Origin of the sequence: Paraburkholderia sp. SEWSISQ10-3 4 (genome assembly GCF_030464785.1) — a bacterium.
In the GTDB taxonomy this organism is placed as follows: Bacteria; Pseudomonadota; Gammaproteobacteria; order Burkholderiales; family Burkholderiaceae; genus Paraburkholderia; species Paraburkholderia aspalathi.
The window spans coordinates 1-115,343 of record NZ_JALPRI010000014.1 but is presented as its reverse complement, the minus strand read 5'-3'; the positions used below and the strand labels follow the sequence as shown (position 1 = coordinate 115,343).

Genomic DNA, 115,343 nt, shown 5'->3' with positions numbered 1-115,343 from the left:
ATGCGGCGGGTTATCCGCGCAAGGACGGCGGCGTGCGCTTTGGTTTGACGCACGATTTTCTGCCCTATGGCGACATGTATCGCCGCCAGGCGGATTACGTGAAGTCGGCGCTGGCGAAGGTCGGCATCGACGTCACGGTGCGCTCGCAGGATTTGCCGGCGTTCCTGAAGCGTGTGTATGCAGATCGTCAGTTCGACTTCACCAGTATCGGCGTCAACACGCTGTTCGATCCGAGCGTGGGGGTGCAGCGCCTCTACTGGTCGAAGAATATCCGTCCGGGTGTGCCGTTTTCGAACGCGCCGCACTACAGCAATCCGGAAGTCGACCGCCTGCTGGAAAGCGCGTCGATCGAAACCGATGAGAGCAAACGCGTCGTGCTGTACCAGCAGTTCCAGCAGATCGTCTATCGCGAGCTGCCGATTCTCAACCTGGTCGCGCCACGCATGGTCACGCTCGCGAACCGTCGCGTCCACAACCATACGGTTTCCGCGCAGGGCCTCGAAGGCAATCTCGCGGATGTCTATCTGAGCGCGTGACAGGAGAGACACGATGAGTCGACGTTTGCGTTTCGCAGCAATTGCACGGCGTACCGCGTGGCAGGCGCTGCCGACGGTGATCGGCATCGTGATCCTGAATTTCTTCCTGCTGAAGCTGATGCCGGGCGACGCCGCGGATGTGCTGGCCGGCGAATCCGGCTCCGCGACGCTGGAGACGATGCAGGTGCTGCGCGCGAAGTTCGGGCTCGATCAGCCGGTTCTGCATCAGTTGTGGTCGTACCTCGCGCATCTCTCGCATTTCAGCCTGGGTTATTCGCCGCGTTACGACATGCCGGTGATGCAACTGATTCTGTCGCGCCTGCCGAATACGCTGCTGCTGATGAGTGTCGCGTTGTCGTTCGCGATCGTGGCTGGCGTGGTGCTCGGCGTGGTGATGGCGCATTGGGCCGGCAAGTGGCCCGACCGGGTGTTGTCCGTGCTGGCCTTGCTGTTCTATTCGACGCCGGGTTTCTGGATCGGCCTGCTGGCGATCGTGTTGTTCTCGGTGCACCTGGGCTGGCTGCCGAGCGGGGGCAACATCACGCTCGGCGTGCAACTGCACGGCGTCGCCTATTTCGCCGATGCAGCCAGACATGTACTCCTGCCAGCCGCGACGCTGGCGACCTTCTTTGTCGCGATCTATGCGCGGCTTACGCGGGCCGCGATGCTCGAGGTGCAACGCCAGGACTTCGTGCGCACCGCGCAGGCCAAAGGTTTGCATCCATGGCGTGTGACGGTGCGGCATGTGTTGCGCAACGCCCTGATGCCGCTTACGACGATCATCGGGATTCATTTCGGCACGCTGCTAGGCGGCGCTGCCGTGACCGAGACGGTGTTCAGCTGGCCGGGTCTCGGGCGTCTCGCGCTCGACGCCGTGATGGCGCGCGATTTCAGCGTGCTGCTCGGCGTTCTGCTGCTGTCGTCGTTGCTTGTGATTGTCGCCAATGTGCTGGTCGATCTGCTGCAGGCGTGGCTCGATCCGCGCGTGGCGTGACGTCACGGTTTCGACACTCATGCTGACTTCTAGAGGGATGAAATGGCTTCCGACTCTTCCAATCTGATTGCCACGCCGCCCGAACCCACGACGTCGCCGTGGCGGCGTCAATTGGCCGGCACGCTGTTCGGTCAGCGACGTGCCGGCTCTTCGGATACATCGGGATCGCGCGGCGCGGGTCGAGGTGTATGGCGAGCGCTGGTGCGTAACCCGTCGGCACTTGCCGGCCTTCTATTGCTCGCGGCTTTTATCGCACTGGCACTCAGCGCAGGGCACCTGTTTCCAGGCGATCCGCTTGATATGGTGGGGGCGCCCTTCGAATGGCCGGGTGTGGACCCGCAATACCGGCTCGGCACCGATTCGCTAGGACGCGATGTGGCTGCGGGCATCGCGCATGGCACGCGCGTGTCGCTGCTGATCGGTGCGGCGTCGGCGGGTATCGGCCTGGTGATCGGCACGCTGGTCGGCGCGATAGGGGGCTTCTTCGGGGGCGTGATCGACGATCTGCTGGTACGCGTGACCGAACTCTTCCAAACGGTGCCGTCGTTTCTGCTGGTCATCGTGATTGTGGCGATCGGCCGGCCGAGCGTGACAATCATCGCGCTGGCGATCGGCATCGCCTCGTGGCCCACCGTCGCGCGAATCGTGCGGGCCGAATTTCGCACGCTGCGCCAGTCGGACTTCGTGCTCGCCGCGCGCAGCCAGGGCTTCAGCAACGCGCGCATTATCTTCGGCGAGATTTTGCCGAACGCGTTGCCGCCGGTGATCGTGACCGCTTCGGTGATGGTGGCGAGCGCCATTCTGATCGAGTCGTCGCTGTCGTTTCTCGGCATGGGCGATCCGAACGTGGTGAGCTGGGGCGGCATGATCGGCGCCGGCCGCGATTCGTTGCGCACCGCCTGGTATCTGACCGCCGTTCCCGGCGCGGCGATCGTGCTTGCAGTGCTCGCGCTGAACCTGCTCGGCGACGGCCTGAACGACGCGCTCAACCCGCGCCTGCGCGAACGGGTTTGACGACCCCGCTGACAACGTACAGAGGATGCACCGTGGCAAACCTGCTTGAAGTACGCGACTTGCGCGTCAGTTTCGGCGCACATGAAGCCGTGCGCGGCCTGAGTTTCGATATCGCGCAAGGCGAGACCCTCGCGCTGGTCGGCGAATCGGGTTGCGGCAAATCGGCGACCGCGCTTTCGTTGATGCGCCTCGTGTCCACGCCTGGACGAGTGACTGGGAGTCTGCGTTTCGACGGTCGCGAACTGCTCGATCTGCCGGCGCGCGAGATTCGGGAAATCCGCGGCCGGCAGATTTCGATGATCTTCCAGGAGCCGATGACGTCGCTCAATCCCGTACTCCCGATCGGCGCGCAGATCGTCGAGACGTTGCGGCAGCATGAGCGTCTGTCCAAAGCCGCGGCGTGGAAGCGTGCAATCGAACTGCTGGACCTGGTTCAGATTCCCGATCCGCAGCGGCGCGTGTCTGACTATCCCCACGAGCTGTCCGGCGGGCAGCGGCAGCGGGTGATGATCGCGATGGCGGTGGCCTGCCGGCCACGTCTGTTGATTGCCGATGAGCCGACCACGGCACTCGACGTCACGATTCAGGCGCATATTCTCGACTTGCTCGACGGCTTGCGGCGCGAGTTGTCGATGTCCTTGCTGCTGATCACGCACGACCTTGGCATCGTCGCCAAGCACGCGGATCGCGTGGCGGTGATGCTGGCGGGCGAAAAGGTGGAAGAAGCGCCGGTTGCGCGACTCTTCACGCAGCCACAGCATCCGTACACGCGTGGTCTGCTCGGCGCGTCGTTGAATCTTGCGGACGATCTGCATTATCGCGGCTGGAAGCTGCCAGAAATTCGCCACGGCATTGGCGACGACGGCAAGCCGACGTTCGCCGTGGTGCCGCGTTCTGCACGTACCGGGCAATATATAGCGGATGCGGATCCGGCGCGGCGTGTGGCGGCGCTCAGCAGCGCCCCGTTGCTCGAGTTGCGGGATGTACGGATCGACTATCAGCAGCGTCATGGCAAAAACGTACTGCGTGCTGTCGACGGCGTCTCGCTGCAGATCGCGCGGGGCGAGACGGTCGGTCTTGTCGGCGAATCCGGTTGCGGGAAATCGACGCTGTCCAAAGCGATCCTGCGGCTCGTGCCGACGGCGGGCGGCGAAATCCGTTTGCGCGGCACCGATCTCGTGCGGCTGGGCGAGCGTGAGCTGCGGCCACTACGGCGTCATGTGCAGATGGTGTTCCAGGACCCGTACGCGTCGCTCAATCCGCGCCGCACGGTGGCGGAGATTCTCGATACGGTGCTGGTGGTGAACGGCATCGGCAACGCGCAACAGCGCCGCTCACGCATCGCTACTATGCTTGATCGGGTGGGACTGCCGAGCTCGGCGCTAGGCCGTTTTCCCCACGAGTTTTCGGGCGGGCAACGGCAACGCATCGGGATTGCGCGGGCGCTGGTGCTGGAGCCGGATCTGCTGATCTGCGATGAGCCGGTGTCCGCGCTCGACGTATCGATTCAGGCGCAGATCCTCAATCTGCTGGTCGATCTGAAGCGCGATCTGGGGCTCGCGTATCTGTTCATTTCGCACGACCTCTCGGTGGTGCGCTATATCGCCGATCGCGTGCATGTGATGCAGGCCGGACGGATTGTCGAGAGCGGGCATCATCGCGACATCTGGCGCGCGCCGCAGCATCCGTACACGCGCACGCTGCTCGAAGCGATTCCGGGCAAGACCTTCGACGCGCAAGCCGCGTAGTCCGCAAACTACGCATAACACCGATCAAGCGGTATCAAGCAGGGCGGCTGATGCCGCCCTCGCCATCACTCAAGTCCCTTTCACTCTTTGCCGAAGTACGCGGGCAGGCGAAAGCCGTCATAGAAACGATTGCTGCGAATCGCACGCTGGAAATCAGGCGACTGATACGCCTCCACGATGTCCTGCGTCGGACGTGCATTGCGGTTCGATGCCTTGACGACGACCTGGTTGATGTACGGCGGCGTCATGTCTTCGAGCGCCAAGGCATCGGTCAGTTTGTGGCCGCTGAAGATCGCGAAATTGCCCTGAATCGCGGCGTAATCGACATCGTCGAGCGCGCGCGGCGCCTGGGCCGATTCGAGCGGAACGATCTTGATGCCGGCCGGGTTGGCGATCACGTCTCGCTCGGTCACGTCGACAGGATTGGGATTCGGTTTGATCCTGATCCAGCCGATGCGCTGAAGAATCTTCAACGCGCGCTCCAGATTGACCGGATCGTTCGGCACCGCGACGCGCGCGCCGGGTTTCACGTCCGCAAGTGAATGATGTTTGTTCGAATAGAGTCCCATCGGCGGAGTGGGAACCTGCACGACGCCGACCAGATCGGTGCCGTTGCGGTCGTTATAGGACTTCAGATAGACCTCGTGCTGCATCACATCGGCGACGATCTCGCCGCGATACACCGCCTGATTCGCTTCCAGGCCGGTGCTGAATTCGACGTATTTGATCGCGTAGCCTTTCTTGCGCAGTTGCGGTTCGACGCCGGCCTTGAACTCGTCAGCGTAAGGGCCGGGTACGAAACCGACGCGCAGTTCCTGTGCGGCGGCGTAGGCGGGGAAAGTAGTTAACGTGCCGGCGGACAGAAACGCCAGCGAGGTCTGCAGGAAATTGCGGCGGTCGAATGTCATGGCTATCCCTGTTGAACGGCCGCTTGCGCGTCCTGGGACGCCCCATGCCGCGCGATGCGCCCAAAGAACGGATGCCCCGGATCGTTGAAACCCGGCGTCGATGGATGGCCGCTCGTGACGAGCGAGTCGACGAATGCTTCGTCTTCAGACGTCAGGTGGTAGCGCAGCGCCGGCAGATAGTCCTGCCATTGCGCTTCGGTACGCGGGCCGCCGATCGTCGAGCTGATGTAGCGGCTATTGAGCACCCAGGCGAGCGCGAATTGCCCCGCGGAAAGTCCTCGCGCTTCCGCATGCTCACGGACACGCCGCGCGAGTTCGAGCGATTCGGGACGCCATTCGGTCTGCTGCAGGCGCCGGTCGCTGCGGCCCGCGCGCGTGTCGGAAGCGGGCGTCGCGCCCGGCTCGTACTTGCCGGTCAGCACGCCGCGCGCCAGCGGACTATACGAAATTACGCCAAGCCCGTAGCGGTGCGCAGCCGTTAGCTGCTCAGCTTCGGCCTGACGATTGGCAATGTTGTAGAGCGGCTGGCTTGCCACGGGCGCATCGAGTCCGAGCGCCTCTGCGGTATGACTGAACTCGGCAATCTTCCACGCGCGATGATTCGACAAGCCGTAGTAGCGTAATTTGCCTGCCTGGATCAGATCGTTGAGCGCACGCACGGTCTCTTCGACCGGTGTCTCGTGGTCTTCGCGATGAATGTAGAGGAGGTCGATGTAGTCGGTGTTCAGGCGCTTGAGGCTCGCGTCGACGGCCCGCGCGATGTGTTTGCGCGATGCGCCGCGTGCGTTGACGTCATGACTGTCGAGCGGATTGGCGAACTTGGTGGCGAGCACCCAGCGCTCGCGCTGCGCGGCGATGCTGCGACCAACCACGCGCTCGGATTCGCCTTTGCCGTAGGCGTCCGCGGTATCGATCGAATTAACCCCTTGTTCTAGAGCCTGATCGATAATGCGGGCCGAGGTCGCTTCGTCGGTGGGGCCGCCGAACATCATCGTGCCGAGCGTGAGCGTCGAGACCTTGATGCCGCTGCGGCCGAGTTGTCTGTATTCCATGTGAGTTGGGTTCCGTGAGAATGTGAATCGAAAGAGGCTTAGCGTTGCAGCCACACGTCGGCGAAGCTGGCCGAGAGACCGTCAGGCGAGGTCGTATGGTTGTGCACTGCGCGCGAATAGAGCGTCAGGTACTGCGGCGCCACGAGGTTGATGTCCGGCAGATCGCGTTCGAGAATGCGCTGGATCTGCGAGAACAACTGCTTGCGTTTAGCCTCGTCGGTTTCTTCGGCCACCTGCGCGAACAGTTGATCGATCTCCGGATTGCTGTAATGCGAGCCGTTGGTAAAGGGCACGCCGCGCCGAAAGTTGTTGGTCGTGTATAGACGTGCCACGCCGACCACCGGATCGAACAGATTGCTCATGCCGTTGATGCTGAAATCGAAATCGCGGTTGGTGTAGATGCGCTTCAGATACGCAGGCAGATCCTGGCTGCGCACGGTGATGGCAATGCCGACGCGTGCAAGGGCGGATTTGACGTAGGCGGCAGTGCGCGCGGGCAGATCACCGATCGGCAGCGGATCGACCGTCAGAGCGAAGCGTGTCCCGTCGGCCTTGCGCGGGTAGCCAGCTTCGTCGAGCAACGCGTTGGCGCGTTCCACGTTGAACGGATAGGGCGTAGGCGCCGGATCGTAATAGGGATTCGACGGAATGATCGGGCTCGCGAGCGGCGTCGCATAACCGTAGTAGATGACCTTGCGGATCACTTCGCGATCCAGCGCCGACGCAATCGCCTGGCGTACTTTTGGATTCTTCAGCACCGGGTTGTCGAGATTGAACTCGATGCGCGACACCCCGGCCTGGAACTCGTAGCCGCGTGTCTCGAGTCCGAGCTTCGGGTTGCCTTTCAGGCGTTCGAGATCGGACAGGGGCACGGGCGAATCGCCGCTCAGATCCGCGGAGCCGTCTTCGAACGCGACAGTGCGAGCGGCCGGATCGTTGATCACCTTGACGACAATGCGATCGAGCCAGGGTTTGCCTTTGTCCCAGTAGTCGTCGTTACGCACGTATTCGATGTAGCTGCCACGCACCCATTTGACGAAGCGGAATGGACCGGTGCCGATCGGCGCGTTGTTGGCGGGATTGGTCAACACGTCGGCGCCGTCGTAGATGTGCTTCGGCACGATCGGCGTTTCCGACGAGGAAAACGCCTTGATCAGATAAGGCGCCGGCTTCGACAGCGTAATGACGACGGTATAAGGATCGGGCGTCGCGATGTCGGTGACATTGGCGAAGGTGGTCTTCGCACGCGGGTGGACCTGCCTGAGCGTCTGGATCGAATATGCAACGTCGTCGGAAGTGAAGGGCTTGCCGTCGTGCCATTTCACGCTGTGACGCAGATGGAAAACATATTTACGGCTGTCGTCGCTGACTTCCCACGAGGTGGCGAGGGAGGGCTTGGGTTGAAACTTGAAGTCGTAGTCGAGCAGCCCCTCGACAACTTTCGGGCTGACCTTCAGCACGTTGGTCGCGGTGGTGGCCAGATCGACGAGCGCAGTCGGCTCCGGCGTGACGATGAAGTTGAGCGTGCCGCCGCGGGTCTGCGCCTGCGACGGCAGGCCTGATAGCGCGATGACGAGTGTGAGCGCCCAGCCGAGTGCGCGGCTGAACAGGTGTTTGCCGCGGCGGCGTAGCGTCGGCCGCGATGTGACATATGCCATCGTTGGGTTGTGTGAGAAAAGGAGGGTGGCGCGAAACCGGCTTAGACCGGAGTTGTCAGTGCATGTTGTCGTGCAAGCGCTGCGCGAAGAGGCGCGGGGTCCACCCATGCGTCGAAATCGAATTCCTCTTCCAGCCAGCCTTTTTGCACGGTGATGCCGAAAGGCGTGGGGGCGGGGCAGCGCGTGTACCAGAGTCGGCTCATACGATCACCTTGTTGTTTTGAGTTCCATCAGTACCGCAGGCCGGCTTCGCGCAGCAGCGGCAGCACGCGCTCACCAAAGAAATCGAGGTCGGGCTGAAAATCGAAGAAGCTCAGTTGCACGCCGTCCACGCCGGCCTGATGCAAACGCACGATGTAGTCGGCGATCTGCTGCGGCGAGCCGATGATCGAGATGTTGCCGCCCACCGCGCGCGCGGCGGCCTGACTGCGCTGTTCCGCGTTGCCGCGCCATGCGTGGGCGTCGCTGTCGAAGCGATGAAAACTCCCTTCGTCACCGTGTGCGACGATCGCGTCGTGATAGGCGCGTGCTTCGGCCGCTGTCTCGCGGCAGATCACCATTGGGTTGATCAGCGTGCGGATCTTGCGGCCATGCTTCGCAGCCGCGGCCTTGACGCGTGCCGTGTGAGCCGGCAATGCGGCTAGCGCGCCTTCGATCTCGGAGCCGGCCGGGCTCGTGATGAACACGATGTCCGAGTAGCGCGCGGCGAAATCGATGCCCGCATCGGAGCCGGTTGCGTTCACGAGTAGCGGACGCCCATAACGCGGCTTTGGTGTGACAAAGGCCTTGTCCAGTTTCCACGAGGAAAGCTCGGGCGCGAAGCTGAAGTTCTCCGGTTGCGCCCATAGTTGCTGCACGGCGTCTAGAAACTCGGCGGCCAGTTCATAACGCCGGTCATGTTCGATACGGTGCCAGCCGAACATCTCATGTTCGATGGCCCGGTGACCGGTGACGACGTTGATCCCCCAGCGGCCCTTCGAAATGTGATCGAGCGTCGCGGTGAATTTGGCGAAATGCAGCGGATGCCATGGGCCGTAAAGCACGTGGCTGGTCGCCACCAGAATGATGCGTTCAGTCCGCGCGGTCATCGCCGCGAGCGACATGAACGAATCGAGCGCCTCGCCGTTGAATACGCCGCCGTAGCCGCCTTTCGGCAGCCATTGCGACAACGCGAAGACGAGGTCGAAACCGAATGCCTCGGCTTTTTGCACGAGCGCCAGGTTGTAGTCGAACGACCAGTCGGTGGTGCGGGAAAGTGTCGAAGCGCTCCAGCCGCCCGCCTGAATCGGCAGGAACAGTCCGAGCAGTAGCGGTTGTTCCAATGCGCGCGATACCGGGCTATCCGCGAATGCAGTGGGCGAGCGGACCGGAACGAAGGGTGAGGCGTCGCGCGTTGCTGCTGCGGAAGTCGTCGGCGCGGGCGAGGACGCAGCCAGAGTTGAGTGAGTCACAGTGAGTCTTCAGTTCAACGCGACCGCAGCAGCGGCGCTCACCGGCGAGCCTTCGATCGCGACAGACTGAGCACCGTCCGGGCCAACCGGCACATCACCCACCAACGTCGTGCGATACAACTGCCGGTCGAAGTCGAGATCGAAAATATCGATAGGGGCGAGGTGAGCCGTCGCGCGGTTGTCCCAGAACGCGACGCTGCCGGCCTCCCATTTGAAGCGCACGGTGAACTCGGGCCGCGTCACATGTTCCCAGAGCAGTTCGAGCAGCACCTGGCTTTCGCGCGGCGTCACGCCGACAATTGACTTCAGGAAGCTCGGGCTGACATAGAGCGCCCGCTCGCCCGTTTCCGGATGCACTCTGACGAGCGGATGCTCGGTAACGAGAATGCGTTGTTCGACGGCTTTGACAAATGCTTCCGTTCCACTCGCGCCGGCTGGTGGCGCAAAGCGATGCAGCCCGCGCAGGCCATCGACAAACGTGCGCAATGGCGCGGACAGCTTCTGATACGCGGCCACCAGATTGGTCCACTGGGTATCGCCGCCGTACGGTGGAATGGTCACGCCGCGCAGGATCGACGCCCAGGGTGGATTGACCGCGGCCGTCACATCCGTGTGCCAACCAGTCCAAGGCCGCTGCAGCGTTTGACCCTCGAAACGGGTCGCCTTGCGGTACTTCGAGATCGAATAGATTTCCGGATGACCGTCGACATGGCCGAACACCGGATGCCCCAAAGTCAACTGACCAAACTGCGTGGAGAAAGCAATATGCTGCTCATGCGTCAGAAACTGCTCGCGAAAGAACACGACGCGCCATTTAAGAAGCGCCGCGCGAATGTCCGCGATCTGATGCGCATCCAGTTTCTGCGTGAGATCGACACCGTGAATTTCAGCGCCGATATGCGCGGAAAGCGGATTGACCTGAATTGACTGTACTTCCTGCAATGCGGCTGCGCTCATGGGAGGCTCCTCGCGAAAGAGAACGTGTTGCGTCAATATCCCGCTACGGCGGGCACCTGTTTTGTCTCGGTGGTATAGCGGTTTGCAGGTCGCGGCAGCCCGAGATTCTCGCGTAGCGTGCGGCCCTCGTATTCGGTGCGGAAAAGTCCGCGCCGCTGCAATTCCGGCACCACCAGTTCGGCGAATTCCGTCAACCCGCCCGGCAACCACGGCGACATGATGTTGAAGCCATCGGCGCCTTCTTCTTCGAACCACTGTTGCAACTGGTCTGCGATGCTCTGCGGCGTCCCGACCACCTGCTGGTGGCCGCGCGCGCCGGCAATGCGTAGATACAGATCGCGGATCGTCAGGTTTTCGCGCCGTGCGAGATCGAACAGCAAGCGTTGACGGCTCTTGCCACCATTGGTTTCCGGCAGCTCGGGCAGGGGCCCGTCGACGGGATACTGGGAAAGGTCCACGCCGCCCGACATGTTCGACAACAGCGACAGACCGACCGTCGGATGAATCAGGTCCTGCAGCGCGGCGAACTTCGCGTCCGCTTCCTCCTGCGTACGGCCGACAATCGGAAAAATGCCCGGCATGATTTTCAGGTGATCCGGCGAGCGGCCGTATTTCGCGAGGCGGCCTTTGACGTCGCGGTAGAACGACTGCGCTTCATCGAGTGTCTGATGCGCGACGAAGATTACCTCCGCGGTTTGCGCGGCGAGATCACGTCCCGCTTCCGATGCGCCGGCCTGCACGACGACTGGCCAACCCTGCGGCGAACGCGCGACGTTCAATGGTCCACGCACCTTGAAATGCTTACCTTGGTGACCGAGCACGTGCAGCTTGTCCGGATCGAAATAGACGCCGCTTTCCTTGTCGCGGATAAACGCATCGTCCTCCCAGCTATCCCAGAGGCCGGCCACCACGTCATAGAACTCGCGCGCGCGTTCATAGCGGACCGCATGCTCCGGATGGCGTTCGAAATTGAAATTGAGCGCCTCGGATTCGGTGCTCGACGTGACGAGATTCCAACCCGAGCGTCCGCCGCTCAGATGATCGAGCGACGCGAATTTGCGCGCGAGGTTGTACGGTTCGTTGAACGTGGTGGAGACCGTGGCGATCAGGCCCACGTGTTTCGTCACGACCGAAAGCGCGGACAGTAGCGTCAATGGTTCGAAATGATCGGCGCGTGCGGTACGAGATAGCGAGGGCAGATTCGTGTCGCGCACGCTGACGCTGTCGGCGAAAAATATCGTGTCGAATTTGGCGCGTTCGGCGATCTGCGCCAGTTCCGCGTAGTGCGCGAAGTCGAGTCCGCCGCTCGCGAGTGCATCCGGATGCCGCCACGCGGCGATATGGTGACCCGTCTCCATGAGGAAGGCGCCCAGTTTGATCTGTCGCTTCTGGCGATTTGCACCGCTCATCGTTGTCTCCGCGAAGGGTTTGTGTGTATGGGGGGCCGCGGGTGTTACCAGGCGAGTCGCCATTCGGTGATCGATGGATTCGCTACTGGAATGCGCGTGCCGCCGTGTGGCGTATCGCCGTCGTGAGGTTCGCGGCGCGCGGCGTCGTGCTCAGCGTCGTGCTCGGCGAAGTCGGCCAGCACTTCGTCGCGCAAACGAATGAAGCGGGGATCGTTACGCTCGCGCGGACGCGGCAGAGCGACATCGACGATCCGTTTGATGCGGCCCGGCCGTGGCGCCATCGTAACGACGCGGTCACCGAGGTAGAGCGCTTCGTCGACGTCGTGTGTAACGAGAATCATCGTGATGCGTTCGTGTTCCCAGATGCGTTGCAATTCGTTCTGCAGGCGGCCGCGCGTGAGCGCATCGAGCGCGCCGAATGGCTCGTCGAGCAGCAGCACGCGTGGACGGTTCACGAGGCCGCGTGCGATCGCCACACGCTGCGCCATGCCGCCCGACAACTGATGGGGATACGCATTCTCGAAGCCGTTCAGGCCGACGAGCGCGATGTGCTGCGCGACCGCATCCCGCTTTTCCCGTGCCGACAGCGGCGCGTTACGCAACGCGGCGAGAATGTTTTGCGATGCCGTGAGCCAAGGAAACAGGCGGTGATCCTGAAACACGATGCCGCGTTCGAGCGACGTATCCCGCACCTTGTCTCCGGCAACGACAATATCGCCGCTGTAATCGCTGTCTAGTCCCGCGGTCAGCCGCAACAAGGTCGACTTGCCGCAACCGCTCGAACCAAGCACGCTGACGAATTCGCCGGGGCGCACCCGCAGGCTGATGTCGTCGAGCACCGCGAGCGATGTGCCGCCTTGTTGCGTATAGCGCTTGCTGACGTGAAGAATGTCGATGCTGTCGGACAGTGTGGAAGAAGTCATGTGCGGACCTTGATCTGTAATTTGTATTCAGTGCAAACCCAGTGCAAATTCAGCGCATAGCCGGTGAACATCGGCTGCGTGCTTATCGAGCGGCCACCTGCGAACGGCGTGCAAAGATCGCCCGTTCCACCGCGCGCGCCAGCGCGTTCAACGCCCAGCCGGTCACGCCGACCACGATCACGCCGAACAGCACCTGGTCCATACGGAATTGCTCGCTGCCGTCGATCAGCGTATTGCCGATCCCGCTGCCTGCCACCAGCAGATATTCCGCGCCAAGCGTGGCAAGCCACGAATAGATCAGCGCGAGATAGAGGCCGGTGAAGATTGACGGCAACGCGGCCGGCAGAATGACCGCGCGGATCAATTGCCAGCGCGAATAGCGAAATGCACGCGCGACCTCGATGTAGGCGCGCGGCACAGCGTGAATGCCGTCGCACGTGTGTGCGGCGACCGGCAGCAACGCCGCGAGTGAGAGGAACACGACTTTCGCTGCATCGCCGAGACCGAACCACACGGAAATCAGCGGAATCCACGCAAACAGGGAGATCTGTTTGAACGTGTCGAAGCTCGGGCCAATCATGCGCGTGGCAAGCCGCGAGAAGCCGAGCGCGCTGCCGAGCAACAGGCCACCTAGCGTGCCGATCACGAAACCGCTCGCTTCACGCACGAGCGAGGCGGAAAGGGCCTTGAAAAGCGCACCGCTGACGATTTGCTGCCAGGCGGTGGCCAGCACCTGCGCGGGGCTGACCAGCAAGCCGCTCTTGACGACGTGTGCTTCCGAGATCGCCCACCAGATCGCAATGGCGACGATGGGCAAGACGGCGCCGCGCCAGTCGACGCGTGAGAGCAGGGACCGGCGCGGTCGCGCCGCGCGCTGGAAGGAGGCGGGCACGTTACTGCCGCAGTCGCAGGAGGGATCGGCTGACTGCTTCGATCCGGCAGGCCGCTTAAAGAGAGCAAGACTCATCGTGGATACCTCATATACGGTGCGTGGCGGCAATCGGCGCCATGACCATCACTCGCGAAACGCCGACGGTTGACCGCGCCGCAAACGCGCTTCGAGCGCGTCGAGCGAACGATTCATCGCGTAACCGATGGCGCCGACCACGACGACCGAGGCCATCACCAGGTCGAGCTGAAACAGTTGCCGGCCGTAGACGATCAGATAGCCAAGCCCTTCCGAAGACGCCACCAGTTCGACGACCACCAGTGCGAGCCACGCTTTGGTGAACGCGAGCCGCACGCCGGTGGCGAGCGTCGGCACGGCAGCGGGCAGCACGAGATAGACGATCCGTTGCCAGTGCTTGTATTCGAAGACGCGCGCGACTTCATCGAGCGAAGCGGGTGTCTGGCGGAATCCTTGCAGCGTGCTCAACGTCACGGGAACAAGCGCGGCATGCGCGATCAGGATGTATTTGAGCGGCTCGCCGACACCGACGAGCAGCAGCAGAAACGGCAGCCAGCCGAGCACTGGAATCTGCACCAACGCATTGAAGCTGGGTAGCACATAGGCTTCGAAGGTACGCGACAGACCGAGCGCCGCGCCGAGCACAAAGCCGACCAGGGTGCCCGCAGCGAAGCCGAGCAGCACGCGCTGGAGACTGATGAGCGTGTTGCTTGCGAGATCGCCGCTTCTCGCCAGTTCGACAAAGGTGTCGAACACCCGCTCGGGTGGCGGCAAAATCTGCGGCGCGATCCAGCCGCGCTCGCAACCGGTCGCCCATAAGGCGAGCAGGACGACTGGCAATACCCACGGCGCGAGATGCCAGGCGAGGGCGCGCAAGCGCGCATTGCGATAGAGCGGCGCGCGCTGCGCTTCATCAGCGTGGCCGAGCCGTTCGCTATCGACCGGAAATGCGGTTTCGCTCATCGTGATCGCTCCCGTTTTAGCTGAGCGGCTTGCCGGCAGCGTCGTAGCGCGTCCAGTAGTGGTCGAGTTTTTGCGTGCGCAGCGCATTGTCGAGATACTTCGTCTCGAACCAGCCGTCGACCTGGACGGGTTGCCGGATCAGTTTGAGTTTCAGCGCATCCGCCGCGACCGCTTTATAACGCGCGACGATGAACGGATCGATCAACGGCGAATTGCGGTCTTTCAGGCTTTGATTCGCGAACTCGGCCTGCCATGAGGAGTAGGGCACCCCGCTTTTTGCCCACAGCTTGAAGAGCGCATCGCGGTTCGCTTCATCCGACGACCATTGCGCGCCTTGAACGAACACGTTGACGACGCGTTGCACGACATCCGGATGCGCGTTATCGAAATCGTCGAGTACCAGCAGATGCGATTGACGCGTGAATTGCGGCCCGTCGTTCTGCGATTCGTAGATGATTTTCGCGAGACCCTGGTCGCGCAGTTTGTACAGGTGATAGTCGTTGACCGACGCGTCGATCCCCTTGGACGCCAGCGCGGCGAGCGAGCTAGCGGTGTCGAGATTGATCACACGCAGGTCGCGCTCTTCGAGCTGATTGGCGGCGAGCGCGTTGTCGGCGACCAGTTGCAGATTGGTGCCGCGAAAGATCGATACGCGGCGGCCTTTGAGGTCTTTGATCGAACGCACGTCCGAATCCGGGGGCACGGCGATCTTGATGCCGGTACGCACGCCCGAGGCGATCAGGAGGTGAGTCTTCAGGCCGTTGGCGCGGGCGAGTACTGCAGGCAGATCTCCCTGAAAGGCGAAGTCGAGTGACTTGTCGGCGATCGCTTCATTCACGGCGGGGCCGGCGCCTTTGAAGAAGAGCCATTCGACCTTGATGCCGTCGGCGGCGAATTCCTTTTCGAGCGACTGCTGCAATTGCACCGTCGCCGCTGGTGATCCGCCAAAGGTAGGTGGATCGCCCGTGCCCTGCTGCGCGACGCCGATCCGGATCACAGCGGGTTTGTCAGCGTAGGCATGACCCGTGGCAAGCGACAGGGCCGCCACGGCAACAAAAGATTTCAGCAGACGAAAATAGCGCATTCGGCGATACCGATCGATGGAAGGGAATGGAGTGCAAATGCTCAGATGGACAGAGAGCTGGCAATACACGTTAGATTCGCGTGCGCTCGAATCCAACCAATCATTGCTGATAAGAAAATCTGCAGTAGTTCGAACCACGTTGCCTGAAAGGGTCCGTGCGGCACTAGCGTGGTGCAAGTGCGTGATTCCCGATTTGCATAGTTAAATTCGTCGTTTTGCGGGTGTGGATTGCATGGCTACCATGCGACGCTTCAGCCATTCATGCGAACGCAAGATCATGTCCACTGTTGCTTTTCCATCTACCGTCGCCGAGCCGCAAGCGCCGGCCGCTAACACAACATCTCCCACTGTCATCCGTAGTGCGCAGGATGTTTCGCGCATCGTCAACGCAGGCGCTGCAAAGGGCAGTAACGCACGCATCGTGATTGCGATCGCCCTAGGTGGAGTCTTTCTCGATGCTTACGACCTGACGTCGCTTGCTTACGGGATCAAGGACATCGCGCGTCAGTTTTCGCTGTCGCCGGTTCAGGTGGGATTTGTCTCGTCTGCGATCACGTTCGGCGCGATTCTCGGCGCATTGTTCGGCGGGTATCTGACCGATCGCATCGGCCGTTATCGCGTGTTTATGGCCGATATGCTGTTCTTCGTGATCGCGGCGATCGCAGCCGGTCTCGCGCCGAATGCGTGGGTGCTCGGCGGGGCGCGCTTTCTGATGGGCTTCGGCGTGGGGCTCGATCTGCCGGTGGCGATGGCGTTTCTCGCCGAGTTCTCGCGGGTGGCGGGCAAGGGCAACAAGGCGGCTAGTGTGGCTGCGTGGTGCCCCGCATGGTACGCGGCCACGAGCACCTGCTATCTGCTGATTCTCGGGCTGTACGCGATTCTGCCGGAGCATCAGCTTGGCTGGTTATGGCGTCTGACGCTCGCGTTCGGTGCGGTACCGGCCATCGTGATTATTCTTGTGCGCAGCCGCTATATCAGCGAATCGCCTGTTTGGGCAGCGAACCAGGGCGATCTCGAAGAGGCGGCGCGCATTCTGAAGCGCTCCTACGGCGTCGACGCAGTGGTTGAACGAAGCGCGACACCGATCAAAGCACCGCGTGCGGCGTCCTGGCGTAACTACGGGGTACTGTTCAATGCGACTTACCGGCGCCGCACGATTCTTGCCGCGGTGATCGGCAGTGCATCTTCGTTCGGCTACAACGCGATTATTTTCGGCTTGCCGGTGATCATCACCAGCTTCTTTCATCAGGGGCCGCTTACGACGATCATCGCAGCGCTCGCGCTGAATCTGGCATTTGCGTTCGTGGGTGGACTGATCGGCGTGCGCACCGCGCCGACCGTCGGCGCGTGGAAGATGACCGTGCTCGGACACTCGCTGCAGTTCGCCTCGCTGATCGGCCTCGCGTTGATCGGCAAACCGGGCAGTGGCGCGCTCGTGGTGCTTGCGATCCTGTTGCTCGGCGGCTATTTGTTCGGGCAAGGTTTCGGACCGGGCTCCCACTCGATGACCTATGCGTCGCTGAGCTATCCGACCTCGCTGCGCGGAATCGGCGTCGGTTTCAATCAGACCTTGGTGCGTTCCGCGTCGACGGTTTCGTTGTTCCTATTCCCGGTTCTGGCCGCCGCGTTCGGTACGAAGGTTTTCTGGCTGATCGCGATTGCGCCGCTGACTTCGTTGCTCGTGCTGCTGGCGATCCGTTGGGAGCCGTCGGGTTATGACATCGACGCCGAGGACTACGCGGAGCCGCCGGCCAAAGCAAACGCGGCGCTGGCGTAGCGTTTCAACAATCACGCGGCGCGCTCGACCAGGCCCGGTCGCAGCTGAGTGAGCGCGCTACATCCCAGCAGGCGCATGGCGATATGCATCTCCTGCATCATCAAGGCCAGTACCTCCTTGACACCGGCGCCGCCGCGCGACGCGAGACCGTAAAGCGGCGCACGCCCGAGCAAGACGCCGCGCGCGCCCAGCGAGACCGCTTTCAACGCATCGCTGCCGCGCCGCACGCCGCCGTCGACGAACACGTCGAGACGGTGACCTACGGCGTCGGCGATTTCCGGCAATAGTTCGAGCGGCGCGAACGTGCTGTCCAATTGCCGTCCGCCGTGGTTCGATAGCACGATCCCATCCGTTCCGCGTGCGAGCGCCAGCAATGCGTCGTCGCGGCCCTGAATGCCTTTCACGATCAGCTTGCCGCTCCAGTGCCGCCGGACCCATTCGAGATCTGCCCAGCCGAGCGTCAAGTCCATCTGCCGGCTGAGCATGGCGGCGTGACGCGCCAGATCGGCCCGTTCGCCGACGCTCTCTGCGATGTTTTTCAATTGCGGCGAACCATGGCGCGCCATCTGCCAGCACCAGTGCGGATGGCGGATGCAATCGGCAATGAGCCGCGGCGACAGTCGCAAGGGCAGCGCGAAGCCGTTGCGTGTGTCGTGATCGCGTTTGCCATGGACCGGCACGTCGACAGTCAGGACAAGCGTGGAAAAGCCTGCCGCGCTCGCGCGCCGCATCAGGTCCTCGGCTATACCGCGGTCCTGCTGCACATAGAGCTGCATCCACAGGTCGCCGCGCGGCGCGGCGGCGCGCACGTCTTCGAGCAGGGAGGTGGACGCTGTCGACAGAACGAAGGGCAAGCCCGCTTCGCTCGCGGCGTGGGCGAGCAGTTCGTCGGCACGCGGCCAGAACAGACCGTTCAAACCAGTCGGCCCGACGATCAACGGCGCGGCCGCCTCCCGTCCGAAAAACTGCGTGGCGCTCGAGCAGCGCGACACGTCGGTTAGCACGCGCGGTTTGAAGAGCCACTGGCGGTAAGCCTCGGCATTGCGGCGCAAGGCGTCGCCGTCCTCCGCGCCGCCGTCGAGATAGTCGAAGGCGAGGCGCGGCAGACGTTTCTGGGCGGCGATCCGGTAATCAGCTACGCATGAAAGCATGAATGCTCCACAGACTTCAAATTTGCTGCGGTTGTCCGATTCAATCGCATTACAATCGAGATAACTGCTATTCGATCTGTCTTGACGATCCGTTTTAAGGCCGCGCTACCACCATGTCAGAACACGCCAGAGGCACAGCCCGCAAGATCAAGGCGGCTGAACCGGAGCCGACGCGCTCGTCGTTGTTCGTCGGCTCGACCGCGAAAGCGTTTCAGGTCTTGCATGCGTTCGACGGTCCGAACCGTCACATGACGCTCGTCGATATCGCGAGGACGTCCGGCCTCGACCGCAGCGCGACGCAGCGTCTCGTGCATACGCTGGAAGCGCTCGGTTATCTGTACCGTGTTCCCGACACACGCAACTACGGTCTCACGACGAAAGTGCTGCAGTTCTCCTACAACTACGTGCGCGCCAACGAGCTCATCGACAAGGCTTCGCCATATCTGCTCGACATCAGCCGGCGCCTTGGCGAGACCACCAACCTGCTGGAACTCGACGGTCACGAGATCGTGTTCGTCGCGCGGTTTCCGGGCCAGCATCTGGTGAATATCGACATCGTGGTCGGCGCGCGTTTGCCGGCCATGTTCACCGCCGCCGGCATCGCGATCCTCTCGCGTCTGTCCGACGATCGCGTGCGCGAGATCCTCGCGCAAACGCGCCTCGAACCGCTCACGCACTACACCGAAACCAATCCCGACAAACTGCTCGAGCGGGTGCGCAAAGTCGCCCGGCGCGGTTATGCGGTGATCGAGAACGAAACCGTGCTCGGCGATATTTCCGTTGCCGCGCCGGTGACGGATCACGGCGGCATGGGTGTCGCCGCGATCAATATCTCGGTGCCGACCTCGCGTTGGTCGCGTGAGAAAGTGGAAGCCGAACTCGCGCAACACGTGCAGGTGGCCGCAACCTCGATTTCGAAGTCGCGGCTCACGGGCTATCAGCGTTGAGCCGTCACCAGGCGCTCAACTAGGCGCTCACTAAGCGGTCACAGCGGCCGCTCGAAAGTATCGAGCTGCTTTTCCAGTTCGACCCGCAAATTCGCCGACAACTCCGGCGCCGCCTGGACCAGCGGCGCGAGCATCGTCGGCGCATGCACGCCGATCAGATCCAACACCGACTTCATCGGTCCGGGATTGGTTTCGGCAAACGCCAGGTTCATCAACGGAATCAGCGAGCGGTGCAGCGCAAGCGCTTCCTGCGTTTTCCCGTCGGCCGCGAGCTGATAGATCTTGCGCCACGCTTTCGGCAACAGGCTCGCCGTCACCACGATGCCGCCACGCGCGCCCGCTGCGACATGCAGCGGAAACAACGTGTCTTCGCCGCTCAACACGGAGAACGACTCGTCGACGCCGGCGACAGTGCGCAGGAAGTGCCACATGTCGGTATTGCACGCCTTCATACCGATGATCCGCTCGTGCTTCGAGAGTTCGTGCAGCACTTCGGGCGCGATCGAAATGCGCGTGCGATACGGAATCTCATAGATCAGGATCGGCAGTGGCGATTCGTCGGCGTAACGCAGGAAGTAGTCGCGAATGCCTGCCTGGGTCGGATTCGTGTAGTAGGGCGTGAGCACCAGCAAGCCGTCCGCACCCGCTGCAGCGAATTCCTTGCCTGCCTGCATGGCGTCGTGATATCCCGGATCGAGCACGCCAGCGATGACAGGGATGCTGCCCGCCGCTTCCTCGGCGGCGATACCGGCCATGCGGATGCGTTCGGCCCGTGCCAGCGCGCCGTATTCGCCCGTACCGCCGAGCGGCACGACGCCGTCCACGCCCTGCTTGAGCAGATAGCGCATCAACGTGCGAGCCGCGCCGCTGTCGATCGTGTCGTCGGCGTTGACCGGTGTCGGAATGGCCGGCAGAACGCCGCGTAATTGTTGTGCTGAAAGCATAAAGAGTCTCGGTGAATGAATGGGGTTCAGGCGGTGAGGCTGCGCCGGCGCAAACGGTCCGCGACCCAGATGAGCGCGGCGATAAAGATGAAGAGGCAGGTCGAAACGGCCGCGATGACCGGCGAGATCTGCATCGTGATTTCGTCCCAGAACTGCTTGGGCAAGGTCGTACTCAGACCGCCCGAGGTGAAGAGGGCGATGGTCAGTTCATCGAACGAGGTCGCGAAGGCGAATAGGAACGACGACATTAAACCCGCGCCGAGAATCGGGAACGTGACGCGGCGCAGGGTGGCCCACGGACGCGCGCCCATGCTCTGGGCGGCGAGATCGAGACGGGTGTCGTAGTTGCGCAGCACGGCCATCATCGTGATCACGACGTAGGGCACGGCGACTGTCGTATGGGCCAGCACCAGGCCGAGTGACGATCCGACCAGACCAATCTTCGCGAAGAAGTAGAAGATGCCGACCGCGATGATCATGCGCGGCACGACGATCGGCGAGAGCACGAACGCCAGCATGGCCGCCTTGCCGCGCATGCCGCCGCGCACCAGCAGGAACGCGGCGGGCGTGCCGATCAGCATCGACAGCAAACCGGTGCCGATACCCACCAGCATCGAGCGCGTGATCGCCTGCATCCACAGCGGCGAATCGACGATCTGCCGATACCATTGCAGCGAAAATCCGTGCGGCGGCCACGCCAGCCCGGAAGACGAATCGAACGACAGCGGAATCATCAGGAAGGCCGGTGCGCTGAGAAACACCAGCAGCAGGAACACGATCACGCGCAACGTCAGGCTTTCGCCGTTGCCGGACGCGCTGCGTTTGCGGCCTTTGCGCGAGCGGGGCAGGACGGCGAGCACGGCGTCCGTCGCGTTACCGAGCGCGGTCAGAATCAGGTCGCCGAGCTTGCGGCTCCAGCCGCCCGCACGTGAGCCTTTCGCGCCCGCGCTTTCGCCCGCCATGGTCGAGAGGCCGACCATGCGGTCGTACACCAGGAAGACGATTAGCACGACCGCAAGCAGCAGCACCGAAATCGCGCCGGCAAAGCCCCAGTTCAGCGCCTGCATGACCTGATCGATGATCAATTGCGTGATCATCGTTTGATGACGGCCGCCCAGCAGCGTCGGCGTGATGAAGAAGCCGATCGCGGTGACGAACACCATCAGGGCGCCAGCCGCGACACCCGGCAACGACAGCGGGAAATACACCTTCCAGAACACGGTGCCGGGACGCGCGCCGAGCGTCGCCGCGGCGCTCGGCAGACGGCGGTCGATGTTCTCCATGACCGACAGCATGGTCAGCACCGCGAGCGGCATCAGCGCATGCACCATGCCGACGATCACGCTGGAAAAGTGATAGAGCAGGCTCAGCGGTTCGTCGATGATGCCGAGCTTGAGCAGCAGTTGATTGATGACGCCGTTGCGCCCGAGCAGCACGACCCATGCAAACGTGCGCACGAGAAAGCTGGTCCAGAACGACAGCAGCACCCAGAACAGCAGGCGGTTCTTGCGTGCACGTGTTGCCGAGGAAATCAGATACGCGATCGGATAGCCGGTCAGCACCGAGAAGAACGTGGTCCATAGCGACACTTTCAGCGTGATCAGCAGTACGTCCACATACACGGACGATGCGAAGAGCCGCTTGTATTCGATCAGCGTGAAGCCGGCGTCGTTGTGAATGCTGAGCAGCAGTAACTGGCCGACCGGATAGACCAGCATCACGAGCAGCAGCACGACGAGCGGCGCGCCTTTCGCGCCGGGCCGTAGCCACGTGCGCCAGGTGGGCCGGCGCGGCGCGGGCTGAATGGGCTGTGCCGGTCCCGCGGGCTGGGACGGGCGCGCGCTCAAAGCGGAATGATTCATCGCTTACCCCGCGATCGCAACGGCATCGGCGGCGAGCCACGACAGGCCGAGCGTTTGCCCGACTTCGTACTGGCTGCCGAAACGGTTGGTGGGGAAGGCGGCCACGAGCGGCGCGGCATTGGCGGTATGCGGCTCGAGATAGAGCTTGGTCATGCTGCCGGTCACCATGATGTCGGTGAGTTTCGCGGACAGGCTGCCGCCGTTGCGGGAGTCTGAGTCCGCGCTCGCACTGTCGTGCACGCGCAGATTTTGCGGACGCAGCATCAGCTTGACCGGCTTGCCGTTGGCGATCACCGGGTCGTAGGCCATCGCTTCGCCTTTCGCGACGCCTTGCACGCTGATCTGCACCTGATCGCCGGCACGTCCCGTGACGACCGCGTCGAGCAGATTCGACTCGCCGAGAAAGTCCGCGACGAACACGCTGTTGGGCCGGAAATACAGATCGGCCGGCGTGCCGAGTTGAGCGATCGAACCCGCGTTCATCAGGCAGATGCGGTCCGACATCGTCATCGCTTCTTCCTGATCGTGCGTCACGTAGACGATCGTCGTGCCGAGTTCGCGATGGATGCGCTTGATCTCGAGCTGCATGTGATCGCGCAGTTTCTTGTCGAGCGCGCCGAGCGGTTCGTCCATCAGAATGATCGAGGGCCGGTAGACCATGCAGCGCGCGAGCGCGATCCGCTGCTGCTGGCCGCCGGATAGCTCGCGTGGATAGCGTTGTGCCACGTGCGGCAGATGCACCATCTCCAGCGCTTGCATCACCTTGTCTTGCGTGGCCTTTGCGTCCGTCTTGCGCATCTGCAGTGGAAACGCGATGTTCTGCGCGACTGTCATGTGCGGAAACAGCGCGTAGTTCTGAAACACCATACCGATGTCGCGTTCGTACGGCGCGCCGTACGTCACGTCCACGCCGTTGATGCGAATCTGTCCTTCATCCGGCAGGGCGAGGCCGGCGATCAGGCTGAGCAGGGTGGTCTTGCCAGAGCCGCTCGGTCCGAGCAAGGTCAGGAACTCGCCCTCGGCGACGTCGAGACTGGTCGGCGCGAGCGCGACGAAATCGCCGTAGCGTTTGCTGAGTCCCGCGATCTGAAGATTCGAAGCAGACATGGAATCGGCCTCCGTGAAAGGTGACAGGGAGTGGCGGCGCGCTTACGTCAGGATCCAGCGATTGAAGCGCTCGAGCGCGACGCTCTGGTTTTCTTGCCAGTACTTCGCATCGATATGCAGGCCGTTGGCCATGTTCTGCGGATAGGTTGGGCAGTTTTTCGCGATCTCCGGCTTGATGAAGTTGAATGCTTCGGGTTGCGTTAGACCCGCCGGGAAATAGTCGACCAGCGCGGCCTGGCGTTTCGGATCGGCGGCGAATTTGATGAATTCGCGGCAGGCATCGGCGTTCGGCGAGCCCTTCAGGATCGACCAGTTGTCGACGCCCCAGATGTTCTGGTTCCAGACGATGCCGACCGGCGCGCCGCTGGCAATCGCCGCTTGCGCGCGCGAGATCCACGTGCTGATCATGTCCACTTCGCCCGAACCGAGCATCTGTTCGACCTGTGCGCCGGTGGTCCACCAGACGTCGACATGTTTCGCAATCTTGGAGAGGCTCGCGAAGCCGCGGTCCATGTTGCAGGGATAGACCTGGCCGGTCGCTACGCCGTCGGCCATCAAGGCTTGTTCCATTGTGTCGAACGGATACTTGCGCAGACCGCGGCGGCCCGGGAAGTCCTTCACGTTCCACATGTCGGCCCATGAGCTCGGTGCCTTGCGGCCCTTGAACGCGTCCGTGCGATACGCAAGAACGGTGGTGTAAATGTTGGTGCCCACGCCATACGGCGACATGTATTGCTTCGGGATCTTCGCGATCACCGGATCGGATTCCAGCCCGTGTTTTTCGAGGTATTCCTTGCCGCCGCCGGTCAGCAGAAGAATGGCCGGCTGGCTGATCTTCGCCATGTCCCAGGTATAGCTGCCGGTGTCGACCATGCTCTTGATCAGCGCAGTCGGTTCGGCGTTCGCCTGCACGCCGACCACTTCGATGCCGGTCTTCTCCGTGAACGGCCGGTAGAACACCGCGCCGTAGGCCTTCGTATAGATGCCACCGTCGTCACGAATCACGATCCGTTTGCTGGCCGCGCGCGACGGCGTCCAGACGAACGGGAACGCGACCGCTGCCGTGCCTGCCAGCGCCGCCTTGATGGCCGTGCGGCGGCCGGGTTGTTGAATCTGATCGCGTGTGGGCTGCTTTTTCATGACGACTCCAGGGAAGTGGCAAGCGTGGAAAGCGAAAGACCGGTGTGGCGAAAACTCAAGCCGCGTGAGCGGCGCGATGGGGCACGGAGCGGTGCCTCAGGGCAGCAGGCGGCCGGGGTTGAACAACTGGTGCGGATCGAGCGCCTGCTTCACCGCGCGCATCAACGTAAGTTCGATAGCGGATTTGTAGTGCGCCATCTCGCTGAGTCCGGTCTGGCCGACGCCGTGTTCGGCGCTGAACGTGCCGTGCAATTCGTGCGCGACTTCGTTGACGCAGTGGCGCATCGCGGTGGCCATCGCAACGGGGTCAGGGAATTCGCGCCATGCGTCGAAGGTGAAGAACGGGATGAAGTGCGCGTTGCCGTCGCCGAGATGGGCAACGATCAGAATGTCGAGGCCGGGGATGATTGCGTGGACCGCGCGTGTGGACTGCTCGATGAACGCCGGCACCGCCGATACCGGCACTGCGCAATCGGTCGTCAAGCCCACGCCGGCTTTCTTGTTCGCTTCGGACACGCTGTGGCGAATTTCCCAGAGGGCGGCGCGCTGCGTGTCGTTGCTGGCGAATACCGCATCGACGATGAGGCCGGCATCGGCTGCCTGTTCGAGCGTGTGTTGCAGCAGTTCCGCCATCTCCTCGCCACCGCGTGTGTCCGCGAGCTCGACCAGCACGTGCCAATCATGCAGTTCGCCAAGCGGATTGCGGCGCTCGGGTACATGTTCGATCACGAGTTCGAGCTGGCGGCGGTTGATCATCTCGAAGGCGTTGAGCCGCGACCCGCAGGCGGCCTGGAACATGCCGAGAATACGCAGCGCGGCCGCCGGGTCGACGGGTGCGAACCACGCGAGCGCGTGATGCGTCGGCAACGGATGCAGCTTCAACGTGGCCGCCGTGATGATGCCGAGCGTGCCTTCCGTGCCGATGAAGAGATGCTTCAGATCGAGACCGGTGTTGTCTTTGCGCAGCGCACGCAGGCCGTTCCAGATCGTGCCGTCGGCGAGCACCACTTCGAGGCCGAGCACGTTGTCGCGCGCGTTGCCGTAGCGCAGAACGCCGGTGCCGCCCGCATTCGTCGACAGATTGCCGCCGATCTGGCATGAGCCTTCGGCGCCGAGACTTACCGGAAAGAGCCGTTGTTCGGCCGCGGCGGCGTCCTGCACGGTCTTCAGCACGCAGCCGGCTTCGACTTCCATTGAACCGTTGGCCGCGTCGATCGAGCGAATCCGTCGCATTCGCGAGAGATTGACGATGACTGGCCGAACGCCTTCGCTCGCGGGCACGGCGCCGCCGCACAGGCTGGTGTTGCCGCCTTGCGGCAGGACCGGCACGCCGTGCGCAGCGCACAGACGAACCACCGCGGATACCTGCGCTGCCGTCGACGGCAGCGCAACACAGAGCGCCGGCGCCTTGAAGCGGCCGCGCCAATCCTCGGTGAAACCATCGAGGTCGGCTTCGGCGCTCAGGACCGCGTCCGCTCCGAGTTCGGTTTGCAGGCTGGCTAACAAGGGCGCGACAGGGTTCATTTCTGGTTCCTTGATCGGGCGGCTTCGATGCGGTCGGCTGCGACCCAGGTGGGACGGGACCTGCGTTGCCTGAGAAAAAGCATATGAGTAAAAAAATCGCATTGAAATGCAACTAATCGCTATGCGATTAAAGTGCTCGTTTTTCCTGGCGTGGCTCGGGAGGGTGCTGTCGGCTACGAAAGAGGGCGCTGACGGCCACGAAACAAATAAGCAAAGCGAAATTTGTTGGTTTGGGTAAGCCTGCGGCGCCGCGATACTTGATCGTCCGATGGCTGCGCCATTCGATTTCGACGCATCCGTCTGCTGTTCAACTCCCAGGCCGAACCCGACACCATGACGCAATCCAATCACCCCGATCAGCCCGCGCTCGACACACTGCGGCTGATCGGTCCAGCACCCGAGAACTGGGTCCCGCCGCGCGAGGGCATCGACCATAACGTGGTGGTTGTCGGCGGTGGACAGACCGGCGCGGCGTTCGCTTTCGCCCTGCGGCGCGCCGGCATCGGTCAGGTTAGCGTGATCGATGCCGCAGCAGATGAGGGTCAAGCGGGCGTCTGGTTGAATCGCGCCCGCATGAATAAGCTGCGCACCCCTAAATCATTGGTGGGCCCTGAGGTGGGTCTGCCGGGACTGAGCTTTCAGGCATGGTATGAAGCGCGCTTCGGCGCCGATTCGTATGCGGAGATCGACCGGATTCCTCGCACGCGCTGGGCAGAATATCTCGCGTGGTACCGGCATTTCCTCGAGATTCCGATTCGCTACGGCACGCGGCTTACGCGAATCGAACCTGCGGGTGAGCATTTCCGTTTGCATCTGGAAGTACGCGATGGCGCCACGGTGCGCAACATCGTGGAGACGGCACGCAAGATCGTCCTCGGCAATGGTGTTGCGGGTAACGGCGGCCCGAACATTCCTGCAGTGCTGAAAAACATTCCGCCGACACTCCGTGCCCACACCTCCGAGGCGATCGACTTTGCTGCGCTGCGCGGCAAATCCGTGGCGGTGATCGGCGGCGCGGCATCCGCATTCGATGCGGCAGGCACGGCGCTCGAAGCCGGTGCAGGGCAGGTGCATCTGTTCGTGCGCCGTGAGCGGATTGCCTCGGTGCCTGTGACACGCACACGCGCTTATCCCGGCGCGTACGACAACTATTTCCATCTGCCTGATGCGATTCGCTGGTCGCAGGCGCGGCGCTTCCGCGTTGCCGGTTCGACGCCGCCAGTCGACGCCCTGGAGCGCGTCACACGTTTTTCGAACTTCCATCTGCATCTCGGTGCGCCGTGGACGCATGCAAGCGTCAGAGACGAGCGCGTGGAGACCGACGTGGCGGGTGAGTCGTTCGCATTCGATTTCGTCATTGCCGGCACGGGCTATGTGATCGATCCGGCGCTGCGGCCGGAGTTGGCGCACATCGCCGGGCGTATCCGCCTGTGGCGCGATCAATACGTGCCCGCTGCAAGCGATACCGACGACGCGCTGGGCGCGCATCCGTATCTCGGCGCCGCGCTCGAATACCTCGAGAAGGTCGAGGGCGAAGCACCTTATCTGAAGCACATCCACGTCTACAACCCGGCAGCCTTCGTCAGTTTTGGCTTGCCGGTCGGCGACGTGCCGAGCATGAAGCGCGATATTCCCGCCGTGGTGCAGCGAATCAGCCGCGATCTGTTTCTCGCCGATCTGGATGCGCATGAAGCACGGATTCACGGCGACATTGCCGCGGATTTCGACGATTCAGTCTACGCACAGAGCGTCTGGCAGCGCGACAGGGTTGACGTCGCGTGAAGCGGACGCTAGCAAGCGAGCGGTCACGATGGTTCAACAAGGCGAGAGGCAGGAGCCGCTATGTCTACGCAGTTCGAATCGATTACAACAGGAACGCCGGCTATCGGCACGGACGTCGGTGACGCCAACCGCGCCTTAACACGGCGTGGGTTTTCACGCGGTGTTCTGATTGCTGGCCTCGCTGCCATCGCGTGGTTCGGCAGCGCCGCGCTGACCGAGTGGTGGCCGAGTGCCGACGACTGGCCGTACACGAAAGAATTTATCGCGTTGAAGCTGGTGCTCGTGGCATTTGCTGTTGCGACGGCCGTCGCGGGATGGCGCAATCCGTCCACTCAGGCGACGACGCCCACACGCACCAGCGCATGGCTTGGGGCGATGCCATGGTTGCTCGCACTGGCGCTCAGCGTGAGCGCATGGGAAGTCGTCACGGCACAACTCGAATGGCTGCCGCGGCCTTTTTTTGCCCCACCGCAAGCGCTGATCGGTGTCTATGCCGAAGACTACCCGCGTCTAGGTTTGAGCGTTGTGCATTCGTTTGGACTACTCGCCTATGGCTACGTATTAGGCGCGGCTGCGGGTTTTGTTACCGGAGTGAGTATCGGCTGGTCGCAGGTCGTGAGCTACTGGATCCATCCGGTCTTGCGCCTGATCGGGCCGCTACCGGCTACCGCATGGTTGCCGTTGGCGTTCTTCTTCTTTCCTTCGAGCTTCAGCGCGAGTGTGTTCCTGATCGCGCTGGCGACCGCCTTCCCGGTTGCGGTGCTGACATGGTCCGGTGTGGCCGGCGTCAATTCGGCCTATTACGACATCGCGCGCACGCTCGGCGCGCGGCCCGCTTTTCTGATCCTGCGCGTGGCGATTCCGGCGGCGCTGCCGTCGGTGTTCGTCGGCCTGTTCATGGGTCTTGGCGCATCGTTTTCGGTGCTGATCGTCGCGGAGATGATGGGCGTGAAAGCGGGGCTTGGCTGGTATCTGCAATGGGCCCAGGGCTGGGCGGCGTATTCGAACATGTATGCCGCGCTGCTCGTGATGGCGCTGATGTGCTCCGGTCTGATCACCTTGCTGTTTCGTGTGCGTGATCGCCTGCTGGCCTGGCAAAAGGGATTGCTCAAATGGTAGCCGTACCCGAAGTGTTGAATCAGTCGGCCGCTGCCCGGTCGATCCGTGACGGCGCACGTATCGACGTGCGTCACGTCAGTCATCAATTCGCGCTGCGTGGCGCCGTGTTGCCGGTGCTTCAGGATGTCAGCTTCACGGTCGAGCCGGGCGAGTTCGTCGCGTTGCTCGGCCCGAGTGGTTGCGGCAAGTCCACCTTGCTGCGGCTGGTCGCTGGACTCGATACGCCGACGCAGGGCAGCGTGCAGGCCGATGGTGCTGCAATCGCCGGTCCCGATCCGTCGCGTGTGGTGGTGTTTCAGGACCCGACCTTGTACCCGTGGCGTACGGTGCGCGGCAATGTCGGGGTCGGTCCGCAGGCGCAGCGCAAACGCTTCGCGCGACGCAACGGCCCGCAAGAGAAGCAGGCGCAGCAGCGGATCGACGCCGCCCTGGAGTTAGTCGGCCTCAGTGAATTCGCCGAAGCGTTTCCGCATCAATTGTCGGGTGGCATGGCGCAGCGCGTGGCGCTGGCCCGCGCGCTCGTCAACGATCCGGCGCTGCTGGTGCTGGACGAGCCGTTCGGCAAGCTCGACTCCCTCACACGTATCCGCATGCAGGGTGAACTGGCGCGGCTTTGGCTGGACGCGCGCTTTTCCGCGCTGCTGGTGACACACGACGTGGAAGAAGCGCTGTTGCTCGCCGACCGCGTGATCGTTTTCAGCGAGCGGCCGGCGCGCGTGGTCGCCGAAGTGCGTAACGACGCGCCGTATCCGCGCCATCGCGACGATCCGAAGCTGGTGGCGCTGCGCCGCGAGGTGCTCGCCCAGCTCGGGCTCGACACTTGAACGAATAAAACAATCGATAACGACCAGAGGAACAGTCAACCATGAATCCCTACGATGAATCGCCGCTGAGTCCGGCCCGCCGCGCGTGGTTGCGCAAGACGGCCTGGACCGCGGGCGCGGCGGCGCTCGGTGGTGCGTCGCTGATGCCGGGGACGCTTGCGTTCGCTCAAACGCCGCAGGCTCCGCTCAAGCCCCTCAAGCTCTCCTGGAACGCGGGCGCAATCTGTACCGCACCTGTGGCCGTTGCGGTGAAGCAGGGCTTTTTCGAGCGGCACGGTTTGCAGGTGGAACTCGTGAATTTTTCAGGGTCGACCGATCAGTTGCTCGAAGCAATCGCGACGGGCAAGTCCGATGCGGGTGTCGGCATGGCGCTGCGTTGGATCAAGCCGCTGGAGCAGGGCTTCGATGTGAAACTCACTGCCGGGATTCACGGCGGGTGCATGCGTTTGCTGGCCACGCGCGCGTCGGGCATCGTCGATGTGGCTGGGTTGAAAGGCCGCACGATCGGCGTGAGCGATATGGCGAGCCCGACCAAGAATTTCTTCGCTATCGTGTTGAAGAAGATCGGCGTCGATCCGGAGCGCGATGTGAACTGGCGCCAGTATCCGGCGAACCTGTTGGGCGAGGCGCTGAAGAAGGGCGAAGTGCAGGCGATCGCGGATGGCGACCCGACGATCTGGTCGATCCGCGAATCCGACCACTTGTATGAGGTGTCGAACAATCTGTGCGGTGAATATCAGACGCGTTCGTGCTGTGTGCTCGGCGTGCGCGGTACGCTGGTGCGAAAGGATCGCGCCACCGCGCAGGCGTTGACGCAGGCGCTGCTCGAAGCGACCGAATGGACTGCGAATCATCCTGCGAACGCCGCCGCGATTTTCTCGGTCTATACGCCGTCCGCCGATGTGGGCCAACTGGCGGCGATGCTCAAGAGCCACACCGATCGCCACCATCCGGTTGGGGATGCGTTCAAGAAGGAGATCTCGCTTTATGCCGACGACCTGAAGGCGGTGGGCGTGCTCAATAGCGGCACCGATTCCAATCGTCTCGCGGATCGGGTGTTCTCGAACGTGCTGGCTTGACGGCGCGCCGTATCCGTCTGATATGCGGTTTGTGTCGAACGATAGTCGAATTTATCGTTTGGCCGTGGCGGAAGGCATCGTTACGCTAATCGGCTTGCCTATGATGCGCCGACGCCATGATGAATCCGCACAACTCCCCGCCATCGCGCGGCCGCCGTCGACTGCTGGGTCGTCTGGCGGCCGGCGGTCTCGTCGTTTCACACGCCGCGGCAGCTAGCGAACTGCTCCGGCCGCTTGAGGTCGCGTCGTCGAGCCAGGTGCCCGGTGCGCCTGTGCTCGAGCATCCGTACGGTGTGCCGTCGCCCCACGAGGCGAATGTCGTGCGGCGGAGTGCGCGCGCGTGGCCGCTGCCCGGTGCGGCTTCTTCAATGACGCCGCTTGCTGATCTGCACGGTACGCTCACGCCCAACGGTCTGGTCTACGAACGTCATCACGGCGGCGTGCCGTACATCGATCCCGATCAGCATCGGCTAGCCATTCATGGCCTCGTACGCACGCCCAAACTGTTCACGATGGACGACCTGCTGCGCCTGCCGTCCGAATCGCGGATTCATTTTCTCGAATGCTCCGGCAATACCGGCAACGAATGGAATGGCCCGAGCGGCATGCCGGTGCAACTCACGCATGGTTTGCTGTCGTGCTGCGAATGGACCGGTGTGCGTTTGTCGACTTTGCTGGAGGAGGTGGGCGGTGTGACGGCGTCCGGCAATACAAGCGGCGGCGGCTGGTTGCTGGCCGAAGGCGCGGATGCCGCTGCGATGACGCGCAGCTTGCCACTCGATCGGATACTCGACCGCGCGCTCGTGGTCTATGCGCAGAACGGCGAACGCTTGCGCCCTGAGAACGGCTATCCGTTGCGTCTGATCGTTCCCGGCTTCGAGGGCAATACGAACGTCAAGTGGCTGCGCAGGCTGAAGGTGGTCGATGCGCCGTTGCAAACGCGCGAGGAAACCTCGAAGTACACCAGCCTGCTCGCGAACGGCACCGCGCGTCAGTTTGCGTTCGAGATGGATGCGAAGTCGGTTATCACGCGACCCTCGCCAGGACATCGGCTCACCACGCACGGCTATTACCCGATCACGGGTCTGGCCTGGTCCGGACGCGGGACGATCCGCAAGGTGGAGGTGTCGACCGACGGCGGCGTGACGTGGCGTCCCGCGCGTCTGGACGGTGCGATCCTGGATCGTGCGCTCACGCGTTTTCAGGCGGACTGGCGCTGGGATGGCGGTGCGACTGCGATTCTTTCGCGCGCCACCGATTCGACCGGTTATGTGCAACCGACACGAGCCGAACTCGTCGCCGCGCGTGGCCTGAATTCGCAGTACCACTACAACGCGATCCAGCAATGGCGAGTGGATGCTAACGGCGAGGTGCGTAATGCGTGATGACCGCCGTTTGACCGGCGTGCGGGCGCGAACGGCACGGACCGCGCTGGCCGTGCTGCTTTCGCTCACGGCACTGGCATCGTGTTCATCGATCGCGCCTGGTGACCAGAGCGCCAGGTCGATCCATGATATCGGCACGCCGCTCACCGAGCAGGACCTCGCTGCCTGGAACATCGACGTGGCGCCGGATGGCCGCGGCCTGCCTGCGGGCAGCGGCGACGTCGCCACCGGCGCGCACATATTCGCCGCAAAATGCGCGGCGTGCCACGGCGCGCAGGGGCAGGGCGGTCTCGGCGATCAACTGGTGGGTGGGCAGGGCACACTGACCAGCGCGAAGCCGAAGCGCACCGTAGGGAGCTACTGGCCCTATGCCACGACGCTGTTCGACTATATCCGCCGCGCGATGCCCTACAACGCGCCTGAATCGCTTTCCGCCGACGAGGTGTACGCGCTCAGCGCATTTCTGCTCAACCAGAACGGCATCGTGCCGGCGAATACGCGGCTCGACGCGGCCTCGCTGCCGCGTGTGGCGATGCCTAATCGTGCCGGTTTTGTGGCTGATCCGCGTCCGGGGCAGCTATGAGGCGCTTGCGCTGATCGGACGGTCCGGGAGCGGGCCCGAAGCGCCGCTAACCGTTATTGCCGGCTCGCTCATGCAACCGCTCATGCAGTCGGCTTCAGGCAGCCGGCGCAGCAGGCGCATTCGGTGTGTATTTCCGCAGCCGCTGGGAAATCAGATGCGAAGGTTTTTCGATCATCCGGTAAAACGCGTAGCTGATGGCGAACGCCAACGCCACCTGCACGAACCAGGCGAATCGGGACGTCTCGTCGAACCGGGTCATTTCCAGCAGGGCGAGCGCCATCTTGTGGCAGAGATAGAGGCTATAGGACCACGCGCCAAAAGTAGCCAGTCTGGACCAGACGCTGCTTCTGGAAGGCGTGGCTGTCTCCGCCGCGATCCAGACCGCCGCCAGGAACTGAAATAGCGGAAGCGTGATATCCGGCGTAATCAACGGCACAACGGCCGGCTTGAGATTCGATTCGGACAGCAGAATCATAATGGCCGCCCCGGCCGCGACAATCACCACTCTCAGCGCAACCAGATGACTCGCGAGAAAACGGGTGCTGCGATCAAGGCCGCGCTTGATCATCAGGGTAAGCGGCGAATACGCGCCACGAACGTGGAACTGCTCCGCGTTGCGCTGAGTCTCCGCGATCAGGCAGCCGAAGATCCATCCAGCCGCATACAGTAAAGCCGTACCCGGAACGCCATACGTCTCAATGACGCAGCCGTGGCAAACCGGATGCCCTACCAGACGAACCACAGCCACCATCACACCCGCCGCAACGGCGCAGCCAACAATCATTTCGCCGATGTAGCGAAAGCGGGCGCGCAGGAGCGGATAAGCGGCGTAATACACCATCTCGCAATAGAGCGACCACAGCACGGACTCCAGATAGTTCTGCCCCGTCGGCAACGGTTGAACGAGGCACAGCAGGATGACTAGCGGTAATCCAATGCGGATGAATCTGGACGCGTAATAGTTGATTGGCTTAAGCGTCACATCCTTTTGATATGCGTTATGGATGCAATAGCCGGAAATGACAAAGAAGACGATGACGGCGGCAGGGCCCGCGAACAGCGCTGTCGAGCCGGACCATAGTGCGCCGCCGAGGAAGGCGAGTTGATGAGGCAGAAGTTCTTTAAACTCGGGTGGCTTGAAGTGATACATCAGCACCCAGACAGCCGCGAGGAATCGAATCGCATCAATCTTTAGCGACTTGTTCAGATTCGCAGACGCTGAGAGATTCAAGGTGATCGCCATTTATTGCCCCTTCTTCTATTCAGGCTGCGGCGATCTTACGTCTGTCGTGATCAACAAAAATCGAAAAAAATGGGGAAATAAATGTCCCACCAGGCCTCAGTAAAATGCAATGTTGGGCGGTTGTTTTTGTCAGCGTCAGGTGCGGGTTTACAGCAATACCTTGCGGCATTGGCATAGGTTTTAGCCCGAATGGATTGATGCGGGCACAATTCAAAGCTAGGCTCTGTCGAAACCGAACAATAATTCGAGGCACAAGGATCCAATGACTCCATCGGAAAACATTGACCAGCTGATCGCAGGCATCCCGGACTGGCGTGGCAAAACGTTCGCCAGCATCCGCAAAACCATCCTAGAAGCCGACCCGGAGATCATCGAGGAATGGAAGTGGATGGGAAGCCCGGTGTGGTCCCGCGACGGAATGATCGCGGTCGCCAATGCTCATAAAGGGAAGGTGAAGCTGACCTTTGCCCACGGGGCGAATCTCGCCGATCCCGACAAGCTTTTCAACGCGGGCCTCGACGGTAACGCGAGACGCACGATCGATTTTCTCGAGGGCGATAAGGTCAATGGGCCCGCTTTAAAGAAACTCGTGCGCGCCGCTATTGAGTACAACCAGACCAAATTGAAGAAAAATGCGCCGGCGAGTACTCGAGCGAAAGCACATAAAGCTAAAGAGGCGTGAAGCAATAGCGTTATCTTGGGGAAGCGCTTGGGCCGATCAGGCTGATTGGAATATCTACGGTTCTCAGCGCGACAGCAACGAAACGGTCGCGATGCCGAGAATCGTCATGATGAGCGAAGCCGCTACGTGAATGACGATTTCGCCTGCCGCCCAGCCGAGCCGGCCGTCCTGCAAGCGCTGCACGACTTCCGCTGAGAACGTCGAGAACGTCGACAGGCCGCCCATCAAGCCTGTGATGACGAAGAGCCGCCATTCCGGCGCGATCTGCGGCACCCTTGCGAACCACGCAACCGCGACGCCGATAACGTAGCCGGCAATCACATTAGCGGCGAAGGTGCCGAGCGGCATGCCCGTGAACAGGCCGTTCAGACGGATACCGAGAAACCAGCGGAACAGCGAGCCGAGCGCGCCGCCGATGCCGACCGCGAGAATGGACAAATACATGAAGAAGTACTCTGGCGAAGCCGAAAGGTCGACAAACCGGGCTTGAGCGGAAGGCGTGATGCCGCGTCCGCAGTCGTCCGGGCGAAGCAGGCATCATCAGCCATCGAGGGCGGTTGAGGGAGAACGCCATCGGGAGAATGCCATCTCCAGCGCGCCAGTCTAGCATTGGCAGGGCATTGGGGACAGGTGAGCGCCGTCGCGGCGCGCGTGTCCGGTCTGCATCGCGTGGGGCGTGATCTAGAATCAATAGAGGGCCTGCGAGCGTCTGCCGTGGTCCACTGCAACGCCGCAACCGCGCGGGAGGCCGACATGACGAAGGGCTACCAGCTCACGTTCTATACGGAGAAGAACCGGCGCCACGGCCATCAATCGGTCGTGGAATGTCTGCTGTCGATCGCGAAGCTCGTCGGCATTCATGGCGCGACCGTCGTGGCGGCGGCCGAAGGCGTCGGCCACGCTGGCGCGCGGCATGCAGCGCGCTTCTTCGAACTGGCGGATCAACCGCAACTGGTGATCTTCGCGCTCACCGAAGGGGAGGCGGAAGCCTTGCTCGAAGCGGTGCGAGCGGGCTGCCTCCCGGTGTTCTACACGCGTTGCCCGATCGAATTCGGCCTGATCGGTGAACACGGGGACGCGAAACATCCGGCGCGCCGCTAAGCCTGGTTTGCGGTCAATGAGCGACTAACTAGCGGTTAAGCAGTCAGCCGACGCTTTCGCGCTCCGGCGTCGCCGAAATCTTGTGGATCGACAGGTCCGCGCCGTTGTATTCGTCTTCCTGGTCGAGCCGCAAGCCCACCGTCAGGCGAATCGCCCCATACACGAGCGTGCTGCCGAGCGTCGCCACCACGATGCCGCCCAACGTGCCGATCAGTTGCGCGCCGAACGATACGCCGCCCAGTCCCCCGAGCGCATGCAAGCCGAAGATGCCGGCGGCGAGGCCGCCCCACGCGCCGCACAGACCGTGCAATGGCCACACGCCGAGCACGTCGTCGATACGCCAGCGGTTTTGGACGCAGGTGAACATGTACACGAACAGCACGCCCGCAATGCCGCCCGTCACCAGCGCGCCGAGCGGATGCATCACGTCGGAGCCGGCGCACACCGCGACCAGCCCGGCGAGCGGGCCGTTGTACGTGAAGCCGGGGTCGTTGCGGCCCGCGAGCCACGCGCTCAGCGTGCCGCCGACCATCGCCATCAGCGAATTGACTGCCACGAGGCCGCTGATCTTGTCGACGGTCTGCGCGCTCATCACGTTAAAGCCGAACCAGCCGACCGCGAGCACCCATGCGCCCAGCGCGAGGAACGGAATATTCGACGGCGGATGCGCGGCGATGCCGCCATCGCGGTGATAGCGGCCATGACGCGCGCCGAGCAGCAGCACGGCCGGCAACGCGACCCAGCCGCCAAACGCATGCACCACTACCGAACCGGCGAAGTCGTGAAACGGCACGCCGAACACCTGGGTGAGCCAACCCTGAATACCGAAGCGGCCGTTCCACGCGATCCCTTCGAAGAACGGATAGACGAAGCCGACCAGCACGAAGGTGGCGAACAGTTGCGGATTGAATTTCGAGCGCTCAGCGATACCGCCCGACACGATCGCGGGAATCGCCGCCGCGAAGGTCAGCAGGAAGAAGAAGCGCACCAACGCATAGCCGTTGTGCGCGGCCAGCGACTCGGCGCTGCCGAAGAACTGCACGCCGTAGGCGATCGTGTAGCCGATGAAGAAATACGCGATCGTCGAGACCGAGAAGTCCACCAGAATTTTGACGAGCGCATTGACCTGATTCTTTTTGCGGACCGTGCCGAGTTCGAGAAACGCGAACCCCGCATGCATGGCCAGCACCATCGCGGCACCCAGCAAAAGGAAGAGGGTATCGGTGCCGGTTTTCAGACTTTCCATCGATGTGTCCCGCTTATGACAAAAAAGCGGGCATGGAATGCAAGAAGTGGGCCAAATTTGTGCCGAAAACGTCGATAAGGTGCAAAACCGCACCGGAGTGGGGTTCATGGCTTACATGCCCGGGCTGGTGATGCACTATCTTTTGCACCTCGGACAACGACAAAGGCACCATATATGTGCGTTATGGCTTCGTATCGGTCGTCGCGATCCAAACCAGGGCACGACATTCGATTTGATTTACGTTTAATTCAAAAGTCTGACGTTTTATGCGGATTCATTGCACCCGGGTTTGTATTTGGCGGCAGAAGCCTGGTTAGTGGCGCATCCTCTTTGTCTTCCTGCGTAAACGCCGACATAATGTGCCGTCCCGCGCACGATCTGCCGGCCATCGACTTCCAATGCGCACGCATGAGACTGACCACTAAAGGCCTGTTGCTGATCGCAATTCCGGCCGTCTTCGAACTGGCGTTGCTGTCCGGCCTGGTTATGGCGCAGGCCGACGCGACGCAAGCCGAACGGTGGGCCATCCATAGCGAAGACGTGCTGCGCCAGACCACCGCGATTCTCGATCCGGTGCTGGGTGAGTCCGTGGCGCTGCGCGGCGCGGTGCTCGCCAACGACACGCACTTTACGACGCCGGTCGCCTTGTGGGTGGACGTCGACCGTCGTATCGATCAACTGGCCGAGCTGGTTGCCGACAACCCGGCGCAAGTCGAGCGCGTGGTGCAGGTGCGCCAGGCGGTGCAGGGGTATCGGCAATGGTCCGACCGCGTTCAGGACATGCTGCATTCGGGGCGGCGGCGTGACCTGCTCGATCGCTTCCGCGACCTGGCCTCGGCCGACGTGCTCGATCGTTTCCGTCAACAGGTGGTGGCTTTCCAGGCCGAAGAGCGGCGCCTCGACACCTTGCGCTCGAATGCCGCCGCTGCCGCGCGTGAACGGCAACAGACGCTGGTCGTCGCGGCCGTGTTCGGCTCCTTGCTATTCGTCGCGCTGGCCGTGTGGCTGTTCACGCGCGGCGTGCGCGGCCGGCTTGCGGTGCTGTCCGATAACGCCGGGCGCCTCGCGGGCAACGAGCCGCTGGCGCCGATCAACCCGGGGCGCGATGAAATCGCCCGGCTCGATCTGACCTTGCATGAAACCAGCCGGCGCCTGCTCGAAGCCGAGCGCATCCAGGCGCGTTTCCAGTCCGATCTGGCGCGGCGCACGAGCGAACTGGCGCGCATCAACGAGACCTTGCGGCAACAGACTCAGGAAAACGAAATGTTCATCTACAGCGTGTCGCACGACCTGCGTGCGCCGCTGGTGAATCTGCAGGGCTTCTCGAAAGAACTGATTCGCGCGTGTGACGACCTGCGCGTGGTGCTGCGCCAGTCGTCGCTCGCGACAGAGTCGCGGCAGCGCATCGAACGCGTGGTGGACGAGGATATCGGCGAGGCGCTGCATTTCCTGCAGACGGCCGTGCTGCGGGCATCTCATATCATCGACGCGCTATTGCGGCTGTCGCGGGTCGGCCGTGTGGAATACCGGCAGCAAAAGGTCGAAGTGCGCGACATCGTGCCGCGCGTGGTCGATGCGATGCAGGGGTCGATCCGGGCGCGCCGGGCGAACGTTATCGTCGAGGATTTGCCGGCGGTGTGGGGCGACCCGACCGCGCTCGAGCAGGTGTTCGCGAACCTGATCGGCAATGCGGTCAATTATCTGGACCCTGCGCGCGAAGGCCGGGTTGAAATCGGCACGACGCCGGCGCCGCCGGGCGTCCATTCGCTACGGATTTTCTACGTGCGGGACAACGGCCTGGGCATTCCGGCGGTCGCGCTGCCGCGGCTTTTCAACGCGTTTCAGCGGCTGCACGGCAATGTGGCGGCGGGTGAGGGCATCGGCCTCGCGCTCGTGCGGCGCGTGGTGGAACGGCACGGCGGGCGCGTGTGGGCGGAATCGAAAGAGGGCATTGGCACGACGTTTTATCTGTCGCTGCCCGAAGCCGAGGTGCGGACGGCACAACCGGTGGTCGAAACGCAGGCCACGCAGGCAGACGGTGTTCAGGCGATTCGTGGTGTGCGCGAAGCACGCGCGGGCCTCGGCGATCGTGATGGCCAGGGCCCGCGTGGCGGTGCGCCGGCGCATGCCGCCAATGCGGCATCCGGTATTAGTACGCGGTAAAGAGCCGGCGTGGCTTGAGGAGTTTGCTGCCGCGTATCGACCAGTAGCAGCCGCAAACGAGCAGGATCGCCACGCCCGTCAGCGCCTCGCGCGGCGCAGGGTGCAGGCCGGGCAGGCCGCCCAGGGCGAACAGGCCGTGCGCGACGATCAACAGCGCCGCCCAGAGCGAACACGCCGCTTGTACCAGCATGCGTGTGCCAGTCAGACGCCGCGCACGGTTCTCTCGCGACCAGTTGGCCGGTGTACGCGCGCAGAAAAAAGCAATCGCCATCAACGTGACGGCGAGCATGACGATCCAGTCAGTCAGTTCCATCGAAAGGGGCTCCAAAGTCAACCGGTGACTATAGGAAACCCTTGCGTTGCGAACTATCGGACGAGTCTCAAATGTGGGTGTGTTCTGGCGAGCGCGCAGTGCCGCGAGGGCAAGGCGCTCGCCTGAGGATCAGAGTTCGATCCGCGTGCCGAGCAGCACGAGGAACTGACGCAGCCACTCAGGGTGAGCGGGCCATGCGGGCGCGGTGACGAAATTGGCGTCGGTGATTGCCGCATCGACCGGAATGTCGGCGTACTCGCCGCCGGCCAGTTTCACTTCGGGTGCGCAGGCCGGGTAGGCGGAAATGCGCTTGCCGCGAATCACGTCGGCGGCAGCCAGCAGTTGCGCGGCGTGGCAGATCGCGGCGATCGGCTTGCCTGCTTCGGCGAACTGCCGCACGAGTTCGATCACCTTGTGGTTGAGCCGCAGGTATTCCGGCGCGCGGCCGCCTGCAATTGCCAGCGCATCGTATTGACGCGGATCGGCGTCCTCGAACGTTGCGTTGAGCGTGAATTGGTGGCCGGGTTTTTCGGTGTAGGTCTGGTCGCCTTCGAAATCATGAATCGCGGTCTTGATCTTGTCGCCCGCTTTCTTGTTCGGACAGACCGCGTCGACGACGTGGCCGACCGCCTGCAGTGCCTGGAACGGCACCATCGTTTCGTAATCCTCGGCGAAGTCGCCGGTCAGGAACAGAATCTTCTTTGCTGCCATCGCATGCCTCCTATTGATCAACGGAACACATCGAACGCTCAGGCAGTCTACTCCAACACGTTTGACAGAACCGCGACGAGGTGTGCAATGAAGTATTTCGAAGGGCGTGCACTATACGCTGGCGATACGGCGGCGCTGGTGCAATTGTTTCGAGCCGCAGCCGGGCAGCTTTGGGTCCGCGGGCTTCCAGGTGCTCGCCGAGGAGAGTGTGTCGCGCAACGGCGTATCATGAGCCCGTTTTCGCATGCGGAAGCCGCTCGACGCGGCTCACACTTAAATATGACTTTATCCATTCGTTCGCCGTTGTTGCGCCGCGTCGCGGTTGTCGCCCTCGTGTTCGGCGGCCTCACGGCTTGCCAGAAAAACGACGCGTCGGCACAGGTTGCCGGCAAGCTCAACGATGCGGCGCAAGCCGCCGGTCAGAAGCTCGATCAGGCGGCCAGCTACGTCGGCCAGCAGGTCGATGCGACCAAGGCCGCCGCGCAGCAGAACCTCTCATCGGCGTCCGCGCCGTCGATCACGATCGATCCGGCCTCGCTGGCGTCGAGCGCGCAAGCCAACCTGCAAGGCGCGGCCAGCGCGACCAATGCGCAACTCGGCAAGGCGGCGGCGCTAACCGGGCAGAGCCTCGAGACGGCGGGGCGCAAGCTGCAGGAATGGTCGGCGCAAAGTTCGGCGTCGGCGGCGGGCGTTTCGGCTTCTGCGTCGACATCGAGCGATTCCAGCGATGCGCAAAAGCAGATGGACAAGTGAGATCGCGGCCGGCGCATCCGGCCGCTCGTGCTCGGTCATCCGTTTGACAGCCGGATTAAATGTAATTACTATGGTTACACATCGTCGTTGCCGGGCAGGTTTGCTGTGAATACGAGTAGCCGGTTTGCATTTGCAGTGCACGTGCTCGCGCTGCTGTCGTTGCAGGAGGGCGTGCCGCTCTCGTCGGAGATGATCGCGGGAAGCGTGAATACGAATCCTGCGTTGATCCGGCGTTTGTTGAGCATGCTGGCCGATGCGGGTCTCACGACCTCGCAACTCGGCGCGGGCGGCGGCGCGCTGCTCGCCAGGGCGCCTGACGAGATCACCTTGCTGCAGGTGTATCGCGCGGTAGACGACGCGCAATTGTTCGCCATGCATCGCGAGGAGCCGAACCCGGCGTGCATGGTGGGGCGGCACATCCAGGTCGTGCTGCGCGGCATTATCGACGAAGCGCAGCAGGCCATGGAAGCGTCGCTCGGCGCACGCACGCTGGCCGATGCGACTGCCGATCTGATGCGCGCTGAACGGGCGCTTGAACGCAAACGGCGTTCGAATGGGTGATGCGGCGACGAGTGTGGTTAAGAAGGTAGCAATGAGGCGGTATCGAAGGGCGCGCGCGGTGTAGCTTGAACCTGCGCACCTGAGAACGGACGGGGGCTTACGCCCCTCTTTTTTCCACTTGATATGTAATCAACATAGTTACATATAAGCTAATCACAGGAGCATTGAAATGAGCAAACAGTTGAAGATCGCGTTGTTCGGCGCCACCGGCACGATTGGTTCGCGGATCGCCGCGGAAGCTGCTCGTCGCGGGCATCAGGTGACGGCGCTGGCGCGCAATCCGGCACGTGTGCCGACCGACGTGGCGAATCTGAAAGCGGCGCAGGCCGATCTGCTCGACGCCGCGAGCGTCGGCGCCGCAGTGCGTGGCCACGACGTGGTGGCGAGCGCGTATGCGCCGCCGCATGACGATCCCGCGGCGGTGTCCAAGGCGACCCATGCGCTCGTTGAAGGCCTGCGCGCAGCGGGCTTGAAGCGCCTCGTGGTGGTGGGCGGCGCGGGTTCGCTCGAAGTGGCGCCGGGCAAGCAACTGGTCGACGCGGACGGTTTTCCGGACGCCTACAAAGCCGTCGCACTGGCCCACCGCGATGCACTCAATTACTACCGCGGCATCACCGACCTCGACTGGACGTTTTTCGCGCCGGCCGCGCTGATTGCACCGGGCGAGCGCACTGGCACGTTCCGCACGGGCGCGAACACGCTTCTGGCCGACGCCGAAGGCAATAGCCGCATTTCCGCGGAAGACTATGCGATCGCCTTTGTCGACGAACTGGAGCAGGGCCGTTTCGTCCGTCAAATCGCGACGGTGGCTTATTGAGCCTTGACGGAGGGCGGGACCACGCGCGGCTCGTGTCGCGCGTCGCCCGTTGCGTGCGCCCTGGCGGCGGTTCGAGGGGATGAAGGCAGCCCGCCGTTCCTCGAACTTGCGCAAGCGTCCTAACAATCGGTTACGCATGTTCAGGCGCGGGTGGTGCAACTGCGGCTACACTGGCGTCTCCCGTTTTCTTACGGAACGCCATGCAGTCATGCCCATTGCGGCGTGAGTCCGGGGCCGCGCCGTCTAACGGCGGGCAACCGGCGACTCGCGCCGTCTTTCATTTACCTTCCAATCATATCGGGCGCGGCATTCGCGCTCATGTCGCGGCGTGGTTCGGCGCGTGGACGGCCGCGGTCTGCCTCGTACTGACCCTCGGCATCGGATGGATGCCCGCTACGGCCCAGGCCGCCGGCGCTGCCACGCCGGTCATTCCGGCCTTGCAAAGCCTGATCAATAGCGCGACGGCAACGCCGGCGTCTGCCGCCTCAGGCGCGTCTGCCGCGGAAGCGGCCTCGGCGCCGTCGCCCGCGAGCCAGGCGGAACTGGCGCGCTCGCTCGACAGCGTGATCTCGACGCTCGACAACGACAAGCAGCGCACCGCGCTCGTCGCCCAGCTCAAAAAGCTTCGTGACGTGTCGCAAAACGTTGCGCCAGCCGCGCCCGCGTCTGCGTCGGCCCAAACGAGTGCTGGCTTGCTCGGCGCGATCGCGTCGGGCATCGCGTCGTTCGAATCCAATGTGCATCAGGGCCGCACGCCGGTGCGCTATTGGGGCGGGCGCTTCAACGCGGCCGGCAACGAGCTCTACACGATCATTTCGGGCCAGGGGCAGGAGAGCTTCGGGCGCATCATCTTCTCGATGATTGCCATGCTGGCCGGCTGGGGCGCATGCGCCGGCGCGATAATCTACGTGCAGCACCGGCTGTACCGGCGCTTCGGTATCGTCATGGGGCTCAAACCGAATCCCACCACGCGCGAACTGCTGATCTTCGCGCTGCGCCGCGTCGGCCCGTGGATCATCGCCTTTCTCGCCGCGTTGCTGTTTGTGCGCGCGATGCCCGATGCGCTCGGCCGCACGCTCGGCCTGGTGGTCGCCTATGCGATCGTTGCGGGTGCGGTGTTCTCGGCGATCTGTCTGATCATGTTTTCGCTGTTCGGCTCAGGGCATCGGCGGGTTGCGGTGCACCTGCTGATCGAACACGCGCGGCGCGTGCTGTTCGTGGTGGGCATATGCGCTGCCCTCGGCGATGCGGCGGTCAATTACGACGTCGAGCATCAGCTCGGACCGAATCTCGCCGCGCTGATTTCGACGGCCGCCAACATGACGGCCGCTGTGCTTACCGGCTATTTCGCGCTGGCATTCCGCCGGCCGGTCGCGCATCTGATTCGCAACCGGCCTTACGAGCAGCGCCACGATCACCGGGCCGCGACCGACGCCTTCGATGTGCTCGCCTCGCTCTGGCACGTGCCGGTGCTGGTGCTCGCCGCCGCGTCGGTGGTGGCCACGCTCGGCGGCTCGGGCTCCAGCGAAAACGTGCTGCAGATTTCGGTGGTCACCGCACTGTTGCTGGTGTTCGCATTTTTCCTGTCAGCTATCGTGCTGCGTGTGACGCGCCCGCGAAGCCACCGCGCGCGGCGCCGCTCGCCTTATCTGTCGCGTTTGCTGCGCTTTTGCGGCACGCTGCTGACGCTGTTCATCTGGCTGTTCTTCTTCGAACTGGCGGCGCGTTTATGGGGCGTGTCGCTCGCGGAAGTCGTAGAGAAAAACGTTGCGGCGCGCGGGATTGCGCACGCGGTCACCGCGATCATCGCGACTGTGTTCATTTCATGGCTGCTGTGGATTCTGGTCGACACGGCGATCACCGAAGCCCTCAATCCGGGTGGTCCACGCAACAAGTCGCGCAATCCGAGCATGCGGGCGCGCACGATGCTGCCGCTGCTGCGCAACGTGCTGCTGGTGACGATCATGACGATTGCCGGCATCGTCACCGCGGCGAACCTGGGCATCAATGTGACGCCGCTGCTGGCCGGCGCCGGTGTGATCGGTCTCGCGATCGGCTTCGGCGCGCAGTCGCTCGTGACCGACCTGATCACGGGCCTGTTCATCATCATCGAAGATACGATTTCGGTCGGTGACTGGATCGACGTGGACGGCGGCCACGCGGGCACCGTCGAACATCTGTCGATCCGCACCGTCCGCCTGCGCGACGGGCAAGGGGCGATTCACGCCATTCCGTTCTCGCAGATCAAGATCGTCAAGAACCTGTCGCGCGACTTCGCCTATGCGGTGTTCGAAGTGCGCATGTCGTTCTCGACCGATGTCGATGAGATCACGCAGCTGATTCGCGAAGTCGGCGCGGATCTGATGGCCGACTTCCGCTACCGGCGCGAAATGCTCGGCCCGATCGAGGTGTGGGGGCTCGACCGCTTCGATCCGAACTGGATGGTCGTGAAAGGGCAGATCAAGACGCGGCCCTTGCAGCAATGGAGCGTGGCGCGCGCCTTCAATCTGCGGCTCAAACGCAAGATGGACGAAGCCGGCATCGAGATTCCGGTGCCGCAGATGCGGGTGTACACGTCGTCGAAGGATAGCGAGGGACAGCCTTTGCCGGACGATGAACTGCCTGAGGTCGGCCCGCATGGTCATGGGCAGGCGCATGCCGAGGCGGCGGCGGCCACGCGGACCGCGCACGCTGCGATGGCGGTGGCGCGCGATGTGTCGCACGAACCGCGTCCGGCGCCGCCGCCGACCGGGCAGACCGCGCCGATTCCGCCGCAGATTCCGACGGCCGGAGAAGCGGGCGGTAAAAGCTGATTGGGCTGGATGCGTGGCGAGGCTAGCGGACCTTGGCGCGGTCCGCTTCTGCTTTTCGCGCCCGCGGTTCGCGTCTTTAGGCAGGACCTACCGGTTTCAGACGAGCGCCGGTGTGTCGGCTGCGCGCACGATGTCGTTGACGTGCGTGGCGATCTGCGCGCCCGCCACACCATAGATATGCAGCGAGACGGCAGGTGCGTCGCTGCAATTGCCGAGGCGATGAATGCCGCCCCTGCCGCCGCGTACAAACGACACGGCTCCGGTATTGCGCGCCTGGGTGCGGGTGGCGCTTGCACAGTGCTGCGCGCCATTCCATTCGAAGACCGTTTCGCTCAGCCTGCCGTCGATCACGGCGTAGCCGCACCACGTGTGGTGCGCATGCACGGGGCTTGCCTGGTGCGGCTGCCACACCAGCGCGGCAATCGCATAGCGGCCGTGCGGATCGGCGGCCAGTAGATGGCGCCGGTAATTTTCAGCAGAGCCTTCACGTTGCGCCGACGTGAGCAAATCGGGATTCGCCGCGGCTTCGGCCAGCGCGATGCGCATGCTGCGCGCGAAGAAGGTCGAATCCGACGGTTCGGGAAATTTCACGCAGGCTTCGAACATGGCGTCGAGTGCGTCGCACAGGTTCGCGAGCGGCGCGGTGTGGTGCGCGCGCGAGGGCGTTTCATGCGCTCCGGCAAACTGTGCGGCATGGGTAGAGGAACGGGCGACGGGTGTTGAACGGAGGTCTTGGCTCATGATCGCGGCGCAGCGGCATGGCTGCTTATCGGCTACTTTTGGATAGACATATTTATACCGGTTTGCCCGGAGAAAGAGTTTCCATATAATTCCCCTTGCAGTCTTAAAAGTAGAATAATTTCCTATGGGGGTTTGAAGATGGGAATGGATATCATCGATCGCAAGCTGCTCGAGCTGTTGCAGGAAGACGCAACCATGCCGATCGCCGAACTGGCGCAGCGCGTGAATCTGTCGCAAACACCGTGCTGGAAGCGGCTGCAGCGCCTGAAAGAGACGGGCGTGATTCGCGCCCAGGTGGCGCTGTGCGATGCGCGCAAGTTAGGCGTGGGCACCACCGTATTCGTCGCGGTGCGCACCAACGAGCACACCGAGGCCTGGGCGCAGACCTTTACGCGCGCGGTGCGGGAGATCCCGGAGGTGGTGGAGGTGTACCGGATGAGCGGCGAAACCGACTACCTGCTGCGCGTGGTGGTGTCAGATATCGACGACTACGATCGCGTCTACAAGCAGTTGATCGCCGCCGTGCCGCTATACGACGTGAGTTCGAGTTTCGCGATGGAACAGATCAAGTATTCGACGGCGCTGCCGGTGCGGCCGGCGGCGGTGGTGGAGGGGCGCTGACTGCAAGCCGTGTGCAAGCTCAGTGGGCGTAGAATGCCGCCTTCCCAGACACTATCCGCGACTGCCTCGCGAACCGAGCCCGCCTCATGAACAAACCGCCGCGCAAGAAGAACCCGACCTTTGGCATTGCTGTTTTCATCGTGGTCGCGGTACTGCTGGTGATCGCCACGCTCTTCTATAACGCCATCACGGAAAAGCGCGATTTCGATCGCCAGAACGAGCCGGCGCCGACGATTTCATCGGATGCGGCGGCTGCTGCGGCTGCGGCTACCGCAGCGAAGCCCGCAAGCGGCGCCGCGCAATAAGACGACCCGAGCGCTTCACTCGTCCGGCAGGCGAATGACGCTCGCATCCTTGCGAATCTGCGCCGAGGCCGTCAGCATCTGCTTGCATTGATGGGCGAGCAATTTCATGTCATGCACGGCGTCCGCCGGGTGGTCCGGCGATTTCTCCGTCTCGACCACCATCGCATCCAACTCACGCGACAATTGTTTGATCTGCTCGGCCTGATCGGCGGGCGGGGCGCTGCCGGCTTCGGCTTCGGTCAGATTGTCGCGGACCGTGCTCAGGGCGCGTTGCAAGGGCTGCAGTGAGACGTTGTCAGCCCGCTGCGCGGAGGTGCGCAGCAACGGCGCCGCCACCGTGATCTGCGAGGCGAGCACGTGGCTGCGCACCAGCAGATCATTCAATTCCGGCACGAACTTCTGCGCGGACTTCGGTTCGAGCATCATGCGCTGGAATGCCTGACCCAGATTGGCAAACGCCACGTGGACGTTCTTGCGCGCGAGCCGGTAGCGGTAATCGCGATCGAGCGCTGTTGCAGCGGCTGCGGCGGCAGGGGATGCCCCGCCGACCGGCTTGGCGGTCGGGTTGCTGATCGTGGTGGTGCCGGCGCCGCTTGCACTGGTGGTCGCCCCCGTGCTTGCTGCGCCAGCAGTTGCGCCGGCTTTGAGAGCCGCGTTGCCGCCCGCGTTCGCTCCTGCGTTGGCCACCGCGAGCGCCGGTGCGCCGAGTTCGATCGCCGGATCCGCCATCGCCGCGGCGGGCGCGAACGCACCGGCCTCTGTCACCGTAGCGACCACCGCTGCGGCCGGCTTGCCGCTCCACCACCAGCTCGCTTCCAGGTATTGCCGCGTCGCATTGATCATGTTGTTGACGAGCTTGCCCATCAACCGGTATTCCCAGTAGGGGAACAGATGGCTCGCCGCAATGGCGATCGCGCAGCCCACCACCGTATCGATTGCGCGCTCGCCGATGATGCGCATGCTGCCCGGCGCGAGCAGATGGAACATGAGCAGCACATACGAGGACGTGAACACCACGCTCGCCGTGTAATTGAACAGTAGCAGGCTGTAGCTCATCACCATCGAGGCGAACATCACCACCAGCAGGATGTGCGGCTCCTTGACGAAGATCATCAACGCGATACTCGCCGCGCAGCCGATCAGCGTACCGACTATCCGCTGCCCGTTACGCTGCTTGGTCAGCGAATAGCCTGGCTTCAGGATGATGACGGTGGTCATCACGATCCAGTATGCGTTGGTGAGCGGCAGCAGGCGGCCGAGCCAGAAACCCACGGCCACCGCGATCGTCACGCGCAGCGCATGGCGGAAGCTCGGCGAGGCCATCGTCAGATTCGAGAAGATCTGCCCGAATGGCACTCGGCGGCTCGAGACGAAGCGGGAGAGCGCCTTGTCGAGCCGCAGTTCGGTCTCGGTCGCGCTTGGATCGCTCGACAGGCTTTGGTGCATCCTGTCGATCAGGCGCGTGGCGCTCCAGATGCGCCGGAAGGTGGACGAGACCGCCGAATAAGCCTCAGGATTTTTGGCAGCCAGGTCCTGCTTGCGCATCAGTTCGATCTCGAACTCGATGGCGCGCAATTCGGCCTTTACATTGATGCGCGTACGCGCCGGCTGGTTTTGCAGCACCGCAAGTCCGATTTCTTCGAGATCGGCCGCGGATTTGCGAATCAGATCGCGGTAGAACACCAGCAGGTCGGAGCCGCCAAACGTGGTTCGCACCAGCGAGTAGTCCACGTGCGTGCCGACAAACAGCTCGTGCAGATCGACGGTATTGATGAACAGATTGAACAGCATGGCCCGGCGCGGTTCGAGCCGGCCGGCTTTCAGCTTGGGCAGATTGCGCAGCACGATATCGCGCGCGGCGTCCTGACGTTCGACGGCGGTAATCTGCTTGTCGACCAGATTGCGATAGCACTCGTCGAGATCGTTATTGAGATCGTAGAAGGCGGCGCGCGCGAGCAGATAGTCCGCGCACGCGAACACGCTTTCGGCAAGCGCCTGCTGTTCGATGCGGTGCATCATCCAGCGGCTCACGAAGGTCGACCAGTACGTGTACCAGAGACCGCCCACCAGAATCCACGACGCATTGACGAGCGCCTGCATGGGCGTGAAATGCTCTTCCAGCGTCATGATCATCATGAACAGCGTGGCGAAGCTGATCTGCGGCCAGCGGTTGCCATACACGACGATCAAGGAGAGCACGAACGTGAGCGGCACGACTGTGCACCACAGGGCCACGGGGTTGACCGTGGCGATGCCGGTGGCGAGCGCGGACAGGAAGCCGATCACCGTGCACGCCAGCATCTCGTTGTGCTTGTACTTGAGCGGGCCCGGCATATCGACCACACAGGCGCCGAGTGCGCCGGTCGCGATCGTGAAGCCGAGTTCGCGGTCGTGAAATACGATCAAACACAATATGGCCGGTAATGACACGCCGACTGCGATGCGCAGGCCGCCATAGAAGTACTGGCTGTAGAGGAATTTTTTTATTTCAACCGAATAGCGCATCGACTGCCTGGATTCCATTCACTGAGAAAACGCGGTTGAACAGGCCGACCCGGGCCGACCCCAAACTGCCGTCGAGTCTAACTGATTTTGAACCTGATCTGACCTCGTCCATTCGGCCAGGTTCTGCCCTGGGAGCGCGTTTGTTATGCTGTCGCTTCAATGTCTGTCGCGGCCCGGGCGTTCCGCTCGCGTCGCCTGCTTTCCCAGGATCCATGCTCCAACTCTTCTACTCGAACCGCTACGAAACCCTTGTCGGCGCGCTGCTCGACGACCTGGCGCAGGCGCCGTCCGATCCCTGGACCGCGCAGCCTGTGATCGTCCCGAGCGCGGCGGTGCGGCGGCGGCTCGAGCTCGACATCGCGGCGCGCCAGGGAATCTGCGCGAATGTCAATTTTGGTTACCTCGCGCAGTGGTTGTGGGCGCAAATCGGCGGCGTGATCGAAGTGCCCAAGCATTCGCCATTCGCGCCGGACCGGCTCGTCTGGCGCTGCTACCGGTTGCTGGGGGAGGCGGATGAAGCATTGCCGTGGAATGCGTCGCCGCGTCTGCGTACTTATCTCGATGCGGCGGATGCATCGATGCGCTATGAACTGGCGCGGCGCGTCGCGACGGTGCTCGACCACTATCTGACTTATCGCCCGGAATGGCTGCTGCAATGGCAGAAGGGCGGTTCGATTTTCGCGAGCGGCGCGGCGGATGACAAGGGGCCGCGTCTCGTTGGCGCAAGTGAAGCGGCCCGTGAGGACGAGCGTTGGCAAGCCGCGCTGTGGCGTGCCGTGCTCGCCGAAGTAGCGGGCGACGCGCAAACGCCTGCAGCCGCCTTACCGCCCGCTTATCGCTTTCTCGAGGAAATCGGCACGCTCGATCTCGAAGCCATCTCGAACGCACAGTGGCCTGAAGCCGTTAGCGTATTCGCGTTGCCGACCATGCCGCCGCTGCACGTCGCTTTGCTGCGCGCACTGTCGCGCTGGGTCGACGTGCGTCTGTATGTGATGAACCCGTGCCGTGAATTCTGGTTCGACGTCGTCAGTGCGGGCCGCGTCGAAGCGCTCGATGTTGCTGGTCAGCTCGACTATCAGGAAGTGGGTCATCCGCTGCTAGCCGAATGGGGCCGTCAGACCCAGGCGCAACTGCATATGCTGCACGAGCTGACTGAGAGCGCCGCATCCGGCGAGACAGGCGACTTCACCGAGAATCCGGAACCGAGCTGGCTCGCCTCTGTGCAGAACGGCATCCTCGATCTGCGGGCAGAAACGGGAACAGGCGCGGACACGGACGAATTGCCGATCGAAAACGGTATTGAAGTCCATGTGTGTCACAGCCTGTCGCGGCAGCTCGAAGTGCTGCACGACCGCCTGCTTGGCTGGTTCGATGAGTTCGACGATCTGCAGCCGTCCGATGTGCTCGTTGCCGTGTCCGATCTCGCCGCCGCCGGGCCGTTGATTGATGCGGTATTCGGCACCGCGCCGCCTGGCGATACTCGCCGCATTCCGTATCGGATTACCGGCTTGCCGCCTTCGCAGGCCAATCCGGTCGCGCGTTTGCTGCTCGATTGGCTGGCCTTGCCTGAGCGTAGCGTGGGTGCGCCGGATCTGATCGAATGGTTGCGGGTCGATGCGATCGCCGCGCGTTACGGGATCGATGCCAGTGCGCTTGAAGCTGCGCAGGAATGGCTCGCGGCAGCCGGTGCGCGTCGCGGGCTGGTGCCTGGCGAGCCGACGGGCGAGCACGTGCCTGTCGAGCGTCATACGTTTGCGGATGCGCTGACCCGTCTGTACCTTGGCTATGCGATGCCGGATGGCGGCGAGCCGGTCGATGCCTGGCTGCCCGTTGAAGGCGCTGATGGTTCGGACGCGGAGCTTCTCGGCCGCTTGTCGCGTTTCGTCGACGATATCGAAACCTTCGCGCAGCGCTGCTCGGTCGAGCAGACGCCCGCCGAATGGACGCAACTGCTGCTCGAAACGCTTGCGCAGTGTTTCGACGGCGGCGTGGCGTTTGCCGATTCGCTGGCGGCAGTACGCGACGCGATCGACAAGATGGGCGACGCGATGCAAGCGGGCGCGCAAGATGTCGTGCTGCCGGCCGCCGTGGTGCGCGGCGCGCTCACCGAGGCGCTCGACGACCCGGCGCGCGGCGGCGTGCCTTGGGGCAGCGTGACGTTTTCGTCGCTGACCAGCTTGCGCGGTTTGCCGTATCGCATCGTCTGCCTGCTCGGCATGGATGACGGCGTGCTGCCGAGTCTCGCCCGCGCGGACGAATTCGACCTGATGGCCGCGTTCGGCAAAGCAGGCGACCGGCAGCGCCGCGACGACGAACGCAATCTGTTTCTCGATCTGCTGCTGGCCGCGCGCGACCGGCTGTTCATCGCCTATACCGGCCGCAGCATTCGCGACAATGCGCCGTTGCCGCCGGCCGCGCTGGTCGATGAATTGCTCGACCACCTCGCGCAAGTGTCGGCGGGGGAAGGGGCGAGTCCCGCGGAGATCGAAGCCGCACGGCATGCGTTCATCATTGATCATCCGCTGCAGGCGTTCGCGTCGGACTATTTCTCGTCGCAGCGCGGTCTTTTCACTTACGACGTGGATCGCGCGGAACTGGCCAGTTTGCTGGCCGCGCCGCAGCATCCGGCCGCCGCGCCGTTCTTCGATCAACCCTTGCCGCCCGAAGAGACGGCCTCAGTCGCATTCGACGAATTCGTGCGCTTCTGGCGTCATCCGGCGCGTGCGTTGTTGCGCGACCGTTTGGGGATCGTGTTGTCGGATGCGCAGGGTGAATTGCTCGACACCGAACCGTTCGAACTCGATTGGGCCGGACGGGATGCGCTGGCGGAGCGGCTCTTGCCGGTACTGCTGGACAGCGAGATCAAAGACGACGACAGCATGTTCGAGCGCGTGCGCCGCGTCGCCGCGGCCAGTCCCGAACTGCCGGGTGGCGCGACCGGCGCGGTATGGCGCTCGCGCGAACTCGGCGCGCTGCGACAGCTCGCCGACAGCGTGCGCCGCGAAGTCGCCTCGGGTGTGGAACGGTTGCCGTTCGTGCTGGATATCGTGCCGCGTTGGCCTCACAGCGCTGACATTGCAGATACGCTTTTCGGCTCGCATGACGCCGCACTGCGCAAAGCGGCCGAAACACCGTTGCAACTGCATGGCACCTTGAATTTGCTGACCGAAACAGGACAAGTGATTTTCCGCTACGCCAAGCCTACTGCGCGCGACTATCTATCGGCGTGGCTTGCGCATCTGGTCTATTGCGCGGCGCTGCCGAACGGCCCACGCCGTACGGTTTGGCATGGCAGTGGCGAGAGCTTCGAGTTCACGCCGGTCGCCGCGCCACTCGATGAGCTGGCGCCGCTTGCGGCGTTGTTCAGAGCAGGGCGCATGCTGCCGCTGCGCTTTTTCCCGAAGAGCGCGTGGGTGAAGGTCAGCGAAAGCGATTCCGCGGCGCAGGGCGTGTGGATCAATGATCGGGTGCGCGGCGAATCAGATGACCCTGCCTTGCGCATCGCGCTGCGCGGCACGCCGCTTTCGCTCGACGAACCGTTCGGCAGTCTTGCCTCGATCGTGTTCAAGCCGCTCGTGCAGCATCTGCGGAGCGCGTCATGAGCGGCGCCGTTCACCATCACGCACTGGTCGCGGAAGAGCTCGACGTCTTCGCCTGTTCGCTCGACGGCGTCAATCAGATCGAGGCGTCGGCGGGAACCGGCAAGACCTGGAACATTTGCGCGTTGTACGTGCGTCTGCTGCTCGAAAAGAACCTGAACGCGGATCAGATTCTCGTCGTGACCTTTACCAAGGCGGCGACCGCAGAGTTGCACGAGCGGATTCGCGGGCGGCTCGCGGAACTGGACCGGGCTATCGATACGGACGACGACGGCGGCGATCCGTTCATCCAGCGTCTCTTTGAAACGACGCTGGCGCCGGAGCGCGGCATCGATCGCGAGACCGCATTGAAGGTCGTCCGCCGCGCACTGCGCACGTTCGACCAGGCCGCGATTCACACCATCCACGCGTTCTGTCAGCGTGCGTTGCAGGAGGCGCCGTTCGCCGCGGCCATGCCGTTCGCCTTCGAAATGGAAGCCGACGATGCGGCCTTGCGTTTCGAAATGGCGGCCGATTTCTGGCGCGAGCAGGTGGAACCGGTGGCCTACGCGCATCCTGCGTTTGCCGCATGGCTGGTGGCCAAACGCGCCGGTCCCGCGTCGCTCGATGAGCAACTCGCGCGGCGCCTGAAGAAGCCGTTGGCGCAGTTGCGCTGGGGCCAGCTCGATTCAGCTGGAAACAATGCCGATCCGCAGACGGGTTTCGATGCGGCCTGCGCGATGTGGCAGGCGGAGCGCGACGCGATCGTCAGTCTGCTTGGACAAGCGCAGGACCGTCTGAGCAAGACCTCGCACAAGCCTGAACTCGTGAGCGCCGCGATTGCCGCGTGGACCGAATATTTCGCTCAGGGCGATTGCCATGCGCCGCCGCCCAAGGCTGCCTTGAAACTGACGGCGTCGGCGTTGAAGAAGGCGACCAAGGTCAAGTTCGAACCGCCCGAGCATCCGTTCTTCGAGCACGCCGAGGCGCTATCTGCCGCCGTGATCGCAGCCGAAGCCGCGCAACGCGCGCGCTGGCTTTCGCTCGTCGAAACCTGGCTCGACTACGCGCCCGCCGAACTGATAGCGCGCAAACGCACGCGCCGGGTGGTGTCGTTCGACGATCTGCTGTCCAACCTGTATCGCGCGCTCGCGGCCAACCCGTGGCTGGCCGATGCTTTGCGCACGCGTTATCCGGCCGCACTGATCGACGAGTTTCAGGATACCGATCCGTTGCAGTTCGCGATCTTCAGCCGTATCTTCGCGCCGGCTGGTCCGCTGTTTCTGGTCGGCGATCCGAAGCAGGCGATCTACAGTTTTCGCGCGGCGGATTTGCATACTTATCTGGCGGCGCGTGAGGCGGCTTCGGCGTGCTACACGCTTGCGGTCAATCAGCGTTCGACCGCGCCGATCGTCGAGGCCTGCAACCGGCTGTTCGAAGCCAATCCACAGGCGTTCGTGCTCGACGGTCTCGGCTATCAGCCGGTGCGGGCTGGCGAGCGGCGTCGTCCGCCGTTCTCCGAACCGGATGCAAACGCGGGGGACTTCCGCATCTGGACTTTGCCGCAAGGCGACGCCGCGTTGACCAAACGCGAAGCGCAGCGCGCGGCGAGCGAAGCCTGCGCCGCCGAGATCGTGCGGCTCCTGCGCGGCGCACGCGAAGGTTCGGTGACGATCGGTGATGCGCCGCTTGCGCCAGGCAACATCGCAGTGCTTGTGCAAACTCATAAGCAGGGCAGTCTGATCAAGCGTGTGCTGGCGTCGTGGGGTGTGGGCAGCGTGGAACTGGCGCAGGCCTCGGTGTTCGCGACGCTCGACGCTGAGCAGATTGAACGCGTGCTGGCCGCAGTTGATACGCCGGGCGATCTGCGTCGTTTGCGCGCCGCGCTCGCTACTGATTGGCTTGGCCTCGACGCGGCCGCGCTGTGGCGCCTGGAGCAGGTCGCCGACGCACCGGCGCCGGCCGACGATCCCGCACATGCCGCGGACGCGATGGGTTGGGTCGAACGTTTCTCGCGCTATCGCACGCTATGGCACGAGCGCGGTTTCGCTTTGATGTGGCGCACGCTGATGCGCGAACTGCGCGTCGCGCAGCGTTTGGTGGCCGGGCCGGATGGCGAGCGCCGTCTGACGAATGTGAATCATCTGGCCGAACTCGTGCAGGCGCGTGCCGCCACGCAGCCCGGCATCGCGCCGACCTTGCGTTGGCTCGCCGCGCAACGCACGCAAGGTGGCGGCGAAGACGCGCAATTGCGGCTCGAGTCGGATCGCAACCTTGTGCAGATCGTCACCGTGCACAAATCGAAAGGGCTGGAATATGCGGTCGTGTTCTGTCCGTTTCTGAACGACGGTGCGCTGCGCGAGCCGCCATCCTCCGGCTTGCCCGATGCACGCGAATATCACGACGAAACCGGCGGCGCGGTATTGCATTACGGTTGCGACGACGAGGAAGCCGAACGCGCCTCACGTTACGCGGCGCGCGAACAGGCGGCGGAACGGGCACGGCTCGTCTACGTTGCGTTGACGCGCGCGGTGTACCGTTGCTATCTCGTCGCAGGGACTTATCTTTCGTCGCGCTCCACCAAGGAGTCGCGGCGCAGCGTGCTGAACTGGCTGGTGGGTGGCAACGGTCACAGCTTCGACGATTGGCTCACCGATCCACCCGACGAAGCCGCTTTGTCATCATCGTGGCAGGCGCTGGCGGGCGGTCCGATCACGCTGCAGGCATTGCCGAAAGTGGAGCGCCGTGCGCCCTTGGAAAGCCTCCAGGACAGCGGCGCGCGGATGCAGGCGCGCGCCAATCGGCGGCCGTTGCGTGACCAGTGGCGCATGGCCAGCTTCAGCGGCTTGATCGCCGCCGGCAGCAAAGCGGAGGAGGCGCATACGCCGCTGGAAGAGGTACGCCCCGATCACGACGAGATCGCCGACGCGCTAACGCCGATGCCATTAGCGGTGCCGCAAGCGCCGTCCTACGCGGAGGACGACATTTTCGCGTTTCCACGCGGCGCGGCGGCGGGCGAGTGTCTGCACCGCATGTTCGAGCTCGCGGATTTCACCGATCCGCAGACATGGCCGGACGCCATCCGGGGCGCGTTGCGCGAGCGTCCGGCGCCGGCAGTGCCCGAACTCGCGGCACGCTTGCCCGCCATGATGCATAACCTGATCGCGGACGTGGTGAGCACCGAGCTTGTGCCCGGCATGGCGCTCGCCAGGTTGAATCCGCGGCACCGTCTGAACGAACTCGAATTTCTGTTTGCCGCGCCTTCGCTCGATTTTCCGGCGTTGCGCGAGTTGCTGATCGAACACGGCTATCCCGACGTTGCGCTGGAACCCGGCATGTTGCGCGGTTTCGTCAAAGGATTTATCGACATGATCGTCGAGCATGACGGACGCTTCTGGATCGTCGACTGGAAGTCGAACCATCTGGGCGACACCGCTACCGACTACGCCGCGGCGCCGCTCGAAGCGGCCATGGCGGGCCACGCTTATCACTTGCAGGCGCTGCTTTATACGGTGGCGCTGCATCGCTATCTGAAAACACGGGTACGCGATTATGCGTACGACACGCACATCGGCGGCTATCTCTATCTGTTCGTGCGCGGGGTTCGTCCGCAGTGGCGTGACGCCGATGGAGCGGCCGGCGTGCATATGCGGCGGCCTGCATTCGAACTCGTGGCGCTGCTCGACGCGGCAATGATTGGAGGTGTCGCATGAGCACGTTCGAGCGGAACTCTTCCGCGCCGCCGGAGCTCGACGACATCGGGGTGAATCTGCCCGCGCCGGCCGATTTCAGCACCGCGCTCGCCGAAGGGTTCGCGCGCCGCATCGGCACGTTGGCGCGGCGTGGCGGCGCCTCGGGCGAGGCTGTGAAGTGGGCCGCGCGGGCCGCCTTTGCCGCGAGCCGTGCGACTGCCGAAGGGCACGTGTGCCTGCCGCTGGCGGTGCTGGCGCGACGCTTCGATGCATCGAGCGCGGAAGTGCGTGCAGCGCTGTTCGCCAGCGGCATGGCTAGCGACGGGTCACAAAGTGCGGCGGCGTTGCGGCCGCTGGTGGTCGATGGGCAAGGGCGGCTGTATCTGGCGCGCTACTACGACTATGAGCGGCGTCTTGCGCGTTCGCTGGTTGCGCACGCGAGTGCAAATGCAGGCGCCAGTGCAGGCGTAGACACGGACGCTACCGCTCAAACGTTGCACGAACGTCTGTTGCGCTACTTCGGCCTCCCGCAGGACGATGAAGTCGACTGGCAACGTGTCGCGGCAGTCATGGCGCTGTCCGGGCGCTTGACCATCGTCAGCGGCGGCCCAGGTACCGGCAAGACGACGACGGTGGTCGGCGTGCTCGCCTGTTTGCTCGATGCGCGGGCCGATCTGCGAATTGCATTGGCGGCGCCCACTGGCAAAGCCGCGCAACGCATGCAGGAAGCCTTGCTCGCCCGTGCCGGCGATTTGCCGCCCGAACTCGCCGCGCGCTTGCCGCAGACGTCGTACACCTTGCATCGGTTGCTTGGTTCAGGGCCGGGTGCGCGCTTCCGGCATCATCGCGACAACCCGCTGCCTTACGACGTCGTCGTGATCGACGAGGCTTCGATGATCGACGTGGCGATGGCGGCGCATCTGCTCGACGCCATTGCGCCGCAGACGCGTCTCGTGATGCTGGGTGACAAGGACCAGCTCGCTGCCGTCGAGGCCGGTGCGGTGTTCGCCGAGCTCAGCGCGCGGCCTGCTTTTACGGAGAACGGACTGCAGAGGATTGCTGAGGCGCTGGGCATCGAATCGGCGCGGTTGTCGGATGCACTGCCGGATGCATCGAGCGGCTTCGACGAAGAGCCTGACGATTTTTTCACGCAAACGGGTGCGCCAAACGATTTCGATACGCAGCCTGACGATTTGTTCGTCTCAGCACCGCCTTCGCCCGCCCAAAACCCGCTCGCCGACTGCGTCGTCTGGCTCGAGCGCAACTATCGATTCGGCCTCGAATCGCCCATCGGCCGTTTGTCGCTCGCGATTCGCAACGGTGCGGCCGGCGCGGCCCTCGAAGTCCTGCGCATCGATCCGGCCGAACCCTGCGCAGCGGCGCTGTACGAAGATACGCATGCGACGCTCACCGATCGCACAATCGCGCGACTCGCCGTAGGTTTTGCCCCGTACGCGGATGCGCTCGCCGAAGCACTGGCCGCCGATACACCGGACCCGTTGCCGCTGTTCGACGCGCTGAACCGTTTTCGAATTCTGTGCGCGACCCGCTCGGGGCCGCGCGGCGTCGATCAGGTGAATGCCGCAATGGCCGCACAGGTGCGGCGCGCAGCGGGTGTGACGCTGGCCGTAGGCGCGCAGTGGTTCGCTGGACGCCCCGTCATGGTGACGCGCAACGATTACGCGCTCGGTCTGTTCAACGGCGACATCGGCATTGCGCTGCCGGGTGCGGGCGGTGCGTTGCGCGTGTATTTCCGTACCGGCGACGGCGGTCTGCGTGCTGTATCGCCTGCTGCACTGCCGCCGCACGATACGGCATTCGCGCTCACGGTTCATAAGTCGCAAGGCTCGGAGTTCCAGCATGCGGTGTTGATGTTGCCGTCGGTGTTCAGCCGCGTGCTGTCGCGAGAGCTCGTCTACACGGCGATTACCCGTGCACGTGAGCGTGTGGAAGTGATTGGCGCGCGCGCCGTGCTGGCGCAGGCCATCGCGACGCCGACGCAGCGTGATTCAGGTCTAGCCGCGCGAATTGCGGAGGCGTGCCGCGTCGCCTAGCGGGATCGTGTGGGCGAGGCACGTATTCGTTCGCGAGCTCAGCAAGGAGTCAGTGCGATTCAGGCAGTCCGTGTGGCGCAGGCAGGCGAGGCAACTTGGGCAGCTAAGCAGCCGGGCAGCCAACCCCTCAGCCCGTGATCCCGCCCGGCTGCACGCGCGCCTCGACCCGGCTGGGCATGGTCTTGCGATACCACACCGTCCACAGCGTCAAGGCGCCGTAAATGCCATAGCCGACGAACGGCGAGACCACCAAAAAGCGCTCGATGGGCCAGGTGAGCGCCATCCAGGCACGCAGCGCCGTTTCACCTGTCAGGCCGACGCCCCATACGAGCGTCATGAGCCGCATTGCGCTGACGAGAGCAGGCCGCTCGCGCCACAAGGCTTCAAAGCGCTCGGCGCCGCCTTCCATTTCACGGGCGACGGTGGCGCGCGCGAGATAGAAGATCAGCGGACGGCGCATCGGCAACGACAGCAGAAACACCACGCCCACCGCGCCGGACACGAGCGACTCCCGCAGCAGCAACATGCGGGGACTGCCGCCCAGCGCCATCGCCGCGACCGACAGCACGATGCCCGCCACGACCATGATGCTGAGCGCGTCGACGCGTCGAAAGCGCACCAGTTCGATCAGGCTCCAGACGATCGGCGGCACGGCGGACGCGATCAGCGCGCCGGTCTCGCCAAGGTGCGGCAGCGCGAACCGGTAGGCAAGCCATGGCAGCAGAAAGTTGACAGCCAGTTCCAGCACAAAACCCGGACGGAGTTTCATATTAATTTACGCTGTAAGCGAAAACCGCAGTATCGATGAACCGGCCGTGTCGATGCAAATAGTTTTTCGCATCGGCAGCCGCGGCCGATAGTCCGTAGTCGGTATTCGACTTTGCTCTGTGTACACTTGCGTCTCTAGCTCAATCCCATCATGACATCCCGTTATCCGATCCCGCCAAACGAAATCGAATTGACCGCAGTGCGCGCCCAAGGAGCGGGCGGCCAGAACGTCAACAAGGTCTCGAGCGCCATCCATCTGCGTTTCGACGTGCACGCTTCGTCGTTACCGGAAGTGCTGAAGATGCGCCTGCTCGCGCTGTCCGATCATCGGCTTACGCGCGACGGCGTGGTGATCATCAAGGCGCAGCAGCATCGCACTCAGGAGATGAACCGCGCGGCGGCGCTGGCGCGGCTCGACGAGCTGATCGAAAGCGTTAGCGTGACGCGCAAGCCGCGTGTCGCGACCCGGCCGACGCGCGCGTCTAATCGGCGTCGCCTCGACAGCAAGGCCAAGCGCAGTGAGATCAAATCCGGTCGCGGGCGGGTTGAGGATTGACGGGATTAAAGGGATTTAAGGCGGCAGGGCCGAGGCGCTAAATCCCGGCAGAGCGACAAAAGTGCCCTCTGAGGCACCCTGAGAATTTCTCGACAACGCGCGCAAGCCTACAGTTGCACGCGTTCAGCGTTTGCCCCCGCGTCGGGCAGAACGCGTATCGGCCGGCGACGTCATCGGCACAAAATCGACGCACAGCACATGCGTGCCCTCACGCTCGAATGCGATTGCCGCGGTATAGCAGTCCTGGCCGTCCGCGAGCGAGTAGTGCGGCCCCATCATAGCGACGCGTCCTGGCGCGGCGAGCGCGTGCTTGAAATACGCGCGCCGCGACCAGTTGCTACGCGTATCGGTGTAGAGCGGCGCGAGCCGCAGCGGAGGCGGCGGCAGCGAGACGGCCGAGACCGACGCTTGCGTCTGTTCGCCTTGGCCGTCGGTGACGAACACGCGGCGTGCTTCGGGCAGATGCCACACCTTTTGCGCCGCCTGCCGCAGATCGCCGGTGGCTTTGAAGGTGTCAGAAGCGGCGAGCACGGCTTCGGCGAAGCCTTCGAAACCGAGCCGCTGGTGGCCGGCATGGGCCTGTTCGTAGGCGGCGAATTTGCTCCACATCGACTCGATCAACGCCGGCACTTTGGCGCACGCCGCCTGCACCGAACCCTTCGGCTGGCCGAGCCAGAAACCTTGCACGAAATCGACGTCGGCCTGCATCAGGATCATCAACTCTTCGTCGGTTTCGACACCTTCGGCCAGCACCAGCGTACCGGACTGGTGGAGCATCGCGATCAGATGGCTGATCATCGAATCGTCGCCTTCACGCTTGCCCGCGCGCGCGACCAGCGAACGGTCGAGTTTCACGATGTCGGGGCGAAAGCGCCACACGCGGTCGAAGTTCGAAAAACCGGTGCCGAAGTCGTCGATCGCAATCAGGAAGTCGCGCGGCTGCGACGCCGCGAGCATGCTGGCGACAGCGGATTCATCGTCGGCAGGTTGTTCAAGTACTTCGATGACGATGCGCTCCTGCGCCAAGCCGAAGTGCGCCGAGAGCTCGTCGATAAAGGTGCGCTGCGGCCAGCCGGTTTCGAACACCTGCGGACGCGTATTCAGAAACAGCCAGCCGGTGCTGATTCCCTGTTCCATGAAATTCGCCACGTGCAGGCAGCGTGCGATGCGATCGAGCTCGCGTGCGTCGGCGGCCGAGCGCGTGCCGGAGAAGAGCACTTCCGGCGATACCGGCAAGCCGACCGGATCGAACGCGCGCAGCAGACCCTCGTAGCCGACCACGCACTGATGCGTGACGGACAGCACCGGCTGGAACACGCTGTGCAGGGTTAGCGCGCGCCACGTCGCGGTCCAGCCGGACTCGTCCCGGACCAGATGCGGGAGCAGGCCGCTAAGGGTCAATTCGCTGACGGTCGGCATAAGGGCAGGCATGAGTGCGGGCATAGTGACATCGCGGCAAGCGGGTGACGGGGCGCGCGGACAGATTTAACGCGCAACGGATGCACAGCCCAGGCGCCGGCAGGGTAAGGCGGGCACAGCCCGGGAACGCGGAGAGCAATGCCAGCCATGCTGGGCTCCGGCGGGATTAGTCAAAACCAGTCTAGCAGTTCGAACTTCGCGTGAATGTGCGGGTTATCACAGACGCGGGATGTGGCCGGGCGCCCGGTAAACCGGCCGTGGCACGGTGGCCGGCCCCGGTCCTGTGGGCGTTTGGCGTGGGTTTCGCACTCATTTGCCGCGCGCAGGATCGACCGTTCGAATGCAATCAATCATGCGTATGAAACCGAGGGTAGCAGGGCGGTGAGTGGCCGCCCGCCAAACTCCAGGCAAGGACGGTGCTCAGACATTTTGCGTCCGCGGAAGGCTTTGTTTCAGGGTAATCCCGGCGCGGCTGCAGGAGCCTGCCCGGTGCGCCCGAGCGCCTGCAGGATTGGCGGGCGCCGGGTATGCTGCTGCTTTTCCTGAACAAACGGAGTACAGGCATGACGGAAATAGCGGTGGTCGCAATCTCGCTGGCAAAGCCGGGTTTTGAAGAGCAATTGCGCGAAGCGGCAGAAGGCATCGTTGGGCCCACGCGCAAAGAGCAGGGTGCGCTTCAATACGATCTGCACCGTGACGTGCAGGAGCCGCGCCGGTTCGTGTTTGTCGAGCGTTGGGAAAGCCAGGAAGCGCTGGCGGCGCATGCAAAATCCGCGCACATTGCCGCTTATAAGAAAACGGTGGCGGATTGGGTCGAACACGCGGAAATTCGCGTCTTGTCGAAGATCGCGTAAGCGTTCAAAGGGCGAAAAGCGGGGGCGAAAAGCGGGAGATCTCTGAAGGTCCAACCCGGAAAGTCGAATGACGGCGAGTGAGCTGCCAGGCCGGATCCGGCCTGCGCGGTACTCGCCGTTTATCTTTAGTGCGTGGCTTGCGGGACGTCGAGGATCAGGATGATGGTCCAGTCGGCATCGCCGTCGTGGTGATACTGACGTTCCGCGACAATGAACGGCTGCTGCTTGCCGTCCGGGCCAAGAAACAGCACGTCGCCTTCCATCGGCAGGCACTCGACGGGCGGCAGCGCGAGGAACGCTTCCTGACCGCCGCGCGGCATCAGTTTTTCGATTTTGCGAGATGCTGCTTCAGTCCATTCGATATCTAGCTGGATGTTGCTCATGCTGTCCTCCGCACCAAGGTGCGCACAGGTTAGGGGGAGTCCGGCAGGCGCCGGTCGGTGCGCGACTTTAGCATAACGTCGGCCGGCCGCAGCGGGCCTGCGGCGAGTCCATTAGACAACAAAAAAGCCGAAACCGGCGGTGCCGGCTTCGGCTTTTCACCTTCGCGGCGAGGCCGCAGGTGATGCTGTCAAACTGCGCTTACGAACTGGCGGCTTCGGCCTTGGCGGCCTTCTTGTGATGGTGCGGGGCCATCTTGTGATGTTTCTCCGGCATAGGCGCGCTTTCCATTGCTTGCTGGCGGTTTTGCAAATCTTGCGCGCGCTGCTCGACGTCGGCGGCCTTGGCCGGATCGGTGCTCATCATGACGCCGTTGTCCTGCGCATAGGCCGCGCCTGTTACGGCACTGAGGGAAACCAGGATCGCCAGGGACACTTTCTTCATTGTTACCTCCGCAGAGTGGTAATGGACCCGAGTATTTGCCTGTCCAATCGGAAAGACAATGCATTCTAGCCAGCAATATCCGCTCCAGCGGACGTTTTGTAACTACAGTGACAATTGGTTACACCTTGTTACGTTCGGTCCACAGTCGCTGTCGACGACGATCTCATTTCGAACTCGACAATGCGTTGGCGGCACAAAGAATATTCGCATCTCTAAATAAATTGCTTTGTCAGGAATCGCGAGATTCAGAACCATCCGATTGCACGATAGACGTGAAATTGCGCGATTCCAATCAGTTCGTGCAGTGCAATCTCTGCATTCACCAGATTGTCATAGCGCGGCAGTACACCGGGATCTGTGTGCAGCGCGCTCGAGATCAGCGGCTGTGGCGTGAGGCCGAAACGATGGAAGTCGAGCAATGCGCGCGGCATCTGATAGGCGGAGGTGACGAGTATCAGGGAATCGTAACCTGACCGGCCGAGAATAGCAGAGACGTTGCGCGCATTTTCGTAGGTCGTGCGGCTGGTGTTTTCCAGCACGATGTCCGCACGCGGCACCTGGCGGCGCAGCAGGTAGGGCAGGTAGGTATCCGCTTCGGTTGCGCTATGCCGCTGCGGATTGCCCCCGCTCACGATAACCTGACACGTGGCGGCCGTACGCTTGCAGGCTGCGTAGTTTTCCGCGCTCGCGGCGATGCGCGCGAGCACGTCACGCGGTGGCACGAGCACATCGTCATCGCCGTAAATGGTGCCGCCGCCGAGCATGATTATCGCGGTGCGCGGCGCGAAGCGGGCGGGCGTGTCGGTCTGCCGATGCGGCTGCGCCAATTCCAGCAATGGAGCCGTGAGCCAGCCGGCGGCGAGCAGCCAGAACAGGGCGATCGCGCCTATGGCGAGCGGTCGGCGGGCGCGTTTCCACAGCACGATTGCTGCAAAAAAAAGCGCTAATAAAGTGAATAGAATCAATTTAAATGGGGTAACGTATGACTTTCGGGACAAATCTATGGGCCTGCCATCGCGCCGCAGCGGTTGCATCGTCGGCCCGTAGACAGAACGCTAACATGGTGTTCAGACGGGGGTTCCGAAAACGAGACCAGGGCAGCACCTGGCGGAATTCGACCGCATGAAAGCGGCCAGTTTCCAGCCAAGGGCGGGTGCTATGCGCGTCACTGGTGGCGCGGTGACGTGTTGGGCATAGATGTGTCATAGCTGCACTTTAAGAAAGAAGTGAGATGACCACGTATTCCAACGAAGCGGTACTTGAAGCGCTGCGGCGGGCGCAATATCGCCAGGTCCCATGGGCCAGACGACCGGGTGTCTTCCAATATCTTCGCGCGCTAGGCTTGATGGACACTGTTCGGCAGCGCACCGTCGCACCGGCTCCGGGCTTTCACGCACCGGTCGATATTGCCGTGCTCACCGACCGCGGCAGAGCCGAGTTCGCGAGGCTTGCGCACGACGAACGCCTGTTGAGCTGGACCGCACAGCGAATGAACGACTACGTCGTCGCGACAGCCGAAGCGCGGCCCACAGCCGCTCTCGAAGCCCGGCCTTAAGGGCGCGGGCGAAAGGCGCTGGCGCTGTATTTCCCGGCCGCTCCACGCGGCTGGTGGTGATTCCATTGCTTCGCTTTATTGGCTGGCTGGTGCGCCTGATACAGTGCGTGCCGCTCGCCTGTTGGCGCAAAAAAAAGCCCGTATCGCAAGGATACGGGCGTACCGGAATTACTACTGCCACGCTGTGCTAATGGCGTTGAATCAGACTGGCGCATTGGCCGGTGGTTCCCTGATCGTTCAATTCGCCATGCAGCGCGTTGTCTTGCAGCGACGATGGGCGCCGGCTATATCGAACAATGGCGGCGAACAACAGCGGCAATCCCAAGTGATTTGACACACGCACACGCCGAGCCGGTCATCGGCGCGGCGGCGCATCATGCCTAGCGGCGGCGTGCAGGGTCGTCACGCGGCGGTTCAGGCCGCGTGCGCACATTGCTCGCGATATCGCCGCGCAAGTCGCCACGGGGCGCAGGCGGCGTGAAGTCGCGGTTGCGTGTTCCGCTTTGCTGCCAGGCTTCGATGGTGGCTGTGTGATCCGGCCGCCAGTTCCACCCTTGTGGGCGCTGCTGTGCGAGCGCCGGTGCGGCCATTGATGAAACGACAATGCCGCACAGAAGCAGTGACATTGGTTTCATGCTGAGCTCCCGTCAAGCCGATCGACTCAAGGCCTGTTTGCATACATATAAGGTATGCCGAGTGGCGAAAGCACGCTGTAAGCAATAGTAAATGGATGTTTCACCAGCAATCATCGGCTCGCTTCAGGCGTCTGAAGCGAGCCGAAAATGACGGCGAAGAAACGGGAGGGGACGACTCAGCTGGGCGCGCCGAAGAGCGGTGCCCATTGCAGGTCGGACGGGCGTCGAAAGACGGCGCACGGCGGCCCAGATACACGCCGGGCGCCCGCAGGCGCCCGGAGGCAAAACAATTCGCGTCAGGCCATCTTGACCGGCGCGCGCCACGATTCCGGATTGGTCCAGAACGCGCCACGCAGACGGTCGCGGCTCGGCGGTGCCGGCGGTTTCGCGGCGGTTGCGCCAATGCGGCCGCGCAGCGAAATTTCACGGCCGCTCGTGCCGAGTCGCTTAACTATTTCGGCGAGCGTACCATCGGCTTGCCATTCGTCGAAGCGACGGCGGCAAGTCGGCGGCGACGGATAGCGGCCCGGCAGTTTGGACCAGCCTTCTCCAGTCGACAGCACCCAAAGCACGGCATTGACTACTGCGCGCGCTTCCACGCGTGGTCGACCACGACGTTCGCTCCGTGCTGGCTCCGCACAGAACAACGCCTCGACCAGCGCCCACTCGTTGTCTCTCAAATCGTCGAACAGCATCATGTTTCACCTCAGCGAAGCTAACTCCGGTGCGCTGCCCCGCGCCGCGCACTCTCCATGCACTCGATAGGCGAGTGCCAAGGGGGGTCGGGCTTGCCACGATCTGCTATTCAGTCAGTAGTCATGGCGCCGACCCTGTGTGCATGTAAATGCAGGAAGTGTGCCAACTTGATCCAACTACCTGAAAGCCCTGTGACAGCGGGCCAGCGCGGGCGCTAGCTAGGGGCGTATAAGAATCCAAAAAACCCATCTCGCAAATCGGGACAATCACCAATCTTGTGCAATCAAGCCCGTCCAGCGTGCGTTTGCGCCTTATTGCTGCGCTGCAGCGTTAGCACTAAATGCGAATGTGGTGCGGCATTTCGCCATACAATGCGCATCAAACTGGGTTATTGATGAGGCTGGTAAATGAATGTGACGCTGCGTCAGCTAAGGGTTTTCATTGAGGTCGCCCGTTTGCAGAGCTTTAGTCGGGCCGGCGATGAAATCGGTCTGACGCAATCGGCGGTCAGCCGCTGCGTACGCGAACTGGAAGGGGAGATCGGTCTGAAGCTGATCGACCGGACCACGCGCGAGGTGCAGTTGACGGATGTCGGCGGCAACCTGGTGTCGAGCGTGTCGCGGCTGCTGACGGATCTGGACGACGCCTTGCGCGAGATCCGCGAAATCGGCGAGCAACGCCGCGGACGGGTGGTGGTGGCCGCGAGCCCGACGATCGCCTGCCGGTTGATGCCTGGCGTGGTGGCGTCGTGCGGACGCCAGTTTCCCTACATCACCTTGGGTCTGCGCGACGACGTGCAAAGCGACGTGGTGCGCAAGGTGAAGTCGGGTGAAGTCGATTTCGGCGTGATCATCGGCCCATTTTCCGCCGATGACCTGCTGAGCGAATCGCTGATGACTGATTCGTTTTGCGTCGTTTCACGCGAAGACCACCCCCTGGCGGCACATAAGCAGGTGGCATGGACCGACCTTGAGGGCCAGCAGCTCGTCATGCTCGATTACGCGTCAGGTAGCCGCCCGATCATCGATGCCGTGATGCAGGAGTACGGCGTAAGCGCCACCGTGGTGCAGGAGTTGGGGCATTCCGCGACCGTTTTTGGGCTGGTCGAGGCGGGCGTGGGCGTGAGCGTGCTGCCCTGGCTGGCCTTGCCGTTGCCGGCTGGCGCCTCGCTGGTGGCGCGGCCGCTCGTGCCGCGCGCCGAGCGCACTGTGGAACTGGTACGGCGGCGCGACCGTTCGCTGTCGCCGGCGGCGGAGGCGGTGTGGAGTCTGATTCGTCAATTGCCGGCGCGGGCTGAGGATTTGGGCTGATGACTTTGGCTGTGCCGCTTGACTCGGTGACGTCGCCGGCGACTCCGCCGTCCCAAAAGCCGGCGCCGCGCTAAACTGTCGCCTCCCTTGGCGTCAGCCTCGACCCATTACCCGTCCATCACTGTCTGGAAGTCTCGATGAGCGAAACGGATCTGCCCGTGCCCTCCGTCCCCAACGCGCGCGACGCCGTGCGCGCACTGCGTCCTTCACAGATCCGGGAAGTCGCGAACGCCGGTTTCGGCGTTGCGGACGTGTTGCCGTTCTGGTTCGGCGAGTCCGACCGGGTGACCCCGGCTTTCATCCGCGACGCCGCTAGCGCCGCATTGGCTGCCGGCGCCACTTTCTATACGCATAACCTGGGCATCGCGCCGTTGCGCGCGGCGCTCGCGGACTACGTCAGCGCGTTGCACGGGCCGACGTCGTCCGATCACATTGCAGTGACGAGCGCCGGCGTCAACGCGCTGATGCTGGCCGCGCAGCTGGTGGTGGGCGCGGGCGACCGCGTTGTCGCGGTCACGCCGCTGTGGCCGAATCTGGTCGAGATTCCCAAGATTCTGGGCGCACATGTAGAAACCGTCGCGCTGGGCTACGGTGAGCGCGGCTGGCAACTCGATCTCGAACAGTTGCTGGCGGCGCTGACGCCGGACACGAAGATGCTGCTGATCAACTCGCCGAACAATCCGACCGGCTGGGTGATGAGCCGCGACGAGCAGCGCGCCGTGCTGGCGCATTGCCGCCGCCACGGTATCTGGATCGTCGCCGACGAAGTCTACGAGCGTCTTTATTACGCGGATCCTGAAGCTGGCGTTGAGAGTGCCCATTCGCGCACGGCGCCGTCGTTTCTCGATCTCGCCACGCGCGACGAACGTGTGATCTGCGTGAATTCGTTTTCCAAGGCGTGGCTGATGACCGGTTGGCGGCTCGGCTGGATCGTCGCGCCGGCCTCGCTGATGGACGATCTGGGCAAGCTGGTCGAATACAACACCTCGTGTGCACCGGCTTTCGTCCAGCAGGCGGGCATCGCGGCCGTCCAGCAGGGCGAGCGCTTCACGCAGGAACTGGTGCTCGACCTGAAGGCATCGCGCGACCATCTGGTGCGGGCGCTGTCCGCGGTGCCGGGTGTCGACGTGAAGGCGCCGCCCGGGGCGATGTATGTGTTTTTCTCGATGCCGGGCGCGTCGCGCAGTCTCGAGCTATGCAAAGCCATGGTGCGCGAAGTGGGCCTGGGCGTGGCGCCCGGCAGCGCGTTTGGTCCGCAAGGCGAGGGTTTCGTGCGCTGGTGCTATGCCTGCGACACGGCGCGGCTGGACGCGGGTGTCGAGCGTCTGAAGCGTTTCCTCGCGCAGCACGGCTCGCATTGAGGCGCGGCGGAAAGGGCGCTTGGCGTGACTGAAGGGCCCGTAAGGTTCCAATTAAGGGTCCATTTCAGTCCGATTCTCGTGCATTTCCGCCTGGTTTTCCGCGAAAGCACGCAGCTTGGGGCGCCGCTTAAAAATGCGCCGGGGATTTCGTCTTTACGCACTGGTTGTTTTTGCGTAATATGGCGCTCAGTCACGCGATTCCTTTCAGGAATATCGCTGCTCCGTCCGGCTGGGTTTGGCTCGATTGCCTGTTTCGCCTCCCCCCGGTGCGTGCTCCCATCAATATGACCGATCAGAATCGGGCGAGCGCGTCTTCAGTTCCACATCGTCTGTTTGATCCGGTTCTTTGACCACAGGGTCTGACCTAGCTGCATGAATACCCAAGAGGCGAAGATCGTCCTCGAGACTGCCTTGATCTGCGCGCAGGAGCCGTTAAAGCTCGTCGATTTGCGCAAGCTCTTTGCCGACGGCGTGTCGGCAGACACTGTTCGGAATTTGCTCGAGGACCTGAAGCAGGATTGGTCTGGGCGCGGTGTGGAGCTGGTCGGGCTGGCGTCGGGCTGGCGATTTCAAAGCAAGCCCGCGATGCGTTCGTACCTGGATCGTTTGCATCCCGAGAAACCGCCGAAGTATTCGCGCGCGGTGCTCGAGACGCTCGCGATCATTGCGTACAGGCAACCGGTCACGCGCGGCGATATCGAAGAGATTCGCGGCGTCACGGTAAATACGCAGGTCGTCAAGCAACTCGAGGATCGCGGCTGGATCGAAGTGATCGGCCATCGTGATGTGCCGGGGCGTCCGGCGCTGTACGCGACAACGCGGCAATTTCTCGACGACCTCGGTTTGAAGGCGCTCGACGAATTACCACCGCTCGCGGATCCGTCGGCGCAACTGAATGCGGATCTGCTCGGTCAGCATGCGATCGAGTTTTCCGAGGCCGGGGCCGTACAGGCATTGGCTTCGGACGAAGAGAGCCCGCTCGAAGGGCCGTCGGAATCTGTCATCGGCGAGGCCGGCGCTGAAGCAGGCGAATCGCTCGACGAGACTGCCGATCACGGCCATGTTGAAGCGGTTGGCGAGGCGGCCGGAACGGAAATCGCCGGCGAACACGCTGAAGAGCATCAAACGCCGGCCGCTCAGACGCAGCACGCGGAGCCGGCTGAGGCCAGCGGGGCAGTCGAAGCAGGCGAAACTGAACTTGCCGAGGCAAGGCATGATCCGGCGGATACCGCACCGGCGGCTGAGCTCCATGAGGACGCTGCAGCAGCGTCGAATGGGCAGGAACATGCCGAAGCGGCGAACGTTGCACCGCAGGCCGGCGCCGCCGAGCCCGCACTGAATCACGATCCGGTCTCCCAGGCCGATCCGGCAATACCCGCGCACGACTCGGGCGTACTCCGCAATACGGAGCACGCCGCCGAGCCGAACCCGACCACGGCGGCGCACGGCGATCCTGAGGATCGCCGCGATGCTGCACAGGACGCAGGCATTCTGACCGACGACGAACCCGAGTCGCGCAGCGCCTGACGTAACCGAACTTTTTTTGCCGCGCCCGCAATGGGCGCGCGCGACCTGACATTTTGAGGTTGTTTTGACACATACCCACGACACCGATTCGTCCGAATCCGAGCGCGCCGTGCCGTCGGCACGCGCCGACGAAGCGCGTACCACGCAAGCGTCGGCAGGCGAGGGCGAGCGCCCGGCGCAGGCCACGGAAGCAGACGGTGAAGACCGTCCGCGCCGCGGTCTGCGTCGCGGACCGCGCAGCCTGATCGCGCGCCGCCGCGCCGGAGCGAAGACGAAGGGCGCCGAAGGCGCGCCCGCGCAAGGAGCGCCGGTCGTCACTGAAACGCCGCCGGACGGCGAGGTGGTCGCGCAGGTGCGCATGCCGCGCAAGGATGGCGGCGCCAAGGGCCAAGGCCCGCGCCGCAATGCGGGCGGCGCGAAGCGCGAGGGTGGTCAGCGTGACGGTGCGCCCCGCGAAGGCGGACCTCGTGAAGGCGGGCGCGGCGAGCGCCAGCCGCGCGAAGGCGGTCAGCGTCAGAATCGCCGCGGCGCGGAAGCGCCGGTGGCAATCGCAGCCGAAGCGAATCCGGACGATCTGTTTTCGTACGTCACCTCGCCCGCATTCGATGCGGACAACAGCGCCACCGGCGGCGTACGCGCCCCGATGCTGCGCCGTGGCAAGCCGGCCGCGCCCAAGCGCGTTCTGGCTGCGGACGACGACGCGCCGAAGCTGCACAAGGTGCTGGCCGAAGCCGGCATGGGCTCGCGCCGCGACATGGAAGAACTGATCGTCGCCGGCCGCGTGTCGGTGAACGGCGAGCCGGCTCACATCGGCCAGCGCATCATGCCGACCGACCAGGTCCGCATCAACGGCAAGCCGGTCAAGCGCAAGCTGGCCAACAAGCCCCCGCGCGTGCTGCTGTATCACAAACCGACCGGCGAAATCGTCAGTCACGCCGATCCTGAAGGCCGTCCGTCGGTATTCGACAAGCTGCCGCCCATGAAGACCGCCAAGTGGCTCGCGGTCGGCCGCCTCGACTTCAACACCGAAGGTCTGCTGATGCTGACCACCTCGGGCGATCTGGCGAACCGTTTCATGCATCCGCGTTACAGCGTCGAGCGTGAATATGCGGTGCGCGTAGTCGGCGAGCTGGCGGAAGGTATGCGTCAGAAGCTGTTGCACGGCGTCGAACTGGAAGACGGCCCGGCGAATTTCCTGCGCATCCGCGACGGCGGCGGCGAAGGCACCAATCACTGGTATCACGTCGCGCTCGCCGAAGGGCGTAATCGGGAAGTGCGCCGCATGTTCGAGGCAGCCGGCCTGATGGTCAGCCGCCTGATTCGCACGCGTCATGGCCCGATCTCGCTGCCGAAGGGCTTGAAGCGCGGTCGCTGGGAAGAACTCGAAGACAATCAGGTGCGTGCGTTGATGGCGTCGGTCGGCCTGAAGGCGCCGTCGGAAGAAAAGGGCAGCCGCAGAGAGGCGCCGGAGCGTAAGCAGCCGGACCCGATGCAAACGTCGATGGGCTTCATTAACCGCGAACCGGTGCTGATGTCGCATGGCCGTTTCGACCAGCAACAGCCGCGCGGTCAAGGCCGTCGCGGTACGGCGGGTGGCGGCTTCGGCGGTGGTGCGGGTGGTGGGTTTGGCGGCAGTAGCGGCAGCGGCGGCGGTTACGGCAATCGCGGCGCTGGCCGCAGCGCCGGTGGTTTCAGCGGCCCGATGGGTGGCGGCGGTGCACCTGGCCCACGTGGCGGCCGTGACGTCGACGGCAATCGCGCGCCGTCGGGCAATGGCAATCGTGCGGCCGGCGGCGGTAAGCGCGCTGGCGGCCCTGGTGGCAGCAATCCGGGCGGCGGTAGCCGCGGGCCGGCCGGCAATCGCGGCGGTAACGCCAACCGCGCCGGCGGCGGTGGCAACCCCAACGCGGGTGGCGCCAATCGTGGTGGCGGCGCACCGCGCGGCCGCTCGCGTGGTCGTTAAGCGGCAAGTAACTTGAGCATGACGGTTGGCTGCTGATCGTTCATCAACGATTTACGCTTCGCCACCGTCAGAATCGATCGACGAGCTCCGCGGATTTCATCGCAGGTTTCATCTGATGCATAAAACCGCGGTGTGCGCATAAGTAGGGGCAGAGTTTTCTCGCCCTGCTTGTCCGGCGCAGGTTCGAGGCGGCGCAAGCCGCCTTGCAAAAGGCCCGGCGCGCCGCCATATCGTTGAAAGATTCCCATGAAATCAAGCGGAAATGCGCTCCCTACGGCGTTCTGCGGTTTGCGTTTGTCCCGAAAAATGGCTACAATCGCGGAGTCGCTGGGCGTGCGGCTTTTCATGTGCGGCTCAGGTGCGACCACCGGTAATAAGATGATGGGCGTTTAGCCCATTTTTTTTTGCCGCGCAGTTCTAAGTGGTTCGGCATCTCGGGTAGCACGAACGTGCGCCGGCTTGGCGCGCGGCCCGCATTGGTGTTTGCAGACAAACCCGGCAGGTCTCGCCGCGCGAACATCTTAGAGGGCACTGTGCAACTGACGGAACTGATTGAAACCACGGTCGTGGGACTCGGCTACGAGCTCGTCGATCTCGAGCGCACCGGGCGCGGCATGCTGTGTATTTATATCGACCAGCCGGCCGGCATCGCGATCGAAGACTGCGAGAAAGTCACGCGTCAGCTCCAGCACGTTCTGACGGTCGAAAATATCGATTATGAGCGGCTTGAAGTGTCGTCGCCGGGTCTCGACCGCCCGCTGAAAAAACTGGCGGATTTTGAACGCTTCGCAGGCAGCGAAGTGGTAATCACATTGAAAAAGCCATTGGACGGACGGAAATCGTACCGGGGCATCCTGCATGCTCCGCAAGGCGAAACGATCGGTCTGGAATTTGAAGGGAAGGAAGGCGCCGCGATGCTCGATTTCACCGTCGCGGATATCGATAAGGCACGCCTCGTTCCGAAAGTTGACTTTAGGAGCCGCAAACAATGAGTCGCGAAGTGTTGATGCTGGTGGATGCGCTGGCACGCGAGAAGAACGTCGATAAAGACGTGGTATTTGCCGCGCTCGAGGCGGCCCTCGCTTCGGCCTCCAAGAAACTCTTCGAAGAAGACGCGGACATCCGCGTCCAGATCGACCGTGAAAGCGGCGAGCACGAAACGTTTCGCCGCTGGAAAGTGGTGCCGGACGAAGCCGGCCTCCAAGAGCCGGATCAGGAAATCCTGCTGTTCGAAGCACGCGAACAGAAGCCGGAAATCCAGCTCGACGAATACATTGAAGAACCGGTGCCGTCGATCGAATTCGGCCGTATCGGCGCGCAGGCCGCCAAGCAGGTGATCCTGCAGAAGGTGCGCGACGCGGAACGCGAGCAGATCCTGAACGACTTCCTCGAGCGCGGCGAGCACATCATGACCGGCTCGGTGAAGCGCCTGGACAAGGGCAACTTCATCGTCGAAACCGGCCGTGTCGAAGCGCTGCTGCGCCGCGACCAGCTGATTCCGAAGGAAAATCTGCGCGTGGGCGACCGCGTGCGCGCCTATATCGCCAAGGTCGATCGCACCGCTCGCGGTCCGCAGATCGAACTGTCGCGTACGGCGCCCGAATTCCTGATGAAGCTGTTCGAAATGGAAGTGCCGGAAATCGAACAGGGCCTGCTGGAAATCAAGGCGGCAGCCCGTGATCCGGGCGTGCGCGCCAAGATCGGCGTGATCGCTTATGACAAGCGCATCGATCCGATCGGCACCTGCGTCGGTATCCGCGGTTCGCGTGTCCAGGCCGTGCGTAACGAGCTTGGTGGCGAAAACGTCGACATCGTGCTATGGTCGGAAGATCCCGCTCAGTTTGTGATCGGCGCGCTCGCGCCGGCAGCCGTCCAGTCGATCGTCGTCGATGAAGAAAAACATTCGATGGACGTCGTCGTAGACGAAAACGAACTGGCGGTCGCGATCGGCCGCAGCGGCCAGAACGTGCGTCTTGCCAGCGAACTCACCGGCTGGCAGATCAACATCATGACGCCGGACGAATCTGCGCAAAAGCAGAATCAGGAGCGCGGTGTACTGCGTGACCTGTTCATGGCGCGTCTCGATGTCGACGAAGAAGTTGCCGACATCCTGATCGACGAAGGCTTTACGAGCCTCGAAGAGATCGCTTATGTGCCGCTCAACGAGATGCTCGAAATCGAAGCATTCGACGAAGACACCGTTCACGAACTGCGTAATCGCTCGCGCGATGCGTTGTTGACGTTGGCGATCGCGAATGAAGAAAAGGTCGAGAATGTTGCACTCGACCTGAAGAGCCTGGACGGCATGGATGCCGACCTGCTCGCCAAGCTTGCCGAACATCAGATCCAGACGCGCGACGAACTCGCCGAGCTGGCTGTGGATGAACTGGTTGAGATGACCGGAATGGAAGAGGATGCCGCTAAGGCGTTGATCATGAAAGCACGTGAACATTGGTTCCAGTGAGAAATGACCATGGCGCACTAAATTGAACGCGGCCGTTAGGCCGCATGACAAGATGCTAACCGCAAGGAATCGGTCCTTGCATTAAGAGGAATGAATGGCGAGTAACAACGTAGCCCAATTTGCCGCGGAACTGAAAATGCCTGCAGGCGTGCTCCTTGAGCAGCTTCAGGCAGCAGGCGTCACGAAAGCGAGCGAAGACGACAGCTTGTCCGAAACGGACAAGGCGCGTCTGCTCGACCACTTGCGCAAGTCTCACGGCTCGACTGATGCGGACAAGCGCAAGATCACGCTGACGAAACGGCATACGTCGGAGATCAAGCAATCCGACGCGACGGGCAAAGCTCGCACCATTCAGGTCGAGGTGCGTAAGAAGCGCACTTTCGTCCGCCGCGACGAATCCTCCGCTGAAGGCGGGGATGCATCGAATCATGTGGCCGAAGCTGATGTAGACGATCTCGAACTCCAGCGTCGTGAAGAGGAAGCTCGTCACGAAGCCGAGCTGCTCGAAAAGCAGGCTCAGGAGTTGAAGGCGCGTCAGGAACAGCTCGAGCGCGAAGAAGCCGAACGTCAGGCGCGCGAGCAGGCTGCTGAAGCCGAGCGTCGTCGTGCGGAAGAAGAAGCGGCGAAGAAGCGCGCAGCGGCTGCGGCCGAAGCGGCGGCTCGCGAACAGGCTCAGGCTGCCCAGCCGGCGCAGGCCGCCAAGGCGGCGAAGGCTGAACCGGTTGCGGCCAAGGCTGCAGAACCGGCGGCTGCCAAGGAAAGCGAGCAGGACGACGAGCGCGCCGCGGCAGAACGCGCAGCTCAACGCGAAGCAGCGAAGAAAGCGGAAGACGCAGCGCGTCAGGCCGCCGAGAAAACGCGCGCCGAGCAGGAAGAAGTCAGCAAGCGCCGTGCGGCGGCAGAAGCCGAAGCACGTGCGATTCGCGAAATGATGAACACGCCGCGCAAGGCGCAGGTCAAGGCGCCGGAACCGGCACCGAAGCCCGCTGAGCCGGCCAAGCCGGTGGAAGCCAAGGGCACGCTGCACAAGCCGGCGCGTCCGGCGGGTGAAGCACCGGCACGTCCGGCCGCCAAGAAGCCGGCTGCTGCGGCTCCGGCTGCAACGACCACGCCGTCGGCTGGCGACAAGAAGAAGCCGGGCGGTGGCAAGGGCGGCTGGCAGGACGACGCAGCGAAGCGCCGCGGTATCAAGACGCGTGGCGATTCGAGCGGCGGTGTCGATCGCGGCTGGCGCGGCGGCCCGAAGGGCCGCGGCAAGCATCAGGATCAGAACACCACGTTCCAGGCGCCGACCGAACCGATCGTGCGTGAAGTGCACGTGCCGGAAACCATCACGGTCGCCGATCTGGCGCACAAGATGGCGGTGAAGGCATCGGAGGTCATCAAGTCGATGATGAAGCTCGGCCAGATGGTCACGATCAACCAGATGCTGGACCAGGAAACGGCGATGATCATCGTCGAGGAACTGGGCCACCACGCGGTTGCCGCCAAGCTGGACGATCCGGAAGCCATGCTGGTCGAAGGCGAGATCACGGACGCAGAAGCACTGCCGCGTCCGCCGGTCGTCACGGTCATGGGTCACGTCGACCACGGCAAGACCTCGCTGCTCGACTACATTCGCCGCGCCAAGGTTGCAGCGGGTGAAGCGGGCGGGATTACGCAGCACATCGGCGCGTATCACGTCGAAACGCCGCGCGGTGTCATTACGTTCCTCGATACGCCGGGCCACGAAGCATTTACGGCCATGCGTGCTCGCGGTGCGAAGGCAACCGACATCGTGATTCTGGTGGTCGCAGCCGACGACGGCGTGATGCCGCAAACGAAGGAAGCGATTGCCCACGCGAAGGCAGGCGGCGTGCCGCTCGTCGTCGCGATCAACAAGATCGACAAGCCGGATGCGAATCCGGAGCGCGTCAAGCAGGAACTCGTCGCGGAAGGCGTCGTGCCGGAAGAATATGGTGGCGATTCGCCGTTCGTGTCGGTGTCGGCTAAAACCGGCGCGGGCATCGACGACCTGCTCGAAAACGTGCTGCTGCAAGCCGAAGTGCTGGAGCTGAAGGCACCGGTCGAAGCGCCGGCCAAGGGTCTCGTTATCGAAGCGAAGCTCGATAAGGGTAAGGGTCCGGTTGCAACGATCCTGGTCCAGTCGGGTACGCTGAACCGCGGCGACGTGGTGCTGGCAGGTAGCGCTTACGGTCGCGTGCGAGCCATGCTCGACGAAACCGGCAAGCCGACCAAGTCGGCAGGCCCGTCGATCCCGGTTGAGATTCAAGGTCTGTCGGAAGTGCCGCAAGCGGGCGAAGAAGTCATCGTCATGCCGGACGACCGCAAGGCGCGTGAAGTCGCGTTGTTCCGTCAAGGCAAGTTCCGCGACGTCAAGCTGGCCAAGCAACAGGCCGCGAAGCTCGAGAACATGCTGGAGCAGATGGGCGAAGGCGAAGTGGCGTACATGCCGCTCATCGTCAAGGCCGACGTGCAAGGTTCGCAGGAAGCTCTGGTGCAGTCGCTGCTCAAGCTGTCGACCGACGAAGTCCGTGTGCAGATCGTGCACGGCGCTGTCGGCGGCATCAGCGAGTCGGACGTCAACCTGGCTACGGCTTCGAAGGCGGTCATCATCGGCTTCAACACCCGTGCTGATGCACAGGCGCGCAAGCTGGCGGAAACCAACGGCGTCGATATTCGCTACTACAACATCATCTATGACGCAGTGGATGAAGTGAAGGCTGCGATGTCGGGCATGCTGGCACCGGAGAAGCGCGAAGTCGTGACGGGTACGGTCGAAGTGCGTCAGGTCTTCAAGGTACCGAAGATCGGCGCGGTGGCCGGCTGTATGGTCACGGACGGTTTCGTCAAGCGCTCGTCGTCGGTGCGCGTGCTGCGCAACAACGTCGTCATCTTCACGGGCGAGCTCGATTCGCTCAAGCGCTTCAAGGACGACGTCAAGGAAGTCCGTCAGGGCTTCGAGTGCGGTATGTCGATCAAGAACTTCAACGATATCGTCGAAGGCGATCAGTTCGAAGTCTTCGAAGTTACCGAAGTCGCGCGTACGCTGTAATTCACGCGGCATTGGCTCAACGGGCGGAGCGGGCTTAAGCGCCCGCTTCGCCCGTTGTCTTTGGGCCCGCGCATTTGTCGCGTATTGCGCCCCGCGGTGGCTTGCAGTCGCTATCAAGCCGCTCATTGCCGTCCGGGCAATCACCACCTCGGTTCGCGCGAACAACTTTATTGCATCCGTCAGAACGGAGCACACAAACACCATGCCTAAAAAACGTTCTTCTCCCAATCGCAACGTGCAGATCGCCGATCAGATCCAGCGCGACCTGTCCGAGCTGCTGCGCGAGGTCAAGGATCCGCGCATCGGCCTCGTCACGATTCAAAGTGTCGAGTTGACGCCCGACTACGCACACGCGAAGGTCTACTTCACGACGCTAACCGGCGACCCGCAGCAGACGCTCGAAGCGCTCAACCACGCGGCCGGCCATCTGCACAATCAGCTGTTCAAGCGCCTGCACATCCATACCGTGCCGACGCTGCATTTCCATTACGACCAGACGATCGAACGGGCCGTCGAAATGTCCCGTCTGATCGACGAGGCGAATGCCAATCGCGCGAAAGAAGACTGAGCGCGCGGGTTGAACGTTGTTCTCCGCGTTCCGGGCTGCGCTGCGTCAGTTGCAGCTCATTTGGCGCTGTTTCCGTACACTTCGAAGACTCTGTCTTTCTGACATGACCGCACCTCAACGCCCCCGCGTGCCGCGTCGCGCGCTCGACGGCGTACTGCTGCTCGACAAACCGCTCGGCCTGTCGAGCAACGACGCGCTGATTCGCGCGAAGCGTCTCTACCTGGCGAAAAAGGCGGGCCACACAGGCACGCTCGATCCACTTGCCACCGGTCTTTTGCCGCTGTGTTTCGGCGAAGCGACCAAGTTTTCGCAAGACCTGCTCGAAGCCGACAAGACCTATGAGGCGACCATGCGCCTCGGTATCCGCACGACCACCGGCGACGCCGAAGGCGAAGCCATCGACACGCGCGACGTGACGTGCGATCAGGCCGCGGTAGAGGCGGCCATGCAGAAATTTCTCGGCGACATCGTTCAGGTCCCACCGATGTACTCGGCGCTCAAGCGCGACGGCAAGCCGCTATACGAATACGCGCGCGCCGGCCAGACGGTGGAGCGCGAAGGGCGTCAGGTGACGATTCACGCGCTCGAGATGCTTGCCTGCGCGTTGCCCGACGTGACGTTTCGCGTGACGTGCAGCAAAGGCACCTATGTGCGCACGCTTGCTGAGGATATCGGTGAAGCGCTGGGTTGTGGTGCGCATCTGGTCGCGCTGCGGCGTACCGGTGTCGGCGCGCTGACGCTGGAGAATTCGGTGACGCTCGACGCGTTGTCCGATGCGACGGAGAGCGAGCGCGATACGTGGCTGCAACCGGTCGATGCGTTGTTGTCCACGTTCCCGCTTGTCACGCTGGACGAAGACGCGACCCGTCGCTTCCTGCATGGGCAACGCCTGAAGCTCTCCGAGTTGACCATTGTCGGCGATGCGGTGAATGCGCCGCGCGTACGCGTGTATGCAGCGGACGGTCGTCTGCTTGGCGTCGCGAAGCAAGGCGAGGGCGTGCTGGCGCCGGAACGGCTCGTGGTTACCGCAGCGAGCTAACGCGGAACTTAAGCGCCGCCTCGTCAGCAGCAGCAACAAAAAAGGCGGGACCGCTCACCAGCGGCCCCGCCTTTTATTACATACATACAGCTCGCGTCGCGGACTAATAAAACCAGAACCTCAATGCGCCGCCGCAGCTGCCGCACCTGCATCACCACCGGCGCGTTCAGGCTTTGCCATCCAGATCAGCGCGATCAGTGCGACAAAGATCCCCGCCGATACAAAGAACAGATCGTTCACGCCCAACTGCGCGGCCTGCTGCGTCGCCATCGTATTGAACAGACCATATGCCTGCGGCTGACTGAAGCCCGCCGCACCCATCTGCCGGATCGACTGATCGAACACCGGGTTGTACGCACTCGCCTGTTCGGCCAGTTGCGCATGATGCATGATGGTGCGGTGATCCCACGCGGTCTGGAAAATCGACGTGCCGATACCGCCGCACATGATCCGCACGAAATTCGACAAGCCCGACGCCGCCGGAATCCGGTTGCCCGGCAAACCCGACAACGTGATCGACACCAGCGGGATGAAGAACCCGGCCATGCCGATCCCCTGAATCAACGTGGGCATGAGCAGCGAATAAGTATCGACGCCAGTCGTATAACGTGAGCGCATCCAGAAGCACAGCGCAAACACGAGGAACGACAAGGTCGCGATATAGCGCGGATCGGTACGCGGCAATACCTTGCCGGTGATCGGCGACAGCAGCACGGCGAACAGGCCGACCGGCGCCATCACGAGACCTGCTTCGGTGGCGGTGTAGCCGATATCGGTTTGCAGCCACAACGGCAGCAACACGAGGTTGCCGAAGTAGAGTCCGTAGCCGATCGACAACGCAATCGTACCGCTCGTGAAATTGCGCCGGCTGAAGAGCGACAGGTCGACCACCGGATGCTCGGCCGTCAATTCCCACACAATGAAGAACGCGAGCGAAATCACCGCAACCAGCGCCAGCACGACGATGGTGGTCGACGAGAACCAGTCGAGATCCTTGCCCTTGTCGAGCATCACCTGCAACGAGCCGACCCAGAGGATCAGCAGACCGAGGCCGACGCCGTCGATCGGCGCCTTTTTGACGACAGAATCGCGATTACGGAAGATCGTCCACGTTGCCACCGCGGCGATCGCACCGACCGGAATGTTGACGTAGAAAATCCACGGCCACGAGATGTTGTCCGAGATCCAGCCGCCAAGAATCGGCCCGGCCACCGGTGCGATCAGCGTGGTCATCGCCCACATCGACAAAGCCATCGGCGCCTTGGCGCGTGGATAGCTCGCGAGCAGCAGCGTTTGCGACAGCGGAATCATCGGGCCGGCGACGGCGCCTTGCAGCACGCGCGAGGCCAGCAGGAACGGCAGAGTGGGGGCGAGACCGCACATCCACGACGAGATCACGAACAGGATGATCGACGCCATGAACAGGCGCACCTGGCCGATACGATCGGTGAGCCAGCCGGTCAGCGGCACGGAGATCGCGTTTGCCACCGCGAACGACGTAATCACCCATGTGCCCTGGTCGGACGACACACCGAGGTCGCCTGAAATGGACGGGATCGACACGTTCGCAATCGACGTGTCGAGCACGTTCATGAACACGGCGAGCGACACCGCGATGGTGCCGATCACCAGTTGCGCGCCCTCGAGCGGCGGATGAGGGACTTGCGCCTGAGCCTGAGCCATTAAAAAAGCCTTCTATGAATCGTCGCGCCGCTTACATCAGCTTCGCGGCGGCCTTGGTAGCGCCGCCAGCTTGAGCCGACTTCTGCGAGCCGCCGTTCGGACCTGCATTCTCCGAAATGATGCGGGCGATTTCCGCATCCGCCTGGTCGCCGTACTTGTCGAACACATTGGTCTGATAAACCGTGTTCGGCGCCTGGCCGAGCTGGCCACCCTGGTCGTCCTTGATGCTCACGTCGGCTTGCATCGACAGGCCGATACGCAGCGGATGCTTCTCGAGTTCCTGCGGGTCGAGCGCGATCCGTACCGGCAGACGCTGGACCACCTTGATCCAGTTGCCGGTTGCGTTCTGCGCGGGCAGCAGCGAGAACGCCGAACCCGTACCCGCCGAGAAGCCGACCACCTTGCCGTGGAACACCACTGACGAACCGTACACGTCGGCCGTCAACTCGACCGGCTGGCCGATGCGCATGTGCTTCAGTTGCACTTCCTTGAAGTTTGCGTCAACCCACACACCGCCCAGCGGCACGATGGCCATCAGCGGGGTGCCCGGCGAGACGCGCTGGCCGACCTGCACCGAGCGCTTCGCGACGTAGCCCGTGACCGGCGCCGGCAAGTTGTTACGCGCGTTGGCCAGATACGCATCGCGCACCTTCGCGGCGGCAGCCTGCACGTTCGGGTGATTGGCGATCGTGGTGTTGGCGGTCAGCGCGCGGTTCGAAGCCAGTTGTTGCTCAGCGGCGTCGACCGAGGCTTGTGCGCTTTTCACGGCGTCGCGGGCGTGCGAGATTTCTTCCGCGGACACAGCGCCGGTTTGCGCGACCGTCAGGCGGCGCTTCAGGTCATCCTGCGCGCGCGACAGATCGGACTGGCGCTGGGCAACTTGCGCCTGGTACTGGTTGTCGTCGGCGAACAGGCCGCGCACCTGACGCACTGTCTGCGCGAGATTCGCTTCGGCTTGTTCGAGCGCGACGCGCGCGTCGGCCGGATCGAGTACGACGAGTGGGTCGCCGGCCTTCACGGTCTGCGTGTCGTCTGCGTTCACGGCGACAACCGTGCCGGTGACCTGCGGCGTGATCTGCACGACGTTGCCGTTCACGTAGGCGTCGTCGGTGTCCTCATGGAAGCGTGCGTCGAGGAAGTAGTACAGGCCGTAGGCGACCGCGGCGATCAGGATCACGATGACGAGTAGCGTCATCATGCGCTTGCGTTTGCCGTTGTTCGCCGGCGGTTGTGCCGGTTGAGTCGGCTGCGGGGCCGGCTGCTGAGTCGGCTGTGTAGTAGCCGCGGGCTGTTGGGTGGTGCTCATTGATGTGCTCCGGGTTCTCTCAAGCGTCGTCGTTTATTCGGATGTTTATGCGAGTGCGGGTCGCGTCGATGTGGCTTCAGTTTGCAGCGGCGGTCGCAGCGGTGGCCGATGCCGGGGCATCGGTCGGCACCACGAGGCCCGTTTGCGTGGCGTCGAAACCGCCGCCGAGTGCCTTGATGAGGCCGATCTGCAGATCGCGGCGGCGCATCTTCAGGCCCGTTACCGTCTGTTCGGCGGCAAGACGATTCTGGTCGGCGGTCAGCACCTGCAACTGCGGCGACAAACCGGCCTTGTAGCGGATCACCGCGAGCTGATAGGCCTTGGTCGACGCGTCGAGCGCGCGCTGTGCGTCGCCCGATTGCTGGTCGATCGAACGGATCGACGACACTTGCGTCGCGACATCCGAGAGCGCATTGATCAGCGTCTGGTTGTAGTCCGCCACATCGAGGTCGAAGTCTGCGTAGCGGCCCTTCAACTGCGAGCGCAGCGCGCCGGCGTCGAAGATCGGCAGGTGAATCGCCGGACCGAATTGCATCTGACGGCTGCCCGACTTGAGGAAACGGCCCCAGCCGAACGCATCGAAACCGAAACCGGCGGCGAGGTTGACGTCCGGGAAGAATTCAGCCTTCGCTTCCTTCACATCGTGCATCGCGGCTTCGACCTGCCAGCGTGCGGCGACGATGTCCGCGCGACGCGCCACGAGGTCGGCCGGCAGATTGTTCGGCAGCGCTATCGTGTCACCGGTGGTAAGAACCGGCTTGGCGATCTGCAGGCCACGATCCGGACCCTTGCCGAGCAGCGCGCCCAACTGATAGCGCGCCACGGTGATCTGGCCGTCGAGATCGGTCAGGTTTGCCTGGCTGGTCGCGATGTTGCCGTTCGCGGTTTCCCGTTCGACGTTGGTGTCGAGCCCGGCGGTGACGCGGCCGTTGGTGATGCGGCTGATGTCCTGGCGGTTGGCGATTTCGCGCGCGGCGATGTCGCGGAATGCGTACAACTGGGCGAGCTGGTTATAGGTGCTCGCCACGGAGGAGGCAAGCGTGACGCGCGCCTGCTGCATGTCGGCTTCAGCGGCTTTTTCCTGTGACACGGCCTGGCCCAGACGCTGGCGGTTCTTGCCCCACAGGTCCAGATCCCACGACGCGCTCGCCAGCACGTTGTTCTCGCTATACCAGGTGCCGCCGTACGGAGGCGGGTAGAGCGCATTCGCCGAGAACAGCTCGCGGGTCCATGAGTAGCTGCCGTTGACCTTCGGGTACAGCGCCGAGCGCGAGCTTTCAATGTAGGACGACGCTTTGGCGAGGCGAGCCTGCGCCTGCGCGATCGAGGGGCTGCCTTCCAGCGCTTCCGCGATCAGCTTCGGCAGTTGGGGGTCACCGAACTGGTTGGCCCAGTCGAGCGACGGCCACTGGCCGCCCTGGCCCGGCAGGCTCTGGGTGGACTCGTACTGAGCCGGCGACGAGATCTGCTTGTCGCTTTTCATGCCGAAGTAGTTCGCGCACCCCGTGAGGGCGAGCGCCGTCACCGCGGCGGCGACAGCGGCCCGGCTCGAAAGTGCGGGCGCGGACAGGGAAAGGGATTTCATCGCTCGACTCTTTGAGTGGAATGTAATGATGGACACTGCAAGCAATTTATTACGATTTGCTGTCAAAATTGCTTGCTGCATCACGGGCTAGTCCCGTTTGTTCGCCGGAATTGATGAGTACGCGGCGCAGCATGCTCTTCAGAAAACCCACTTCTTCGGGGGTGAAGCCGCCCAGCAGGTTGTCCAGCACGCCGTTGAAAATGGCCGGCATTTTGGCCGCGATCGCATGGCCTTCCGGGGTCAGCGCGAGTCGCACGACCCGCCGGTCCTCGTTGCTGCGCACTCTTGTCAGCAGGCCGCGTTTTTCCAGCCGGTCGACCAGACGCGTGACGGCGCTTGCGTCGATGCCGTATTCGCGCGCCAGCTCGGCCGCCAGCAGGCACTTGCCGCTCGCCACCATGAACAGGATGCTGCCTTGCTGGCTGGTGATGCCCAGCTCGGCCATGCTGCGCTGTGTGACCAGGTTCGACATGGTCGATTTCACTCGCGAGAGCAAATAGCCGACGCTTTCGCCCAACTGATACTCGCTGATCTCTGAGCTGGGTGTTGAGGACGGATCCGTCATGATTCTCGTGCGAATGCAATGGTTGACTAGGCAGGATTATAGACAGCGGTTGATTGACGCGGCAAGCGTTATTACAGCTTAGGCAAAGAACTTTTCCGCCTCAAGGCACAATCCGCGTGGATTTGCGTAGGATTTCGCCGAAGCCGTGTGGGACTGTTTCTTAGGCAGCGCTGCGTGGAAGGCGATGGAGCTATCAGGGAATACCAGAAAGCTTCATTTGGGCGTGCTATAATGTTGGGTTCCCAAAAGTGCGCTTTGGGCTTTGTTGGCTTCCTACACAATGCTGCTGCTGGCGCACTCAACTGTCTCCAGGTTCCTATGACTCGCGCCCTACGCAATATCGCCATCATTGCCCACGTCGACCACGGCAAGACCACGCTCGTCGACCAGCTCCTCCGCCAAACCGCCACCTTCCGCGACAACCAGGCGGTTGTCGAGCGCGTGATGGACTCGAACGACATCGAAAAGGAACGTGGCATCACGATTCTTTCGAAGAACTGCGCGGTCGAGTACGAAGGTACGCACATCAACATCGTCGACACGCCGGGCCACGCCGACTTCGGCGGTGAAGTGGAGCGCGTGCTGTCGATGGTCGACTCGGTGCTGCTGCTGGTCGATGCGGTGGAAGGCCCGATGCCGCAAACGCGCTTCGTGACCAAGAAGGCGCTGGCGCTCGGCCTCAAGCCGATCGTCGTGATCAACAAGGTCGACCGCCCGGGCGCGCGGATCGACTGGGTGATCAACCAGACCTTCGACCTGTTCGACAAGCTGGGTGCTACTGACGAACAACTCGATTTCCCGATCGTCTACGCATCGGGTTTGAATGGCTACGCCGGCCTGACGCCGGACGTGCGCGAAGGCGACATGCGTCCGCTGTTCGAAGCCGTGCTGGAACACGTGCCGGTCCGCCCGGCTGATCCGTCGGCGCCGCTGCAACTGCAGATCACGTCGCTGGATTATTCGTCGTACGTTGGCCGTATCGGCGTTGGCCGCATCACGCGCGGCACGATCAAGCCGGGCATGGCCGTCGCCGTGCGTTCGGGCCCCGACGGCGCGATCCTGAACCGCAAGATCAATCAGGTCCTGTCGTTCAAGGGTCTCGAGCGCGTGCAGGTCGATTCGGCTGAAGCCGGCGACATCGTGCTGATCAACGGTATCGAAGAAATCGGCATCGGCGTGACCATCTGCGCACCGGAACAACCGGAAGCGCTGCCGATGATCACCGTCGACGAACCGACCCTGACGATGAACTTCCTCGTCAATTCGTCGCCGCTGGCCGGCCGCGAAGGCAAGTTCGTCACGAGCCGTCAGATTCGCGACCGCTTGATGAAGGAACTGAACCACAACGTGGCGCTGCGCGTGAAAGAAACGGGCGACGAAACCACGTTCGAAGTGGCAGGCCGCGGCGAGCTGCACCTGACCATTCTGGTCGAAAACATGCGCCGTGAAGGCTACGAGCTGGCCGTGTCGCGTCCGCGCGTGGTGATGACGGAAGTCGACGGCGTGAAGCACGAGCCGTACGAAAACCTGACGGTCGACATGGAAGACGGCCACCAGGGTGGCGTGATGGAAGAGCTGGGCCGCCGCAAGGGCGAAATGCTCGACATGGCGTCGGACGGCCGCGGCCGTACGCGTCTCGAGTATCGTATCTCGGCGCGTGGGCTGATCGGTTTCCAGGGCGAATTCCTGACGCTGACGCGTGGTACGGGCCTGATGAGCCACACGTTCGACTCGTATCAGCCGGTCCGGGAAGGTGGTGTCGGCGAGCGTCGTAACGGCGTGCTGATTTCGCAGGACGACGGCGCGGCAGTGGCGTACGCACTGTGGAAGTTGCAGGATCGCGGCCGTATGTTCGTGTCGCCGGGCGAGCCGCTGTACGAAGGCATGATCATCGGCATTCACAGCCGTGACAACGACCTGGTCGTGAACCCGATCAAGGGCAAGCAACTGACCAACGTGCGTTCGTCAGGTACGGACGAAGCGGTGCGCCTTGTGCCGCCGATCCAGATGTCGCTGGAATACGCGGTTGAATTCATCGACGACGACGAACTGGTCGAAGTCACGCCGAAGTCCATCCGTCTGCGCAAGCGTTACCTGAAGGAACACGAGCGCCGTAGCGCCAGCCGTAAGGGCGCAGTGGACTAAGTCAGCATCGGCCTTAACTGGCGTGCTGTCAGGCAAAAGCCACCTTCGGGTGGCTTTTGTCATTTCTGGCGCCCCATTCGCGTTGCGTGCAATTGTTCGCGGTTGGCTGCCTGTTTGTCGTGTTTGTCCCCGTTTTTCGCAGAAGTCTGTTGCGGGTCCTGTAAAACCGGCCGAAAGCCCGTCGTAAAAGGCTTGAGCGCCAGTCCGTCTGCTATCTGCACTATCCGTTCTGTGATATGCTCCCCGGGTGCAAAGTTTTAGGTCCTTCCAAGCAAGACTTGATTCGCGCAATCCGCTAAACGGTCAGGCCGTGTCGCGGAAGGTTCTGTAACCCGCTATTTCTCGAGAAACTCGAAGAAAGGTGAGCGTAAAAATGATGAAGCAATTCCAGTCGAACTCTTATCTGTTCGGCGGCAATGCTCCGTACGTAGAAGAAATGTACGAAGCGTATCTCGATAATCCGGCGTCAGTGCCCGAGAACTGGCGCAGCTATTTCGACGCGTTGCAGAACGTCCCTGCATCGGATGGCAGCAATGCCAACGACGTGGCCCATGGCCCGATCGTCGAATCGTTTGCGCAACGGGCCAAGGCTAATGCCTTCATCCCGCGCACGGCGGCCGGCGGCGAAGATCTCGCTACCTCCCGCAAGCAAGTCTATGTGCAGTCCCTCATCGGCGCATATCGCTTCCTCGGCTCGCAATGGGCCAATCTCGATCCCCTGAAGCGCCGCGAACGTCCCGCTATCCCCGAACTCGAACCCGCGTTCTACGACTTCACCGAAGCCGACATGGACCAGGAGTTCAGCGCCACGAATCTGTATTTCGGATTCGAGCGTGCTTCGCTGCGCGAGATCGTCAAGGCCCTGCGTGACACGTACTGCGGCACGATCGGCGCCGAGTACATGTATATCAGCGATCCGGAACAGAAGCGCTGGTGGAAAGAGAAGCTCGAGTCGATCCGTTCGACGCCGAACTTCTCCAATGAAAAGAAGAAGCACATCCTGAATCGCCTGACGGCCGCTGAAGGCCTCGAGCGCTTCCTGCACACCAAGTACGTCGGCCAGAAACGCTTCTCGCTCGAAGGCGGCGAAAGCTTCATCGCCTCGATGGACGAAGTCGTGCGTCATGGCGGCGCCAACGGCGTACAGGAAATCGTCATCGGCATGGCCCACCGTGGCCGTCTGAACGTGCTGGTCAATACGCTCGGCAAGATGCCGGCTGACCTGTTTGCCGAATTCGAAGGCAAGCACGTCGACGACCTGCCGGCCGGCGACGTGAAGTACCACAAGGGTTTCTCGTCGGACGTTTCGACCGAAGGCGGCCCGGTTCACCTGTCGCTCGCGTTTAACCCGTCGCACCTCGAAATCGTCAACCCGGTGGTAGAAGGTTCGGCGAAGGCCCGTATGGATCGCCGCGGCGACGACAGCGGCCTGCAAGTGCTGCCGGTGCAGATCCACGGCGACGCGGCCTTCGCAGGTCAGGGCGTCGTGATGGAAACGCTGAACCTCGCACAAACGCGCGGTTACGGCACACACGGCACGCTGCACATCGTCATCAACAACCAGATCGGTTTCACGACGTCGGACCCGCGCGACTCGCGCTCCACGTTGTACTGCTCGGACGTCGTCAAGATGATCGAGGCGCCGGTGCTGCACGTGAACGGTGACGATCCTGAAGCGGTCGTGCTGGCTACGCAGCTGGCCATCGACTTCCGGATGCAGTTCCATAAGGACGTGGTTGTCGACATCGTCTGCTTCCGCAAGCTGGGTCACAACGAGCAGGACACGCCGGCTGTCACGCAGCCGCTGATGTACAAGACGATTGCGAAGCACCCGGGCACGCGCGCACTGTACGCTGAAAAGCTGGTGCAACAAGGCGTGATCACGGCGGCAGAGGGCGACGAATTCGTCAAGGCCTACCGCAAGGCGATGGACGAAGGCCACCACACGGTCGACCCGGTGCTCTCGAACTATAAGAGCAAGTACGCGGTGGATTGGGTTCCGTTCCTGAACCGCAAGTGGACCGACGCAGCCGACACGGCAGTGCCGCTGGCTGAGTTGAAGCGCCTCGCTGAGCGCGTCACCACGATCCCGGAAAACTTCAAGGTTCACCCGCTGGTCGAGCGCGTCATCAACGACCGTCGCGCGATGGGCCGTGGTGAAGCGAAGCTCGACTGGGGTATGGGCGAACACCTGGCATTCGCATCGCTGGTCGCATCGGGCTACGCAGTGCGCCTGACCGGTCAGGACTCGGGCCGTGGCACGTTCACGCACCGTCACGCGGTGCTGCACGATCAGAACCGCGAACGCTGGAACGACGGCACCTACGTGCCGCTGCAGAACATCGCTGAAGGTCAGGCGAAGTTCACGGTGATCGACTCGGTGCTGTCGGAAGAAGCGGTGCTGGGCTTCGAATACGGTTACTCGACCGCTGAACCGAATACGTTCGTCGCGTGGGAAGCGCAGTTCGGCGACTTCGTGAACGGCGCGCAAGTCGTGATCGACCAGTTCATCTCGTCGGGCGAAGTGAAGTGGGGCCGCGTCTCGGGTCTCACGATGCTGCTGCCGCACGGCTACGAAGGTCAAGGTCCGGAGCACTCGTCGGCACGTATCGAGCGTTTCCTGCAACTGTGCGCAGACCACAACATGCAGGTCGTTCAGCCGACCACGCCGGCGCAGATATTCCACCTGTTGCGCCGTCAGATGATCCGCCTGTTCCGCAAGCCGCTGATCGTCGCTACGCCGAAGTCGCTGCTGCGTCACAAGGAAGCCGTGTCGGATCTGTCCGAACTGGCGAAGGGCGCGTTCCAGCCGATCCTCGGTGAAATCGACGAAGCGATCGAGCCGAAGAAGGTCAAGCGCGTGGTGGCCTGCTCGGGTCGCGTGTACTACGACCTGCTGGCACATCGCCGTGAATCGAAGTCGAACGACGTCGCGATCATCCGTATCGAACAGCTCTATCCGTTCGCGCATAAGCAGTTCGAAGCGGAAATGAAGAAGTACGACAACGCGACCGAAGTGGTCTGGGTGCAGGACGAGCCGCAGAATCAGGGCCCGTGGTTCTACATCGAGCACCACCTGAAGGAAGGCATGAAGGAAGGTCAGAAGCTGGCATACAGCGGACGTCCGGCTTCGGCTTCGCCGGCAGTCGGCTACTACGCGAAGCACTACGAGCAGCAGAAGGCGCTGATCGAAGGCGCTTTCGGCCGCCTCAAGAGCGCGTCGATCGCTAAATAAGGAAAACAGACGAACCGGGAAAGCGCAATGCGCTTTCCCGTGCCGCGTTCAGTCACCACATGGTGGTTCGTTCCCGGCAAGTATGGTTCGCAGGCGGTCGTCGAGTACATAGATCGCGCGCCGTCACCCGATACGTATTCAGGATATTCATAATGGCTATTGTTGAAGTCAAGGTTCCCCAGCTCTCCGAGTCGGTCTCGGAAGCCACGATGCTGCAGTGGAAGAAGAAGCCCGGCGAGGCTGTTGCTCAAGACGAAATTCTCATCGAAATCGAGACCGACAAGGTCGTCCTCGAAGTGCCGGCGCCCTCCGCCGGCGTGCTCGCACAAGTGATCTCGAACGACGGCGACATCGTCGTTGCGGATCAGGTGATCGCCAAGATCGACACCGAAGGCACGGCAGGCGCCGCTGCTGTCGAAGCCGAAGTGAAGCCGGCTCCGGTCGCCGCACCGGCACCGGCTGCTGCACCGGTCGCTCAGGCTGCATCCGCAACGGGTGCGAACACCGCTGCTTCGCCGGCTGCCGGCAAGCTGATGGCCGAGAAGGGTCTGGGCGCGGGCGACGTCGCCGGCACGGGCCGCGACGGCCGCATCACCAAGGGTGACGTGCTGACGGCTGGCGCACCGGCGGCCAAGGCTGCACCGGCACCGGCTGCCGCACCGAAGGCTGCGAAGCCGTCGCTGCCGGACGTCAAGGCGCCGGCATCGGCCGACCAGTGGCTGAAAGACCGCCCGGAACAGCGCGTGCCGATGTCGCGTCTGCGTGCGCGTATCGCCGAGCGTCTGCTCGAGTCGCAGCAAACCAACGCCATCCTCACCACGTTCAACGAAGTGAACATGGCGCCGGTGATGGACCTGCGCAACAAGTACAAAGACAAGTTCGAAAAGGAACATGGCGTGAAGCTGGGCTTCATGTCGTTCTTCGTGAAGGCGGCTGTTCACGCGCTGAAGAAATTCCCGCTCGTGAATGCGTCGATCGACGGTAACGACATCGTCTATCACGGCTACTTCGACATCGGTATCGCGGTCGGTTCGCCGCGTGGCCTGGTGGTGCCGATCCTGCGCAACGCCGATCAGCTGAGCCTCGCTGAAATCGAGAAGAAGATTGCTGAATTCGGCCAGAAGGCCAAGGACGGCAAGCTGTCGATCGAAGAAATGACGGGCGGTACGTTCTCGATCTCGAACGGTGGTGTGTTCGGTTCGATGCTGTCGACCCCGATTATCAACCCGCCGCAATCCGCCATTCTGGGCGTGCACGCCACGAAGGAACGCGCTGTGGTCGAGAACGGCCAGATCGTGATCCGTCCGATGAACTATCTGGCGCTGTCGTACGACCACCGGATCATCGACGGTCGCGAAGCAGTGCTGTCGCTGGTCGCAATGAAGGATGCGCTGGAAGACCCGGCGCGCCTGTTGCTCGACCTGTAATCGCCGGTTTGGCGGGCGTCGGCTTGTCATCGCGCAAGTCGACGCCATATAAGCAGCACGTCTTTAGCATTCCGCAGTACTGGATCGACGCGCGCCACGAAGCGTGGCCGCGCGTCGCTCCGTCATCAAAAGGATTGTCATGTCCAAAGAATTTGACGTCGTCGTGATCGGCGCCGGCCCCGGCGGTTATATCGCCGCTATCCGCGCAGCGCAGCTCGGCAAGACGGTCGCATGTATCGAAAAATGGAAAAACCCGGCCGGCGCGCTGAAGCTCGGCGGCACGTGCCTGAACGTGGGTTGCATTCCGTCGAAGGCGCTGCTCGCGTCGTCGGAAGAATTTGAAAACGCATCGCATCACCTCGCCGACCACGGCATTAGCGTGGAAAACGTGCAGGTCGATATCGCGAAGATGCTGGCCCGCAAGGAAGGCATCGTCGAGAAGATGACCAAGGGCATCGAATTCCTGTTCCGCAAGAACAAGATCACGTGGCTCAAGGGCCATGGCAAGTTCACCGGCAAGACGGACGCCGGCGTGCAGATCGAAGTCAGCGGCGAAGGCGAAACCGAAGTCGTGACGGCGAAGAACGTCATCATCGCAACGGGTTCGAAGGCGCGTCACCTGCCGAACGTTCCGGTCGACAACAAGATCGTCGCCGACAACGAAGGCGCACTGACGTTCGACTCCGTGCCGAAGAAGCTCGCCGTGATCGGCGCTGGCGTGATCGGTCTGGAGCTCGGTTCGGTGTGGCGCCGTCTGGGCGCGGACGTGACCGTGCTCGAAGCGCTGCCGGAATTCCTCGGCGCGGCTGACCAGGCGCTTGCCAAGGAAGCCGCCAAGCAATTCAAGAAGCAAGGTCTGGACATTCACGTTGGCGTGAAGGTCGGTGAAATCAAGACTACCGACAAGAGCGTCACGATCAATTACACGGACAAGGACGGCAACGCGCAAACGCTCGAAGCCGACCGTCTGATCGTGTCGATCGGCCGCGTGCCGAACACCGACAACCTCGGTCTCGAAGCCATTGGTTTGAAGGCGAACGAGCGCGGCTTCATCGACGTCGACGACCACTGCGCAACGGCTGTGCCGAACGTGTACGCGATCGGCGACGTGGTGCGTGGCCCGATGCTCGCGCACAAGGCTGAAGACGAAGGCGTGCTGGTTGCTGAGATCATCGACGGTCAGAAGCCGCATATCGACTACAACTGCATTCCGTGGGTGATCTACACCGAACCGGAAATCGCGTGGGTCGGCAAGACGGAGCAGCAACTGAAGGCCGAAGGCCGCGAAGTCAAGACGGGCCAGTTCCCGTTCATGGCGAACGGCCGCGCGCTGGGCATCAACAAGGCGGATGGTTTCGTCAAGATGATCGCCGACGCGAAGACCGACGAGCTGCTGGGCGTGCATATCATCTCGGCAAACGCATCGGACCTGATCGCGGAAGCCGTGGTGGCGATGGAATTCAAAGCGGCGTCGGAAGACATCGGCCGCATTTGCCATCCGCACCCGTCGCTGTCGGAAGTCATGCGCGAAGCGGCCTTGGCCGTGGACAAGCGCGCGCTGAATATGTAATCACGCGCACGCCTGACTGAACGCAACTCTGGCATCACCACGAAGGCGGGCGGGTTCACTCCCTCCCGCCTTTCTTTTTGCAGCAACACAATGAACGTCACCGAATACTACGAAAAAGAACTGCAGACGCGGGGTTATCAATCGGACCCGGCGCAACGCGCGGCGGTCGACCGTCTGCAGCGGTGTTATGACGAGTGGGTCGAGTACAAATCACGCCGCTCGAACGCGTTCAAAAAACTGATCATCCACCCGGATCTGCCTCGCGGCGTGTACATGTGGGGCGGGGTAGGGCGGGGCAAGAGCTTCCTGATGGACAGCTTCTACATGATCGTGCCGGTGCAGCGCAAAACGCGCCTGCATTTCCACGAGTTCATGCGCGAGGTGCATCGCGAACTGGAAGAACTGAAAGGCACGGCCGATCCGCTCGACGAACTCGCGCGCCGTATCGCCAAGCGCTACCGGCTGATCTGTTTCGACGAATTCCACGTCTCGGATATCGCCGACGCGATGATCCTCTACCGTCTGCTCGACAAGCTGTTCGAGAACGGCGTGCAATTCGTGATGACGTCCAACTACGACCCGGACACGCTCTATCCGGACGGCCTGCACCGCGACCGCATGCTGCCGGCAATCGAGCTGATCAAGTCGAAGCTCGACGTGATCAATGTCGACGCGGGGATCGACTACCGCAAGCGCACGCTAGCTCAGGTCGAGGTGTATCACACGCCGCTCGGCGCAGCCTCGGATAAAGCGTTGCGTGACGCGTTTTCACGCCTTGCCGCGGTTCCTGATGAGAGTCCAATTCTGCGCATTGAAAAGCGCGAGCTGAAGGCGCTTCGGCGCGCTGACGGCGTCGTGTGGTTCGATTTTGCGACGCTCTGCGGCGGTCCACGCTCGCAGAACGATTACCTTGAACTGGCGAGCCGTTTTCATGCTGTGATCCTGTCCGGCGTGCCGCAGATGTCGGTGCGTATGGCTTCGGAGGCGCGTCGCTTCACCTGGCTGATCGACGTGTTCTATGACCACAAGGTCAAACTGCTGATGTCGGCTGCGGTGCCGCCCGATCAGCTGTATCTCGACGGTCCGATGGCCAACGAATTCGCGCGCACGGTCTCGCGCATCGTCGAAATGCAATCGAAAGAATATCTCGACGCGCCGCGCCGGATCGTCGATACGTCGCTGACTTAAGCCGCCGCGTGATGCGGGCGCGAATGCTTTTGCGATAGATCACGGTCCGCTCGCCGAAGTGGCGGAGTCCGAAGTCGTATTTTCAAGATTCGGATTGGTCTTATGTTCCGCCCGCGGACGACTGGATATCTTCTTTGTCATGGTTCTGACAAAGGAGAAGCCATGAATCCGTACCGTGATATCAATGATGAAGAATGGCAACGTGTTGCACCGTTGCTGCCTGAACTGCGTCCGCGTTCCGAACTGCGTGGCCGGCCGCTCGCCAACACGCGCTCCGTGCTCAACGGCGTGCTGTGGGTGATGTATAGCGGCGCGACCTGGTCCGCTATGCCGCGCAAATATCCGTCGTATCAAACCTGCCATCGCCGCTTCAAGGCATGGTATGAGTCCGGCGTACTCAAGCGCGTCATGGACCAGTTGTTCGGCGCAGCGAGCGAGGAACTCTGCAAGCTGATGGAAGCGCGCATGCGCACACATGTGAGCGCGGAACAGAAAAGCGTTGACGCAGAAAAGGTGCCCGCAGCAGTGCCTCCGGCGTACAGCCCGGCAGCGGTCAAGCCGTTACCGTCTTCGCCGTTCGCGTATACGTCGCCTTTCAAGCACGCTGCATGACAACTTCAACCAGCCAGACTCAAACAAAAAAAACGGCCGCACGATGGCAATCGTCGGCCGTTTCTTCTGGTTCCATCCTGGCAGCAGATGCGGCCCTGATGGAACACTATCTTGGCGCTTCAGGCATCGGCGCCTGAACGACACGCTCCTTACTGCTGGCGAATCCAGGTCTGCGAGCGGCCCAGCAGCGAAACGCCGATGTAGCCACGCACCACCAGCTTGTTCCCACCGTCTTCCAGGTGCATCTTGCACTTGTAGACCTTGCCGTTTTCCGGGTCGAGAATTTGCCCGTGATCCCAGCCGTCACCGTCCTTTTTCATATCGTTGATGATCGTCATGCCGAGGATCAACTGGTCCTTGCGCGCGTCCGTGCATTCAGTGCAGCGGCGATCCGGTTGATCGTTCGCGCTGAGTCCCTTGACCACCTTGCCGCTCAGCGAGCCGCTGCCGTCCTGTGCAATTTGCACGAGTGCCTTGGGCTGGCCGGTGTGATCGTCGATGGTTTGCCACATGCCGACCGGGGAATCGGCCTGCGCCATTGCCGTGACGGCGCTAACGAGCAGCACGCCGGCGAGGGCGGCATGTTTGGCTGTGCGAAGCGCGATTGCGCGCGCGCGTTGAGTGAATTGCATCATTGTCTTCCTCCTTGATTAAAGACGGCGCGATCATGGTCGCGCGGCGTTATTGGCGTCTCGGGCGGTCTTCAGTTGCCGGCTGCCGTGATGCCTGGTATTGCCTCTCAGATTCAAATCGGCCACATCGGTGTCCGCCGTGTGCGGCCTGCGGCCTGGGTGTCGCGGGCCGCATACCGTCAGCGCAGAATACGTGAAAGTGCGCGTGTCGTTTGATAGTGGAACCTCTAATCAGGACGCGGCACTTTCGAACATCAGTTCAGCTGATACGAGAATGTTGCGTTGATGCGTGGGCTGCGCGACGCGCTCTCCACCGGCGCATCGCCGATCGGTTTGGCCACCGACAAATCCAGGCTGTAATACTTCGCGTCCGAGATCCGGAAGCCGAACGCAATCGATGAAAGCTTCGACGGCGAGGGCGTGCCTGCATGCAGATACACGCGCGCCATGTCAAACGAGACGTACGGTGTGAAGGTGCGCAGATAGGTGAAACCCGGCGTGAACGGCCGGTTGACTTCGAACATTGCGCCCCAGCCCGAATCGCCCGACGCTTCGCCCGGTTCATAACCCTGCGCAAAACGTTGCGCACCGAACGAGATCTGTTCCGACGTGGGCAGCGAGACGCCGCTGTACTGACCGGTCAACGAAACCGCGGTGCCGATCTTCAGTGGCCACTCGTTAGTTTGCGAAAAGCTTGCACCGGTCCGCACGAAGTTGATCGACGCCGGATTCGTGACCGGCGAGCCGGGAACGTTCGAGTCGCCGGATTTCGACGCACCAAGGATATCGAAAGCCTTCGCCACATTGATACTCGCGCGGCGCACCTGGCCGGTTTCCACGCTGGTGTAGTCGGCCTGCAATTGCAGCACCCGCACCTGTGAGCGAAAGCCGATTTGCGCGCCGGTGTCGTGATTGTTGTAGCGATCTTCGTCGTGCGATGCATAGACCGAGGCCGTGCCGATCACGCTCTGCTTGTTGCTCAACAGGATCGGATACGCCAGCGAGCCGCCGACCTTATCGTTGATGACCGTGCGCTCGATAAAGGAGGGCAGGCCGGGATTGTCGGTGGGGTTGCCGCGATAGTGCGACGCGTCGATCTTCCCGGTCAGCCCATTGCTGCTGATCGGCACTGTGGCGTGCGCGGCGAGATAGGTGACGTTGTCGCGGCCCTTCGGCAGCAACGCAGACACGCTCAGCTGTTCGCCGAGCGCGGTCAGGCCGTTTTCGGTGGCCGTCAGCAGGCCTTGCACGCCGGGGTGATTGAAGTCGATGCCTGTGCTGAGGTCGAACGGTTTGCGGTCCACGTTCAACTCGAGCGTGGTGGCGCCATCGGTATTTTGCGGAGGCGCCACGTTGGCCGCGACTTTCACGCCGGGCAACAGACCTAGCACGTTGATGTAACGCTCAAAGGTGGCGCGCCGCAACGGCCGGTCGGCAACGATGTGGTCGGCGATCGCGCGAATCTTGTCTTCGACTGCGCCTGGCTTGCCCGTCACCTTGACTGCGGACACGTAGCCTTCGACCACCGTCACGCGCACCACGCCGTCGTCGAACGTCTGCGCGGGAATGAACGCGAACGAGAGCGCATAGCCGCGGTCCTGATACAGCTTCGTAACGCCGTTGGCGACCTGGATCAGATCGCCGATGGTGGTGTCTTTGCCGACGAGCGGCGTGAAGCGCTGCGCGACTTCGTCGAACGGAATGGACTTGACGCCCTCGACCTGAATCTTCGAAGGCGTCAGATGGCGGGCGAGCAGTTCCTGAAGCTGGGGCGCTTGCGGCGTGACCTGCATGGTCACGTTCGGGCCCTTGTCGGGCGCCTTGATCTGCGGCAGCGAATCGAGAGGATTGCCGCCGACGGTCGGGCCGGCTGGGCGTGACTGCGCGTGTGCTGCTACTTGCATCCCGCTTGCCGCGATCGCCGCGAGCAGGAGGGTCCATTTACTACTACTACCGTACCCGAGTTTCATCGGATTTTCCTCGTATGCCGTTCTTGTCTTGCGGACGCGCCGCCTGGCCGGGCTGGTCGCGATCGCTTATGTGTGGCTCGACGCATACTGCCATGCTTGCATGTATTACGTCACGTGCTCCGTGGGGCTTGAGCATTGGCTGCACAAAGCGCGGAGCACGTGATGACGCGGACTGCTTATGCGCCTTGCATAACGGGGCGTCCAACGGAACGCCTTGTATGCGCGGCATCAACGAGCGACTTATGCGGACTACTTATGGCTCACCGGCACCAGGCCGCCGAGCAGTGTCGTCAAGCCGCCCGTTGCACTGCCCGAGCCGCTCGTCGAACCTGCCGCCGAGCTGAGTGTTCCGGTCAATTGGCCGACGAGGGCGGTCACCGGCGCGAGCGGATTGCTGCCGTTGCTACCCGAGGCGCTGCTGGTGACACCGGAGAGCGCGCCAGTCAGCGTCGACAACGGATTCGATCCACTACCTGAGCCACCCAGCACCGACGTCAGCGAACTCAGCGGCGAGCCGCCCGAAGTCAGCGAGCTCAAGGGCGTGCCATTCAATGCCGGGGTCAGGCCGGCCAGCGGCGTGCCGCCGAGCAGCGTCGACACCGAGCCGAGCGGGTTGTTGCCGAGCCCGAGACTCGCGAGCGTGTTTTGCAGCGGGCCGAACGGGCTGCCGTTGGCAGGCGGCCCATTGACGACCGCCACATTGGTGCTGCCGACGAGGCTCGTAATCAAGCCGGGAATCGGATTCGCGCCATTCGGGCCGTTCGGATTGACGAGGCCGCCGGCGTTCGTCACCGTGTTGCCGAGCGAGCCGACCAGGTTGCCGAGGTCTGCGCCGAGCGGGTTGTTGGTTGCCGCGCCGACTTGTGTGCTGGTCGATTTCAACGTGCCGCCGATTTGCGCGAGCAGGCCGCCTACCGGCGCGCCGAGGCCGGTCTGCGTGCCGACCGTCTGCGTCACGAGTCCGACGGTCTGCACGATCGGTGTGATCGCGGTGCTGATCGGCTGAGTGACCTGCTGCACCGGCACGGAGGCCAGCGAATTGCCGAGCGTCACGCCACCGGCGTTCAGTGCGCCAGCGGTGGTGGAGAGAACCGTTGCCAGCGGCGTGGTGAGCGGCGACAGCGGCGCGAGATTGCCGGTGCCGAGGCCGCCGACCGCGGTGCTCAGACCTTGCACGACGCCGCTTGTCGAACTGACCACCGAGCCGAGTCCGGCGACCGTGGTGCCGACCGGATTGGAGGTCGTGCCGATTTGTCCGACGCCGCCGCTCACTGCGTCAGCGAGTGAATTCAGTGTGCTGCTGGTGCTCGACACCGCGTTGCCGAGACCTTGTGTGACCTGCGGGCTGAGGCCCGGGATGGTCTGCGAGGCGATCGTGTTGCCGAGGTCTTTGGTCGTCTGCGCGGCGGCGGTGGCGACGCCGGTGGTGCCCGACGACGTGCTGGTGGTCGGGCCGCCGCTGGTCGAACCCCCGCCGCTAGTGCCGCCGCCGGAGGATGCGCTCGGCGGCGCAGTGACGCCATTGCCGCCACACGCGGCGAGCAAGCCTGCGACTGCAACGGCGATCAGCGGTGCGCGCAACGACGACACTGTCGCGCACGCCGCATGGAGAGTAAAAAAACGTTGGCTGGACATAGGTGCTCCTCAGTGTCTTCTAGGTGTCGTATGCGTGGTTTGCGTGCGCCTGTGCAACGGGTGTCTGAGCGGCGCGGCTCAATTCATCCAGGTTCCGGCAGAGCCGGGGCACGGCTGTCGGGCCGCACTCCGGGTGCCAGTCGCTGCGCTTCTTTCGATAGCATTACTTACTTCTTCGTCAGGCCACCAAGCAGGCCACCGACGAGCGACGTCACCGGAGCGAGCGGGTTGCTGCCCGATCCCTTGCCGCTGGTGCTCGACAGCGAGAGGCCGGGGCTCGATGTGGTGGTCGTCGTGGTGGAAGGCGTAGCGGCCGCCGTTGTCGTGACGCCGCCGAGCGCGCCGGTGACGCTCGCCAGCAGGCCGGTAACCGGGGCGAGCGGGCTGCTGCTGCCGCCGGTCGCGCTGCTCAGGCCGCTCGTTACACTCGAGAGCAGACCCGTGACGGGTGCCAACGGGCTGCTGCCGCTAGATGCGCCGCCCAGACCGCCCGTTACGCTGCTGAGCGCACCGGTGAGCGGAGCGAGCGGGCCACTGCTGGTGCCACCGGTCAAGCCGCCGAGCACGCTGGTGAGCGGAGCAAGCGGGCCGCTGCTGGTGCCGCCGGTCAAGCCGCCGAGCACGCTGGTGAGCGGAGCGAGCGGGCCGCTGCTGGTGCCTCCCGTCAGGCCGCCGAGTACGCTGGTGAGCGGAGCGAGCGGGTTACCGCCCGTGCTGCCGGTGAGCAGGCCACCCACCGATGCGACCGTGGTGCCCGTGTCCGTCACCGTGTGACCCAGAGCAGCCGTGATCGGATTGCCGCCTGTCGCGCTGATCAACGTGCCGGCCTTACCGAGGCCGCCGCCGAGCGTGCCGAGCAGGCCGTTCAGCGGTGCGCCGAGGCCGGTCGTGTTGCCGATCGTCTGCGTGGTCGCCGCGACCATCGACGTGATCGGCGTGATCGCGGTGCTGAGCGTTTGCGTGATTTGCTGGACCGGACCCGTCGAGAGCGCGGTGGTGAGCGTGCTGCCGCCGTTGGTGACTGCGTTGCCAAGCGTATTGACGACGCCGCCGAGCGGCGTGGTGATGGCTGCCAGCGGCGCGAGCGGACCGCTGCCGAGGCTCGTCACGAGGCTGCCTGCTTCCGTCACTGCGCCGCCGACATGACCGACCACGCCACCGAGGCTCGAGACCGTCGTGCCGACCGCGTCGCCGCCGGTGCCGAGCTGGCCGAGCCCTTGCGATACGCCGGTGCCGAGCGTGGAGACCGCCGAGCCGACTTGTTGGACGATGCCGCCGGCGGCCTGGGTGGTTTGCGCGCTGACGCCGGGCAGGCTTTGCGAACCGATCACGCTACCGATGCTCGAGACCGTCTGGCCGAGATCGTTGACCACGCCGCCGCCGTTGCCGACGACCGTGCCGAGCGCGTTCGCCACCGGCGTCGTGCCGGTTCCCGTTCCTGTTCCGGTGCCCGTACCAGAGCCGCTTCCCGAGCCGTTGCTGCTGGTGTTGGTACCCGAACCGCCTGAGCCCATCGAACCGCTGCCGCTGCCCGTGGTGGTGGAAAGTGCGCCGCCGGAGGAGCCGCTACCGCTGCCGCCGGTGCCGGCACTTAGGGTTCCGGAGCCTCCGCAAGCGCCGAGAGAAAGCATTGCTGCCACGCTGGTGGCAATCAGGGTTGTTCGAAGTGTGGTGTTGGCCGTTTGAATGTTCATGTCGCCCTCGCATCGCATGTGTTTTTGGGTGTTGCTGCGTGCCTTCCTCTGCATGAGCCGTGCCATTTCGACTGAATAATGCAGAAGATTTTTTTGCAATGGGGCTTAAAGCCATATGTGATATGGCTTTGCGATGAATTGATGGAGTGTCTGCTAACCCAGATATAGCGCGAGAAAATGAATTCGCTAAACGTTTGCGATGGCTGCGTAACGTAACGAGGCGCGCGCGCCGTTACGAAACACGGCGTAACGCAGGCGCAGCGGGAGGTCCCCGGACGCTTGAAACGTTCTGTTCAAACAAATAATTAGTGCAGCGAATCTAACTCATGGTTATTCCTATGTGCTGCAACGCACGAACAGCCGTTAACCTGAGTACGACGCTAAAACGCATATGGTGTCGCGCTAAGGGCAGCGGACAATTGCTTAAATATGATTGTTCGGCTATAAAACCCGAAAGCATCACGGATTGACGAGGGAGGTGCGTAATCGAACAGACAGCTCATAGACATCTGTTTTATTGAAGCCGGCTGCAAGGCGGTGCTTCCGCAGCGCAACACGCAGGACCAGGAATGAGAGACCAATGGTCCGCAGCGCTGAAGACTCCGCCATCCGAAGCAGCACGTAAACAAACGAAATAAATGAAAGTCCGAGGGTAAAAATGAAAAAGTTCACACAACGCTTCCTGAGAGATAACAAGGGCGTGACGGCCATCGAGTATGGTTTAATCGCGGGGTTAGTTGTACTCGTCATTGCGACCGCCGTTACTTCGCTCGGTACTCACATTTCGACAGTGCTGCAGGACGTCGCGAACCTGATCGTGGCTCCTGCAGCATCGTAGAGGGCAACCTGTAAACGTCCCGCGAAGCGGCAGGCATTTTCACGTCTGTTTGTTTCGCAGGCGTTTTTTAGCGCATCGCCAAATTGGCTAATGCGAATTGCATTGCAATTCGCATGGCGTTGCTTCGCCTGTCGAGTGCGAAATGAATGTCTCTGTCGGTATTTTGTTATTTATCGCCTGGGCCGCGGTGGTCGCTATCAGCGATTGCCGCAGTCGGCGTATTTCCAATTCAGTTGTCGTCGCCGGTCTGGCTGCGGCATTCGCCTGCGCGTTTCTTCAGTGCGGGCCTTTCGGTATTTCATTGACCCAGGCGGCTATTGGAGCGCTGGTCGGCTTCGCCGCGTTGTTGCCGTTTTTCGCGCTCGGCGTCATGGGTGCTGCGGACGTCAAGGTATTTGCGGTACTCGGCGCGTGGTGCGGAATGCATGCGCTGCTCGACCTCTGGATGGCGGCTAGTCTTGCCGCGGGCGTGCATGCACTCTGGCTGTTGATTGCGACTCGTACACGGCTTGCCAGTTTGGTCCGTCATCACGGGTCGACTTTCGAGCTCGCCGGCAAGGCCTCGACGCCATACGCCGCCTGTCTCACGGTATCTGCCGGTGCGTGGCTCGTGTTGCAAGGACTCGGCGGGGGGCTGCGGTGAAGCTAATAGCGACCCAGCGCGCGGCTCGGCCGCTCAAGCGCATCCACGTGCATCGCGCGTCTGCGCAGCGCGGCTCCACGGCCGTCGAGTTTGCGCTGCTGTTCCCGCTGTTCTTCACGATCCTGTACTCGATCATCACGTTCAGTCTGATCTTCGTGGCGCAGCAGAACCTGACACTCGCTGCGGAAGAAGGTGCACGCGCTGCGCTGAACTGGCAGAGCAACACGTCGATGCAAAACGCACTCGTTAATCGCGGCAACGCCGCCTGCGCGGCGGCGAAATTGATGGTGGCGACGCTGGTGCAGGCCATGCAATGCACGTCATCTTCCGCGGCGTGCGGCCCGAGTAACGCGATGCAGTGTGTGAACGTCTTGCTGACATACAACTACCGCGACAATCCGCTGGTGCCGAACTTGCCGCTGCTGACCTATACATTGCCTGGCACATTGTCGAGCAGCGCCACAGTACAACTCAATCCGGAGAATATTCAGTGACGCACCCGCCGGCTCCCAGCCTTTATGTCCGTCTACGCGGCTCCGAACGCTCGCACGGCAGGGCATCGTTTAACCGAAGCAGTGAGTCGTCATGCCGAATCTGACCAAAATTCTAGCCGGCGTACTGATCGCTGTCGCAGTGCTGCTGGGCCTGTTCGCGTGGACGCTGTCGCGTCGCCCGGCGCCGGTGGCTGTGACCCCTGCGACGCAAGCAAGCTTCCCGGTGGTGGTGGCCACCCACGCGTTGCCGGCAGGTAAGCCAATCACAGTCGACCAACTGCGTGTGCAGTCGCTGCCGATCAATCCGAATGGCGCCTTCACCGATCCGGCGCAACTGGCTGGCCGCGTGCCGAACGCGGAGGTCGGTGCGGACTCGCCGGTGCTCGAAGCCCAGTTGTCGTCAGGACTCGCCGAGCGTATCGAGCCGGGCGAGCGTGCGTTGGCCGTGCGGGTCGACGAGGGCAATGCGGTTGGTAACCGGCTGCGGCCAGGTAACTTCGTCGACGTGTTTTTCACGCTCAAGCGCGATGGGACAATCGGCAACGGCGGCGAGATTGATCGGACCCAGGCGCGTCTCCTGATGTCGAAAGTGCGCGTGCTCGCATTCGGAAACGCAACCACCAGCGGCGACAGTGCAGGCGACCCGAACGGTATGGTGCGCACTGCGGTGCTGGCAGTGCCGGTCGCTGATGTGGATCGCCTGACGCTCGCCGAAAGCTCTGGCCGTCTGATCTTCGCGCTACGTAATCCAAAGGATGCCGAAGTAGTTGATCAAAATGCGTTGCCAGCCTATCCTGGCGTGTTGAAGACAGTTGCTGTCGCCGGCGCGGCCGCGCCGCTGCAGGATTCGACCCGCGCCGCGGCTGGCGTCTCGCTTGATGCCTTATCGGGAAGCACCAATTCAGCAGGCGCCGGTGCACGGCCGCCGTTGCCGCATATACCGCAGCCGCCTACGCGCGTCGCGGGTAACACAAACAGTACAAAGAGCGGTATCGAAGTGATACGGGGTGGGCGCGCCGAGACGGTCGCCTGGTAAGCAGTTTCAGGGAGCGGGCGGCCGGACGCGTCCAAAACTACATGACAGAACGGATTTTTGTTTTCGGGAAAGCGGTGTGGCTCGGGTTGGCGTTGCTCACCGTATCGGCTGCGACTGACGCGGCGGGTCCGGTGCAGCGTGGGCAATCCACACCAGTGCCCCAGGCGGCTCAGGCTACGCCCTCGCAAACCATCGACCTGAAGGTCGGCGCGCAGCAGCCGCTCGCGACCGGCCACACGCTCAAGCGTGTCGCGATCGGCGACCCCGCAGTGGCCGATGTGCTGATCATCAAGGGCGACAAGCGCGGCAGCGTGCTCCTTGTTGGCAAGGCGGCGGGCACGACCAACCTGATGCTGTGGGCAAGCGACCGCGAGGCGCCACTGATGTATACGGTCAACGTCATCACGCCGGCAGCGGCTTCACTGCTCGGACCCGATACACCGGCCGTCAAGGTGCTCGGTGGCACGGCGGTGGTCTCCGGCTCGTCGGCGACGATGGAGGCGCATCAGCGCGCCGTGGTCGCGGCGGAAGGCTCGCTTGGCAAGGACGGTGCGGTGTTCGACACGTCGACGGTGGCGAGCCGCGCGGTGGTGCAGGTCGATGTGCGGGTGGTTGAGTTCAGCCGCTCGGTGCTCAAGGAAGTGGGCTTCAACTTCTTCAAGCAGAACAACGGTTTTTCGTTCGGCTCGTTTGCGCCATCGGCGTTGACCTCGGTTTCTGCGACCGCGGGGCAGCAGCCGCAAACGACGGCTACGACGCCGATTTCGTCGGCGTTCAACCTGATTTTTAACTCCGCCACGCACGGGCTGTTCGCGAACCTGAGCCTGCTGGAGAGCAACAATCTTGCGCGCGTGCTGGCCGAACCGACACTCGTGGCGCTATCCGGGCAGAGCGCCAGTTTCCTCGCCGGTGGCGAGGTGCCGATTCCCGTGCCGCAGGCGCTCGGTTCGACCTCGATCGAGTTCAAGCCGTACGGCGTCGGACTCACGCTAACGCCGACCGTGTTGAGCCCGCAACGCATCGCGTTGAAGGTGGCGCCCGAAGCGAGCCAGCTGGATTTTGCCAATGCCGTGACGATCAGCGGCGTGTCGGTGCCCGCGTTCACCACGCGGCGTGCGGACACCACGGTCGAACTCGGCGACGGCGAGAGTTTCGTGATCGGCGGCCTGATCGACCGCGAGACCGCATCGAATGTCTCGAAGGTGCCTTTGCTCGGCGATCTGCCGATCATCGGTACCTTCTTCAAGCAGCTGAATTACCAGCAGAACGAGAAGGAGCTGGTGATCATCGTGACGCCGCATCTGGTGTCGCCGCTGGCGAAGGGGGCGACCTTGCCGTCGACGCCGGGCGAGCAGTCCGAGCAGCGTAACGGGCCGGTGTGGCGTTCGCTGATGGGCGGTGTGGCGGCGCGCGATGCAGCGCCGGGATTTTCGAAGTGAAGCCGGCGGGCGCCCAGACGGCGCGCCGGATCGGTGGAGCAGTGAGCCAGCATGCGCGCGAACCGCGCGGGCGCGCTGGCAGGCAGTACGACGCGGGGGCTTCGCAGCCCATGCCGCATAAGGATGTCCAACATGAACGCGAGAACGCATTCATTGACTGAACGGGCGGTCACCGATTATTTCGTGTTTGCGTCGCTGGCCGACGAACACGTGCATTGGCTCGCCGATACATTGGTGGGTGCAGGTGTGGTCGAAGCGGCGACACTCGATCCCTCGATGCTGATGCAGCGCATTGCCGCGCTGAATCCGTCACTGGTGTTTGTCGACTTTTCCGGTGGCCGCGCCGCGGCGGCGAGTGCCGCGGCGAGCACGGTACGCACGGCTTATCCCGGCATGCAGATCGTCGCGCTCGGTTCGCTCGCTGAACCCGAAAGCGCGTTGGCTGCGCTGCGTGCCGGCGTGCGCGATTTCATCGACCTGTCCGCGCCCGCCGAAGACGCGTTGCGCATTACGCGCCAGGTTCTGGACAACCTCGTCGAACCGGTCAGCCGTCATGGCAACGTCATTGCGCTGCTAGGTGCGCGTGTCGGAATGGGTGTGAGCACGCTGGCCGCCAATCTCTCGGTGATGCTGCAACGGCGCGATGTCGCGCAAGGTCGGCAAACTGCGTTGCTCGATCTCGGCCTGCCGGCCGGCGACGGTTCCTTGCTCCTGAATACGCGCAGCGAATTCAATTTCGTCGAAGCCGTACGCAACCTGCGCCGCTTTGATCAGACCTTCGTGCACACCGCACTGTCGCACCACTCCAGCGGTCTCGCGCTCACCACGCTGCCGCCGAATCTCGCTGACATGCGCGAGGTGTCGTATTCCTCGTCGATCGGTTTGTTGAACCGGCTGCGCGCGTTTTTCGATCAGCAGATCGTCGATCTCGGTGGCTTTACCAACAGTGAGTTCATCTCTCACGTCGTGCAGGCCGCCGACGAAACCTGGCTGCTGTGCGATCAGGGTGTCGCCTCGATCGTTTCGGCGGTCAGCGTGCTCGACGCGTTGCGCGAAGAGGGCGTGGATACGGCGAACGTGCAGCTGATCGTCAACAAATTCGACGCCGACCTCGGTCTCGCCGCCGCGCAGATCGCGCAGCGTCTGGATATTCCGTTGCTCGCCACCTTGCCTGAGCGGCGCATCTCGCTCGGCCAGGCGGTCAACCAGGGACACCTGCTGGCCGATGTCGCGGCGCGCGATCCGTATGTGCGCGCACTCGAACCTTTGATCGAACGGCTCGGCGGCGCTGCGCGCGGGGCCGCGCAAGCACGCAGCAAATCGGCGCTCGGCGTGCTCAAGCGCTTCATTCCAACCACTTACAAGCGGTCATAGACGATGGCAAAAGAAATCGAATTTGCCGACGACGCGCCTTCGTTCGCGCATAGCCAGCAGTTCCAGGACATCAAGAACGCTGCGCACGAACATCTGCTGACGCGTATCGAAGAACTCGGCTCCGAGTTCGGCCGCTGGTCGCGTAACGCGATCAACCAGTTCGTCGATCTGGAGATGGACAGCTTTGTACGGCTGCGCCGGATACCGATCAACGAGAGTGAAGTGCGGTTGATCGCCGAGGCGCTGACTAAGGAACTGGCGGGCTTCGGCCCGATCGAGGACTTGCTCGCCGATCCGGCCGTCGAGGATATTCTGATCAACGGCTACAACGACGTCTACGTGTCGCGTCACGGCATCCTGACCAAGATTCAGGTGCGCTTTGCCGACAATGCGCATCTGCTGCGCATCGTGCGGCGCATTCTCGCGCCGATCGGACGGCGTCTGGACGAATCGAATCCGATGGTCGACGCGCGCCTGCCGAACGGTGGGCGGGTGAACGTGGTGATCGAACCGTTGTCGATCGACGGGCCGATCGTCTCGATCCGGAAGTTCCGCAAAGATCCGATGCGTCCCGAGGACCTGCTCGCTAACGGCACCTACAGCCCGGAGATCGGCGCGCTGCTCGAAGCGGCGGTCGCCGCGCGCTGCAACGTGCTCGTGTCGGGCGGTACGAGCTCGGGCAAGACCTCGCTGCTCAATGCGCTGGCGTTCCACATCCCCGAGCCAGAGCGGGTCGTGACGATCGAGGACACGGCTGAACTGTCGCTGAACCACCCGCATGTGGTGCGGCTCGAAAGCCGTCCAGGCGGCTTTGACGGCGCGGGCGTCGTGACGATTCGCGACCTGCTGCGCAACACCTTGCGGATGCGGCCGGACCGCATCATCGTCGGCGAAGTGCGCGGCGGCGAGGTGCTCGAAATGCTGCAGGCGATGAACACCGGCCACGACGGTTCGATGGGCACCGTGCACGCCAGTTCGCCGCGTGAATGTCTGTACCGCCTCGAAATGCTGGCCGGGTTCGCGGGCTTCCAGGGCACGGAGTCGAGCTTGCGCCGGCAGATCGCCAATGCGATCGACTTCATCGTGCAGATCGGCCGGCTTTCGAATGGGCGCCGGCGGATTCTGTCGATCACGGAAGTCACGGGTCTGTCGGACAACATCATCGCGACTCAGGAGCTGTATCGCTACGAGCCGGTCGCAACTGCAGAGGGCGACGAACTCGATAACTGGGTGTCGCTGGGCATTCATCCGCATTCGCCGAAACTGGCGCGTTTCCGCCAGGCATTGGGCGGTGGCGAGGCGCAGAGCGGGTTTGGCAACGCGGGCTTCGGCGGCGGTGGCGGTTTCGGTGGCGGTGGCTTTGGAGGCGGCGGTGGCGGCTTCGGTGGAGGCTTCAATGTCTAGTGCGGTACTGGTCTTCGCGGCGCTCGCGCTGCTATGCGCGGCGCTCGCGTTGTTGCTATGGCAACGCGGCGCGCAACGCAAAGACCAGGCGAGCACTGAGCGCTATATCGATAGCCGTATGGCGGTGGCCATGCCGGCCGGCGTGGGGGCGGGCGGCGGTCCGCGCGCTGCGCCCGCGCGTGCCGCCGCGGCGTCTGCCGCGATCGCACCGCAAGCGCCACCGGCTGATGCGGGCTGGCTCGTGCGAGGGCGCTACCTTCGAGCGCGCGTGCGCTTTATGGTCCAACATGCGATGGTTCGCGCGGGCATTGCCAGTGCCAAGGGTCCTACCGCGATTGCTGGCGCAATCGTGCTGGTGCTGTGCGCCTGGGCCATGCTGGTGGGCGGCGTGCTCGCCGCCGGTGCGACGCTGATTGCGTGCGCGATGTTCATCTATTTTATGTTGACGATGCGCGCGAACAAGCGTCGTCAACAGATCGTGCGTCAATTGCCGCTGTTCCTCGACGGTATCGTGCGTCTGATTACGCTCGGCAATAGCGTGCCCGCTGCGTTTCAGGCGGCGTTGCAAACCACCGAGGCACCACTGCGGGATTGTCTGGACTATGTGTCGCGGATGCTGCGTACCGGTGTCGAAATCGATCGCGCATTGTCTCAGGTCGCGCTGATTTATGGCGTGCGCGAACTCGAACTGGTCGGCGCCGTGCTGCGTCTGTCGGTCAAGTACGGGGGGCGTGCCGACGTGATGCTCGACCGCATGGCGTCTTTCATGCGCGATCTCGAACAGGCCGAGCGCGAACTCGTCGCAATGTCGGCCGAAACGCGGCTGTCATCGTGGGTTCTGGCAATGTTGCCGATCGGTATCGGTGGTTTTCTGATCCTCTCCAATCCTAAGTATTTCGCGTCGATGTGGTTCGATCCGACCGGGCGGCAACTCGTCTATCTGGCATTCGCGTTGCAGATGGTGGGCGCCTACCTGCTGTATCGCCTCGCGAATCTGAGGACATGACGATGCAAGTCGATCAATTCGTTGCTCTCGCACTGGCTCTGGCCGCGCTCGGACTGCTGTTGATTGCCGGCCTGGTGTTGGCGCGCGTGGCCGCCGTGCGGCGCAGCGAACGCACGCTTAGACACGCGCTCGACGAACGCGCACTACAAACCGCGGCGCTCGCGGCCGCGGCGGCTGCACGTGGCGCGGACGGTGCTCAGAGCGCCTCGAACGCGGCTTTGCGGAACGTGCGGCCCAAGGGTTTGAAAGGACTGCTCGAGCGCTTCGCGCATACCGGGATTCGCTGGCTCGACACGCCGTTCGGCCGCCAGGTCGTGGCCGAGGAAGACCGCCGCTTGCTCGAGCAGTGCGGCTTCGTGGACACGCGCACGCGCGGCCTGTTTCTGGTGGCGCGGCTGGCAGGCGCGCTGGTGCTGCCGGTGGTGGTCGGCGCCATCGCCCGCGGCTCTCTGGACGGTCCGCGCTACGTCATGCTGGTGGTCATTTCGATCATGGCAGGCTTCATGGTGCCGAAGGTCGTCCTGAGGCGGCGAGCTGGTAAGCGCCGGCTCGGGGTGGTCGACGAATTGCCGCTGCTGGTCGATCTGCTGCGCCTGCTGCAGGGCGTGGGCTTGTCGCTCGATCAGAGCTTGCAAGTGATGGTCAACGATTTCCGCACGATGCTGCCGGTGCTCTCGAGCGAGCTGGAAATCGCGCAGCGCCAGTTTGCGACGGGTCGCACCCGCGAGCAGTCGCTGAACCGGTTGGCTTCCAGTTACGACAACGAGGATTTGCGCGCAGTCGTGCGCCTGCTGGTGCAGGTCGACCGGCACGGCGGCGCTGTTCAGGAACCACTCAAGCAGTTCGGCGACCGCCTGCGCGAATCGCGCCGGGCGATGCTGCGCGAACGCATTGGCCGTCTCGCCGTGAAGATGACCGGCGTGATGATCATCACATTATTGCCCGCGCTGATGATCGTCACAGCGGGACCGGGCGTGCTGGCTGTCCAGCATTCGTTGCGCACGATGCATCGGTAAGGATTTTGCAATGGCTCACTGTCTATCGTTCGAACTTCTGACGCGCCCGGCTCAAAGCGCGCGCCGTGCCACACGTTGTAGCGTGGCGTTGGCAGCGTTGTGCCTGCTTGGCGCGTGCGCGTCCAAAGACGTCGTGGGTTACGGCGTCGGGCCGCAGGCCGAGCGTGCGGCGATGGCCCAGCAAGCCAATCGCGATCCCGCGCCGGACACGCCCGGCATGTATCTCGGACTGATCGATCAGATGCAGTCGCAAGGACTTTACTTCGCCTCGCTCGCGCATATCGACGCATACGAAAAGCAGTACGGCGTAAGCCCCGACACGATTTTGCTGCGCGCCGACGCGTTGCGGATGACCGATCAACCTGATGCCGCTGCGACTGCCTACGGCCAGTTGCTGAAGACGCCGCTCGCCACGCGCGGTTATCGTGGGCTTGGTCTGATCGCCGGCGCGGCCGGTGACTTTGCGCGTGCTGCGCAGGAACTGCAGCAGGCCGCGCAACTCGCGCCGACCGATGCCGTGACCTTGTCGGATCTCGGCTACGCGAAGCTGCGCGACGGCGATGTGAACGGCGCGCGCGTGCCGCTCATGAAGGCGGCCGAGCTCGATCAGAACAATCCGAAGATCGTCAGCAACATGGTGCTTTATCTGCTTGCCAACGGCGACCAGGCACAGGCGCTGGCGGTGATGAACCAGCAGAAGTTCACGCCGGACGTGCGCGCGGCGATTCGCGGCGATGCGGCGAAGGTAGCCGCAGCGGGACGCGCGCAAACACACGGGTCGCGAGCGCAACCACAACAACAGTTCGGGCAGGCGAGCGCAGGCACCGGCACGGTCGCGAGCGCGCAGGGTATCGAACCGGCGCCGCGTTTATTGCAGCGGTTCGCGCAATGAGCGCTCAGTGACCGATCAGGCAATCAGGGGAATCGAGATGAATGACAGAACAACGAAGCGGGGTTGGAAGGCATCGGTGCTTTGCTTCGGTGTGGCGATGGGCATGGCGGCTTCAGCGCTCGCGCAAACAAACGACGCTGCCCAGCCGGTAGAGGCCACGCAGCCGTCGGTCCGGGCAAGCGAAGTGGGCCACTCGACCCGCACATGGCTCGACCTGCAAAGCAGCAACACGGAAGCTGCACCCGCGCTGCCGATGCTTGGCGCCGAAGCCGGGCTTGCCTACCGTCGTTACATGGAATCGTTCAAGAGCAAGATTCCCGACTTGTACGGGTCGGCGCTGAGTACGGGCAGCGGTAGCGGCGGTGGCGCGATGGGCGCAACCGGCGGAACTGGTCCTGGCATCGGTTCGAACTGACATGCGCAATTCTTCGACCTTTACCGTGGCCGCTCGCTATCGGCGCTCGCTACGCGCCTGGCGCGGCGGCGCGTCGATGCCTGGCGCTCGCCGCCAGCACGGCGCGGTCGCGGTTCTGGCGGTGATCTGGCTAAGCATCGCGATCGCAGCGCTCGGTGCGATCGACATCGGCAATGTGTTTGCCGTGCGCAGGCAGTTGCAACGTACGGCGGATCTGGCTGCGATGGCTGCGGTCCAGGTCATCAGCACATCGGGCGCCTGCACGACGGCGACTGCGGCCGCGCAGCAGAATGCGGCGTCCAACGGTTTCACCGCCGACGGCACCAAGACGATTCTCAACACGACTTGTGGACGCTGGGACACGAGCTCCAATACCTATTTCGGCACGACCGGCAATCCGCTCAACGCCGTGCAGGTGCAGACGAGCCAGGTCGTACCATATTTATTCTTCGGACCGTCGCGCACCGTGACTGCGACTTCGACCGCGTTTGCATCGAACATCGACGCGTTCTCGCTTGGCACCGGCATCGCGACGATCAATACGCAACAATCAGCGCTGTTGAACGCGATCCTCGGCGGGTTGCTGAATACGAGCGTGTCGCTCAGCGTGGGAGACATGCAGAGCCTCGCCACGGCGCATGTCTCGCTCGGGAATTTGATGGTCGCGCTGGGCGCGGCAAACATGCAGGGCCTGCTTGCCACGACGGTGAGCTACCAGACGCTGATGGTTGCGATGGTCAAGGCGTTGCAGGCCGGTGGCGATACCGTCAATGCGGCGATTCTGCAGACGCTGGCCGTCGCGATTCCTGGCGGTCAGAACATCACCTTGGGAGATGGCGGCAAGTCCGCGCCGGGTTTGCTCGCGCTTGGGCTCGCCAATCCCAATGCGGCGGCGACCGCGACCATCAACGCCTTCGACGCGTTGCTGGTCGCCGCGCAGATCGCGCAGCGCAGTCCGGACGGCTCGCAGGGCAATGCACCGGTGATCAATGTGGCGGCTAGCTTGGCAGGCTTGGCCAATATTTCGCTGCAGATCCTGAATCCACCGGCGCTGGCGGTGGGTGAGGGCGGGACGACTACGGGCAATGGCGTCACCACCTCCCGCACGATCGCGCGCACGGCAGTGGTCAACCTGGCCCTCAGTCTGGCGCCGCTGCCGCCGTTGTACCTAGGTATCGCTACAATCTCGGTGCTCAGTACACCGGTAGTGGTAACACTGGCGGTCGCGCCGGGCACAGCGACACTGGATCCGGTAAATTGCGAAAGCACCAAGGCGGCTACCCAGGCCACGATCCAGGTGACGCCGGGCATCGCATCGCTTTGTGTGGGCGCGAACGCCTCCTGCCCGAGTTCCAGCTCCGGCACCGTCAACGTCGCGTCCGTCTCGTTGCTGGGAAGCCCCGCCGTCGCCATCACATTGAACAACCTCGGGCCGTATCAGATCTCGCCCGGAACAACGCCCGTGACGATCAACGGTTCTTCCGGCAGCTTCGACGTCACTCCGCCCCCGGTGAACTCTAACGCGCTCGGCAGCGATCTCGCCTCGTTGAGCACGACGTTGTTTCAGCAGCTACCGACGGCGTTGTCCGTCAGCGTTTTGGGTAGCAGCATTCTGAACGGTCTCCTTACCCCGATTCTTTCGCTCGTGACGACCGCCCTGACGCCGGTGCTTCAAGGCGTATTTAGCCTGCTTAACACCCTTATTGTTCCGACGCTTTCACTGTTGGGCGTTCAGGTCGGCACCGCCACGCTCCATAACATGTCGCTGACATGCGGCGTCTCGCAACTGGTCAACTAGCGTAACCAAGACAAGATGAGAACCAACCCCAAAATCGAGGAACTCGATATCTACGTCTGGGAAGGCAAGGCCGACATCGTCGACCGGGTCGCGCGCTGCATGGCGAGCTTCGACGTCGAAGTGATCCGTGCGGACGATATCGCGATCTCGCCTGAGCGGACCGCGCTGCGGCCGTCGCTCGCGATCATCAGCGTGTCGGTGATCGACAGCGGCGCGCTGCTCATGCGCGACTGGCAGGCCGCGCACGGCATTCCCGTCGTGTGGGTCGGCGCCGCGCCGCGTGACCATGATCCGGCGACTTACCCGTCCGACTACTCGCACATCCTCCCGCTCGACTTCACCTGCGCCGAATTGCGCGGCATGGTCATGAAGCTGGTGCTGCAATTGCGCGCGCACAGCGCCAAGACGCATGAGTCGGATGCGATGATCGCCAACTCGGAGTGCATGCAGGCGCTGCTGCACGAAGTCGACACCTTTGCCGACTGCGACACGAGCGTGCTGGTGCATGGCGAAACCGGCGTCGGCAAGGAGCGCATCGCGCAACTGCTGCACGAAAAACATACCCGCTACGGTCAGGGGCCGTTCGTCGCGGTGAACTGCGGCGCGATTCCGGACGGGTTGTTCGAATCGCTGTTCTTCGGCCACTCGAAAGGCTCGTTCACGGGCGCGGTGGTCGCGCACAAGGGCTACTTCGAGCAGTCCGACGGCGGCACGCTGTTCCTCGACGAAATCGGCGATCTGCCGCTCTACCAGCAGGTCAAACTACTGCGCGTGCTCGAAGACAGCGCGGTCACGCGAATCGGTTCGGCCACGCCGGTGAAGCTCGACTTCCGGCTGGTGGCGGCGACCAACAAGCATCTGCCGCAACTAGTCAAGGACGGCACCTTCCGCGCCGATCTTTACTATCGGCTTGCAGTGATCGAGTTGAAGATTCCGTCCCTCGAAGAGCGGGGCGCGGTCGACAAGATTGCGATCTTCAAGGCGTTCATTGCGCAGATCGTCGGCAGCGAGCGTCTTTCCGCGTTGCCGGACCTGCCGTACTGGCTCGCCGACGCGGTGGCCGACACCTACTTCCCCGGCAACGTGCGCGAGCTGCGCAACCTGGCCGAGCGGATCGGCGTGACGGTGCGTCAGATCGGCGCGTGGGACGCGGCGCGCCTGCAGCGGCTGCTCGCGCTTGCGCGCACCAGCCAGCCGGTGCCGGCGGAGAGCGCCGCTGAGGTGCTGGTGGATCGCAGCAAATGGGACATGGCCGAGCGCAATCGCGTGCTGGCCGCGCTCGACGCAAACGGTTGGCGCCGGCAGGACACAGCCCTGTATTTGGGGATCAGCCGTAAGGTTTTGTGGGAGAAGATGCGTAAGTACCAAATTTTTGATGAAGAGCCCGAAACACGCGAAAGTGAGTAATAATGAGACGGTTGTACTAAAACAAAAACTGTTCAAGCAGGATTTACATGGACCGAAAGTCGAAACTACGGCAGATTGCCCTGGCAGCATTCATCGCGATGGGGGCCGTGCAGGGCGTGAATGCTCAGGCTTTGCCGGATAGCGGGTCGAGCGCTGGCGTCGTTTCCCAGCCGGGCACGACAACGGCGTTGCCGTCCACTCAGGCGCAGACAAGCGCCTTGACGCCGGACGAAGCCAAGCAGTCTGCAGCGGGCAATGTGGCGGAATTGCAGCAGATGATCCGGGGTTCGGACCTGAGCGAATTGCGCACGACATACAACGGCAGCTATGGAGCGAGCTTGCTGTTTTATGGCAAGGAGATGACGTACTACGTGGCGTTGTTCCAGCAGAAGAACTTCTGGCGCGTCATCAAGACGCAGGACGCCACGCGTGCGGACATGATCTACAAGGATTTTGTGCGTCAGACGCTGCAACTGTCGGACGTCGAGATTCGCCGCACGCAGCTTGAAGCGCAGAAGGTGTTCACGGAGCGGATGATCGCGTTGTCGCAGGACCGAGCCAACCGCTTGCAGGCCGACCTCGACGTTGCGCATCAGCAGCAGACGATTGTCGCGAACCAGCAGCAACAGACCCGCGCCGAAGCAACGGCACTGGCACAGCAGAAGGCTGCCGCGCAAGACCAACTGCGCGCCGCACAACGCCAGGTCCGCGAACTGCAGCGCCAACTGGAAACCGGCCTGCCGTCGCATTGACCGCGGGAATACCGGAAGATGGGCGGGCAAGGCGGCTTTGAAAGCGCCGCCGCCCCCATCGAGAGAACAAACGGCGCACAAGCCGAACAAAAAACTAGACGTACAAGCCGCCTAGTAACGTAAGTCACCTATCCCCGCAGCAAAAAGCCTCATTCCCGAAGCACCCCCGCCACACGAACAGACATTCCCACGCCCCTGGTTTCCTATGCAGACCCGTCCGCGACGCACGCAGTGCGGAGTGGGAGCTGATGACTCCTTTG

At 63.0% G+C, this 115,343-nt stretch carries 97 protein-coding genes, 1 pseudogene and 1 riboswitch (1 of these 99 running past the window's edge); of the genes and pseudogenes, 57 read left to right on the top strand and 41 right to left on the bottom strand.

The features are described from left to right. The 4 genes in view from M0D68_RS23875 to M0D68_RS23860 are tightly spaced (at most 42 nt apart) and all read left to right on the top strand, a layout consistent with a single transcriptional unit that may run on beyond the window. A protein-coding gene (locus M0D68_RS23875) for an ABC transporter substrate-binding protein (protein WP_266225558.1) crosses the window boundary here: on the top strand, positions 1–536 show its final stretch. 1,069 nt of this gene lie to the left of the window's left edge; 536 of the gene's 1,605 nt are visible here — the last part of the coding sequence; its start codon lies off the left edge, out of view; its stop codon occupies positions 534–536. A gap of 13 nt (positions 537–549) precedes the next feature. Continuing rightward, a complete protein-coding gene (locus tag M0D68_RS23870) occupies positions 550–1,530 on the top strand; it encodes an ABC transporter permease (RefSeq protein ID WP_266225556.1) in 981 nt (326 codons plus the stop codon). 42 nt (positions 1,531–1,572) lie between these two features. Further along, positions 1,573–2,544: an ABC transporter permease gene (locus tag M0D68_RS23865; protein WP_266225554.1), complete on the top strand. Its 972-nt coding sequence runs from the start codon at positions 1,573–1,575 to the stop codon at positions 2,542–2,544. Positions 2,545–2,576: 32 nt separating this feature from the next. Continuing rightward, the gene (locus M0D68_RS23860) at positions 2,577–4,292 is read left to right on the top strand and encodes an ABC transporter ATP-binding protein (RefSeq protein WP_266225552.1); all 1,716 of its coding nucleotides are present in this window, start codon (positions 2,577–2,579) and stop codon (positions 4,290–4,292) included. Between the two features lie 80 nt (positions 4,293–4,372). On the opposite strand, the gene M0D68_RS23855 is transcribed toward M0D68_RS23860, so the two are convergent. The 11 genes from M0D68_RS23855 to M0D68_RS23805 form a co-directional block, all read right to left on the bottom strand. Beyond that, positions 4,373–5,200 (bottom strand): MetQ/NlpA family ABC transporter substrate-binding protein, encoded by an 828-nt coding sequence (locus M0D68_RS23855; RefSeq protein WP_266225550.1) that lies wholly within the window; start codon positions 5,198–5,200, stop codon positions 4,373–4,375. A gap of 2 nt (positions 5,201–5,202) precedes the next feature. Continuing rightward, the gene (locus M0D68_RS23850) at positions 5,203–6,252 is read right to left on the bottom strand and encodes an aldo/keto reductase (RefSeq protein WP_266225548.1); all 1,050 of its coding nucleotides are present in this window, start codon (positions 6,250–6,252) and stop codon (positions 5,203–5,205) included. A 38-nt stretch (positions 6,253–6,290) separates the two neighbouring features. Next, positions 6,291–7,910, bottom strand: coding sequence for an ABC transporter substrate-binding protein (locus tag M0D68_RS23845; protein WP_266225547.1), 1,620 nt, complete (start codon positions 7,908–7,910; stop codon positions 6,291–6,293). Positions 7,911–7,951: 41 nt separating this feature from the next. Continuing rightward, positions 7,952–8,113, bottom strand: a complete 162-nt coding sequence (locus tag M0D68_RS23840; RefSeq protein ID WP_266225545.1) for a hypothetical protein — start codon at positions 8,111–8,113, stop codon at positions 7,952–7,954. Positions 8,114–8,140: 27 nt separating this feature from the next. Beyond that, the gene (locus M0D68_RS23835) at positions 8,141–9,346 is read right to left on the bottom strand and encodes an LLM class flavin-dependent oxidoreductase (protein ID WP_266225611.1); all 1,206 of its coding nucleotides are present in this window, start codon (positions 9,344–9,346) and stop codon (positions 8,141–8,143) included. 24 nt (positions 9,347–9,370) lie between these two features. Next, positions 9,371–10,318, bottom strand: coding sequence for a TauD/TfdA family dioxygenase (locus M0D68_RS23830; protein WP_266225543.1), 948 nt, complete (start codon positions 10,316–10,318; stop codon positions 9,371–9,373). Between the two features lie 32 nt (positions 10,319–10,350). Then, positions 10,351–11,727 (bottom strand): LLM class flavin-dependent oxidoreductase, encoded by a 1,377-nt coding sequence (locus M0D68_RS23825; protein ID WP_266225542.1) that lies wholly within the window; start codon positions 11,725–11,727, stop codon positions 10,351–10,353. A gap of 44 nt (positions 11,728–11,771) precedes the next feature. Further along, positions 11,772–12,650 carry an ABC transporter ATP-binding protein gene (locus M0D68_RS23820; protein ID WP_266225541.1) on the bottom strand — a complete coding sequence of 293 codons (879 nt, stop codon included), beginning with the start codon at positions 12,648–12,650 and terminating at the stop codon, positions 11,772–11,774. Between the two features lie 82 nt (positions 12,651–12,732). Beyond that, positions 12,733–13,617, bottom strand: a complete 885-nt coding sequence (locus M0D68_RS23815) for an ABC transporter permease (RefSeq protein ID WP_266225539.1) — start codon at positions 13,615–13,617, stop codon at positions 12,733–12,735. Between the two features lie 48 nt (positions 13,618–13,665). Then, positions 13,666–14,520 (bottom strand): ABC transporter permease, encoded by an 855-nt coding sequence (locus M0D68_RS23810; RefSeq protein ID WP_200654044.1) that lies wholly within the window; start codon positions 14,518–14,520, stop codon positions 13,666–13,668. A gap of 16 nt (positions 14,521–14,536) precedes the next feature. Further along, positions 14,537–15,604 carry an ABC transporter substrate-binding protein gene (locus tag M0D68_RS23805; protein ID WP_093632408.1) on the bottom strand — a complete coding sequence of 356 codons (1,068 nt, stop codon included), beginning with the start codon at positions 15,602–15,604 and terminating at the stop codon, positions 14,537–14,539. 277 nt (positions 15,605–15,881) lie between these two features. Here M0D68_RS23805 and M0D68_RS23800 point away from each other — a divergent pair, with 277 nt between their 5' ends. Beyond that, positions 15,882–17,381 (top strand): MFS transporter, encoded by a 1,500-nt coding sequence (locus M0D68_RS23800; RefSeq protein WP_266225537.1) that lies wholly within the window; start codon positions 15,882–15,884, stop codon positions 17,379–17,381. Between the two features lie 11 nt (positions 17,382–17,392). Here the strand turns inward: M0D68_RS23800 and M0D68_RS23795 are convergent, their stop codons facing one another. Further along, the gene (locus tag M0D68_RS23795; protein ID WP_266211627.1) at positions 17,393–18,532 is read right to left on the bottom strand and encodes an alpha-hydroxy acid oxidase; all 1,140 of its coding nucleotides are present in this window, start codon (positions 18,530–18,532) and stop codon (positions 17,393–17,395) included. 113 nt (positions 18,533–18,645) lie between these two features. Here M0D68_RS23795 and M0D68_RS23790 point away from each other — a divergent pair, with 113 nt between their 5' ends. Beyond that, positions 18,646–19,479, top strand: coding sequence for an IclR family transcriptional regulator (locus M0D68_RS23790; protein WP_093632411.1), 834 nt, complete (start codon positions 18,646–18,648; stop codon positions 19,477–19,479). Positions 19,480–19,517: 38 nt separating this feature from the next. Here the strand turns inward: M0D68_RS23790 and dapA are convergent, their stop codons facing one another. The 5 genes from dapA to M0D68_RS23765 form a co-directional block, all read right to left on the bottom strand. Beyond that, positions 19,518–20,423, bottom strand: coding sequence for a 4-hydroxy-tetrahydrodipicolinate synthase (gene dapA, locus M0D68_RS23785; protein WP_266225535.1), 906 nt, complete (start codon positions 20,421–20,423; stop codon positions 19,518–19,520). Between the two features lie 26 nt (positions 20,424–20,449). Then, entirely contained in the window at positions 20,450–22,141 is a 1,692-nt protein-coding gene (locus M0D68_RS23780; RefSeq protein WP_266225610.1) for an ABC transporter permease subunit, read from the bottom strand. A gap of 147 nt (positions 22,142–22,288) precedes the next feature. Continuing rightward, entirely contained in the window at positions 22,289–23,392 is a 1,104-nt protein-coding gene (locus M0D68_RS23775; protein ID WP_266225533.1) for an ABC transporter ATP-binding protein, read from the bottom strand. A gap of 42 nt (positions 23,393–23,434) precedes the next feature. Beyond that, positions 23,435–24,532 carry an ABC transporter substrate-binding protein gene (locus M0D68_RS23770; protein WP_200569835.1) on the bottom strand — a complete coding sequence of 366 codons (1,098 nt, stop codon included), beginning with the start codon at positions 24,530–24,532 and terminating at the stop codon, positions 23,435–23,437. 96 nt (positions 24,533–24,628) lie between these two features. Further along, complete coding sequence (locus M0D68_RS23765; protein ID WP_266225531.1) at positions 24,629–26,056, bottom strand: FAD-binding oxidoreductase; 1,428 nt, start codon at positions 26,054–26,056, stop codon at positions 24,629–24,631. Positions 26,057–26,389: 333 nt separating this feature from the next. Here M0D68_RS23765 and M0D68_RS23760 point away from each other — a divergent pair, with 333 nt between their 5' ends. The 6 genes from M0D68_RS23760 (at position 26,390) to M0D68_RS23735 (ending at position 32,828) form a co-directional block, all read left to right on the top strand. Beyond that, positions 26,390–27,838, top strand: a complete 1,449-nt coding sequence (locus M0D68_RS23760; protein WP_266225529.1) for a SidA/IucD/PvdA family monooxygenase — start codon at positions 26,390–26,392, stop codon at positions 27,836–27,838. 60 nt (positions 27,839–27,898) lie between these two features. Beyond that, positions 27,899–28,957, top strand: a complete 1,059-nt coding sequence (locus M0D68_RS23755; RefSeq protein ID WP_266225527.1) for an ABC transporter permease — start codon at positions 27,899–27,901, stop codon at positions 28,955–28,957. Continuing rightward, positions 28,951–29,781 carry an ABC transporter ATP-binding protein gene (locus M0D68_RS23750; RefSeq protein ID WP_266225525.1) on the top strand — a complete coding sequence of 277 codons (831 nt, stop codon included), beginning with the start codon at positions 28,951–28,953 and terminating at the stop codon, positions 29,779–29,781. Before M0D68_RS23755 ends, M0D68_RS23750 begins: the two co-directional genes overlap by 7 nt. 41 nt (positions 29,782–29,822) lie before the next feature. Next, positions 29,823–30,860, top strand: a complete 1,038-nt coding sequence (locus M0D68_RS23745) for an ABC transporter substrate-binding protein (protein WP_200618569.1) — start codon at positions 29,823–29,825, stop codon at positions 30,858–30,860. Between the two features lie 116 nt (positions 30,861–30,976). Then, positions 30,977–32,245: a sulfite dehydrogenase gene (soxC, locus tag M0D68_RS23740; RefSeq protein ID WP_200618568.1), complete on the top strand. Its 1,269-nt coding sequence runs from the start codon at positions 30,977–30,979 to the stop codon at positions 32,243–32,245. Then, on the top strand, positions 32,238–32,828 hold the full coding sequence (locus M0D68_RS23735; protein ID WP_200654031.1) for a c-type cytochrome: 591 nt from the start codon (positions 32,238–32,240) through the stop codon (positions 32,826–32,828). Before soxC ends, M0D68_RS23735 begins: the two co-directional genes overlap by 8 nt. A 94-nt stretch (positions 32,829–32,922) precedes the next feature. Here the strand turns inward: M0D68_RS23735 and M0D68_RS23730 are convergent, their stop codons facing one another. Next, positions 32,923–34,071 (bottom strand): acyltransferase, encoded by a 1,149-nt coding sequence (locus M0D68_RS23730; RefSeq protein ID WP_266225522.1) that lies wholly within the window; start codon positions 34,069–34,071, stop codon positions 32,923–32,925. A 262-nt stretch (positions 34,072–34,333) separates the two neighbouring features. Here M0D68_RS23730 and M0D68_RS23725 point away from each other — a divergent pair, with 262 nt between their 5' ends. After that, positions 34,334–34,753 carry a DUF1801 domain-containing protein gene (locus tag M0D68_RS23725; RefSeq protein WP_266225520.1) on the top strand — a complete coding sequence of 140 codons (420 nt, stop codon included), beginning with the start codon at positions 34,334–34,336 and terminating at the stop codon, positions 34,751–34,753. 63 nt (positions 34,754–34,816) lie between these two features. Here M0D68_RS23725 and crcB read toward each other — a convergent pair whose 3' ends face one another. Next, entirely contained in the window at positions 34,817–35,197 is a 381-nt protein-coding gene (gene crcB, locus M0D68_RS23720; protein WP_093632425.1) for a fluoride efflux transporter CrcB, read from the bottom strand. An 80-nt stretch (positions 35,198–35,277) separates the two neighbouring features. Then, positions 35,278–35,354: riboswitch (Fluoride riboswitch) on the bottom strand. Between the two features lie 152 nt (positions 35,355–35,506). Here crcB and M0D68_RS23715 point away from each other — a divergent pair. Then, entirely contained in the window at positions 35,507–35,854 is a 348-nt protein-coding gene (locus tag M0D68_RS23715) for a DUF190 domain-containing protein (protein WP_266225518.1), read from the top strand. A 43-nt stretch (positions 35,855–35,897) separates the two neighbouring features. Here the strand turns inward: M0D68_RS23715 and M0D68_RS23710 are convergent, their stop codons facing one another. Beyond that, positions 35,898–37,100, bottom strand: coding sequence for an ammonium transporter (locus M0D68_RS23710; RefSeq protein WP_093632427.1), 1,203 nt, complete (start codon positions 37,098–37,100; stop codon positions 35,898–35,900). A 408-nt stretch (positions 37,101–37,508) separates the two neighbouring features. Here M0D68_RS23710 and M0D68_RS23705 point away from each other — a divergent pair, with 408 nt between their 5' ends. After that, positions 37,509–39,263, top strand: a complete 1,755-nt coding sequence (locus tag M0D68_RS23705; RefSeq protein WP_266225516.1) for an ATP-binding protein — start codon at positions 37,509–37,511, stop codon at positions 39,261–39,263. Here M0D68_RS23705 and M0D68_RS23700 read toward each other — a convergent pair. Both M0D68_RS23700 and M0D68_RS23695 read right to left on the bottom strand, forming a co-directional pair. Continuing rightward, positions 39,250–39,576, bottom strand: coding sequence for a hypothetical protein (locus tag M0D68_RS23700; protein ID WP_266225514.1), 327 nt, complete (start codon positions 39,574–39,576; stop codon positions 39,250–39,252). The two genes, M0D68_RS23705 and M0D68_RS23700, sit on opposite strands and share 14 nt — an antisense overlap. Before the next feature lie 129 nt (positions 39,577–39,705). Then, positions 39,706–40,287: a DJ-1/PfpI family protein gene (locus M0D68_RS23695; RefSeq protein ID WP_054034667.1), complete on the bottom strand. Its 582-nt coding sequence runs from the start codon at positions 40,285–40,287 to the stop codon at positions 39,706–39,708. 279 nt (positions 40,288–40,566) lie between these two features. Here M0D68_RS23695 and M0D68_RS23690 point away from each other — a divergent pair, with 279 nt between their 5' ends. From M0D68_RS23690 to M0D68_RS23675, 4 genes are all read left to right on the top strand, one after another. Continuing rightward, complete coding sequence (locus M0D68_RS23690) at positions 40,567–41,040, top strand: hypothetical protein (protein WP_167378273.1); 474 nt, start codon at positions 40,567–40,569, stop codon at positions 41,038–41,040. Positions 41,041–41,145: 105 nt separating this feature from the next. Next, positions 41,146–41,601, top strand: coding sequence for an Rrf2 family transcriptional regulator (locus M0D68_RS23685; protein WP_266225512.1), 456 nt, complete (start codon positions 41,146–41,148; stop codon positions 41,599–41,601). A gap of 169 nt (positions 41,602–41,770) precedes the next feature. Continuing rightward, on the top strand, positions 41,771–42,418 hold the full coding sequence (locus M0D68_RS23680; protein ID WP_093632428.1) for an NAD(P)-dependent oxidoreductase: 648 nt from the start codon (positions 41,771–41,773) through the stop codon (positions 42,416–42,418). 200 nt (positions 42,419–42,618) lie between these two features. Then, a complete protein-coding gene (locus M0D68_RS23675) occupies positions 42,619–45,231 on the top strand; it encodes a mechanosensitive ion channel family protein (protein ID WP_266225510.1) in 2,613 nt (870 codons plus the stop codon). 96 nt (positions 45,232–45,327) lie between these two features. Here M0D68_RS23675 and M0D68_RS23670 read toward each other — a convergent pair whose 3' ends face one another. After that, positions 45,328–45,837 (bottom strand): cysteine dioxygenase family protein, encoded by a 510-nt coding sequence (locus tag M0D68_RS23670; RefSeq protein WP_234487808.1) that lies wholly within the window; start codon positions 45,835–45,837, stop codon positions 45,328–45,330. Between the two features lie 273 nt (positions 45,838–46,110). On the opposite strand from M0D68_RS23670, the gene M0D68_RS23665 reads away from it, so the two are divergent. Both M0D68_RS23665 and M0D68_RS23660 read left to right on the top strand, forming a co-directional pair. Continuing rightward, on the top strand, positions 46,111–46,593 hold the full coding sequence (locus M0D68_RS23665; protein ID WP_093632431.1) for an Lrp/AsnC family transcriptional regulator: 483 nt from the start codon (positions 46,111–46,113) through the stop codon (positions 46,591–46,593). An 86-nt stretch (positions 46,594–46,679) separates the two neighbouring features. Further along, positions 46,680–46,898, top strand: a complete 219-nt coding sequence (locus M0D68_RS23660) for a hypothetical protein (RefSeq protein WP_093632432.1) — start codon at positions 46,680–46,682, stop codon at positions 46,896–46,898. Between the two features lie 15 nt (positions 46,899–46,913). On the opposite strand, the gene M0D68_RS23655 is transcribed toward M0D68_RS23660, so the two are convergent. Then, positions 46,914–49,403 carry an FUSC family protein gene (locus M0D68_RS23655; protein WP_266225509.1) on the bottom strand — a complete coding sequence of 830 codons (2,490 nt, stop codon included), beginning with the start codon at positions 49,401–49,403 and terminating at the stop codon, positions 46,914–46,916. A gap of 212 nt (positions 49,404–49,615) precedes the next feature. On the opposite strand from M0D68_RS23655, the gene recC reads away from it, so the two are divergent. From recC to M0D68_RS23640, 3 genes are read left to right on the top strand one after another with little or no spacing between them, the layout of a single operon-like run. Beyond that, positions 49,616–53,005 (top strand): exodeoxyribonuclease V subunit gamma, encoded by a 3,390-nt coding sequence (gene recC / locus M0D68_RS23650; protein ID WP_266225507.1) that lies wholly within the window; start codon positions 49,616–49,618, stop codon positions 53,003–53,005. Then, a complete protein-coding gene (recB, locus tag M0D68_RS23645) occupies positions 53,002–56,694 on the top strand; it encodes an exodeoxyribonuclease V subunit beta (protein ID WP_266225505.1) in 3,693 nt (1,230 codons plus the stop codon). The genes recC and recB overlap by 4 nt, the downstream gene beginning before the upstream one ends. After that, positions 56,691–58,727, top strand: coding sequence for an AAA family ATPase (locus M0D68_RS23640; protein WP_266225504.1), 2,037 nt, complete (start codon positions 56,691–56,693; stop codon positions 58,725–58,727). Before recB ends, M0D68_RS23640 begins: the two co-directional genes overlap by 4 nt. Positions 58,728–58,854: 127 nt before the next feature. Here M0D68_RS23640 and M0D68_RS23635 read toward each other — a convergent pair whose 3' ends face one another. Next, positions 58,855–59,496 carry a VC0807 family protein gene (locus tag M0D68_RS23635; protein WP_266211610.1) on the bottom strand — a complete coding sequence of 214 codons (642 nt, stop codon included), beginning with the start codon at positions 59,494–59,496 and terminating at the stop codon, positions 58,855–58,857. A gap of 150 nt (positions 59,497–59,646) precedes the next feature. Between M0D68_RS23635 and arfB the strand changes: the two genes are divergently transcribed. Next, positions 59,647–60,051: an alternative ribosome rescue aminoacyl-tRNA hydrolase ArfB gene (arfB, locus tag M0D68_RS23630; RefSeq protein WP_054034662.1), complete on the top strand. Its 405-nt coding sequence runs from the start codon at positions 59,647–59,649 to the stop codon at positions 60,049–60,051. A 123-nt stretch (positions 60,052–60,174) separates the two neighbouring features. Here arfB and M0D68_RS23625 read toward each other — a convergent pair whose 3' ends face one another. Continuing rightward, on the bottom strand, positions 60,175–61,494 hold the full coding sequence (locus M0D68_RS23625) for an EAL domain-containing protein (protein WP_266225503.1): 1,320 nt from the start codon (positions 61,492–61,494) through the stop codon (positions 60,175–60,177). Positions 61,495–62,033: 539 nt separating this feature from the next. Here M0D68_RS23625 and M0D68_RS23620 point away from each other — a divergent pair. Further along, a complete protein-coding gene (locus M0D68_RS23620; RefSeq protein ID WP_200652430.1) occupies positions 62,034–62,324 on the top strand; it encodes a putative quinol monooxygenase in 291 nt (96 codons plus the stop codon). 125 nt (positions 62,325–62,449) lie between these two features. Here the strand turns inward: M0D68_RS23620 and M0D68_RS23615 are convergent, their stop codons facing one another. From M0D68_RS23615 to M0D68_RS23605, 3 genes are all read right to left on the bottom strand, one after another. Next, the gene (locus M0D68_RS23615; RefSeq protein WP_007182306.1) at positions 62,450–62,707 is read right to left on the bottom strand and encodes a hypothetical protein; all 258 of its coding nucleotides are present in this window, start codon (positions 62,705–62,707) and stop codon (positions 62,450–62,452) included. Between the two features lie 199 nt (positions 62,708–62,906). Then, entirely contained in the window at positions 62,907–63,149 is a 243-nt protein-coding gene (locus tag M0D68_RS23610; RefSeq protein ID WP_093632441.1) for a hypothetical protein, read from the bottom strand. Between the two features lie 245 nt (positions 63,150–63,394). After that, a complete protein-coding gene (locus M0D68_RS23605) occupies positions 63,395–64,183 on the bottom strand; it encodes a YdcF family protein (protein WP_093632444.1) in 789 nt (262 codons plus the stop codon). Between the two features lie 197 nt (positions 64,184–64,380). On the opposite strand from M0D68_RS23605, the gene M0D68_RS23600 reads away from it, so the two are divergent. Continuing rightward, positions 64,381–64,704 carry a hypothetical protein gene (locus M0D68_RS23600; RefSeq protein ID WP_054034659.1) on the top strand — a complete coding sequence of 108 codons (324 nt, stop codon included), beginning with the start codon at positions 64,381–64,383 and terminating at the stop codon, positions 64,702–64,704. Positions 64,705–65,084: 380 nt separating this feature from the next. Here the strand turns inward: M0D68_RS23600 and M0D68_RS23595 are convergent, their stop codons facing one another. After that, entirely contained in the window at positions 65,085–65,339 is a 255-nt protein-coding gene (locus M0D68_RS23595; RefSeq protein ID WP_093632446.1) for a hypothetical protein, read from the bottom strand. A 308-nt stretch (positions 65,340–65,647) separates the two neighbouring features. Next, positions 65,648–66,034: pseudogene (locus M0D68_RS23590) on the bottom strand (transposase); the annotation flags it as partial. A gap of 408 nt (positions 66,035–66,442) precedes the next feature. Between M0D68_RS23590 and M0D68_RS23585 the strand changes: the two are divergent. From M0D68_RS23585 to rluB, 4 genes are all read left to right on the top strand, one after another. Beyond that, a complete protein-coding gene (locus M0D68_RS23585; RefSeq protein WP_093632447.1) occupies positions 66,443–67,345 on the top strand; it encodes a LysR family transcriptional regulator in 903 nt (300 codons plus the stop codon). Between the two features lie 137 nt (positions 67,346–67,482). Next, positions 67,483–68,706, top strand: coding sequence for a pyridoxal phosphate-dependent aminotransferase (locus M0D68_RS23580; RefSeq protein ID WP_266225502.1), 1,224 nt, complete (start codon positions 67,483–67,485; stop codon positions 68,704–68,706). Positions 68,707–69,078: 372 nt separating this feature from the next. Beyond that, on the top strand, positions 69,079–70,233 hold the full coding sequence (gene scpB / locus M0D68_RS23575; protein WP_200618555.1) for an SMC-Scp complex subunit ScpB: 1,155 nt from the start codon (positions 69,079–69,081) through the stop codon (positions 70,231–70,233). Between the two features lie 64 nt (positions 70,234–70,297). Then, positions 70,298–72,196 (top strand): 23S rRNA pseudouridine(2605) synthase RluB, encoded by a 1,899-nt coding sequence (gene rluB / locus M0D68_RS23570; protein ID WP_200618554.1) that lies wholly within the window; start codon positions 70,298–70,300, stop codon positions 72,194–72,196. On the opposite strand, the gene M0D68_RS23565 is transcribed toward rluB, so the two are convergent. Next, positions 72,193–72,543, bottom strand: coding sequence for a hypothetical protein (locus M0D68_RS23565; protein WP_200618553.1), 351 nt, complete (start codon positions 72,541–72,543; stop codon positions 72,193–72,195). The two genes, rluB and M0D68_RS23565, sit on opposite strands and share 4 nt — an antisense overlap. Before the next feature lie 186 nt (positions 72,544–72,729). Here M0D68_RS23565 and rimP point away from each other — a divergent pair, with 186 nt between their 5' ends. The 5 genes from rimP (at position 72,730) to truB (ending at position 79,322) form a co-directional block, all read left to right on the top strand. Next, positions 72,730–73,188: a ribosome maturation factor RimP gene (gene rimP, locus M0D68_RS23560; RefSeq protein ID WP_028199738.1), complete on the top strand. Its 459-nt coding sequence runs from the start codon at positions 72,730–72,732 to the stop codon at positions 73,186–73,188. Further along, on the top strand, positions 73,185–74,660 hold the full coding sequence (gene nusA / locus M0D68_RS23555) for a transcription termination factor NusA (protein ID WP_054034655.1): 1,476 nt from the start codon (positions 73,185–73,187) through the stop codon (positions 74,658–74,660). The genes rimP and nusA overlap by 4 nt, the downstream gene beginning before the upstream one ends. Before the next feature lie 94 nt (positions 74,661–74,754). Then, positions 74,755–77,715, top strand: a complete 2,961-nt coding sequence (infB, locus tag M0D68_RS23550) for a translation initiation factor IF-2 (protein ID WP_093632457.1) — start codon at positions 74,755–74,757, stop codon at positions 77,713–77,715. Between the two features lie 202 nt (positions 77,716–77,917). After that, entirely contained in the window at positions 77,918–78,283 is a 366-nt protein-coding gene (rbfA, locus tag M0D68_RS23545; protein WP_054034654.1) for a 30S ribosome-binding factor RbfA, read from the top strand. Between the two features lie 103 nt (positions 78,284–78,386). Then, positions 78,387–79,322 (top strand): tRNA pseudouridine(55) synthase TruB, encoded by a 936-nt coding sequence (gene truB / locus M0D68_RS23540; protein ID WP_093632460.1) that lies wholly within the window; start codon positions 78,387–78,389, stop codon positions 79,320–79,322. Between the two features lie 120 nt (positions 79,323–79,442). On the opposite strand, the gene M0D68_RS23535 is transcribed toward truB, so the two are convergent. From M0D68_RS23535 to M0D68_RS23520, 4 genes are all read right to left on the bottom strand, one after another. Further along, positions 79,443–81,005 carry a DHA2 family efflux MFS transporter permease subunit gene (locus M0D68_RS23535; protein ID WP_093632463.1) on the bottom strand — a complete coding sequence of 521 codons (1,563 nt, stop codon included), beginning with the start codon at positions 81,003–81,005 and terminating at the stop codon, positions 79,443–79,445. A gap of 31 nt (positions 81,006–81,036) precedes the next feature. Continuing rightward, complete coding sequence (locus M0D68_RS23530) at positions 81,037–82,311, bottom strand: EmrA/EmrK family multidrug efflux transporter periplasmic adaptor subunit (RefSeq protein ID WP_200618550.1); 1,275 nt, start codon at positions 82,309–82,311, stop codon at positions 81,037–81,039. 76 nt (positions 82,312–82,387) lie between these two features. Further along, complete coding sequence (locus M0D68_RS23525) at positions 82,388–83,896, bottom strand: efflux transporter outer membrane subunit (RefSeq protein WP_200652423.1); 1,509 nt, start codon at positions 83,894–83,896, stop codon at positions 82,388–82,390. Between the two features lie 49 nt (positions 83,897–83,945). After that, positions 83,946–84,461: a MarR family winged helix-turn-helix transcriptional regulator gene (locus M0D68_RS23520; RefSeq protein ID WP_200618548.1), complete on the bottom strand. Its 516-nt coding sequence runs from the start codon at positions 84,459–84,461 to the stop codon at positions 83,946–83,948. A gap of 318 nt (positions 84,462–84,779) precedes the next feature. Between M0D68_RS23520 and typA the strand changes: the two genes are divergently transcribed. The 7 genes from typA to M0D68_RS23485 all read left to right on the top strand — a co-directional run bounded on the left by typA (position 84,780) and on the right by M0D68_RS23485 (position 94,775). Then, complete coding sequence (gene typA / locus M0D68_RS23515; RefSeq protein ID WP_093632467.1) at positions 84,780–86,606, top strand: translational GTPase TypA; 1,827 nt, start codon at positions 84,780–84,782, stop codon at positions 86,604–86,606. A 373-nt stretch (positions 86,607–86,979) separates the two neighbouring features. Next, a complete protein-coding gene (locus tag M0D68_RS23510) occupies positions 86,980–89,841 on the top strand; it encodes a 2-oxoglutarate dehydrogenase E1 component (protein WP_266225499.1) in 2,862 nt (953 codons plus the stop codon). Positions 89,842–89,993: 152 nt separating this feature from the next. Continuing rightward, positions 89,994–91,268 (top strand): 2-oxoglutarate dehydrogenase complex dihydrolipoyllysine-residue succinyltransferase, encoded by a 1,275-nt coding sequence (odhB, locus tag M0D68_RS23505; RefSeq protein WP_200618547.1) that lies wholly within the window; start codon positions 89,994–89,996, stop codon positions 91,266–91,268. 139 nt (positions 91,269–91,407) lie between these two features. Next, entirely contained in the window at positions 91,408–92,838 is a 1,431-nt protein-coding gene (gene lpdA, locus M0D68_RS23500) for a dihydrolipoyl dehydrogenase (RefSeq protein ID WP_093632469.1), read from the top strand. A 90-nt stretch (positions 92,839–92,928) separates the two neighbouring features. Then, entirely contained in the window at positions 92,929–94,026 is a 1,098-nt protein-coding gene (zapE, locus tag M0D68_RS23495) for a cell division protein ZapE (protein ID WP_200618546.1), read from the top strand. 162 nt (positions 94,027–94,188) lie between these two features. Then, positions 94,189–94,638: a transposase gene (locus M0D68_RS23490; protein ID WP_054034647.1), complete on the top strand. Its 450-nt coding sequence runs from the start codon at positions 94,189–94,191 to the stop codon at positions 94,636–94,638. Further along, positions 94,635–94,775, top strand: coding sequence for a hypothetical protein (locus M0D68_RS23485; RefSeq protein WP_266225496.1), 141 nt, complete (start codon positions 94,635–94,637; stop codon positions 94,773–94,775). The genes M0D68_RS23490 and M0D68_RS23485 overlap by 4 nt, the downstream gene beginning before the upstream one ends. A gap of 12 nt (positions 94,776–94,787) precedes the next feature. On the opposite strand, the gene M0D68_RS23480 is transcribed toward M0D68_RS23485, so the two are convergent. The 5 genes from M0D68_RS23480 to M0D68_RS23460 form a co-directional block, all read right to left on the bottom strand. After that, entirely contained in the window at positions 94,788–95,273 is a 486-nt protein-coding gene (locus M0D68_RS23480; protein ID WP_093632472.1) for a DUF2147 domain-containing protein, read from the bottom strand. A 251-nt stretch (positions 95,274–95,524) separates the two neighbouring features. Beyond that, positions 95,525–97,240 (bottom strand): ShlB/FhaC/HecB family hemolysin secretion/activation protein, encoded by a 1,716-nt coding sequence (locus M0D68_RS23475; protein WP_266225495.1) that lies wholly within the window; start codon positions 97,238–97,240, stop codon positions 95,525–95,527. Between the two features lie 249 nt (positions 97,241–97,489). Then, on the bottom strand, positions 97,490–98,875 hold the full coding sequence (locus M0D68_RS23470; protein WP_266211599.1) for a collagen-like triple helix repeat-containing protein: 1,386 nt from the start codon (positions 98,873–98,875) through the stop codon (positions 97,490–97,492). A 167-nt stretch (positions 98,876–99,042) separates the two neighbouring features. Continuing rightward, positions 99,043–100,569 (bottom strand): collagen-like triple helix repeat-containing protein, encoded by a 1,527-nt coding sequence (locus M0D68_RS23465; RefSeq protein ID WP_266225493.1) that lies wholly within the window; start codon positions 100,567–100,569, stop codon positions 99,043–99,045. Between the two features lie 459 nt (positions 100,570–101,028). After that, complete coding sequence (locus M0D68_RS23460) at positions 101,029–101,241, bottom strand: hypothetical protein (protein WP_143131626.1); 213 nt, start codon at positions 101,239–101,241, stop codon at positions 101,029–101,031. Between M0D68_RS23460 and M0D68_RS23455 the strand changes: the two genes are divergently transcribed. From M0D68_RS23455 to M0D68_RS23390, 14 genes are all read left to right on the top strand, one after another. Continuing rightward, the gene (locus M0D68_RS23455) at positions 101,228–101,407 is read left to right on the top strand and encodes a Flp family type IVb pilin (RefSeq protein ID WP_093632475.1); all 180 of its coding nucleotides are present in this window, start codon (positions 101,228–101,230) and stop codon (positions 101,405–101,407) included. The two genes, M0D68_RS23460 and M0D68_RS23455, sit on opposite strands and share 14 nt — an antisense overlap. A 142-nt stretch (positions 101,408–101,549) precedes the next feature. Then, on the top strand, positions 101,550–102,050 hold the full coding sequence (locus tag M0D68_RS23450; protein WP_266225492.1) for a prepilin peptidase: 501 nt from the start codon (positions 101,550–101,552) through the stop codon (positions 102,048–102,050). Then, on the top strand, positions 102,047–102,544 hold the full coding sequence (locus tag M0D68_RS23445; protein WP_266225491.1) for a TadE/TadG family type IV pilus assembly protein: 498 nt from the start codon (positions 102,047–102,049) through the stop codon (positions 102,542–102,544). Before M0D68_RS23450 ends, M0D68_RS23445 begins: the two co-directional genes overlap by 4 nt. 91 nt (positions 102,545–102,635) lie before the next feature. Then, positions 102,636–103,580 (top strand): Flp pilus assembly protein CpaB, encoded by a 945-nt coding sequence (gene cpaB / locus M0D68_RS23440; protein WP_266225489.1) that lies wholly within the window; start codon positions 102,636–102,638, stop codon positions 103,578–103,580. A gap of 41 nt (positions 103,581–103,621) precedes the next feature. Next, positions 103,622–105,019 carry a type II and III secretion system protein family protein gene (locus tag M0D68_RS23435; RefSeq protein ID WP_093632479.1) on the top strand — a complete coding sequence of 466 codons (1,398 nt, stop codon included), beginning with the start codon at positions 103,622–103,624 and terminating at the stop codon, positions 105,017–105,019. Between the two features lie 132 nt (positions 105,020–105,151). Then, positions 105,152–106,393 (top strand): fimbrial protein, encoded by a 1,242-nt coding sequence (locus tag M0D68_RS23430; RefSeq protein WP_093632480.1) that lies wholly within the window; start codon positions 105,152–105,154, stop codon positions 106,391–106,393. A 3-nt stretch (positions 106,394–106,396) separates the two neighbouring features. Then, a complete protein-coding gene (locus M0D68_RS23425) occupies positions 106,397–107,797 on the top strand; it encodes a CpaF family protein (RefSeq protein ID WP_093632481.1) in 1,401 nt (466 codons plus the stop codon). Further along, on the top strand, positions 107,790–108,803 hold the full coding sequence (locus M0D68_RS23420) for a type II secretion system F family protein (protein ID WP_093632482.1): 1,014 nt from the start codon (positions 107,790–107,792) through the stop codon (positions 108,801–108,803). Before M0D68_RS23425 ends, M0D68_RS23420 begins: the two co-directional genes overlap by 8 nt. 2 nt (positions 108,804–108,805) lie before the next feature. After that, positions 108,806–109,819: a type II secretion system F family protein gene (locus M0D68_RS23415; protein WP_093632483.1), complete on the top strand. Its 1,014-nt coding sequence runs from the start codon at positions 108,806–108,808 to the stop codon at positions 109,817–109,819. A gap of 10 nt (positions 109,820–109,829) precedes the next feature. Beyond that, positions 109,830–110,711 (top strand): tetratricopeptide repeat protein, encoded by an 882-nt coding sequence (locus M0D68_RS23410; RefSeq protein ID WP_266225486.1) that lies wholly within the window; start codon positions 109,830–109,832, stop codon positions 110,709–110,711. Between the two features lie 37 nt (positions 110,712–110,748). Beyond that, positions 110,749–111,126 (top strand): DUF3613 domain-containing protein, encoded by a 378-nt coding sequence (locus M0D68_RS23405; protein WP_093632759.1) that lies wholly within the window; start codon positions 110,749–110,751, stop codon positions 111,124–111,126. A 1-nt stretch (position 111,127) separates the two neighbouring features. After that, entirely contained in the window at positions 111,128–112,924 is a 1,797-nt protein-coding gene (locus tag M0D68_RS23400; RefSeq protein WP_266225484.1) for a TadG family pilus assembly protein, read from the top strand. A gap of 15 nt (positions 112,925–112,939) precedes the next feature. Then, positions 112,940–114,331, top strand: a complete 1,392-nt coding sequence (locus tag M0D68_RS23395) for a sigma 54-interacting transcriptional regulator (RefSeq protein WP_093632485.1) — start codon at positions 112,940–112,942, stop codon at positions 114,329–114,331. Between the two features lie 47 nt (positions 114,332–114,378). After that, complete coding sequence (locus M0D68_RS23390; protein ID WP_211701709.1) at positions 114,379–115,083, top strand: DUF2968 domain-containing protein; 705 nt, start codon at positions 114,379–114,381, stop codon at positions 115,081–115,083. The last annotated feature ends 260 nt before the right edge of the window (positions 115,084–115,343 follow it).

What these genes read in the sequence shown, in the direction of transcription:
- M0D68_RS23870 (WP_266225556.1), top strand. Translation starts at nt 550, where the DNA reads ATGAGTCGACGTTTGCGTTTCGCAGCAATTGCACGGCGTACCGCGTGG.
- M0D68_RS23865 (WP_266225554.1), top strand. Translation starts at nt 1,573, where the DNA reads ATGGCTTCCGACTCTTCCAATCTGATTGCCACGCCGCCCGAACCCACG.
- M0D68_RS23855 (WP_266225550.1), bottom strand. Translation starts at nt 5,200, where the DNA reads ATGACATTCGACCGCCGCAATTTCCTGCAGACCTCGCTGGCGTTTCTG.
- M0D68_RS23850 (WP_266225548.1), bottom strand. Translation starts at nt 6,252, where the DNA reads ATGGAATACAGACAACTCGGCCGCAGCGGCATCAAGGTCTCGACGCTC.
- M0D68_RS23845 (WP_266225547.1), bottom strand. Translation starts at nt 7,910, where the DNA reads ATGGCATATGTCACATCGCGGCCGACGCTACGCCGCCGCGGCAAACAC.
- M0D68_RS23840 (WP_266225545.1), bottom strand. Translation starts at nt 8,113, where the DNA reads ATGAGCCGACTCTGGTACACGCGCTGCCCCGCCCCCACGCCTTTCGGC.
- M0D68_RS23830 (WP_266225543.1), bottom strand. Translation starts at nt 10,318, where the DNA reads ATGAGCGCAGCCGCATTGCAGGAAGTACAGTCAATTCAGGTCAATCCG.
- M0D68_RS23825 (WP_266225542.1), bottom strand. Translation starts at nt 11,727, where the DNA reads ATGAGCGGTGCAAATCGCCAGAAGCGACAGATCAAACTGGGCGCCTTC.
- M0D68_RS23820 (WP_266225541.1), bottom strand. Translation starts at nt 12,650, where the DNA reads ATGACTTCTTCCACACTGTCCGACAGCATCGACATTCTTCACGTCAGC.
- M0D68_RS23815 (WP_266225539.1), bottom strand. Translation starts at nt 13,617, where the DNA reads ATGAGTCTTGCTCTCTTTAAGCGGCCTGCCGGATCGAAGCAGTCAGCC.
- M0D68_RS23810 (WP_200654044.1), bottom strand. Translation starts at nt 14,520, where the DNA reads ATGAGCGAAACCGCATTTCCGGTCGATAGCGAACGGCTCGGCCACGCT.
- M0D68_RS23805 (WP_093632408.1), bottom strand. Translation starts at nt 15,604, where the DNA reads ATGCGCTATTTTCGTCTGCTGAAATCTTTTGTTGCCGTGGCGGCCCTG.
- M0D68_RS23800 (WP_266225537.1), top strand. Translation starts at nt 15,882, where the DNA reads ATGTCCACTGTTGCTTTTCCATCTACCGTCGCCGAGCCGCAAGCGCCG.
- M0D68_RS23795 (WP_266211627.1), bottom strand. Translation starts at nt 18,532, where the DNA reads ATGCTTTCATGCGTAGCTGATTACCGGATCGCCGCCCAGAAACGTCTG.
- M0D68_RS23790 (WP_093632411.1), top strand. Translation starts at nt 18,646, where the DNA reads ATGTCAGAACACGCCAGAGGCACAGCCCGCAAGATCAAGGCGGCTGAA.
- dapA (WP_266225535.1), bottom strand. Translation starts at nt 20,423, where the DNA reads ATGCTTTCAGCACAACAATTACGCGGCGTTCTGCCGGCCATTCCGACA.
- M0D68_RS23780 (WP_266225610.1), bottom strand. Translation starts at nt 22,141, where the DNA reads ATGCTGGTCTATCCGGTCGGCCAGTTACTGCTGCTCAGCATTCACAAC.
- M0D68_RS23775 (WP_266225533.1), bottom strand. Translation starts at nt 23,392, where the DNA reads ATGTCTGCTTCGAATCTTCAGATCGCGGGACTCAGCAAACGCTACGGC.
- M0D68_RS23770 (WP_200569835.1), bottom strand. Translation starts at nt 24,532, where the DNA reads ATGAAAAAGCAGCCCACACGCGATCAGATTCAACAACCCGGCCGCCGC.
- M0D68_RS23765 (WP_266225531.1), bottom strand. Translation starts at nt 26,056, where the DNA reads ATGAACCCTGTCGCGCCCTTGTTAGCCAGCCTGCAAACCGAACTCGGA.
- M0D68_RS23760 (WP_266225529.1), top strand. Translation starts at nt 26,390, where the DNA reads ATGACGCAATCCAATCACCCCGATCAGCCCGCGCTCGACACACTGCGG.
- M0D68_RS23755 (WP_266225527.1), top strand. Translation starts at nt 27,899, where the DNA reads ATGTCTACGCAGTTCGAATCGATTACAACAGGAACGCCGGCTATCGGC.
- M0D68_RS23750 (WP_266225525.1), top strand. Translation starts at nt 28,951, where the DNA reads ATGGTAGCCGTACCCGAAGTGTTGAATCAGTCGGCCGCTGCCCGGTCG.
- M0D68_RS23745 (WP_200618569.1), top strand. Translation starts at nt 29,823, where the DNA reads ATGAATCCCTACGATGAATCGCCGCTGAGTCCGGCCCGCCGCGCGTGG.
- soxC (WP_200618568.1), top strand. Translation starts at nt 30,977, where the DNA reads ATGATGAATCCGCACAACTCCCCGCCATCGCGCGGCCGCCGTCGACTG.
- M0D68_RS23735 (WP_200654031.1), top strand. Translation starts at nt 32,238, where the DNA reads ATGCGTGATGACCGCCGTTTGACCGGCGTGCGGGCGCGAACGGCACGG.
- M0D68_RS23730 (WP_266225522.1), bottom strand. Translation starts at nt 34,071, where the DNA reads ATGGCGATCACCTTGAATCTCTCAGCGTCTGCGAATCTGAACAAGTCG.
- M0D68_RS23725 (WP_266225520.1), top strand. Translation starts at nt 34,334, where the DNA reads ATGACTCCATCGGAAAACATTGACCAGCTGATCGCAGGCATCCCGGAC.
- crcB (WP_093632425.1), bottom strand. Translation starts at nt 35,197, where the DNA reads ATGTATTTGTCCATTCTCGCGGTCGGCATCGGCGGCGCGCTCGGCTCG.
- M0D68_RS23715 (WP_266225518.1), top strand. Translation starts at nt 35,507, where the DNA reads ATGACGAAGGGCTACCAGCTCACGTTCTATACGGAGAAGAACCGGCGC.
- M0D68_RS23710 (WP_093632427.1), bottom strand. Translation starts at nt 37,100, where the DNA reads ATGGAAAGTCTGAAAACCGGCACCGATACCCTCTTCCTTTTGCTGGGT.
- M0D68_RS23705 (WP_266225516.1), top strand. Translation starts at nt 37,509, where the DNA reads ATGAGACTGACCACTAAAGGCCTGTTGCTGATCGCAATTCCGGCCGTC.
- M0D68_RS23700 (WP_266225514.1), bottom strand. Translation starts at nt 39,576, where the DNA reads ATGGAACTGACTGACTGGATCGTCATGCTCGCCGTCACGTTGATGGCG.
- M0D68_RS23695 (WP_054034667.1), bottom strand. Translation starts at nt 40,287, where the DNA reads ATGGCAGCAAAGAAGATTCTGTTCCTGACCGGCGACTTCGCCGAGGAT.
- M0D68_RS23690 (WP_167378273.1), top strand. Translation starts at nt 40,567, where the DNA reads ATGACTTTATCCATTCGTTCGCCGTTGTTGCGCCGCGTCGCGGTTGTC.
- M0D68_RS23680 (WP_093632428.1), top strand. Translation starts at nt 41,771, where the DNA reads ATGAGCAAACAGTTGAAGATCGCGTTGTTCGGCGCCACCGGCACGATT.
- M0D68_RS23675 (WP_266225510.1), top strand. Translation starts at nt 42,619, where the DNA reads ATGCAGTCATGCCCATTGCGGCGTGAGTCCGGGGCCGCGCCGTCTAAC.
- M0D68_RS23670 (WP_234487808.1), bottom strand. Translation starts at nt 45,837, where the DNA reads ATGTTCGAAGCCTGCGTGAAATTTCCCGAACCGTCGGATTCGACCTTC.
- M0D68_RS23665 (WP_093632431.1), top strand. Translation starts at nt 46,111, where the DNA reads ATGGGAATGGATATCATCGATCGCAAGCTGCTCGAGCTGTTGCAGGAA.
- M0D68_RS23660 (WP_093632432.1), top strand. Translation starts at nt 46,680, where the DNA reads ATGAACAAACCGCCGCGCAAGAAGAACCCGACCTTTGGCATTGCTGTT.
- M0D68_RS23655 (WP_266225509.1), bottom strand. Translation starts at nt 49,403, where the DNA reads ATGCGCTATTCGGTTGAAATAAAAAAATTCCTCTACAGCCAGTACTTC.
- recC (WP_266225507.1), top strand. Translation starts at nt 49,616, where the DNA reads ATGCTCCAACTCTTCTACTCGAACCGCTACGAAACCCTTGTCGGCGCG.
- recB (WP_266225505.1), top strand. Translation starts at nt 53,002, where the DNA reads ATGAGCGGCGCCGTTCACCATCACGCACTGGTCGCGGAAGAGCTCGAC.
- M0D68_RS23640 (WP_266225504.1), top strand. Translation starts at nt 56,691, where the DNA reads ATGAGCACGTTCGAGCGGAACTCTTCCGCGCCGCCGGAGCTCGACGAC.
- M0D68_RS23635 (WP_266211610.1), bottom strand. Translation starts at nt 59,496, where the DNA reads ATGAAACTCCGTCCGGGTTTTGTGCTGGAACTGGCTGTCAACTTTCTG.
- arfB (WP_054034662.1), top strand. Translation starts at nt 59,647, where the DNA reads ATGACATCCCGTTATCCGATCCCGCCAAACGAAATCGAATTGACCGCA.
- M0D68_RS23625 (WP_266225503.1), bottom strand. Translation starts at nt 61,494, where the DNA reads ATGCCCGCACTCATGCCTGCCCTTATGCCGACCGTCAGCGAATTGACC.
- M0D68_RS23620 (WP_200652430.1), top strand. Translation starts at nt 62,034, where the DNA reads ATGACGGAAATAGCGGTGGTCGCAATCTCGCTGGCAAAGCCGGGTTTT.
- M0D68_RS23615 (WP_007182306.1), bottom strand. Translation starts at nt 62,707, where the DNA reads ATGAGCAACATCCAGCTAGATATCGAATGGACTGAAGCAGCATCTCGC.
- M0D68_RS23610 (WP_093632441.1), bottom strand. Translation starts at nt 63,149, where the DNA reads ATGAAGAAAGTGTCCCTGGCGATCCTGGTTTCCCTCAGTGCCGTAACA.
- M0D68_RS23605 (WP_093632444.1), bottom strand. Translation starts at nt 64,183, where the DNA reads ATGCAACCGCTGCGGCGCGATGGCAGGCCCATAGATTTGTCCCGAAAG.
- M0D68_RS23600 (WP_054034659.1), top strand. Translation starts at nt 64,381, where the DNA reads ATGACCACGTATTCCAACGAAGCGGTACTTGAAGCGCTGCGGCGGGCG.
- M0D68_RS23595 (WP_093632446.1), bottom strand. Translation starts at nt 65,339, where the DNA reads ATGAAACCAATGTCACTGCTTCTGTGCGGCATTGTCGTTTCATCAATG.
- M0D68_RS23585 (WP_093632447.1), top strand. Translation starts at nt 66,443, where the DNA reads ATGAATGTGACGCTGCGTCAGCTAAGGGTTTTCATTGAGGTCGCCCGT.
- M0D68_RS23580 (WP_266225502.1), top strand. Translation starts at nt 67,483, where the DNA reads ATGAGCGAAACGGATCTGCCCGTGCCCTCCGTCCCCAACGCGCGCGAC.
- scpB (WP_200618555.1), top strand. Translation starts at nt 69,079, where the DNA reads ATGAATACCCAAGAGGCGAAGATCGTCCTCGAGACTGCCTTGATCTGC.
- M0D68_RS23565 (WP_200618553.1), bottom strand. Translation starts at nt 72,543, where the DNA reads ATGAAAAGCCGCACGCCCAGCGACTCCGCGATTGTAGCCATTTTTCGG.
- nusA (WP_054034655.1), top strand. Translation starts at nt 73,185, where the DNA reads ATGAGTCGCGAAGTGTTGATGCTGGTGGATGCGCTGGCACGCGAGAAG.
- infB (WP_093632457.1), top strand. Translation starts at nt 74,755, where the DNA reads ATGGCGAGTAACAACGTAGCCCAATTTGCCGCGGAACTGAAAATGCCT.
- rbfA (WP_054034654.1), top strand. Translation starts at nt 77,918, where the DNA reads ATGCCTAAAAAACGTTCTTCTCCCAATCGCAACGTGCAGATCGCCGAT.
- truB (WP_093632460.1), top strand. Translation starts at nt 78,387, where the DNA reads ATGACCGCACCTCAACGCCCCCGCGTGCCGCGTCGCGCGCTCGACGGC.
- M0D68_RS23535 (WP_093632463.1), bottom strand. Translation starts at nt 81,005, where the DNA reads ATGGCTCAGGCTCAGGCGCAAGTCCCTCATCCGCCGCTCGAGGGCGCG.
- M0D68_RS23530 (WP_200618550.1), bottom strand. Translation starts at nt 82,311, where the DNA reads ATGAGCACCACCCAACAGCCCGCGGCTACTACACAGCCGACTCAGCAG.
- M0D68_RS23525 (WP_200652423.1), bottom strand. Translation starts at nt 83,896, where the DNA reads ATGAAATCCCTTTCCCTGTCCGCGCCCGCACTTTCGAGCCGGGCCGCT.
- M0D68_RS23520 (WP_200618548.1), bottom strand. Translation starts at nt 84,461, where the DNA reads ATGACGGATCCGTCCTCAACACCCAGCTCAGAGATCAGCGAGTATCAG.
- typA (WP_093632467.1), top strand. Translation starts at nt 84,780, where the DNA reads ATGACTCGCGCCCTACGCAATATCGCCATCATTGCCCACGTCGACCAC.
- M0D68_RS23510 (WP_266225499.1), top strand. Translation starts at nt 86,980, where the DNA reads ATGATGAAGCAATTCCAGTCGAACTCTTATCTGTTCGGCGGCAATGCT.
- odhB (WP_200618547.1), top strand. Translation starts at nt 89,994, where the DNA reads ATGGCTATTGTTGAAGTCAAGGTTCCCCAGCTCTCCGAGTCGGTCTCG.
- lpdA (WP_093632469.1), top strand. Translation starts at nt 91,408, where the DNA reads ATGTCCAAAGAATTTGACGTCGTCGTGATCGGCGCCGGCCCCGGCGGT.
- zapE (WP_200618546.1), top strand. Translation starts at nt 92,929, where the DNA reads ATGAACGTCACCGAATACTACGAAAAAGAACTGCAGACGCGGGGTTAT.
- M0D68_RS23490 (WP_054034647.1), top strand. Translation starts at nt 94,189, where the DNA reads ATGAATCCGTACCGTGATATCAATGATGAAGAATGGCAACGTGTTGCA.
- M0D68_RS23485 (WP_266225496.1), top strand. Translation starts at nt 94,635, where the DNA reads ATGACAACTTCAACCAGCCAGACTCAAACAAAAAAAACGGCCGCACGA.
- M0D68_RS23480 (WP_093632472.1), bottom strand. Translation starts at nt 95,273, where the DNA reads ATGATGCAATTCACTCAACGCGCGCGCGCAATCGCGCTTCGCACAGCC.
- M0D68_RS23475 (WP_266225495.1), bottom strand. Translation starts at nt 97,240, where the DNA reads ATGAAACTCGGGTACGGTAGTAGTAGTAAATGGACCCTCCTGCTCGCG.
- M0D68_RS23470 (WP_266211599.1), bottom strand. Translation starts at nt 98,875, where the DNA reads ATGTCCAGCCAACGTTTTTTTACTCTCCATGCGGCGTGCGCGACAGTG.
- M0D68_RS23465 (WP_266225493.1), bottom strand. Translation starts at nt 100,569, where the DNA reads ATGAACATTCAAACGGCCAACACCACACTTCGAACAACCCTGATTGCC.
- M0D68_RS23455 (WP_093632475.1), top strand. Translation starts at nt 101,228, where the DNA reads ATGAAAAAGTTCACACAACGCTTCCTGAGAGATAACAAGGGCGTGACG.
- M0D68_RS23450 (WP_266225492.1), top strand. Translation starts at nt 101,550, where the DNA reads ATGAATGTCTCTGTCGGTATTTTGTTATTTATCGCCTGGGCCGCGGTG.
- cpaB (WP_266225489.1), top strand. Translation starts at nt 102,636, where the DNA reads ATGCCGAATCTGACCAAAATTCTAGCCGGCGTACTGATCGCTGTCGCA.
- M0D68_RS23435 (WP_093632479.1), top strand. Translation starts at nt 103,622, where the DNA reads ATGACAGAACGGATTTTTGTTTTCGGGAAAGCGGTGTGGCTCGGGTTG.
- M0D68_RS23430 (WP_093632480.1), top strand. Translation starts at nt 105,152, where the DNA reads ATGAACGCGAGAACGCATTCATTGACTGAACGGGCGGTCACCGATTAT.
- M0D68_RS23425 (WP_093632481.1), top strand. Translation starts at nt 106,397, where the DNA reads ATGGCAAAAGAAATCGAATTTGCCGACGACGCGCCTTCGTTCGCGCAT.
- M0D68_RS23420 (WP_093632482.1), top strand. Translation starts at nt 107,790, where the DNA reads ATGTCTAGTGCGGTACTGGTCTTCGCGGCGCTCGCGCTGCTATGCGCG.
- M0D68_RS23415 (WP_093632483.1), top strand. Translation starts at nt 108,806, where the DNA reads ATGCAAGTCGATCAATTCGTTGCTCTCGCACTGGCTCTGGCCGCGCTC.
- M0D68_RS23410 (WP_266225486.1), top strand. Translation starts at nt 109,830, where the DNA reads ATGGCTCACTGTCTATCGTTCGAACTTCTGACGCGCCCGGCTCAAAGC.
- M0D68_RS23405 (WP_093632759.1), top strand. Translation starts at nt 110,749, where the DNA reads ATGAATGACAGAACAACGAAGCGGGGTTGGAAGGCATCGGTGCTTTGC.
- M0D68_RS23400 (WP_266225484.1), top strand. Translation starts at nt 111,128, where the DNA reads ATGCGCAATTCTTCGACCTTTACCGTGGCCGCTCGCTATCGGCGCTCG.
- M0D68_RS23395 (WP_093632485.1), top strand. Translation starts at nt 112,940, where the DNA reads ATGAGAACCAACCCCAAAATCGAGGAACTCGATATCTACGTCTGGGAA.
- M0D68_RS23390 (WP_211701709.1), top strand. Translation starts at nt 114,379, where the DNA reads ATGGACCGAAAGTCGAAACTACGGCAGATTGCCCTGGCAGCATTCATC.